Source organism: Wolbachia endosymbiont (group B) of Ablattaria laevigata (assembly GCF_964277395.1).
Taxonomy (GTDB): Bacteria; Pseudomonadota; Alphaproteobacteria; order Rickettsiales; family Anaplasmataceae; genus Wolbachia.
This window is the reverse complement of sequence record NZ_OZ195519.1, coordinates 1153431-1268773: the sequence shown is the minus strand read 5'-3', so window position 1 is coordinate 1268773 and position 115343 is coordinate 1153431. Positions and strand designations below refer to the sequence as shown.

At 33.9% G+C, this 115343-nt stretch carries 104 protein-coding genes, 1 tRNA gene, 1 other RNA gene and 2 pseudogenes (2 of these 108 cut by a window edge); 51 read left to right on the top strand and 57 right to left on the bottom strand.

Annotated elements, in window-relative coordinates; translation table 11 throughout:
• From ACICP1_RS05950 to ndk, 5 genes are all read right to left on the bottom strand, one after another.
• Positions 1-551 carry the 5' portion of a UbiX family flavin prenyltransferase gene (locus ACICP1_RS05950; RefSeq protein WP_395461285.1) on the bottom strand. Its footprint begins 25 nt before the window's first position, so only the first 551 of its 576 coding nucleotides appear in the window; its start codon is at positions 549-551; its stop codon lies beyond the left edge, outside the window.
• Positions 544-801 carry a DUF2312 domain-containing protein gene (locus tag ACICP1_RS05945; RefSeq protein ID WP_064085427.1) on the bottom strand — a complete coding sequence of 86 codons (258 nt, stop codon included), beginning with the start codon at positions 799-801 and terminating at the stop codon, positions 544-546. The genes ACICP1_RS05950 and ACICP1_RS05945 overlap by 8 nt, the downstream gene beginning before the upstream one ends.
• A gap of 9 nt (positions 802-810) precedes the next feature.
• Complete coding sequence (locus tag ACICP1_RS05940) at positions 811-2088, bottom strand: HlyC/CorC family transporter (protein WP_029237684.1); 1278 nt, start codon at positions 2086-2088, stop codon at positions 811-813.
• 68 nt (positions 2089-2156) lie between these two features.
• Complete coding sequence (locus ACICP1_RS05935; RefSeq protein ID WP_015587994.1) at positions 2157-3335, bottom strand: aspartate aminotransferase family protein; 1179 nt, start codon at positions 3333-3335, stop codon at positions 2157-2159.
• 122 nt (positions 3336-3457) lie between these two features.
• Positions 3458-3877 (bottom strand): nucleoside-diphosphate kinase, encoded by a 420-nt coding sequence (ndk, locus tag ACICP1_RS05930; protein ID WP_149168695.1) that lies wholly within the window; start codon positions 3875-3877, stop codon positions 3458-3460.
• 114 nt (positions 3878-3991) lie between these two features.
• On the opposite strand from ndk, the gene ACICP1_RS05925 reads away from it, so the two are divergent.
• From ACICP1_RS05925 to ACICP1_RS05915, 3 genes are all read left to right on the top strand, one after another.
• Complete coding sequence (locus ACICP1_RS05925) at positions 3992-4816, top strand: hypothetical protein (RefSeq protein WP_264336351.1); 825 nt, start codon at positions 3992-3994, stop codon at positions 4814-4816.
• Positions 4813-5766, top strand: coding sequence for a ferrochelatase (hemH, locus tag ACICP1_RS05920; protein ID WP_007302167.1), 954 nt, complete (start codon positions 4813-4815; stop codon positions 5764-5766). The genes ACICP1_RS05925 and hemH overlap by 4 nt, the downstream gene beginning before the upstream one ends.
• A gap of 61 nt (positions 5767-5827) precedes the next feature.
• Positions 5828-6694, top strand: coding sequence for a hypothetical protein (locus ACICP1_RS05915; RefSeq protein WP_395461284.1), 867 nt, complete (start codon positions 5828-5830; stop codon positions 6692-6694).
• On the opposite strand, the gene gshA is transcribed toward ACICP1_RS05915, so the two are convergent.
• On the bottom strand, positions 6682-7839 hold the full coding sequence (gshA, locus tag ACICP1_RS05910; RefSeq protein ID WP_395461283.1) for a glutamate--cysteine ligase: 1158 nt from the start codon (positions 7837-7839) through the stop codon (positions 6682-6684). The two genes, ACICP1_RS05915 and gshA, sit on opposite strands and share 13 nt — an antisense overlap.
• An 82-nt stretch (positions 7840-7921) precedes the next feature.
• Here gshA and hslV point away from each other — a divergent pair, with 82 nt between their 5' ends.
• Positions 7922-8476 (top strand): ATP-dependent protease subunit HslV, encoded by a 555-nt coding sequence (gene hslV / locus ACICP1_RS05905; RefSeq protein WP_012481904.1) that lies wholly within the window; start codon positions 7922-7924, stop codon positions 8474-8476.
• A 1-nt stretch (position 8477) separates the two neighbouring features.
• Positions 8478-9929: an ATP-dependent protease ATPase subunit HslU gene (gene hslU / locus ACICP1_RS05900; protein ID WP_395461282.1), complete on the top strand. Its 1452-nt coding sequence runs from the start codon at positions 8478-8480 to the stop codon at positions 9927-9929.
• Between the two features lie 72 nt (positions 9930-10001).
• On the opposite strand, the gene ACICP1_RS05895 is transcribed toward hslU, so the two are convergent.
• Together ACICP1_RS05895 and ACICP1_RS05890 are read right to left on the bottom strand one after the other, a co-directional pair.
• A complete protein-coding gene (locus ACICP1_RS05895; protein ID WP_395461281.1) occupies positions 10002-10871 on the bottom strand; it encodes an FKBP-type peptidyl-prolyl cis-trans isomerase in 870 nt (289 codons plus the stop codon).
• Positions 10864-11646 carry a polyprenyl synthetase family protein gene (locus ACICP1_RS05890; RefSeq protein ID WP_353278569.1) on the bottom strand — a complete coding sequence of 261 codons (783 nt, stop codon included), beginning with the start codon at positions 11644-11646 and terminating at the stop codon, positions 10864-10866. Before ACICP1_RS05890 ends, ACICP1_RS05895 begins: the two co-directional genes overlap by 8 nt.
• A gap of 127 nt (positions 11647-11773) precedes the next feature.
• Here ACICP1_RS05890 and acpP point away from each other — a divergent pair, with 127 nt between their 5' ends.
• The 5 genes from acpP (at position 11774) to thyX (ending at position 15670) form a co-directional block, all read left to right on the top strand.
• Positions 11774-12034 (top strand): acyl carrier protein, encoded by a 261-nt coding sequence (gene acpP / locus ACICP1_RS05885; RefSeq protein ID WP_010406451.1) that lies wholly within the window; start codon positions 11774-11776, stop codon positions 12032-12034.
• A 6-nt stretch (positions 12035-12040) separates the two neighbouring features.
• The gene (gene fabF / locus ACICP1_RS05880; protein ID WP_395461280.1) at positions 12041-13312 is read left to right on the top strand and encodes a beta-ketoacyl-ACP synthase II; all 1272 of its coding nucleotides are present in this window, start codon (positions 12041-12043) and stop codon (positions 13310-13312) included.
• A gap of 86 nt (positions 13313-13398) precedes the next feature.
• Positions 13399-13536 (top strand): hypothetical protein, encoded by a 138-nt coding sequence (locus tag ACICP1_RS05875; protein WP_265030755.1) that lies wholly within the window; start codon positions 13399-13401, stop codon positions 13534-13536.
• A 4-nt stretch (positions 13537-13540) separates the two neighbouring features.
• Positions 13541-14818, top strand: coding sequence for a UDP-N-acetylglucosamine 1-carboxyvinyltransferase (gene murA, locus ACICP1_RS05870; protein ID WP_264682849.1), 1278 nt, complete (start codon positions 13541-13543; stop codon positions 14816-14818).
• A gap of 9 nt (positions 14819-14827) precedes the next feature.
• Entirely contained in the window at positions 14828-15670 is an 843-nt protein-coding gene (gene thyX, locus ACICP1_RS05865; protein WP_254229278.1) for an FAD-dependent thymidylate synthase, read from the top strand.
• 24 nt (positions 15671-15694) lie between these two features.
• On the opposite strand, the gene ACICP1_RS05860 is transcribed toward thyX, so the two are convergent.
• The 4 genes from ACICP1_RS05860 to ACICP1_RS05845 form a co-directional block, all read right to left on the bottom strand.
• Positions 15695-16864: a hypothetical protein gene (locus ACICP1_RS05860; protein ID WP_395461279.1), complete on the bottom strand. Its 1170-nt coding sequence runs from the start codon at positions 16862-16864 to the stop codon at positions 15695-15697.
• A 569-nt stretch (positions 16865-17433) separates the two neighbouring features.
• A complete protein-coding gene (locus tag ACICP1_RS05855) occupies positions 17434-17757 on the bottom strand; it encodes a transposase (RefSeq protein WP_395461278.1) in 324 nt (107 codons plus the stop codon).
• A gap of 193 nt (positions 17758-17950) precedes the next feature.
• The gene (locus tag ACICP1_RS05850; RefSeq protein ID WP_064085849.1) at positions 17951-18247 is read right to left on the bottom strand and encodes a transposase; all 297 of its coding nucleotides are present in this window, start codon (positions 18245-18247) and stop codon (positions 17951-17953) included.
• Positions 18248-18738: 491 nt separating this feature from the next.
• Complete coding sequence (locus ACICP1_RS05845; protein WP_395461277.1) at positions 18739-19728, bottom strand: glycine zipper family protein; 990 nt, start codon at positions 19726-19728, stop codon at positions 18739-18741.
• 141 nt (positions 19729-19869) lie between these two features.
• Here ACICP1_RS05845 and elbB point away from each other — a divergent pair, with 141 nt between their 5' ends.
• The 9 genes from elbB (at position 19870) to dapA (ending at position 26642) form a co-directional block, all read left to right on the top strand.
• On the top strand, positions 19870-20568 hold the full coding sequence (gene elbB, locus ACICP1_RS05840; protein WP_395461276.1) for an isoprenoid biosynthesis glyoxalase ElbB: 699 nt from the start codon (positions 19870-19872) through the stop codon (positions 20566-20568).
• 138 nt (positions 20569-20706) lie between these two features.
• Positions 20707-21015 carry a hypothetical protein gene (locus tag ACICP1_RS05835; RefSeq protein ID WP_264377506.1) on the top strand — a complete coding sequence of 103 codons (309 nt, stop codon included), beginning with the start codon at positions 20707-20709 and terminating at the stop codon, positions 21013-21015.
• A 58-nt stretch (positions 21016-21073) separates the two neighbouring features.
• Positions 21074-22000: a 4-hydroxy-3-methylbut-2-enyl diphosphate reductase gene (gene ispH, locus ACICP1_RS05830; protein ID WP_139686676.1), complete on the top strand. Its 927-nt coding sequence runs from the start codon at positions 21074-21076 to the stop codon at positions 21998-22000.
• A gap of 270 nt (positions 22001-22270) precedes the next feature.
• Entirely contained in the window at positions 22271-23710 is a 1440-nt protein-coding gene (locus tag ACICP1_RS05825) for a hypothetical protein (protein ID WP_264683445.1), read from the top strand.
• 4 nt (positions 23711-23714) lie between these two features.
• Positions 23715-24323, top strand: coding sequence for a hypothetical protein (locus ACICP1_RS05820; RefSeq protein ID WP_010406999.1), 609 nt, complete (start codon positions 23715-23717; stop codon positions 24321-24323).
• Positions 24320-25108, top strand: coding sequence for a hypothetical protein (locus tag ACICP1_RS05815; RefSeq protein WP_010407002.1), 789 nt, complete (start codon positions 24320-24322; stop codon positions 25106-25108). Before ACICP1_RS05820 ends, ACICP1_RS05815 begins: the two co-directional genes overlap by 4 nt.
• A 12-nt stretch (positions 25109-25120) precedes the next feature.
• Positions 25121-25194 (top strand) — tRNA-Arg (locus ACICP1_RS05810).
• Positions 25195-25262: 68 nt separating this feature from the next.
• Positions 25263-25745, top strand: a complete 483-nt coding sequence (gene ssb / locus ACICP1_RS05805) for a single-stranded DNA-binding protein (protein WP_006014313.1) — start codon at positions 25263-25265, stop codon at positions 25743-25745.
• A 9-nt stretch (positions 25746-25754) separates the two neighbouring features.
• The gene (gene dapA / locus ACICP1_RS05800; RefSeq protein WP_026092622.1) at positions 25755-26642 is read left to right on the top strand and encodes a 4-hydroxy-tetrahydrodipicolinate synthase; all 888 of its coding nucleotides are present in this window, start codon (positions 25755-25757) and stop codon (positions 26640-26642) included.
• A gap of 79 nt (positions 26643-26721) precedes the next feature.
• Here the strand turns inward: dapA and ACICP1_RS05795 are convergent, their stop codons facing one another.
• Entirely contained in the window at positions 26722-27369 is a 648-nt protein-coding gene (locus tag ACICP1_RS05795) for a hypothetical protein (protein WP_230608965.1), read from the bottom strand.
• 599 nt (positions 27370-27968) lie between these two features.
• Positions 27969-28946, bottom strand: coding sequence for a quinone oxidoreductase family protein (locus tag ACICP1_RS05790; protein ID WP_395461275.1), 978 nt, complete (start codon positions 28944-28946; stop codon positions 27969-27971).
• Between the two features lie 281 nt (positions 28947-29227).
• Between ACICP1_RS05790 and ACICP1_RS05785 the strand changes: the two genes are divergently transcribed.
• Positions 29228-29686 carry an ankyrin repeat domain-containing protein gene (locus ACICP1_RS05785; protein ID WP_265025233.1) on the top strand — a complete coding sequence of 153 codons (459 nt, stop codon included), beginning with the start codon at positions 29228-29230 and terminating at the stop codon, positions 29684-29686.
• 115 nt (positions 29687-29801) lie between these two features.
• Here the strand turns inward: ACICP1_RS05785 and ACICP1_RS05780 are convergent, their stop codons facing one another.
• From ACICP1_RS05780 to ACICP1_RS05770, 3 genes are all read right to left on the bottom strand, one after another.
• Positions 29802-30338 (bottom strand): cytochrome c oxidase assembly protein, encoded by a 537-nt coding sequence (locus ACICP1_RS05780; protein WP_010407017.1) that lies wholly within the window; start codon positions 30336-30338, stop codon positions 29802-29804.
• Positions 30339-31061, bottom strand: a complete 723-nt coding sequence (locus tag ACICP1_RS05775) for a Bax inhibitor-1/YccA family protein (RefSeq protein ID WP_007302228.1) — start codon at positions 31059-31061, stop codon at positions 30339-30341.
• Between the two features lie 201 nt (positions 31062-31262).
• Positions 31263-32450, bottom strand: coding sequence for a cysteine desulfurase family protein (locus ACICP1_RS05770; protein WP_250120184.1), 1188 nt, complete (start codon positions 32448-32450; stop codon positions 31263-31265).
• Between the two features lie 134 nt (positions 32451-32584).
• Here ACICP1_RS05770 and ACICP1_RS05765 point away from each other — a divergent pair, with 134 nt between their 5' ends.
• Together ACICP1_RS05765 and ACICP1_RS05760 are read left to right on the top strand one after the other, a co-directional pair.
• A complete protein-coding gene (locus ACICP1_RS05765; protein ID WP_395461274.1) occupies positions 32585-33283 on the top strand; it encodes an alpha/beta hydrolase in 699 nt (232 codons plus the stop codon).
• Positions 33276-33500, top strand: coding sequence for a hypothetical protein (locus ACICP1_RS05760; RefSeq protein ID WP_006014264.1), 225 nt, complete (start codon positions 33276-33278; stop codon positions 33498-33500). The genes ACICP1_RS05765 and ACICP1_RS05760 overlap by 8 nt, the downstream gene beginning before the upstream one ends.
• Positions 33501-33529: 29 nt before the next feature.
• Here the strand turns inward: ACICP1_RS05760 and ACICP1_RS05755 are convergent, their stop codons facing one another.
• Together ACICP1_RS05755 and ACICP1_RS05750 are read right to left on the bottom strand one after the other, a co-directional pair.
• Positions 33530-34204, bottom strand: coding sequence for an ABC transporter ATP-binding protein (locus tag ACICP1_RS05755; protein ID WP_010407030.1), 675 nt, complete (start codon positions 34202-34204; stop codon positions 33530-33532).
• A gap of 26 nt (positions 34205-34230) precedes the next feature.
• Positions 34231-34677 carry a HesB/IscA family protein gene (locus ACICP1_RS05750; protein ID WP_395461273.1) on the bottom strand — a complete coding sequence of 149 codons (447 nt, stop codon included), beginning with the start codon at positions 34675-34677 and terminating at the stop codon, positions 34231-34233.
• 47 nt (positions 34678-34724) lie between these two features.
• Between ACICP1_RS05750 and ACICP1_RS05745 the strand changes: the two genes are divergently transcribed.
• The gene (locus ACICP1_RS05745) at positions 34725-35906 is read left to right on the top strand and encodes a deoxyguanosinetriphosphate triphosphohydrolase (protein WP_395461272.1); all 1182 of its coding nucleotides are present in this window, start codon (positions 34725-34727) and stop codon (positions 35904-35906) included.
• Positions 35906-37147 (top strand): bifunctional diaminohydroxyphosphoribosylaminopyrimidine deaminase/5-amino-6-(5-phosphoribosylamino)uracil reductase RibD, encoded by a 1242-nt coding sequence (gene ribD / locus ACICP1_RS05740; RefSeq protein ID WP_395461271.1) that lies wholly within the window; start codon positions 35906-35908, stop codon positions 37145-37147. Before ACICP1_RS05745 ends, ribD begins: the two co-directional genes overlap by 1 nt.
• 60 nt (positions 37148-37207) lie before the next feature.
• Here ribD and ACICP1_RS05735 read toward each other — a convergent pair whose 3' ends face one another.
• Complete coding sequence (locus ACICP1_RS05735) at positions 37208-37648, bottom strand: hypothetical protein (RefSeq protein WP_395461270.1); 441 nt, start codon at positions 37646-37648, stop codon at positions 37208-37210.
• Positions 37649-37780: 132 nt separating this feature from the next.
• Here ACICP1_RS05735 and truB point away from each other — a divergent pair, with 132 nt between their 5' ends.
• Genes truB through pnp form a run of 3 tightly spaced genes read left to right on the top strand, consistent with a single transcriptional unit; the run spans position 37781 to position 41389 of the window.
• Positions 37781-38824 (top strand): tRNA pseudouridine(55) synthase TruB, encoded by a 1044-nt coding sequence (gene truB, locus ACICP1_RS05730; protein WP_395461269.1) that lies wholly within the window; start codon positions 37781-37783, stop codon positions 38822-38824.
• Positions 38825-38831: 7 nt separating this feature from the next.
• On the top strand, positions 38832-39104 hold the full coding sequence (gene rpsO, locus ACICP1_RS05725) for a 30S ribosomal protein S15 (protein WP_007302237.1): 273 nt from the start codon (positions 38832-38834) through the stop codon (positions 39102-39104).
• 14 nt (positions 39105-39118) lie between these two features.
• Positions 39119-41389 (top strand): polyribonucleotide nucleotidyltransferase, encoded by a 2271-nt coding sequence (pnp, locus tag ACICP1_RS05720; RefSeq protein WP_395461268.1) that lies wholly within the window; start codon positions 39119-39121, stop codon positions 41387-41389.
• Positions 41390-41489: 100 nt separating this feature from the next.
• On the opposite strand, the gene rpe is transcribed toward pnp, so the two are convergent.
• The 6 genes from rpe to ACICP1_RS05690 all read right to left on the bottom strand — a co-directional run bounded on the left by rpe (position 41490) and on the right by ACICP1_RS05690 (position 48587).
• Positions 41490-42170 carry a ribulose-phosphate 3-epimerase gene (rpe, locus tag ACICP1_RS05715; RefSeq protein ID WP_265014960.1) on the bottom strand — a complete coding sequence of 227 codons (681 nt, stop codon included), beginning with the start codon at positions 42168-42170 and terminating at the stop codon, positions 41490-41492.
• A 247-nt stretch (positions 42171-42417) separates the two neighbouring features.
• Positions 42418-43884, bottom strand: a complete 1467-nt coding sequence (locus tag ACICP1_RS05710; RefSeq protein ID WP_353281514.1) for an N-acetylmuramoyl-L-alanine amidase — start codon at positions 43882-43884, stop codon at positions 42418-42420.
• A 74-nt stretch (positions 43885-43958) separates the two neighbouring features.
• On the bottom strand, positions 43959-44786 hold the full coding sequence (locus ACICP1_RS05705) for an EndoU domain-containing protein (RefSeq protein WP_395461267.1): 828 nt from the start codon (positions 44784-44786) through the stop codon (positions 43959-43961).
• A 49-nt stretch (positions 44787-44835) separates the two neighbouring features.
• The gene (locus ACICP1_RS05700; RefSeq protein ID WP_395461313.1) at positions 44836-46023 is read right to left on the bottom strand and encodes a phosphoglycerate kinase; all 1188 of its coding nucleotides are present in this window, start codon (positions 46021-46023) and stop codon (positions 44836-44838) included.
• Between the two features lie 79 nt (positions 46024-46102).
• On the bottom strand, positions 46103-47380 hold the full coding sequence (gene glyA, locus ACICP1_RS05695; protein WP_264686822.1) for a serine hydroxymethyltransferase: 1278 nt from the start codon (positions 47378-47380) through the stop codon (positions 46103-46105).
• Positions 47352-48587, bottom strand: coding sequence for an MFS transporter (locus tag ACICP1_RS05690; RefSeq protein ID WP_395461266.1), 1236 nt, complete (start codon positions 48585-48587; stop codon positions 47352-47354). Before ACICP1_RS05690 ends, glyA begins: the two co-directional genes overlap by 29 nt.
• Positions 48588-48975: 388 nt before the next feature.
• Here ACICP1_RS05690 and ACICP1_RS05685 point away from each other — a divergent pair, with 388 nt between their 5' ends.
• Positions 48976-49488 carry a hypothetical protein gene (locus ACICP1_RS05685; protein ID WP_264686820.1) on the top strand — a complete coding sequence of 171 codons (513 nt, stop codon included), beginning with the start codon at positions 48976-48978 and terminating at the stop codon, positions 49486-49488.
• 16 nt (positions 49489-49504) lie between these two features.
• Here the strand turns inward: ACICP1_RS05685 and ACICP1_RS05680 are convergent, their stop codons facing one another.
• From ACICP1_RS05680 to hemE, 3 genes are all read right to left on the bottom strand, one after another.
• Positions 49505-49822 carry a DMT family transporter gene (locus tag ACICP1_RS05680; RefSeq protein ID WP_010403511.1) on the bottom strand — a complete coding sequence of 106 codons (318 nt, stop codon included), beginning with the start codon at positions 49820-49822 and terminating at the stop codon, positions 49505-49507.
• A gap of 48 nt (positions 49823-49870) precedes the next feature.
• Positions 49871-51064: a pyridoxal phosphate-dependent aminotransferase gene (locus ACICP1_RS05675; RefSeq protein WP_395461265.1), complete on the bottom strand. Its 1194-nt coding sequence runs from the start codon at positions 51062-51064 to the stop codon at positions 49871-49873.
• Positions 51065-51318: 254 nt separating this feature from the next.
• A complete protein-coding gene (gene hemE, locus ACICP1_RS05670) occupies positions 51319-52335 on the bottom strand; it encodes a uroporphyrinogen decarboxylase (RefSeq protein ID WP_264375167.1) in 1017 nt (338 codons plus the stop codon).
• Between the two features lie 404 nt (positions 52336-52739).
• Between hemE and ACICP1_RS05665 the strand changes: the two genes are divergently transcribed.
• Positions 52740-53558 carry a transporter associated domain-containing protein gene (locus ACICP1_RS05665; RefSeq protein ID WP_010403535.1) on the top strand — a complete coding sequence of 273 codons (819 nt, stop codon included), beginning with the start codon at positions 52740-52742 and terminating at the stop codon, positions 53556-53558.
• A 239-nt stretch (positions 53559-53797) separates the two neighbouring features.
• Here ACICP1_RS05665 and ACICP1_RS05660 read toward each other — a convergent pair.
• From ACICP1_RS05660 to ACICP1_RS05650, 3 genes and pseudogenes are all read right to left on the bottom strand, one after another.
• Positions 53798-54989, bottom strand: a pseudogene (locus ACICP1_RS05660) (IS256 family transposase).
• A gap of 245 nt (positions 54990-55234) precedes the next feature.
• Positions 55235-55690: an outer membrane lipid asymmetry maintenance protein MlaD gene (gene mlaD, locus ACICP1_RS05655; RefSeq protein WP_395461264.1), complete on the bottom strand. Its 456-nt coding sequence runs from the start codon at positions 55688-55690 to the stop codon at positions 55235-55237.
• Between the two features lie 2 nt (positions 55691-55692).
• Positions 55693-55998, bottom strand: a complete 306-nt coding sequence (locus ACICP1_RS05650) for an NADH-ubiquinone oxidoreductase subunit NDUFA12 family protein (protein WP_010404196.1) — start codon at positions 55996-55998, stop codon at positions 55693-55695.
• Between the two features lie 64 nt (positions 55999-56062).
• Between ACICP1_RS05650 and ACICP1_RS05645 the strand changes: the two genes are divergently transcribed.
• Positions 56063-57511, top strand: coding sequence for a proton-conducting transporter membrane subunit (locus tag ACICP1_RS05645; protein WP_265041844.1), 1449 nt, complete (start codon positions 56063-56065; stop codon positions 57509-57511).
• A 45-nt stretch (positions 57512-57556) separates the two neighbouring features.
• Positions 57557-58660 carry a rod shape-determining protein RodA gene (rodA, locus tag ACICP1_RS05640; RefSeq protein ID WP_395461263.1) on the top strand — a complete coding sequence of 368 codons (1104 nt, stop codon included), beginning with the start codon at positions 57557-57559 and terminating at the stop codon, positions 58658-58660.
• A 48-nt stretch (positions 58661-58708) separates the two neighbouring features.
• On the opposite strand, the gene ACICP1_RS05635 is transcribed toward rodA, so the two are convergent.
• The 3 genes from ACICP1_RS05635 to terL form a co-directional block, all read right to left on the bottom strand.
• A complete protein-coding gene (locus ACICP1_RS05635; RefSeq protein ID WP_264376668.1) occupies positions 58709-59956 on the bottom strand; it encodes an IscS subfamily cysteine desulfurase in 1248 nt (415 codons plus the stop codon).
• Between the two features lie 186 nt (positions 59957-60142).
• Complete coding sequence (locus ACICP1_RS05630) at positions 60143-61015, bottom strand: ankyrin repeat domain-containing protein (RefSeq protein ID WP_264376669.1); 873 nt, start codon at positions 61013-61015, stop codon at positions 60143-60145.
• Positions 61016-61126: 111 nt separating this feature from the next.
• The gene (terL, locus tag ACICP1_RS05625) at positions 61127-62560 is read right to left on the bottom strand and encodes a phage terminase large subunit (protein ID WP_395461262.1); all 1434 of its coding nucleotides are present in this window, start codon (positions 62558-62560) and stop codon (positions 61127-61129) included.
• A gap of 338 nt (positions 62561-62898) precedes the next feature.
• Between terL and map the strand changes: the two genes are divergently transcribed.
• Positions 62899-63681 (top strand): type I methionyl aminopeptidase, encoded by a 783-nt coding sequence (map, locus tag ACICP1_RS05620; RefSeq protein WP_010403864.1) that lies wholly within the window; start codon positions 62899-62901, stop codon positions 63679-63681.
• Positions 63682-63711: 30 nt separating this feature from the next.
• On the opposite strand, the gene ACICP1_RS05615 is transcribed toward map, so the two are convergent.
• On the bottom strand, positions 63712-64923 hold the full coding sequence (locus ACICP1_RS05615; protein WP_012481950.1) for an MFS transporter: 1212 nt from the start codon (positions 64921-64923) through the stop codon (positions 63712-63714).
• A gap of 205 nt (positions 64924-65128) precedes the next feature.
• Between ACICP1_RS05615 and rsmH the strand changes: the two genes are divergently transcribed.
• On the top strand, positions 65129-66013 hold the full coding sequence (gene rsmH, locus ACICP1_RS05610) for a 16S rRNA (cytosine(1402)-N(4))-methyltransferase RsmH (protein WP_264375062.1): 885 nt from the start codon (positions 65129-65131) through the stop codon (positions 66011-66013).
• Between the two features lie 319 nt (positions 66014-66332).
• On the opposite strand, the gene ACICP1_RS05605 is transcribed toward rsmH, so the two are convergent.
• The gene (locus ACICP1_RS05605; RefSeq protein ID WP_353278761.1) at positions 66333-66632 is read right to left on the bottom strand and encodes an ETC complex I subunit; all 300 of its coding nucleotides are present in this window, start codon (positions 66630-66632) and stop codon (positions 66333-66335) included.
• Between the two features lie 142 nt (positions 66633-66774).
• On the opposite strand from ACICP1_RS05605, the gene ACICP1_RS05600 reads away from it, so the two are divergent.
• Positions 66775-67386, top strand: coding sequence for a 50S ribosomal protein L25/general stress protein Ctc (locus tag ACICP1_RS05600; protein ID WP_007302321.1), 612 nt, complete (start codon positions 66775-66777; stop codon positions 67384-67386).
• Entirely contained in the window at positions 67386-67949 is a 564-nt protein-coding gene (pth, locus tag ACICP1_RS05595; protein WP_395461261.1) for an aminoacyl-tRNA hydrolase, read from the top strand. Before ACICP1_RS05600 ends, pth begins: the two co-directional genes overlap by 1 nt.
• A gap of 34 nt (positions 67950-67983) precedes the next feature.
• Here the strand turns inward: pth and recA are convergent, their stop codons facing one another.
• The gene (gene recA / locus ACICP1_RS05590) at positions 67984-69051 is read right to left on the bottom strand and encodes a recombinase RecA (RefSeq protein ID WP_395461260.1); all 1068 of its coding nucleotides are present in this window, start codon (positions 69049-69051) and stop codon (positions 67984-67986) included.
• Positions 69052-69165: 114 nt separating this feature from the next.
• Between recA and truA the strand changes: the two genes are divergently transcribed.
• The gene (gene truA, locus ACICP1_RS05585; protein WP_265041790.1) at positions 69166-69903 is read left to right on the top strand and encodes a tRNA pseudouridine(38-40) synthase TruA; all 738 of its coding nucleotides are present in this window, start codon (positions 69166-69168) and stop codon (positions 69901-69903) included.
• A 1-nt stretch (position 69904) separates the two neighbouring features.
• Here the strand turns inward: truA and dnaN are convergent, their stop codons facing one another.
• The 9 genes from dnaN to ACICP1_RS05540 all read right to left on the bottom strand — a co-directional run bounded on the left by dnaN (position 69905) and on the right by ACICP1_RS05540 (position 76986).
• Positions 69905-71056 (bottom strand): DNA polymerase III subunit beta, encoded by a 1152-nt coding sequence (gene dnaN / locus ACICP1_RS05580; protein WP_395461259.1) that lies wholly within the window; start codon positions 71054-71056, stop codon positions 69905-69907.
• A 111-nt stretch (positions 71057-71167) separates the two neighbouring features.
• The gene (locus ACICP1_RS05575) at positions 71168-71665 is read right to left on the bottom strand and encodes an invasion associated locus B family protein (protein WP_019078627.1); all 498 of its coding nucleotides are present in this window, start codon (positions 71663-71665) and stop codon (positions 71168-71170) included.
• Positions 71658-72551 (bottom strand): RNA polymerase factor sigma-32, encoded by an 894-nt coding sequence (locus tag ACICP1_RS05570; protein WP_012481951.1) that lies wholly within the window; start codon positions 72549-72551, stop codon positions 71658-71660. The genes ACICP1_RS05575 and ACICP1_RS05570 overlap by 8 nt, the downstream gene beginning before the upstream one ends.
• A gap of 282 nt (positions 72552-72833) precedes the next feature.
• Positions 72834-73514 carry a P44/Msp2 family outer membrane protein gene (locus ACICP1_RS05565; RefSeq protein WP_395461258.1) on the bottom strand — a complete coding sequence of 227 codons (681 nt, stop codon included), beginning with the start codon at positions 73512-73514 and terminating at the stop codon, positions 72834-72836.
• Positions 73515-73850: 336 nt separating this feature from the next.
• On the bottom strand, positions 73851-74165 hold the full coding sequence (locus tag ACICP1_RS05560) for a YbaB/EbfC family nucleoid-associated protein (protein ID WP_006013488.1): 315 nt from the start codon (positions 74163-74165) through the stop codon (positions 73851-73853).
• 21 nt (positions 74166-74186) lie between these two features.
• The gene (dnaX, locus tag ACICP1_RS05555; RefSeq protein WP_395461257.1) at positions 74187-75770 is read right to left on the bottom strand and encodes a DNA polymerase III subunit gamma/tau; all 1584 of its coding nucleotides are present in this window, start codon (positions 75768-75770) and stop codon (positions 74187-74189) included.
• 16 nt (positions 75771-75786) lie between these two features.
• Positions 75787-75885: signal recognition particle sRNA small type (ffs, locus tag ACICP1_RS05550), an RNA gene on the bottom strand.
• A gap of 287 nt (positions 75886-76172) precedes the next feature.
• The gene (locus ACICP1_RS05545) at positions 76173-76496 is read right to left on the bottom strand and encodes a transposase (RefSeq protein ID WP_264376059.1); all 324 of its coding nucleotides are present in this window, start codon (positions 76494-76496) and stop codon (positions 76173-76175) included.
• Positions 76497-76689: 193 nt separating this feature from the next.
• Positions 76690-76986: a transposase gene (locus ACICP1_RS05540; protein WP_064085849.1), complete on the bottom strand. Its 297-nt coding sequence runs from the start codon at positions 76984-76986 to the stop codon at positions 76690-76692.
• 586 nt (positions 76987-77572) lie between these two features.
• Here ACICP1_RS05540 and ACICP1_RS05535 point away from each other — a divergent pair.
• From ACICP1_RS05535 to hemA, 7 genes and pseudogenes are all read left to right on the top strand, one after another.
• Positions 77573-78964 (top strand): ankyrin repeat domain-containing protein, encoded by a 1392-nt coding sequence (locus ACICP1_RS05535; protein ID WP_264686806.1) that lies wholly within the window; start codon positions 77573-77575, stop codon positions 78962-78964.
• 127 nt (positions 78965-79091) lie between these two features.
• On the top strand, positions 79092-79697 hold the full coding sequence (gene recR, locus ACICP1_RS05530) for a recombination mediator RecR (protein ID WP_064085684.1): 606 nt from the start codon (positions 79092-79094) through the stop codon (positions 79695-79697).
• Positions 79698-79700: 3 nt separating this feature from the next.
• Complete coding sequence (locus ACICP1_RS05525) at positions 79701-80921, top strand: P-loop NTPase fold protein (protein WP_010403185.1); 1221 nt, start codon at positions 79701-79703, stop codon at positions 80919-80921.
• A gap of 158 nt (positions 80922-81079) precedes the next feature.
• Positions 81080-82984: a molecular chaperone HtpG gene (htpG, locus tag ACICP1_RS05520; protein WP_265031104.1), complete on the top strand. Its 1905-nt coding sequence runs from the start codon at positions 81080-81082 to the stop codon at positions 82982-82984.
• A 38-nt stretch (positions 82985-83022) separates the two neighbouring features.
• Entirely contained in the window at positions 83023-86310 is a 3288-nt protein-coding gene (locus ACICP1_RS05515; protein WP_395461256.1) for an ankyrin repeat domain-containing protein, read from the top strand.
• Between the two features lie 151 nt (positions 86311-86461).
• Positions 86462-88293, top strand: a pseudogene (locus ACICP1_RS05510) (ankyrin repeat domain-containing protein).
• Positions 88294-88357: 64 nt separating this feature from the next.
• A complete protein-coding gene (gene hemA / locus ACICP1_RS05500) occupies positions 88358-89554 on the top strand; it encodes a 5-aminolevulinate synthase (RefSeq protein ID WP_264687269.1) in 1197 nt (398 codons plus the stop codon).
• Positions 89555-89841: 287 nt separating this feature from the next.
• Here hemA and ACICP1_RS05495 read toward each other — a convergent pair whose 3' ends face one another.
• The 3 genes from ACICP1_RS05495 to rimM are packed head-to-tail and all read right to left on the bottom strand — an operon-like array spanning position 89842 to position 91661.
• The gene (locus tag ACICP1_RS05495) at positions 89842-90534 is read right to left on the bottom strand and encodes an inositol monophosphatase family protein (RefSeq protein ID WP_064085955.1); all 693 of its coding nucleotides are present in this window, start codon (positions 90532-90534) and stop codon (positions 89842-89844) included.
• Positions 90535-91101: an elongation factor P gene (gene efp / locus ACICP1_RS05490; RefSeq protein WP_010403241.1), complete on the bottom strand. Its 567-nt coding sequence runs from the start codon at positions 91099-91101 to the stop codon at positions 90535-90537.
• A 59-nt stretch (positions 91102-91160) separates the two neighbouring features.
• Entirely contained in the window at positions 91161-91661 is a 501-nt protein-coding gene (gene rimM / locus ACICP1_RS05485) for a ribosome maturation factor RimM (protein ID WP_007302194.1), read from the bottom strand.
• 97 nt (positions 91662-91758) lie between these two features.
• Here rimM and ACICP1_RS05480 point away from each other — a divergent pair, with 97 nt between their 5' ends.
• Positions 91759-95409: a DEAD/DEAH box helicase gene (locus ACICP1_RS05480; protein WP_395461253.1), complete on the top strand. Its 3651-nt coding sequence runs from the start codon at positions 91759-91761 to the stop codon at positions 95407-95409.
• Here the strand turns inward: ACICP1_RS05480 and ACICP1_RS05475 are convergent.
• Entirely contained in the window at positions 95406-96575 is a 1170-nt protein-coding gene (locus tag ACICP1_RS05475) for an aspartate aminotransferase family protein (RefSeq protein ID WP_395461252.1), read from the bottom strand. The two genes, ACICP1_RS05480 and ACICP1_RS05475, sit on opposite strands and share 4 nt — an antisense overlap.
• 64 nt (positions 96576-96639) lie before the next feature.
• Here ACICP1_RS05475 and ACICP1_RS05470 point away from each other — a divergent pair, with 64 nt between their 5' ends.
• The 5 genes from ACICP1_RS05470 (at position 96640) to ACICP1_RS05450 (ending at position 105845) form a co-directional block, all read left to right on the top strand.
• Positions 96640-98067, top strand: a complete 1428-nt coding sequence (locus ACICP1_RS05470; RefSeq protein WP_010403276.1) for a sensor histidine kinase — start codon at positions 96640-96642, stop codon at positions 98065-98067.
• A 176-nt stretch (positions 98068-98243) separates the two neighbouring features.
• Positions 98244-98981: a hypothetical protein gene (locus ACICP1_RS05465; protein ID WP_010403278.1), complete on the top strand. Its 738-nt coding sequence runs from the start codon at positions 98244-98246 to the stop codon at positions 98979-98981.
• 71 nt (positions 98982-99052) lie between these two features.
• Positions 99053-100063, top strand: coding sequence for a tRNA (adenosine(37)-N6)-threonylcarbamoyltransferase complex transferase subunit TsaD (tsaD, locus tag ACICP1_RS05460; RefSeq protein ID WP_064085270.1), 1011 nt, complete (start codon positions 99053-99055; stop codon positions 100061-100063).
• Between the two features lie 118 nt (positions 100064-100181).
• Complete coding sequence (locus tag ACICP1_RS05455) at positions 100182-103805, top strand: ankyrin repeat domain-containing protein (protein WP_395461251.1); 3624 nt, start codon at positions 100182-100184, stop codon at positions 103803-103805.
• Positions 103806-104099: 294 nt separating this feature from the next.
• A complete protein-coding gene (locus ACICP1_RS05450; RefSeq protein ID WP_064085532.1) occupies positions 104100-105845 on the top strand; it encodes a type I secretion system permease/ATPase in 1746 nt (581 codons plus the stop codon).
• 99 nt (positions 105846-105944) lie between these two features.
• On the opposite strand, the gene ACICP1_RS05445 is transcribed toward ACICP1_RS05450, so the two are convergent.
• From ACICP1_RS05445 to ACICP1_RS05435, 3 genes are all read right to left on the bottom strand, one after another.
• Complete coding sequence (locus ACICP1_RS05445) at positions 105945-106706, bottom strand: hypothetical protein (RefSeq protein ID WP_010403294.1); 762 nt, start codon at positions 106704-106706, stop codon at positions 105945-105947.
• A gap of 68 nt (positions 106707-106774) precedes the next feature.
• Entirely contained in the window at positions 106775-108022 is a 1248-nt protein-coding gene (locus ACICP1_RS05440; protein ID WP_019236772.1) for a pyruvate dehydrogenase complex dihydrolipoamide acetyltransferase, read from the bottom strand.
• A 284-nt stretch (positions 108023-108306) separates the two neighbouring features.
• Complete coding sequence (locus ACICP1_RS05435; RefSeq protein ID WP_010403296.1) at positions 108307-108801, bottom strand: hypothetical protein; 495 nt, start codon at positions 108799-108801, stop codon at positions 108307-108309.
• Between the two features lie 236 nt (positions 108802-109037).
• Here ACICP1_RS05435 and ACICP1_RS05430 point away from each other — a divergent pair, with 236 nt between their 5' ends.
• Positions 109038-109907, top strand: coding sequence for a hypothetical protein (locus tag ACICP1_RS05430; RefSeq protein WP_395461250.1), 870 nt, complete (start codon positions 109038-109040; stop codon positions 109905-109907).
• Positions 109908-110031: 124 nt separating this feature from the next.
• On the opposite strand, the gene ftsH is transcribed toward ACICP1_RS05430, so the two are convergent.
• The 3 genes from ftsH to ACICP1_RS05415 all read right to left on the bottom strand — a co-directional run bounded on the left by ftsH (position 110032) and on the right by ACICP1_RS05415 (position 113994).
• A complete protein-coding gene (gene ftsH / locus ACICP1_RS05425) occupies positions 110032-111861 on the bottom strand; it encodes an ATP-dependent zinc metalloprotease FtsH (protein WP_395461249.1) in 1830 nt (609 codons plus the stop codon).
• 218 nt (positions 111862-112079) lie between these two features.
• Positions 112080-113372, bottom strand: coding sequence for a tRNA lysidine(34) synthetase TilS (gene tilS / locus ACICP1_RS05420; RefSeq protein WP_264704550.1), 1293 nt, complete (start codon positions 113370-113372; stop codon positions 112080-112082).
• Between the two features lie 142 nt (positions 113373-113514).
• Positions 113515-113994: an OmpA family protein gene (locus ACICP1_RS05415; RefSeq protein ID WP_007302208.1), complete on the bottom strand. Its 480-nt coding sequence runs from the start codon at positions 113992-113994 to the stop codon at positions 113515-113517.
• A gap of 274 nt (positions 113995-114268) precedes the next feature.
• Between ACICP1_RS05415 and ACICP1_RS05410 the strand changes: the two genes are divergently transcribed.
• A protein-coding gene (locus ACICP1_RS05410; protein ID WP_010403317.1) for a carboxypeptidase crosses the window boundary here: on the top strand, positions 114269-115343 show its 5' portion. Its footprint extends 344 nt past the window's final position; only the first 1075 of its 1419 coding nucleotides appear in the window; the start codon lies at positions 114269-114271; its stop codon lies off the right edge, out of view.

Genomic DNA, 115343 nt, shown 5'->3' with positions numbered 1-115343 from the left:
CACTCCTTGAAGTCAGGTAATGCAATATCAAATAAATTCAATACTTTACCAACAGCATGATTTACAATATCATCCAAAGATTTTGGTTTAATATAAAAAGCAGGCATCGGCGGAGCAATAATTGCTCCCATCTCCGTTAGTTTTAACATATTTCGGAGATGTCCAAGATGTAGTGGAGATTCTCGCACCATAAGAACTAATTTTCTTCTTTCTTTTAGAGTTACATCTGCAGCCCTTGTTAATAGATTGGAAGTCACCCCCGATGCTATTTCAGACATTGTTTTCATAGAACATGGAGCAATAACCATACCTAAGGTTTTAAATGAGCCGCTTGCTATTTTTTCTCCTATTTTTTCTTCAGAATAGTAAAAATCTGCAAGCGATATAATATCTTCAAGTTTTTCTTTAATCTCATGAGCTATAGTTATTTTTCCAGCACTGCTGATCACTAAATGAGTTTCATGATTGGTATTTTTTAGTGCCTCTAGAATCCGTACACCGTAAATAGAACCAGATGCTCCACTTATTCCAATTACAATCCTACTATTCACCTTCGTAATTCATTCCCAATGCACGTTTGTAGGTATAAAGTAATATTTCCTGTTCCTCCCTGTCATCATCATCCATCTTTCTTAGCCTAATAATCTGTTTCATCACTTTTATATCCCAACCTTCATCTGCAGCTTTTGCATATACATCACGAATGTGATCTTGCACATCCCTCTTTTCTTGTTCAAGTTTTTCGATTCTCTCTATATAGCTCTTCAAATCTTCAGCCGTTATTTTTACTGTATCTTCCATAGAACCCAACTAATTAATTGCTACTACAGTATTATCAGTTTTTACTTGTACTTCAATCATAGTAATAATATTTTTATCTTTTTTTAAAATCTTAAAGTAAAAACCGTACATGGAAAACTCTTCATTTTCTTCAGGAATGCGCTCTATCTCGTTTACAATCATACCTGCTAGAGTTGTAGCTTCTTCATCAGGAAGATCCCAATGTAACTGTCTATTAATATCCCTAATAGTAGATTTTCCTTCTATGTGATACATATTATCGGATATCTTTTTTATAAAATTCTCTGTGATCAAATCATGTTCATCTGAAATTTCTCCAACTATTTCTTCCAGTATATCCTCAAGAGTTACGATTCCCTGTAGTGCTCCATACTCATCAATAACAAATGCAAGGTGTTTCCTGTTTTTACGGAAGTTGTGAAGTTGTACACTGAGTGGCGTACTTTCTGGTATAAACCAAGGCTTTGACATAACTTTGGCAATCTCTATTTTATTATCCTTTTCACGCAAGGCATTTATTAGATTTTTCACGTGAACCACTCCAACAATATTATCTGGTTCTTTTTGCCATAAAGGTACTCTGCTATGGCTACTGGTTAAAATCTCTCTTATTAACTCTTCTTTGTTTCGATCTATATCAAGAGAAAATAAGTTTCTCCTGTGGGTCATAATTTGTGATATTTCTGTCTCAGCCAAATCAAGTATACTATTTAGCATATCTAAATCCTGTTGTAACATAGTGCCCTCACTGCGGTGAAGAGTAATCATATTACGCATTGCATCTGCTGCAGATATTACCTCCCTATTCTTATGAAGCCCACATAACTTCAGAATGATATTGACAATAAACTGAATGCCTAATGTCAATGGAGAAAGAACCTTGACAAAAAACAGCATAAAATAAGCAGAAAGTAATGTAAATTTTTCAGGATTTTGCATGGCGTAAGTTTTTGGTAAAACTTCACAAAATAGCAAAATACAAAACGTCATCATGAATGTTGAAAGAAATATGCCCTCACTCCCAAAAGAATTTATAAATATTACTGTAAATAAAGCAGAGCAAGTAATGTTAATAATTGTATTACACAGTAATATTGTTCCTATTGTTAATTCTTTTTTACCTAACAAAAGCTCTATTATCTTGGCTTTTTTGTTACCTTCTAGCTTTAGTTTATTCACTCGGGATCGGCTAATTGAGGTTAACCCTATTTCTGCTCCTGAGAACAAAAACGATAAAATCAATAAGAAAAAAATTGCTGACAATACTGAAATCAATAACCAATCCATTAAAGTATGATGTTATTGCGATATAGAAACAGAGTTGATTTTATATGTTGTAAGAAGCATTTGCAAGTCTATATATCTTTAATATAAAAAAATAAATCATGAAATATATCACACACTGCATTCACATGCATATTCTCAACAACAAGTGGAGGAGTTATTCTTATTACCCTATTATTTAAAATTTTAGTCATTATTAAGCCTTTGTCAAGAGATTGTTTAACAATTTTATCAGCCAAAGGTACTCTAAGCTCTATCCCTATCAATAAACCCTCCCCACGAACTTCTGAAACGATCTTCGGAAATTCTTCAGTCAAAGGCAACAACTTTTCTTTTAGATATTTACTGACCTTCTTAACATGGTCAAAAAAGCCTTCCTTTAGCATTACATCGAGTACTGCATTACCAACAGTCATGGCAAGTGGATTACCTCCATAAGTTGACCCATGAGTTCCTGGAGTGATTGCTTCTGCTATATAATCTTTTACTAAACATGCAGCCAGAGGAAATCCATTACCCATAGCCTTCGCACAAGTGAGCATATCAGGTTCAACTCCTATATTTTGATAGTAAAATAGAGAGCCAATCCGTCCATATCCGCATTGCACTTCATCAAAGCATAAAATTATTCCTTGAGCTTTTGTTATCTCTCTTACTTTTTTAAGATACTCTACGTCCAATGGATGTACTCCGCCTTCACTTTGTATGGGCTCTAAAAATATGGCAGCTGTTTCGCTATTGATTTTCTTTTCTAATGCTTCAATGTTATTTCTTGGAACTTTATCAAAACCAGAAAGGAGTGGAGCAAAACCTTCGCGTGATTTTTCATTTCCCCCAGCTGAAATTGCAGCAATACTGCGGCCATGAAAACCTCCTTCAATTGTAATGATGTGACTGCGCTTTTCTTGTCCATTTAAGTAGAAATAGCGGCGAATAAATTTAATTGCAGCTTCTGTTGCTTCAAGTCCACTTGAGCAGAAAAAAACTTTATCGGCAAAGGTAAGTTCTGTTAAACGCTGAGCAAGCCTTTCCTGCTGAGGAATAGTAAAAATATTAGAGCAGTGCCATAATGAATCCAGTTGCTCCTTCAGTTTATCTGTAATGTATGGATGACAATGCCCTAGAGAGGTTGTAGAAATTCCTGCAGCAAAGTCTAAATATTTTTTACCATCCTTATCGAAGAGATATACTCCTTCTCCTCTAACTATAGAAGCTTCAGATCTATTATAAGCGTTAACAACATGATCCATTTTAAATATTATCTATACTGTGCATGAAAAAGCTTTCCCTTAATATTGCTTAAACTAAAAATTGGGCTAATATTATACAGTTCAACATAAAATTCAGAAATTTAATATGTAAAAAAGTAAAACTACACCAATTCACATTCAGCAAAAAAGAAAGCTATTTCTCTATGAGCATTCTCTAGACTATCAGAACCATGCACTCTATTTTCACTAATATCATCAGCAAAATCACCCCTAATTGTACCTTTATCTGCCTGCTTTGGATCTGTAGCACCCATGATTTGCCTGTATTTACTGACTGCATTTTCACCGATTAAAACTTGAACTATCACAGACCCAGAAGTCATAAATTCCACCAACTCTCCAAAAAAAGGCCTATCCTTATGAATTTCATAAAACAGCTCTGCTTGTTTTTTTGTCAGCATCATCATTCTTTGTGCTATAATTTTTAGTCCAGATTTTTCAATATAAGAATTTATACTGCCTGTAATATTATTTTTTACTGCATCAGGTTTTAATATCGAAAGTGTTCTCTCAATTGCCATATCATTCCCTTATATTAAGATCGTATATTTATAGATTTATTTTATTATAAACTTTGATTTGATAAAAGCAATTTTTCACTTATAGTTAAGAATAAACCATCAAGGAGGTGTTTTATGGGGTGTTGTAATAAAAAAAACAACAAACCAGTCGATCCTAATGTTAAACAATCAATTGAAACTACACTTACTGCTAAAGAATGGGTTAATCAATTCAAGTCATCAATTTTTTGTGGGACAAAAGGATTTTTAACTTTTAATTTGGCATTTTTGAGTTATTTAGAGTATAGCTTACACAATAATACAAAATTAAAAGAAGGCGCTGTTTTTGCAATAAAAAGGAATACTATTCCATTTTTCGAAATGGCTATCATAGTGCCATTTGTTTGTCTTGCATTACCATCTATGATAGGTGGGATGAACCTCATGCATTGTGCGCTTATATGTGCTGCACTGATGGTTGCAACATGTTTTGTTGTGAGAACCTTTTACTTGCGTGAAAAGTTATTGAAAAAAATGACTAATAATGAAAATTATACCGAGGAACAAATAGAGCAGGAATTTAAGAAAGACACTATAAAATTTCCTATCTTTGATAAAAACAGACAGCATATTGAATATAATTCTCCTAATCCAGGACAACTAATGAATGAAAGTCCTCCCTCTCTTTTTGTTAAGGTTTTACTTTTCCCCCTTACGATTTTTCTGAAGGCTCTACAAAGCTGCATAATGATATCTTTGGCTGCTGTTGAACTTCTTGAAGCAGTGCCAAGTTTTTGTGTTGATGTGGTTTTCGATAGAGGCTTTGCATCTACACAGAGTAACATGAAGAGATCTGCTCATCTATTGTATGCCAGTGTAAGAAATTTAGTGCCTGTAACTAAACTTGATGAGTGTGTAGCTGATTTTATAGGCAAACCTGAAGAAAGGTGCTGTCAGTGAAGAAGGCAGTAATCTTATTTAACCTAGGCGGACCTGATTCACTAAGTGCGGTCCGTCCTTTCTTATTTAATCTTTTTTACGATAAAAGAATAATAAATCTACCAAATCCTTTTCGCTTCCTTTTAGCAAAGTTTATCTCCAAAAGGCGAGAAAGTACTGCACAAGAAATATACGAGCACATTGGAGGTAAATCGCCAATCTTGGAGAATACGAAAGCACAAGCTGATGCTTTAGAACTAAAATTAAATGAAAATGGAAACCATGTATATAAGATATTCATCTGCATGCGTTATTGGCATCCATTTGCTGATGAAGTTGTTAAAAGCGTAAAGCAATTCGACCCTGACGAAATCATTCTGTTACCACTATATCCGCAATATTCAACCACCACAACTCTATCATCCATCGAGAATTGGCAAAAAAATGCCAAACTGGAATGTAACACAAAAACAATTCACCATTATTATGACAATGAAGACTTTATTGAAGCTCATGTTAATCTGACGTCTAAATATTATAAATTAGCTAGCAAAATCGGTAAGCCAAGAGTCCTATTCTCGGCTCATAGCTTACCTCTTAGTATCATTAAAAAAGGCGACCCTTACGCTTCACAGATAGAAAAAACAGTAAAATTAATAGTAAAAAAATTGAATATTGAAGATCTTGATTGGGGAATATGTTATCAGAGTAAGGTTGGCCCTGTAAAATGGTTGGAGCCTAGCACTGAAAGTGAGCTATCACGCGCGAAAGACGATAATATACCTGTAGTTTTATCACCTATATCTTTTGTTTCTGAGCATTCTGAAACACTGGTTGAACTTGATATAGAGTATAAAGCAATTATCAAAGACGGATATTACTTTCGCGTACCAACTCTCAGTACTGATCTCTTATTTATCAAGTGCTTGGCCGATTTATGTTTAGATCACTCTCAAAGTACTGATTTATAGCACTTTTCTTTTTAGATTTTTATAGTATAATATTAAAAAGTTATTATTTTATTATCTACTTATGCCAAAAGGTAAGCCAAATACATTTATAGAAAGTATACATGATGTTCACAATCATGATATTAGAAAGATGTATTGTATTGCAGTAGGTTTAACAGGCATATTGTGTAAAATTTCATTGCAATTCTGTTGCGAGTTTATTGATAACAACAGATCCAATATTTGTACTATATTAGATATTTCTAAGTTCATAAAACTACCAACATCAATAATATTTGCTCTTCATTTTGGTCTCAATTTAGCTGGATATAAATCTAAGAAACCTGCGAATGGTGAAGAGGAAAATAAACCTGAAAAACCAATACAGGTTGTAGGTAACTCAGCGTACTTGGCAAGCTGTATCATAGGAATATTGATGCAGGCAAAAATCATTCATTTCTTAGCTAGAAACAACAAGGATGTAATAAGTTATATTAGCTTAACATCAGCAGTTCTATTTCTATTTTCAGAATTCGTAAGCTGTTATTATAAGTGCGAAGAATATAAGGAAGTGCATAAAAAATATCAAGAAGCATGTAAAAAATACAAAAAGGGTGATGACGAACTTACGAAATGTGAAGCTGAGCTTGCTAAATGCAAGAAGAATGTTATGTTTAGCACATTCACTTTGTCATTGGGCTTGTTAAGCTTCATATTAAAAAGAATGGAAATTGCAACTATACCGATAGACTTGGGTGGTGGCATAATCTATAATTTCAACTTAACTGTTACGGTCAGTTTGATACTAAGTATAGCATATCTAGTATCAAACATCGATAAGTTTGTCAATCAACCTAATAATGGTACTGATCCTTCTACTGGATTTGATGACGCTCACCATATTCAGCATAATGGCGGCAGCATTGTAGAAAGTAATTATTCGAGATGAAAAGACTTAATTTCTACTGCCAATGCTAGCACTGCTAATTTGCTAACAATGTTCCAAAGTGGCAGAGTTTTATTTTCTTGGCTGATGTCATAAAATTCACAGTCAGTGGAATTCAAGCTAGAATATACATCTTTCCTGCTATTACATCGGTATAAGTAACATGTTGGAGTATCTCCTATATAGTATATTAGCGGTTCTGCAGAACTACTTTTAAATATGTCAATAGTTGGTACACCTTCTTGTATAATAACACTATTGATTGCTATTCCTTCTTTTATCTTTTTCATTTTATGACGCTTTTTTTTATTGAGATTTAATATTTCCTTTCCACTTGTTGCTGTTATAATGCCCATTCCATATGTGCCATTGCTTGCTTTGATAAAAACGTAAGGTTGTGTTTTTATTTCATATTCCTCATATTTTTTTTGCACTAGAGATAATATTTGGTCAACTTTAGTCGCTACTGCTCCTAGTGATGAATCATCATTAAAGTCAACTCCATTACAGCTTTCTGTAAGCACAGAAATAAGCCATGGGTCCATTTTAAATTCGCCACAAAATTCGGACACTAATTTTTGATAGATTTCAAAATATTGAAATTTCTGCCTACTGTGCCAGCCATATAATGGACTTGGCACTATCTCTTGTTTTACGTTTTCTAGCGTGTCTGGAATGTGGCTCGTCATATCACGGTTCAGTATAATCACATCAGGCACAAATCCTGAAGTTGTCTTCAGCAAAGAGTTTTCTTTCACAACAGTTTCATACTGTTCTATTAAATTGTACGTTTCATTATGAAAGAGGCCAATTCTAGTTTCAAAACCTGCGAGTTGCAGTACTTTCTCTATAACAAATACGTTTTCTATATACATTTTATTTCGTGTGTAATTCTCCGGTATTATAAGAGTCTTTTTATATTGTTTTGTTTCGAAGTAGCTTTTTATCAATTTTGCTGCTATCGCTTTTGATACTTCACTTAGGTTATTAAACCCTGCAGGAAATAAATTGGCGTCTACTGGAGCAATTTTGTAGCCTGAATTCCTAAGATCTATGGAGCTATAAAATGGTAATGTAAAACCATTAAATTTTGTTTTGAACCAATTATTTATATCTTTTTCCAGATTTGGATGAATTATGTTTTGCATCTACACTTTAAATGTTATAAGAAAAGTACTATATTATAAGTTATAATCTTAATATAATATAACGAATTAAAATAACAAAAAAATGATTCATCATGACAGCAGTAAAATGTATGGTACTACTATACTGTCAATTAGAAGAGACAAAAATGTAGTAGTAATAGGTGATGGGCAAGTCTCGCTAGGCCATACCGTTATAAAATCTGGAGCAAGAAAAGTTAGGCGTCTTTCTGGTGATTCCGTAATTGCCGGTTTTGCTGGAGCAACAGCTGATGCATTTACTCTCTTCGAAAGGCTAGAATCTAAACTTGATAAGCACCCAGGACAGTTAATGAGGGCATGTGTTGAACTTGCAAAAGACTGGAGAATGGATAAATATCTAAGAAAATTAGAAGCTATGATGATCGTGGCAGACAAGTCCATTTCATTGGTCATTACAGGAACGGGTGATGTTCTTGAACCTGAAGATGGCATTGCAGCCATTGGCTCTGGAGGAAATTTTGCTTTATCTGCAGCAAAAGCTTTGATTGACGTTGAAGGAATATCAATAGAGGAGATTGCAAAAAAGGCTATGAAGATAGCTGCCGATATATGTGTTTATACAAACCATAATCTAATTATCGAAAAAATAGAGGAGTAATATGTCAAGAACTTTGTGTGCTAATTTTTCTAGTCAATCTGTAGTAGGTCAATTTGATAATAATGATGACTATAATGAGAAAAATATCCTCTATGAAAATGAAGGTACAGGAAGTAGCAGCATTCAAAGCTCACAAGCTTTATTAGATGATCTACCACCACAGAAGATAGTTAAAGAATTAGACAGATTTATAATCGGGCAGAATGATGCAAAGCGCGCTGTTGCTATTGCACTCAGAAATCGTTGGCGTCGAAATAAAGTCCCACTTCCACTACGTGAAGAGATTATACCTAAGAATATACTCATGATAGGCCATACGGGAGTTGGTAAAACTGAAATAGCTCGCCGTTTAGCAAAGCTTGCTGGTGCACCTTTTATAAAAGTTGAAGCAACGAAATTTACTGAAATAGGATATGTTGGACGTGATGTTGACTCGATAATACGTGATTTAGTTGACGCAGCAATAGTTTTAGTTAAGGAAAAAGCACGTAAAGCCTTAACTAAAAAAGCTTTAGGTTTGGCTGAAAAGATAATAGTCAACTCCATGGTTGGTGAAGATGCAACCGAGGAAAGCAAAAAAGTTTTCAGAGAAAGACTGAGAAATAAGGAATTTGAAGATGGAGAAGTTTCTATTAACGTCAGGGAGAGCAAGGGTATGCTACCCACTTTTGATATACCTGGTATGCCAGGTGGGCAAATTGGTGTGATGAACGTAACAGAAATCGTGGGCAAGATGTTTAATGGGAGCAAAAAAACAAAAACTATTACAGTTAAAGTGAAAGAAGCACGTGAAATATTGATTAATGAAGAAAGCGAAAGGTTAATGGATGAAGACAAGATAATCAAAGAAGCGATTGATCTTGTTAGCAATGAAGGCATAGTGTTTTTAGATGAAATAGATAAAATTGCAGCACGTACAGAAATAAAAGATGAAGTCAACAGAGAAGGAGTGCAGCGCGATCTGTTACCACTACTTGAAGGAACAACTGTTTCAACTAAGTATGGCACCGTAAAAACAGACTATATATTATTTATTGCATCTGGTGCTTTTCATTTGTCTAAACCATCCGATCTTTTACCAGAATTACAGGGTAGATTGCCAATTAGAGTGGAACTTAAGGCACTTACTCAAGAGGATTTAATAAAAATATTAAAGGAACCAGAATCTAGTTTGTTAAAACAGTATATAGCGTTAATGAAAACGGAAAATGTAACACTTGAGTTTACTGATGATGGTATAGAAACTATAGCTGAAATAGCTTTTACAGTTAATAGAGAAGTAGAAAATATAGGTGCAAGAAGACTTCATACTGTCATGGAGAAGCTTTTAGATGAAATAAGTTTTATCGCTTCTGAAAAAAATAATGAGAAATTTGTTATAGATAGCAAGCACGTAAGAGATAAGCTTGAATCAATTTCAAAGCAGCTTGATTTATCTAAGTTTATACTTTAGAAGAAACTTTTTCTTTAAGTAATATATAGCACTCAAGAAGTTTTATTTTTTCTTACTTCATAATTCTTTAAGCTATTTTTCAATAGTAGAATTCAAGCTTAAATCAATTATTGCAATATCACAATCTATGCCTTTTGTTAACACATCAGTTAAAAGATCAGGTGGAGAAAGAACTGTTCTTTTATTACCAGCTCTCATTCCCACAACTCCAAGTTCTATAGCAAGTGGTATTTTTTTGTCACCAACTTTAAACTGCACTGTTTGATCTTTGACTATATACTCACCATTATATCTCTTTATGCTATATTGAGCCGATATCTCATCACCACACTTTACTTGTTTTCTAGTTTTGTTAATTAAGTCATTAAAAATCATTAGGTTATTTACTGAATCAGGATATTTATCTTTTACTTCAATCAGTTTGATGTAATAAGAGTTAAAACTCATTTTGTTGTCATCAGCGGCAATAGTAACTACACGCTCTCCACCTTCTTTCATACCTATTACCCCTAAACTCACTTCTTTTTCACCTATTCTCAGAGTAATATCAGAGACTTGACTTGGTAATGCTGCCAGATTGTTGGATATTTTGTACATTTGTAGCAGGACTTCTTGGCCACAGAAAGCCTTACTGCCGCTGCCTTCAGTAATTTCATAAAAGTTTATCGTCTCTTCTTCCTTTTGCTGTGTTATTTCTTCTAAATATTCTGCTAGCCCATGCTTTTCAATATAGCGATCAAGTGCTGATTCAAGTATGGGCTTTACTAGATAACGTGCTATCGTCTGTGTTAAACCATCATGTGTGGCATTTATCTCGTAAAGCTTGTCCTCTTTTTCCGGTTTATCTTTATTTATATAAACAATAGTGATTATAAAAACAGAAGATAAAGTGAGAACCATTACTAGAAAGATAAATATTTGTAATATAATTTTTTTAACCATCTTTTTTTACTTGATTCAATAAATCATATAAGTCATTAGTATTCCCTGAAAGCGTACTTAAATTATCTGAGGCCTGTTTAAAGAGACTATCTATATAGTTTTCCATTTCATTTTTGCCAAGCACGGACATTAAATTGTTTGTTTTATCTTGCTCATAATCTTCAATATCATCCTTAGCTTGAAAAATAAGCCCCAGATTTATTCCATAGTTATATAACGCTCTCCGCTCCTTGGTTGTAGCATTGCCTATTATAGCCCCTATTTCGCATGAAGCTGCAAATAGTTTTGCAGTTTTCATCAAATGAATTTCCTTTATTTTATTCAAATCTGCATCTATATCCAAAATCTGTCCTCCCACCATTCCCCTAACTCCTATCGCTTGAGAGAGCACTTTGATGATCTCACAATTTAACGAAGATAATACCTCAAAAGCCAAAGTAAGTAGTGCATCTCCGGCCAGTACTGCTATTGCTTCACCAAATTTTTTGTGGCAGCTCAGCTGGCCTCTTCGAGTGTCACTATTATCCATGCATGGTAGATCATCGTGAATTAGGGAGTAAGCATGAATAAATTCAATTGCTGCTGCTGCTGTTATTGCTTTTTCAACCTTTATGTTGAATATCGACGAAGATGCTATAACTAAAAAAGAACGTATATGTTTTGCAGGAGCAAGAAGCACATAACGCATAGCTGATATAAGTCTATTCTCGCTATTTTCAGGTAAGAGCTTATTCACTTCTACAACAAGCAAATTTTTTGTTGTTTCGTCTAGCATTTTTAAATTTATTAACTATCGAGTGCTAAGAGATAGGAAGTTTTTAATAGTTTATATAATCATAAAAGCTATTGCAAACATCAAAATTTCTTATAACATCAGAGAATAGGTTATTTTTTAGTAAGAAATGAGCGAATTGGCAAAAAGCACTAGGGAAGATATAGAAGAAAAAGTAAAGAAGATTATACTAGAGCACATCAGTAAGGATGTAGAGGGATTTGGTAGTTCTTCAAAGCTTTCAGACCATGGCACAGATAGTTTAGATGCAGTTGAAATAATCATGGCAGCTGAAGAAGAATTTGGTATAGAGATTCCTGATGAAGATGCACAAAAAATGGAAACTATGGAACAGATAGTTGAATATGTAGTAAACAAAGCAAACAATTGATGTTGAATGAGCAGAAGAGTAGTAGTTACCGGTGTTGGCTTAATTACTCCACTAGCAGCAGATGTTAATAACACCTGGTCAAAGCTGAAAGAAGGTAAATCTGGCATCAAAGCAATCAATACAGATAGGTTCGACTCTTCTGATCTTGCTTGCAGAGTTGCAGGGCAGGTGCCTGTGCAATCCGATAACATTGAGCATTATTTTAATCCACCAGATTATATTTTTGAAAAAGACCTAAAAAGAACAGATCGTTTTATTCACTACGGAATTGCAGCAGCTATTCAGGCAGTAGAAGATTCACTAATTTTGGAAAATAAAAATATTAATAAAGAGCGAATAGGTGTAACTGTTGGTTCTGGTATAGGTGGTCTTCCATCAATTCAAGAAAACGTAATTACCATGCAAGAAAAGGGACCTAGGCGTGTCAGTCCATTTTTTGTTCCTTCAAGTCTAATAAATTTAATATCTGGCCATGTTTCTATTAAATACGAATTTACAGGTCCAAATGACTCAGCGGTCACTGCATGTGCAACAGGTGCACATGCGATTATAAACTCAGCAAGAGCTATAAAACTCGGTGAAGCTGACATTATGATTGCAGGCGGAGCAGAAAGTGCACTATGTAGAATTGGAATTGCAGGTTTTGCTTCAATGAAGGCGTTATCAACTAAATTCAATGATAATCCTGAAGAATCCTCAAGGCCATGGGATGAAGAACGTGATGGATTTGTCATGGGCGAAGGAGCAGGTATATTAGTGCTGGAAGAATATGAACATGCAAAAAAAAGAAAAGCAAAAATATATGCAGAACTCACTGGATATGGGTTAACAGGAGATGCGCACCACATCACAGCACCACATCCAGAAGGAAGAGGCGCACTTAAGGCAATGGAACTTGCTTTAAGGAGTGCACAAGTAAGCCCAAGTCAAATTGGGTATATCAATGCACATGGAACTTCAACAAAACTTGGGGATAAAGTTGAAGTAATAGCAATGAAGCAGTTATTCGGTGACTATGCCTATAAAATACCTGTTTCCTCGACTAAATCTTCTATAGGACATTTACTTGGTGCCGCAGGAAGTGTTGAAGCAATATTTAGTATCCTTGCATTAAACAATGGAATTGTTCCACCAACTTTAAACCTACACAAACCTTCAGAAGGGTGTGATTTAAATTTTGTACCACTTAAAGCTCAAGAGCATAAAATTCAATATGCGCTTTCTAATTCATTTGGTTTTGGTGGTACCAACGCGTCTCTCATCTTTGGAAAGGTGTAGTTAATTATGCTATTTTGAATCGACTACGAAAATGTTATTCGAGTAGCTGAAACTAGAATCCAGTTAAATTGGTCAGCATAAAAGTAATGTTGAAATATAACATTTTGATGATGATGAAGAAATGGATCCCAGTGTCAACTACTCGAATGACAGAAGAAGAAAAAGCAAAATTTTGCCTTTTACCGCTAACCTATTATACTTACTTGATAAGTTCTATCGCTTGATTAAATGCATAAAATATTAGTAAGAAGTAACCATAAGCCCTTGATTGGAAAAATCAAGATTAATGGTTCAAAGAATGCAGTCTTGCCAATAATGGCGGCAAGCTTGTTTAGTAATTCTTCAATAACTTTGCATAACGTACCTGATTTAATTGACGTGCATTTGATGTCTGAGCTGCTTAAGAGTCTTGGTGCAGAAGTAAATTTTATATGCAATAAAGACTATAAAGCAAATCACACTTTGGAAATTGACTGTAGCAATATCAATAACTATTTAATATCACATGAAATTGCAAGCAGACTGCGAGCATCTTTTTTAATGCTAGGTCCAATGCTCAGCAGATTTGGTAGAGTTTCAACAGTATTTCCTGGTGGATGTAATATTGGAAAACGTCCTGTTGACATTCATATTAAGGCACTTGAAGCAATGGGAGCTAAAATTGAAATTGATAGCTGTAATATAACTGCAACAACAAAGGGGAAATTGCAAGGCAAAGAAATAACATTTGAAAAAGTAAGTGTTGGTGCAACAGAAAATATAATAATGGCAGCAACACTTGCAGAGGGAGTAACAATAATAAACAATGCTGCAATCGAGCCGGAAGTTCTTGATTTAATAGAGTTTCTGAAGATTATGGGTGCCAATATTGAAGTTAATAATACAAAAATCACAATAGAAGGTGTTGAAGCATTAAATGGGTGTGAGCATAAAATAATACCAGATCGCATAGAGGCCGGTACTTATGCTTTGGCTGCTATCATTACCGACGGCGAGCTAAAGTTAGAAGGAGTAAGTTTGTCTGATATAGAATGTATTGCAAATGAATTGAAGACTATAGGAGCCAGAGTTGAGTTACATGATGATGGTATTATTATTTCTAGAAAAAATGGCTCTATTAAATCTGCTCACGTTGCAACAAATCCATATCCCAACTTTCCCAGTGATATGCAACCACAACTAATGTCTGCTATGTCAATTGCAGGTGGAATATCAATCATTGAAGAGAACGTTTTTGAAAGTAGATTTGCACATGCAAATGAGCTAAGAAAATTAGGTGCTAATATCAGCATCGAAAAAAATAAAGCTACTATAAGTGGAATAAAGAGCTTATCTGGAGCTAATCTGCATGCTAATGACTTAAGGTCAACAGCAGCTTTAATTCTCGCTTCTTTGGTAGCTAAAGGAGAAACTACAATAAATAACTCACATCATTTATGGAGAGGCTATGAAGCAATGGACGAAAAACTCAATTCATGCGGGGCTGATATTTTCGTTTCATCTTGAGGATATATTATGAATGAGACAACTAAGCGAACTACAGTAAAAGAAATAGATGACATTCTATACGAAGAACATAAAGTATTAGATCATGGATTTGTTCGAGTAATTGATTATATGGGCTCTGATAGCGCCATAGTTCAAGCTGCTCGCGTTTCTTATGGAAAGGGAACTAAACAGATAAATCAAGATGAGGCGCTTATAAAGTATTTGATGAGGCATCATCATACAACTCCATTTGAAATGTGTGAAATTAAGTTTCACGTGAAACTTCCAATTTTTATTGCAAGACAGTGGATAAGACATAGAACTGCAAATGTGAATGAATATTCCGGAAGGTATTCGATACTTGATAATGAATTTTATATACCAGAACAGGTTGCAAAACAATCTGATAATAATAAACAAGGCAGCGGTGAAGCTTTTGACTCAAGTACTTCAAAAGAAATAATAGATTCTCTAATAAATGATTCTAATTTAGTATATTCTCATTATGAGAAATTTATTGAACAGGGCCTTGCAAGGGAAATTGCCCGAACTAATCTAACACTTAATTACTATACTCAGTTTTATTGGAAAATAGATTTACACAACCTTCTTCACTTTTTAAGGCTTAGAGCTGATCAGCACGCCCAATATGAAATTAGAGTCTATGCAGAAGTTATGTTGGACATAGTAAAGAAATGGGTCCCGCTGGCCTATAATGCTTTCATTGAATACTCCTTAAAATCAGCCTGTATTTCAAAAACTGGTCTTGAAATAATTCGCAAGCTAATAAAAGGAGAAAATGTTACGAGAGAAGAAAGTGGCATGGGTAAAAGAGAATGGGATGAGCTGATGTCTATACTTGGTAAATAGCCAAAAAGATCGAGTTATGTCCTTTCACAGACTTGCAGGTGTGAGCAACAATTTATTCATACCTTTATCAACTGATATATCAATTATTTTTGAATTTATTCTTTCCATTGTTTCGTAAAGCTTTTCGGCTTTCTTTAACATTAGTGTTGCATTTCTAAGCATAATATAAACTTGGCAATAATCTGCAAAATTTTCAATATACATATCATATGAATAACGGTTTACAGCAAGTTCCATTACCCTACAAACTTCCTCTAATGTAAAATTGGCAGCTCCTGTATCAGGACAAAAGCCAACCGCTCCTTTATTAGAGTCAAAAAATATGTATTTATCATTCTCTGCTTTATACACCAACATAGAATGTCCAGCACCCTTGACATCTGCTCTATTATGAGTAAAACAAAAAGAATTAAATTCTAAGTAGCATCCTATCTCCACATTATTTAAGACATGTTTGATTTGTTCTTGCTCAGTATCGATCCATACTTTTGTTGAAGATAGATCGTTACATAATTGCTTATATATTATCTCATCATAATAAAATGGATCTCCTTCTCGCTTTTCAATGCTCTGAATATCAAGAATAGGTAAGAATTGCGATAAAAACTGCATCATTAATAACTTTTTCGTTTGTTCTTTTCTTTCATCAATATAGTTCATAAAATCTTGTTCAGATATAATATTATCAGACTCAAGAAATTTAACAAAATCTTGCTTATTCTCTAATTTTATAAAAGTAATAAAGTAATTTAATGAGTGACATAACCCTTCTTCGGGATCAAAACCTAAAATTTCTTTAAATCTATCTTTTAATTGTGCAATTTTAGATACACTACTTGACATAAAAGCATTCAAATTAAATTGAATGGCTTGCTCATTTTCAAATAATTTATTATATTGTCCTTCAGCTGATAAATCCGGTGCTTTGTATACATATCTACCATTTTCTCTACGTATACCTTCTATATCTTTAATTATACCTTGTTCTACATTTTTACTGATAGAAATTTGGTGCTTTCCTTTATTGGCAAATTGATTCAAAAACTCCGCAATTTCCTGTTTTGAGAGTCTTGTTTCAACTTGTCCATCTTCTCTATCTTCAGTTTTACAAAACACTTTAACTCTAGGATGTTTTTTATCAGTATAGACTTTTAATACAATAGATTGAGCAATGCGATTAAGATATTTTGGCATATTGGTTATTAAGATATTAACTATATATCTTAATAATAGTATAACCTACACCACTTGTCAATTAATATATTAGTAAATTAGTACTATTTATTATATAAAAAAGTAAATTACATAGTGGATGGTCAGTGCTTAACACTGGAATCCAGGAATTTTGATTCTAAATTTGGTATTGATTTTAAATTAAAATAAATGTTTGTGATGAGATTATATGAAAAACTGGATCCCAGACTGGGATGAAAAGAGAAGGAAACACTGGGATGAAAGAAGATGAAACCACTGGAACGTTTATTTTTGAAAGTAAATTGCATAGCAGATGGTCAGTGCTTGACACTGGAATCTAGTTTCACCTTATGATGGTTTTATTCAAGTAGCCTCTATCCAAGTGCCCCTTTGGTGTCATCAGAGTAGCTGACACTGGGATGGCTTTGTTGCATCACACTTTATGAGATGGTGATTTATGGTAAATTCATGTAACTATCTCAAATTTAGCCATACCAATATCAGTGAATTTATTAAGCAAATAGCACTTAATTAGTAATTCTTTTTCACGATTTACTTCAGATTTATTCCTAAACAAATACTTGCTTCAACCTTGAGAAAAATCCTTCTATATAAGATCTTTTCCCATAATGTACTTCCTTTTTCCACTCTTTTACACCATCTTGTCCATATAATTTTATTAACCTAATAGCAACATTTCTGTCAGACATATAATCTATTTTTGAATGTTCTGCTGCATCCTTTTTTGGTAGAACTTTTGTCTTTATATCGTATTTCTTACACAATTTATAAAGTTTTTGCCTATCGTATGCCCTATCTGCATATAATGCTTTTATTTTGTGCTGAAAATTAACTTCTTCAAGCAAATCGCAAGTGGTCAGAGTAGACGCCATTACTGTATCTTGCAGCTATAGCTTTTTTACTATTCACACTTAACATAACATGTAACTTTCTTACTTGCTCGTAGCTTCGGTACTTTCTATCTGCACTGTTTTCCTTACTGTGGCCAGGAGTGTTACTGTAAATTTGTGCTATCTATGATAATTTCAATATTTTCCATGTTGCTTTTATCAATCCTGCAATCATTTATCTTAATATTAAGTTTTTTTTGATGCTTGTGAATAGCTGCAAATCTCTTCCTATTTGTTGCAAATACCCTTTTATAAACCCGACTGTTTGTCTTAAACCAATTCTAAAGAAACTGACGATTATATGCACTAAAATCACAACTTTATCACTATAAATATAGTTGCCGCCCTGCATTTTTGGACTATTTTCATACCAATTTTCGATAGCTTCATCGATGTAACGAAAAATATTCCCCCTTTTTTCAAGGAATTTGTTATATTCGTTTTGGTTACTGACTTTCATTTTCTGTGGCATATTTTTTCTTCAACAGTTAAAAAGCCCACTGGGATCCAACTAAGTTACTTTACAACGTTTTTTGCACAAAAGGACTGGATTCTAGCGTCACGCGCTAGAATGACATCAACTTTTGAATTCCAGTTATGCAAGAAATCTATTCATTTGAAACTTGTTTGAGAAACGTAGCTATAAAAACCGCAGGTACCAGTTGGTTTTTATTAGCTAAAGTAAAGGTCAAATATCTGGAATTCTGGACATAAAATCCCCCTGTAAAAAAGATTAGAAAAAAATGCAGCGCACATACGACAGATATACACTGAAGAATACATTTTTAATAAGTTTAATAAAAAAGGTCTGCAGACGGAGATAGATTTTTGAGCTCAATAAATATCTCTAATTGTAATTATAATCAGATTTAAAATATGCGGAAGTAATTTTTTGTGTCCGCTTAGCAGGGTGGCAAAATAAGATAGACAGATACATTAAAACGCTCCCCAAATGCATCAATTCTATTTTTTCATTTTGTTTCCATCAACTTGTTCAGAACTTGGATTCTTCACTTCAGGACTTGGCTTCATTTCTTTAACTTTCTTATTAACTTTTTCTCTTACCTTCTCTATGTCATTATCACCAATGGCCATAATTGCAGGTTGAAATTCACTCATAAAACCTACAAGTTTCTCCATATCTTCCTCATGAGTACTAGTACCCTTGCTCATGAGATTGCTCAAAAGACCAGCCTTATTTTCCCCTATTAACTTTCCTATGGCTGCTAGTTGCTCTTGATTTCGAAGCATTTCTACTATCTTGTTCTGATTATTAGCGTCTTCAATGCTTTGCCCTGCTTTTAACTTAGTATTGTCTGCAATAGCTGCAAGCAATTCACTACGTAATCTATCAAAATTATTCTCTCTTGCTTGAATTGTAGGTAATTTATCGATCACATCTTTCACAAAACTTTTCACTGCTTTTCCTGCTTCAACCGCACCTTCTTTTATCTCACTTCTATCCTGATATATGGCATAACCAATAGCAGCTATAGCAAATAGTGCCATAAATCCTACAAATGCTGCTCCACCAACAATTAATGCACCGGTCACTCCTCCTACTGTTAATAAACCTGCTAGTGCACCCGTCAATGTTGTAAATGCTGCTACACTTATAACTTCTTGAGCTAACAGTTGATTGCCTAAAGTTTCAAGCTCTTTCTCCATGCCTTCTGTTTTATCTGCTAGTTTTATAAATTTTTCTAATTCAACTTTGTTCTTCTCAAAATTCTCGAACATAAGACTCATTACACCCTCAATAACAACTGGTTTGTTCATCAGAAATTTACTGATATCTGATTTGTCAGAAGTTTCACCTTTCTTTTCAAAGCCATCTAGTATTAGTAGACTATCCAATTTTTGTAACAAATCCTCTTTTCCAATAATATATTCCACTACACTTTCAATTAACTTCTCGGAAATAGCTGAGTTTGCTGCATCACCTTGTACCATATTCAATTCCCATCAATTATAAATATGCCTAATTATATATACTAATTATTAATTATATTATAATTGACATAAAATAATTACTCCTTTCCAAATATGGAATTTGTATTACAATACCTAGATTATATGAAATCAAGGTATTTTATGGGTGAGAAAAAATTAAGAGCCGCTGTGGTTTTATCAGGATGCGGCCACCTCGACGGCACAGAGGTGAGAGAAGCAGTTTTAAGTTTGCTTGTGCTTGATCAGCAGGAAGTTGAAGTCACGTGCTTTGCTCCTGATGTTGATATCAAACAAGTTATGAATCACAAAACAAAAGAAGCAGTAAAAGAAAAAAGGAATGTACTTGTAGAATCAGCAAGAATTGCAAGAGGTGAGATAAATGATTTAAGAGAAGCTAAAGCTGAAAATTTTGACATGCTAGTCGTACCTGGTGGATATGGAGTTGCGAAAAATTTATCTGACTTAGCTGAAAATAAAACAGTAATGCCTGAGTTTGAAAGATTAGTCTCAGAGTTCTTTGTTGCAAAAAAGCCAATAGGAACTATATGTATATCTCCAGCCGTTATTGCTTCAATTTTAAGTAGCAAGATAAGTAAAGAAGAAAGTAAGATTAAGGTAACTATAGGAGACGATAAAGAACAGTTAATAGAGAAACTCGGCGGCGAACATATAAAATGCGATACAGAGTTATCAATAGAAGATGAAAAACATAATGTATTTTCCTGCTCTGCTTATATGCGTAATGACGAAAGTATATACTCTGTATATCAAGGAATAAAACACATGATTGACAGTATGGTGAAAAAAATTAATAAAAAAACTAAACAACCATTTCTCTAAAATGTAGTTTCTTATACAATTAATTATGTTATACTTCCATTTACATTATTGCTGTAGCCAAAGTAATCTATAGTTGCTTATTAATGATGAATTGTATTTAGTATATAAATTTAGTTCTTTTTTTTTATAGATTTAAATATGTTAGATCTTTTTTATATTGAAAGTGAGTGTTGTATAGATGGTCAGTGTGATACTTATGCAGGAGAAGTGAGTATTAATGATGTCATGTTGGGCAAGTTTAGTCTAAATTCATACAGTGGGAAAAAAGCCATGGTAAATCTAGACATCGTTACATTCGATATCCATATTGCTATGGATGGCCAAGATGGAAGGACAATAACAAGAGACCTCAAGGGTCCTGAATTTGTAATTAAAGATGACGGTTCCTGGTATATTAACAAAAATCTTGGTAATGATAAATTTGAAATTATAGTAAAGCAGTCATGATATGAAACATAGTGAGCGGAGCTTGCTTTTTAGCAATGTTTACATACTTACTTAAAAAATGGAGATTATCTTAGCTGAACCACGCGGTTTCTGTGCAGGGGTTAAAAGAGCTGTAGACATATTAGCAATCACTTTAGAGAAATACAAAAATGAACGCCAAGTTTATGTACTACACGAAATCGTTCATAATAAGTATATAGTAGAGGACTTCAAGAAACAAGGAGTGGTTTTTGTAAGCAGCATAGAAGACATTAAAGACAATAGAGGAATATTGATCTTTAGCGCACATGGAGTGTCGAAAAGTATAGAGGATGAGGCAAAAAGAAAGGGTGTTCAAGTGATTGATGCAACATGTCCATTAGTTAGCAAAGTACATAAAGAGGCAAAAAGGTATGAGGATAGTGGTAAAGAATTAATTCTAATTGGACATGAAAATCATCCAGAAGTTAAAGGAATTATAGGAAGAGTAAGTAATCCTATATCTCTAGTGCAAACTATGCAAGACGTATACAATTTACAAATCAAAGATCCAGATAATTTATCTTATGTAACACAAACCACGTTAAGTATTGACGATACCAAAGAAATTATTGCTACACTGAAGCTCAGATTTCCAAGCATTACAGGCCCCGACTTAAAAGATATATGCTATGCAACACAAAATAGGCAGAACGCTGTTAAAAAATTGGCTAAAATTACAGACGTAGTGTTAATTGTAGGAAGCAAAAACAGTTCAAATTCAAACCGTTTATTAGACCTGTGCATTTCCACAGGAAAAAGAGCCTATTTGATTGATAATTATAAATGTATGAACAAAAATTGGTTGCAGGGCGCAGAAAAAATAGGAATTACTGCAGGTGCTTCTGCTCCTGATATATTAGTTGATGAGCTAGTAAATTACTTAAAAATAAATATGAATACAAAAGTTTCAGTCATGCCAGATGGATTCACTGAAAATGTTCAGTTCAAGTATACTAAATGGTAATGTGCAACAACGTGCGTCAAATCAAGTCTTTAGCTTAATTCAATTTTCAGTCTGTTGGAGAATAAAATATCAAGCTGAGATATAATTAATCCTCGTTTGTCAGGTTAAGTTGTGTCTAGCACAAATATAAAAAACCTTCATCATACAAAAGGGTTAATATTACTACTAATTTTATCAAAAACTTATAATATAAGTAATATTGTCATCTAATGTTTAATGAATTTCAATAAATTACCTTTTTAATTCTAGATGAGTATACACTTTGTTAATATGTTTGGGTCAAAACCCAAAAGTAAGTTTATGCTTTCTATAGGAAAAGAAGGCACAATGTTACTATATTTTAAAAATGATACTTTAAATAAAAGATATTTTGCTAAGGACAAAAATAATAAAGTTGTTTCTGACTTAATTTCATGTCTCTCATCAGATAAAAAAGCACCCTTATATCTGGTTCTCAATCACACTGATCAGAACTATTTGCTACAGTCTATCCCAAGAGTAAATAGGATTAGTGCTTATCTATCAGCAAAAACAAAAGTAGAGCATTTTGCTCATAATAACGATATAAATTCTATTCTCTTGGTCGAAAAGCCGAATAAATTTAATCAAAACTGGTGGTATCTATTTGTTTCATCAAAAGCAAATCATTTAATAGAATATTGGTTGGACGTGTTTGTTGAAATAGGCTCTAACTTTAAAGGAATATTAATGTTTCCTATAGAACTAGTCAGTATAGCAAAAAAGATTCTACACAAAGATCCTAGTAACTGGAAAATTATAGTTGCTGCAACTAAAACAGGTGGCTATAGACAAGTGGTTCTTAAAGAGAACAAAATGATATTTACACGTTTAATACCATTTACTAATGATAATTTACCAGGAATCATTGCTGGTGAAATATATCAGGAAGTGAAAAATACAATTCAATCTTTAACTAAGTTTGGATTTGAAAAAAATGACCCTATCGACCTTTGCATCATAGTATCAGAAGCTATTAAATCTAGTTTATCAGTTATAAATTTTTCAGAGAATAGTGTGAACATATTGACTCCATATGAGCTAGGTAAACTATTGGGAGCAGAATTAGCTATATGCGAAAAAGATAGCTTTTGTGATACTACAATTTTGTTCCATAGCTTTAAGAATAAGCCAACAGATGTTTTTAATACAAAAGAAACTAAAGAATTTTATCTATTCAATTACCTTTATTTAAACTCTCCTCGGATTTTTCTATACCTCCTTTTGACTTTAATTGTAATTAACACCTTTTGTTTGCAAAATTTGTATTCAAATTTTAATGTTGCTGATAATTTATCTGCAACGCGGAGTGCTTTAAATAACAAACTAATAAAACTTAGCCAAAGCTATAATGTAAAAAAGATAGATGAAGTTTACGATTTTATTAATATAAATAATATTTTATCAAAAATAGAGTACTCTCCTCTCATACAGGTTAAGTATGTAGAAAAGCTAAAAGTACCAGATGTAGAGCTTCAATTATTTGAGTGGAATTATAATGAGGCAAAAAGTTATATTACCACAACTTTAAGGTTTAATTTTCAATCTGGTAAAGACATTTCTTATCAATACGAGAAACTACAGAAAAATTTAAACGATAATTTCCGTACTCATGATATTAGTATTTCTAGCTTACCTACTACTAAAGAGAAAAATCTATCTATTGATGTTGAAATAGGAGAGGCAATGTAGATTGATGACTATCTCTCAACTAAAAAGAAAAGCTACAATTCAGTGCATATATTACTTATTGTTATCTATTGTATTAATAGGGTTATCAACGTGTTTTATTATCTATAACAAAAAGGTTTATAATAAAAATCAAACTGCAGCTGAGGAAATACGCTCTATTAATTTACAGATCATTGAAATTCAAAAGAAAGAAGTCGTTCTAAATAAAAACCTAGATTTATGGAAAAGAATTTCTTCTTCAAACTTACATAGTAGCAGATACATTACAAATTTAAATTTTGAGCTTAACAAGCTATATAAAAAACACTACATGTTAGAACCTGAAATATCAATTTCTATACCTGAAGAAGCTGAACTCCACAATAAAAGTGAACATACAAAAGTAATAAGAAGTGAAGTGGTTCTAAGTTTAAGCTCAATTAGCGATAAGCATATTTTTTTATTTCTACAGTCTATTCCAAATCTTCCTGGTTATGTTATGATCAGATCTCTTACCTTGAATAAGCAGAGAAATATAGATGCTAAAGTTATAAACCAGATTTTAAGTGGTAATATGATAGAGATAGTGAGAGCTAGTATAGTTTTTGATTGGTATACCATATTAAGTAGATGAATATAAAGTTGTTTTTTATTTTTACGCTGCTATTTTTTAATTTTAGTGCATATTGCAATTGCGAAGATCTTGTAGAAAATATAGGGATTTGTAAAAAATATTCTTGCCAACAGCATATTAGTAATGAAGATTTTATTGAGCATAAAATATTAGGGTTAAATAGTGAAAATTTATGTGTATATATAGAAAGACAAGGCAATGATGAAATGGTCTGTCATCATTCTAATGATGGAATGATTATAGAAAAGAAGTACTTAAAAAGTATTTTAAAAGTTGGAAATCAAGAAATAAATGACTTCATTGATATAGCAAATTTGCGTGCGAAGGAGTGTTTTTTTATCAACAATTATTATATAGATCGAGACGATATAATAAAAGAGGCAGCAGAGAGTACTTTATCGCAATATGGTAGCATAAAAAGCATTTTTTTTGATGAAGAGCAGGTTAATAGAATAGTTAGTGAGATGGAAAAGTTTAACTTACAGTCTTCAGGAGTTACAGAGGAAGAAAATTTCAATTGTAAAGTAGTCAGTTTAGATTCAATTTTATACTTTTCCCCCGATACATGGAAAATATGGGTAAATGGAAAGTTGTTTATAAATACTAAGGATTTAAAAGTGCACTCAGTAACTGAAAATTATGTAACTTTTTCATGGGCTGTAAACCAAAAGATAACAAAAGAACGGATAAGCAATTCTAAAAATGTACATTTTGGACATGGAGGTATTATGTTTACGCTTTATCCAGAACAAAAATTTGATTTAGATAGTTTATCTATTAAATAATCTAATACATCTGCGCTTGTAGCTCAGTTGGATAGAGCGTTGCCCTCCGGAGGCAAAGGTCGTGGGTTCGAATCCCTCCAAGCGCGTTTTTAATTAAATTTGACAATAATACTCTCACATAAGATAATAAAGAGATTTATTTTAAAGCATAATTATGTCTAGTGGTACTATAAATAAAGTCATATTAGTTGGTAATTTAGGAAAAGATCCTGAAATTAGGACTACACAAAATGGAAAAGAGATGGCAAGTTTTTCGATAGCCACATCTGAAAGTTGGACTGACAAATTTTCTGGTACGCGCTCTGAAAAGACAGAATGGCATAATATTGTAATTTTTAGTGAAGGATTAGTAAAAATTGTTAAGGATTTTGCGCGCAAAGGTAGTAAAGTTTATGTTGAAGGTTCTCTGAGAACTAGAAAATGGACTGACCAAAATGGTAGCGAAAGGTATACGACAGAGGTGGTGCTATATAACTTTAATAGTGCCCTTACCCTTTTAGATTCACGAAACAGTATGTCAAACTCTGATTACAAGCCAAGTGAATACAAACAAAATGAAACAGAACAAAAAGATAAACACGGAAGTTTTGACAACGATATAAAAGACGAACTAATCGATGATGAAATACCATTTTAATAACTTCAATTGAAATCTACATTTTTATGGACTGCTTGTGTTACTCCTTTTAATTGCAGTGGAGATAGTATAGATTACCAAAGCTTGCAGCGTTTACTAACAATGCAAGCTGAAGCTGAAAATGGTGTAGTGTTGCTAGGTAGCACAGGTGAAAGCTTATCACTTACTGATTCTGAAAAGCGCACATTAGTTGAATTTGTATGTGAGCTAAAATTAAATACGAAAATTATAATCGGTGTACCAGGAGTGAATCTATATCAGACTCTTGAATGGCTTGATTTTTGCAAGGGTATGCCTATTCATGGCTATCTAATGACAACTCCCATTTATGCAAAGCCTGGAATCATGGGGCAAACTTTATGGTTTGAAAAGCTGCTTGAAAAAGCACATGTGCCAGCCATGCTTTACAATATTCCATCAAGAGCAGGAGTGAGTCTTCACGCTGAAACTGTACGCAACTTATCCAGCCACGAAAAATTTTGGGCTATCAAAGATTCAAGTGGCACCGTTGATACTTTAACTCAGTATAAGAAAGTTGCACCAAATATTGAGGTGTTTTGTGGGGACGATAATATGATATTTGATATGGCTGCTAAGGGTGCGGCTGGTCTGGTTTCTGTTGCTGCCAATGTTTGGCCAAGTGTAGTACATGAATATGTTAAGCAATGCATGAGCGGCAAGAACCCTCAAGCAGACAGTTGGCAACAAGCTTGCAAAGCTCTATTTACTGCCAGCAATCCAATACCTACTAAAGCACTTTTGCATGACATTGGGCTCATAGAACACAAAACTGTCCGCCTACCACTCAGCACAGAAGATTTGCCTTCTATTGAAACATTGAGGCAAGCTAATAAAATGATTCTTGGATGGGAAAATCAACTAGCTATGCAGGATTAGGAATTAAGCTGATAATTCAATTATACTTAACACAAAAAAATGGGCTAAATCCTCTTCAAAAACTTCTATCTATCGTCTCTTAAAATACTCTCCTGCACACATCCCCATCAACAATTTTCACATCACTATCAACTGAGCTACCTGGCTGTTTATTTCCTTTGTATATCTCCCCATCAACGGAACTACCTGGCTGTCTATTTCCTTCTGGAAAAAAGCACTCAATTGCTTTATCAATTAAGAAACTTAAAGGAATACAAGCAATCACACTCACTACAAAAGTTAAAGCACCTATAGCTGCGGGTGATGTAAAACCAAGAGCAACTAGTCCTGCTCCAACTCCAAAAAAAACACCAATAATACTGATAGTATTTGCATAATTTTTAATTTTATATTCAGCGCTGTTGCTATATTCTCTCAAAATTTGTTCATGTTCTTTGGACATGCCTTCTGGTATATCGTTGAGATTTGTAGTTTTTGAGAAAAAACAAGCCTTGATTAAGCCTACTAATAACATTGCAGAACCAATGATTCCACCTGCAATGAGAGGTGGCAAGTTAACATAACTTAGAGCTAAACCTGCAAGAGCCCCAGTAACAGCGCCCATTCCTAGTGCTATTGTTAGTATCACTATTGTGCCTGCTGCTAGTTCTAGTTTTGATTCAAATTTCTTTTCTAGGTTACTTTTTGCTTGCCTCGCCTCTTTTAACTGTTCTCTTGTATAGCTCATAGTATGTACCTTTACTTAAAATTAATAATATAATACTAGCATTTTTAGTTTATATAGTCAATTTATTAAGTAATTTTAATTGACTTTCAGCAAACTTTAGCCTTATATGTATGGTCCCAGAGTGTAATGGTATATAAAACATGAGAACAAAATGCCATTAAAGGAGAACTTATGATTACTGGATATATCAGAACAACAGAGACAATTCATAAAGCAATGTAAACTTTCTAAGTACTATAACCTCAACTCTAAAACTATTGTAAAACAGAAAAAAGCATTCATTTAAAAGAAAAATAACAGCTCCATATACTATTAAAGTGATAATACTTATAATGTTAGATGTGACACCAAATCTAATTTGAAATATAACTTATTTACTCAGCTTCTTTTGAAACTACTGTGAACATAATATCTATAGATAAAACATCGCATTACCACGCCACTAACGAGTAGCAGAATGACAAGTTTTTCAAACTAGTCCGGTAAAAATCTCAGTCAGTTCAGCTGTATGCTTTTAACTTTCCCAAAAAGAGAATTAACCATATGAAATTCTTGTTGATATGACTTAATGAATAATTATTTTAGGTTACTAATTTATTTTAAGAAACTTTGATGATATTTAGCCCACTTATTTTTCTATTTTCCATGTCACGATGAGCCCCTATTATTTCATCAAATTTATATTTTTTATTAATTCGTACGATTAAAAGTTTTTTTCTTATCATTTCAAAAATTTCCATTGCAGTAAGCACTAACGTAAGTCTATTGTGCTTGTAGTGATATATCGAAGTTCCAGCTGCAAATAACGAACGCGAACTAAGTAAAGAGAAATTAATAGGAGCATTACCTGATATCTGCCCATAGGAAACATATATGCCAAACTTACCTAAAGATTCAAAAGAGAGCTTGCTTGTAGCGTAACCTATAGGGTCATACACCGCACCTACTCCTCTATTTTTCGTAATCTCCATGATTTTAGAAACGAAGTCTTTATCATTGTAGTTTATTGCGTATGTGCAGCCACTTTGTAAAGCTATCTTCATTTTTTCGTCAGAGCTTATAGAACCTATCACTACACCTTTTTTATCCTTTGCCCATTGGCATATTATTTGCCCCAAACCACCATTAGCTCCATGAACTAGTACAAAAGCACCAGGCCTGATTCTATAAGATTGATTAACTAAATAGTGAGCTGTCATACCTTTAAACAATACTGCAGCAGCAACTTCATCAGGTATATCATTCGGAATTTTTATCAAATATTTCTGGTGTACAATGCGCTTTTCACAATATGCCCCTGGAGGAGCTGTGCAATATCCAACTCTATCTCCAACCTTAAGTCCATCACTAATTTTTTTACCAAGCTTTTCAACAACTCCTACTGCCTCTACTCCAAGTACTGATGGCAGATCTTTAATTTTGCGTGTACCTTTTCTGTGTTCTAAATCATAACGATTTAAGCCGATAGTTGTATGACGTATTAAGACTTCCTCATCTTTTGGCTCACCTATGCTCTTATCTACAAATTCTAATACTTCTGGCCCCCCAGTTTTTTTAATTTGTATAGCTCTAACCATGATAAATGTAAGACAAAAACTTTAATTATGTTATCTAGCAATTAATATTTTGCAAAATGTTATTTAGAGTTTATACACTACATAAGCGTATTGTTAATAGTTTTGAGGCACAAATTATGACAAACAGAGAAACTTGGCTTTATGGTGTTTTATTCAATGTGTTGTGTGAAGTGGATGAAGATGACGATTTAGATACCAATAATAAAAATAAAAGAAAGGTTAAAATGTAAAATGCAAAAATCAGATAAAAAAGGAGACTATTGTAAATATTTATATACTTCTTGGGAAAAAAAGGATTTGATATTAATCACAGATTTGACTTGAAAGATTATGATGGCTTTCCAATAGATAGTCTTTTTTCCATCGCCATTAACTATAAACCGTACACTTTAACAAATCTAGCGCAAGTTTTAATAAAAGCAGGAGCTAATGTGCAAAACGAAAAAGGATATTTACATACCTGTGTTTTGACCCATTCTCCGGACATATTAAAGGCTCTCATAAAAGCGGGAGTGAATGATAGCCCAGATGAAAACTACAATGGAAACACTGCTTTAGAGTGTGTTGCTGAATTATATTGTAAAGATAAGTCAATTGAACGCAAAAATTGCTGTGAGATTCTAATTAAGCATACATTAGAAAAAAATCCCAACATAGAAATACCAGATTCTGTAAAAAATAAAAGGAGTTGGCTCAATGTTGGAATGCTTGTGAAGCAAATAATGAAGGATGGGAATTAGCAACAACGAACACTGAAACACAAGTAGTCAGTGTGCAAAAAGCAAATAAGAGCTCCTGCTCAATTCAATAGATGTATCGTACAACCTTGTTCGGATTACAATAGGAAAAGGTTTGTTATTTAAGCTTAAAAAACGTATATGATAGTGTTATTTCACTTAAATCTTTTGTACTATTGTCACGCATTATTTCAGGGTCTACGTAAAAGGATACGGGCATAGCCGCTTTTTGTTTTGGTAGCAGCATTTGCTCTTCAAAACAAAAGCATGCAACTTTATTGAAATATTTACCTGCTTTAAAAGGTGTGACATTATACACTGCCATTCCAAAAGAAGGCTGATCAGATAAATTTTTTGCATAATAAAATACTAAACTTTGTTGCCCTATATTTGTATCGATGTAGTTAGTTTCTGATTTAAATTCCCAAGGCAGACCTGATATTATATCAGCATTAAGGTGAACCCTGATTTTTTGGTCAGTTGCATTTATTGTTGCATTAGTTACTTTTCTCGTTGTGCCACCATATCCAGTAGCTTTACAAAAGATGCTATACAACGGTACTGAAGCATATGCAAGACACAGCATCAATACCACTAAAGATATTAGGAGGAAAACTATAGAACTTTTATTGTTTCCCCTTAAAAAGGAAATCATCTAATCCTTATTGTTGAACAAGTTAAGTAACCTGAGTAAATTGAGGAATATATTGATGAAGTCAAAGTAAAGATTAGTTGCACCAAGTATTGCCAGCTTAGTAGTTGCAACTTCTGAGCCATCATTATATCTATAATAAACATCTTTGATTCTCTGAGCATCGTATGCGGTCATTAAAGTAAACACTATCACTGATACAAACGATATTGCAAAATAGAGAGGACTGCTTCCAAGAAACAGATTAACTATAGATGCAATGATTAACCCCCAGATTCCCATAATCAAAAAAGAACCCATGCTGGTAAGATCTTTTTTTGTAGTATTACCATATAAAGCCATAGAACCAAACATGATCGATGTAATGAAAAATGCTCTCGCTATATTTTCTGCAGTATAAATTATAAAAATATGAGATAAAGAAATTCCCATTAAAACTGAGAATAGAAAAAATACAGTAAGTGTTGACTGAGCACTTAGGTGTTGAAGCCTAAAAGACATATAAAACACCAATGCAACTGGAGATAGCATTACCACAAGCGATAGAACAGGATTGGAATAAATCACCTGGAAAAGACCAGAAAACACTGTTAAAAACGCAACAAGCCCTGTAACACCTAAAGCTAAAGCCATATAATTGTATACTTTAGTTAGGTAACTCCTGAGTCCAGCACTATAATAAACGCCCTGAGAGCGAATATCCTGTTCGTTTTTCATATAAGACATATGTAACTCCTTATTATCTCTTGATGATATATTATAATACAATACAGCGTTTTTATCAAGTATAAAATGACATACTACAATTGAATGGTGTGGTATGCAATTAGAGAATTTCTTCCATAACTATAAGCAAATCGGTTTTCAGCAGCATTTAACTATTATAACAACCTCTGGCAATAGAAATTACTTTCACCATTCCCTCTATCATGATTTAAGGGGAATGGTGAAAGTAGTTTTTGCATTTACTAAAGCATTCTTCTTATAGATACTATACCAACAATCCACTATTTTTTCTATGTCTCGCGGTTTAACCTCCGGACCTATACTGATTCTAATTGAACATTCTGCTTGCTCTTTTGTTGCTCCCATTGCAAGCAAAACATGAGAAGGCCCAACTTTTCCAGAAGAACATGCAGAACCATTGCTGACTGCAATATTATTTAAGTCAAAGCACATGAGCTGCAGATCATTCTTCACTCTCGGCATATAAATGAAACTTGTATTTGGCAATCTTTTAGAATTTCTGCCAAAGATCTTGATATCACTGACAAGACTTAATAACCCATACTCCAATTGATCACGCAGCTTCTCTACTTCATCCATCTTTGATAGAAGATCTGGAATGTTTTGCAATGCAGCAGAAAGACCTACTATTGCAATAATGTTTTCTGTACCACCACGCAATCCTTTTTCTTGCCCACCACCTATTATAGTAGGTTCTATTACAAGCTTTTTGTCAAATATTAAAACTCCACTACCTGCTATACCACCAAATTTGTGAGCAGATAAAGTAAGTAAATCCACTCCTAAATCTTCCATATTTACTTTGATTTTCCCAACACTTTGAGCAGCGTCAGTGTGACAGATTGCCCCGAATTTATGTGCCATTTTAGCTATTTCCTTAACAGGCTGGATAACTCCAGTTTCGTTATTAGCCATCATCACTGAAATTATTACTTTATTCCCTTCAAGTTCGCTTAGAATTTTCTCTAGCTCTAAAAAGTCAATAATACCCTCTTGATTAACGGGTATTATATGTGGATTACATGCAGAATTAAGAATTGAAGGATGCTCTATAGCTGAAATTACATGCAGATAGCCTTTCATTCCTCTCATGACGAGGTTGTTTGCTTCAGTTGCACCAGACGTAAAAACTATTTCTTTATCATCTGGAATGCTAAGAGCATCACGTACGTTATCTCTTACCTCTTTAAGAATCTTCCTCGCTTCTTGTCCTCTTTTATGCAGCGATGATGGATTTAGTGTTTGTTTCGACAAAATCTCAAGTATACTTTTTTTTACATTTTTACTCACTGGAGCAGTTGCATTATAATCAGCATACACGCAACTACTGTCTTCCAGAGAGAATAAACTCACAGGCTTATTTGTCACTTACCATCAACCAATTATGTATGTTAACTTTAACACGATAAAAATTTATTGCAAAAACAGGGAAATTAATACATAATTAATAAACAATTTACATTATCAACACCTGTCAAAACAGGTTTTTATTAGGAGTCATCATGGTAGAAGTCTTTTTAAATAATTCAACAAAAAAGATAGAAGGTAGATACCATCAAAGCAAAGATACCAATGCACCAGTTGTGCTAATTTTACATCATCACCCTCAATATGGTGGTAGTATGGATAGTAAGATTATACATACTATATATGAATCTTTTATCGATAATAAATTTTCTGCATTGACAATTAATTTTCGTGGTGTCGGAAAATCTACCGGAACTTTTGATAAGGGTATAGGAGAATTAACTGATGCTGCAGTAGCTATTGATTGGCTTCAGGAGCATAACTCTAACAACGTTCCAATTTGGATAGTTGGTTTTTCTTTTGGAGCATGGGTAGCTATGCAGTTGACAATGCGCCGTCCAGAGATAGTAAGTTTTGTTGCCCTTTCTCTTCCAGCAACTAAGTACGATTTCTCTTTTCTCTCTCCTTGCCCAGTTCCTGGACTTATAATACAAAGTAATAATGATACAATTTCAGAAGAAAGCGATGTAACAGAATTAGCACAAAGGTTAATAAATTCGGTAAAAAATAACCATATGGAATACCATATAGTAGACGATACTAACCACTTTTTAAGGGATAAAGAAGAGGAAGTAGCTCAAATTATAGATAATTATATAAAACTACGCTTAAACAGTGCAGTCACTTCCTCCAAAAAAGTTAAAAAAGAGATAAGGGTAAAAGAATATGCCTAACTTTACAAATGAGAGAAATGAACGTATTAATATAAATAAAAAAAGTCTTGTTATGTTTAGGCAATTATTATTTCTCGTTTTAGCAATGTTTATGCTGTCAGGATGCTTTCTAAGTAAACAGCGTAAGTTAAAGAGTCCGTGTATAAAAAATAATGAAAGCATTTCATGCGAATTACACTCTGTTAATGACCATTGGTTAAATAAGTACAAGTTATAGGTAGCTTTGTATTGTACTGTTTCTTCCATTTACAGCTTTACTAATGATCGGTTTTTTAACTGAAAAATGTGATCTGCTTTTTCTGCAAGGATATAGTTGTGTGTTACTATAAGCATAGAGCTGTTATTTTCCTTTACATATGAATGTAACAGCAAAAATACATTCAAAGAATTTGTTGGGTCTAAATTTCCCGTTGGCTCATCTGCAAGTAAAAGCTTTGGAGAGTTTACAATGCTTCTTGCAATTGCAACCCTCTGCCTTTCTCCACCAGAAATTTCAGATACCATACTACTTGCTTTATTTTCCAGACCAAATTTTTCTAATATTGCTTGCGATTTTTTTTTTGCTTCAGCTTTGCTTCTTCTTGCAATAAGCTGAGGAAGCATAACGTTTTCCAACACTGATAACTCTTGTAATAAATAGTGAAATTGATAAACAAAGCTAAGAAAATTTCTTCTTACATGAGTTTTATATTTATTGCTGGCTTGCGTACAATTTACTCCATCTATTGTCACTACACCTAAAGTTGGCTTATCCAATAGGCCTGCAATTTGCAATATAGTTGTTTTTCCTGATCCTGAACTGCCGATCAATGCAACTACTTGCCCTCTTGTAAGACTCAGATTGATATCTTCTACAATAGCAGGACTTTTTTTGAAGCTCTTACTTACAGAAGCTAGCTCTAGTGTTACACCACCACCCATATTATAAAAAGATCCAGGAGGGAGAATTAGACCGAGAAACTGTTACCACAACCACATCGAGACTTAGCGAGAGCATTCTTGATTTGAAAACCAGAACCACTTAGATCTTCAGTATAATCTATAGTTGAGTTATTTAAAAATTTCGCTGAACAATTATCAACCATTAATACAGGGTTTCCATTCTCATCATTAATTACTATATCTTTACCTTTTTCACTAAAAATGGAGTGGCTTCTATAATCCTCGCTATCTTCGTCATCGTCAAAATCGTCGTCTTCATCATCGTCAAAATCGTCATCTAAAGACATCTTCTTATTTATTTGATCCATAAGAAAATTATACTTGAAACCAGAGCATCCACCACCTGAAACTGCAACTCGCAAAATAGAACTCTCATCTCCTTCCTGTTCTACAAGGGAGTGGATTTTCCTTAATGCATTGTCAGTTAAGCTAATATTGTAATCTGTTGACATAACAACCACCGTTCATTATTGATAACCTATTATAGTAGAAATTTTACATGTCAAACAATAATTTTCTATTAAGTTACGCGTGCTTTCCAAATAAAACAAAAGGAAGAAATTTCAAAGAGCCAGAAGACAAAAATCGCAGCTGTTTTCAGCGTGATAGGGACCGCATTATTCACTCTAATGCGTTTAGGAAATTGGGGTACAAAACACAAGTTTTTATCAATTATGAGCATGATTACTATCGTACTCGGCTAACTCATAGCCTTGAAGTTGCACAAATTGCAAGATCCATCGCACGCAGGCTCAGATTAGATGAGGACATCACCGAATGCATAGCGCTTGCACATGACCTTGGTCATCCTCCATTTGGTCACACAGGTGAGAATGCTCTAGTTCAAGTTGATAAGGAGAAGTATGAGTTTGATCATAATGTTCAAGCTATAAGGATTTTAACTTATCTTGAACAAAAACATGCTGATTTTGATGGTATGAATCTAAGTTGGGAAGTGATTGAAGGCGTTGCAAAGCATAACGGTCCTTTACTCGGTCAAAATGCGGTATCTCAAACAAATAATCAGCTGTTATTAGAATGCAATGAAAAATATGATCTAAAGCTTGAAGAATTTTCAAGCATTGAAGCACAAGTTGCTTCGATTGCTGATGACATCGCTTACAGTGTGCATGATCTTGATGATGCACTCAGGGCAAATTTAGTAACCATCGCAGATTTGCTTGATGTTCCTTTAATTGGCAAAATGTTCAAAGAAGTAAAAAGCGAATATTCAGAATTGGCTCAAAGCAAACTCATACATGAATCACTGAGTAGAACTATAGGAATTATGATAAATGATGTCGTTTTTCAGACTGAAAGAAATATTAAAGACTACAAAATAAAAAGCGTAGAAGATGTAAGAGGTCTAAATACAATGCTAGTCACATTTTCACCAGAAATTGCAAATGCCACAAAAGAGATGAAAAAATTTAACATGGAAAAAATATACAGAAGTTATAAACTGACCAGAACAATGAACAAAGCAAAACGTATAGTACAGGAGCTTTTTCAATGTTTTTATGAAAACCCAAGGTTATTACCCACAGAGTGGAACAAGCTTGCCTGTGAATCTCAGCGTTCAGTAATAATATGTGACTACATCTCAGGTATGACAGATAGATTTGCCATACACGAGCACAGAAGAATTTTTGATACCTCATACGAAATGACTTCTTTCTAATGACCGATGATTATTTCATGTCGATCGCATTAAAGCTCGCAGAAAAAAGTCTTGGAGGTGTTGCACCAAACCCTGCTGTTGGGTGTGTCATTGTAAAAGACGGTATGTTAATTGGTGAAGGCTACACAGGAATCGGTGGGCGCCCACATGCAGAAGTAGTTGCTTTGCAAAATGCTAAAGATTTAACTCATGGTGCAACTATGTACGTCACTCTTGAACCATGCTGCCACTTTGGAGTTACAGAACCTTGCACTGCAGAAATCATAAAATCAGGAATAAGAAAGGTAGTAATTGCAACTATTGACCCAGATAGTAGAGTTTCAGGTGGAGGAATTAAAGCTCTGAAAGAAGTAGGAATTGAAGTAAAGCAAGGGATCATGCAGAAAGAAGCAGAGAAACTGAATGTTGGCTTTTTTACCACCAAGAAACTCCATAGACCATTCATAGCTTGCAAAATTGCAACAACTCTTGACGGAAAAATTGCAGCATTTACAGGCGATAGCAAATGGATAACAAGTGAAGATACGAGAAATTGGATACATGAGCTCAGAGCAAAATATGATGCAATTATGATTGGCAGTAGTACCCTTATCAATGACGATCCTCTCTTAACTTGCAGATTACCAGGACTCGAAGACAGGTCGCCAATAAGGCTAATTATCGATAGCCAAGGGAAATTGAAGGAAGAGCATAATATTGCAAAGACTGCAGACAAAGTAATAACTTGGGTGATTACAAACAGAGAAATAGAGAAAAAAATAAAAAACATTAATTATTTGATAGTCAATTCAAATCACAAACCTCCTGTTATTCCAGATGTTACCCCAACACACTCTCCTGTCATTCCAATACCTTCTCCTGTCATCCCAGTGCCCAGACACTGGGATCCAGAAAACTTCAAGCAATTGCATAATGAAAACTGGTCACGCGCTGGAATGACATCGGAGCCTGACATTATCGATAAAGTCTGCCTAAAAGACATGGCATCAAAACTTGTTTCAGAAATTGGTATAACAAGGTTATTAGTTGAAGGTGGAGGAGTGTTAATTACAGAGTTATTGAAGCACGATTTAATCGATAGGCTGATAATCTGCCGCAGTGGTAAAATTTTAGGTAATGATGCCACTCCTTTTATAGGAGATCTAGGGATTCAATCCATAAACAACTGTTACCGATTCAAAAAAACAGAAGTAATAGACTTTGATGAGGATGTAGTTGAAATGTGGGATAGGCTATTGTAACTTTTACACATCCAGATGAAAGGAGAAAAAAAGAGGTAGAAAATCTACCTCCTATATAACCTATTGTGTTGTTTTTTCTTGAAACTTATCTTCAAATATTTTCATAACTTCAGTCTTTTGCAACATAGTTTTAAGCACTTCTTCATCAATTTCACCTTGAGGTCCTTGTTCACCTTTCTCACCTTGAGGTCCTTTATCGCCCACTGGTCCTTTATCGCCCACTGGTCCTTTTTCACCTTGAGGTCCTTTTTCACCAATCGCATTCATTTGCTGATATGAAGCATAAGCTGCTGCGGCAAAATATACAGCGGCAATAAATAGAACTGCAATTCCAGCAGGGCTAGCAATAAGTGCTAAAGACGCAGGTCCAGCAATTACTTTAGTAGCAATCAATACTGTTGTTATTGCTGCTGCTAAAGATGCAGTTGCAACTGTACTTTCAATACTCATTTTTGTTATATGTGCAGTGTTTTCCCACTTCAATACGTTTTTTATAGTCATAATAGTCCCCTTATAATAAGGCTAATAAAAAGATTGAGTAGTGTGTATTAATAATGCATGTTGGTCAAGCTACTTTTCGCATAAAGTATATATTTCAAGCTAAAATGTTATCAGTTGTATATAATTAAACGTATGAAACATGGTTGGCTGAATCTTGATAAACCAACAGGAATGAGTTCTGCACAAGCTGTAACTCAAATTAAAAGGATTTTTGGAATAAAAAAAGCCGGACATTTGGGAACACTTGATCCTTTGGCTTCAGGTATATTACCGATCGCTCTTGGTGAAGCAACAAAAACTATACCGTATTTATCTTGTGACTTAAAGGCATACAATTTCACAATAAAATGGGGAAAACAAACAACTACGGATGATTTGGGTGGTGATATCATTAGAACTAGCGATATAAAACCCGAATATAACCAAATAAACTGTGCGATTAAGGATTTTATTGGTGAGATAACACAAACTCCTCCTCAATTTTCAGCAGTGAAAATCAAGGGAGCAAGAGCATATAAATTAGCAAGAAGTGGGCAAAAGGTAAATATAAAGCCCCGGCAAGTCAAAATACATGAACTGAAGCTGATATTCTTGGAGACTATAAATAATAGTGCTGATTTTTCTATGATCTGCGGTAGCGGTGTATATGTAAGATCAATTGCAAGAGATCTTGGAGTCACATTAAATTGCTTTGGACACATTACAAAATTAAGAAGAACGATGGTAGGTGATTTTAAGGAAGATGAATCAGTGACAATTGAGCAACTTACTAAAAAAAACACAACAACTTACTCTCCCCAGTGCTTGACACTGGATACAAATACTTACAAATCATGTAATGGACAAAAGATTCTAGGAGCATATGTCAAAAACAATGTTCGTGATGAAATAGACTGGATCCCAGTGTCAAGCACTGGGATGGCAGAAGATGATGGAGGTAATACAAAAGGCTTCATCATCCCCATTGAATCGGCTTTAAAATCGATGTTCAAAGTTGAAATTTCCTTAGAGGAAGCAGAGAAAATCAGAAAAGGTCAAGAAATTATATTAAATAACTTGCGTAATTTAAAGAATTATGATATTTTTTGTACGATAGTGGGTAATGTACCTATTGCAATTTGCAGTTTTACTCATGGTTGTGTGAAGCCTATTCGTGTTTTTAATATTTTGAAATGAGGTTTAGATGTCAATAACATCCCAAAAGAAAAAAAGTTTGATTAGTACATATGCAATTAAAGAAGATGATACAGGTTCATCTTTTGTACAGTGTGCAATTTTAACCGAGAGGATCAGTAATTTAACTGAGCATTTTAAAGCGCATAAGCATGACCATAATTCTAAGCGCGGTTTACTTATATTGATAGGTAGAAGGCGCAAGCACTTAAATTATATAAAACGTAAATTTGGTAATGAAGCCTATCAAGAGTTAATAGAGAAGTTAGGCATTAGAAAATAATCGAGGAATTTTGTATGTTTGAAATTATAAAAAAATCTATAGATTGGGAGGGGCGTACCTTATCTTTAGAAACTGGGAAAATAGCACGTCAAGCTGATGGTTCAGTAGTTGTAAATTATGGAGATACTTCTATCTTAGTCACTGTTGTACGAAAAAAGAAGGAAGAAAGTGTTGATTTTCTCCCTTTAAATGTGCAGTTTATTGCAAAAAGTTATGCCATGGGTAAGATTCCTGGTGGTTTTTTTAAAAGAGAAGGAAAACCATCTGATAGAGAAACTTTAATTTCAAGAGTAATAGACAGAAGTATAAGGCCGTTATTTCCTGAAGGTTTTCATGATGAAATTAGTGTAGTATGTAATCTGTTAACTTACGATACGGTCAATTCTCCTGAAGTACCAGCATTGATAGGTACCGTCGCAGCTCTTGCAATTTCTGGTGTTCCTTTCCACTTTACTATAGCTGGAGTCATGGTCGGTTGTGATGAAAATAACAATTATGTACTCAATCCTTCCGTTCAAGAGATGAAAGCAAGCAACTTGGATCTGTTTTTGTCTGGTGATGAAAATTCGATCTTAATGGTCGAATCGGAAGTCAAAGAGCTCTCTGAAGAAAATGTTTTGAGTGCAATAAAATTCGGCCATGAACATCTTCAACCTGTTATTAAGCTTATAAAAGAATTTGCTGATACAGTAGGCAATAAACCTGAAAGCTTTGCTCCTATTGATATATCAGATATAACTCAAGAACTTGAAAAATATCGAAAAGACTTTGAAGAAGCATATTCAAAAACAGTAAAACAAGAGCGAGTTCAAGCTCTAGAAGTAGTCAGGAATAATATATTGAATACTCTTAAAGAGGCTGGAAAAGACGAAAAGTTAATTACTTATGCAGTAAAAAGCTTTGAAAGATCTTTAGTGCGTGAAATGATTAGAAGGAAAAGTGTGAGGATAGACAGCCGTAAGTATGATGAAATACGCCAGATAGAAATTGAGGCTGACATTCTACCCAAGACTCACGGTTCTGCGCTATTTACAAGGGGTACCACTCAGGCACTAGTTGTTACTGCTCTTGGTACTACACAAGACGAGCAAATTGTGGATGACATTGAAGGGGATAGACGTGAACATTTTATGTTGCATTATAATTTTCCTCCATTTGCTGTTGGAGAGGCTTCTGCTATACGCGCACCAGGAAGGAGAGAAATTGGTCATGGTAAACTTGCTTGGAAAGCAATTCATCCTGTTTTACCTGATAAATCTGAATTTCCTTATACAATAAGGGTAGTATCTGAGATTATGGAATCTGATGGTTCTTCTTCTATGGCAACAGTTTGTGGAACTTCCATTGCATTAATGGATACAGGTGTGCCAATAAAGGCTCCCGTTGCAGGAATTGCTATGGGTCTCATCAAAGACAAAAATGAGCATATAATACTTTCTGATATACTGGGCGATGAAGACTATCTTGGTGATATGGACTTCAAAGTAGCAGGAACTAGCGAAGGGATTACAGCACTGCAGATGGATATGAAAATTCCTGGTATAAGCTTTGAAATTGTTGAAAAATCTTTAGAACAAGCAAAAGTCGGAAGATTACATATCTTAGAAAAAATGAATGCAGTAATTTCAGAACATCGTAAGGATATAAAAGATCATGTACCAAGAGTGTTATCGTTTTATATAGATAAAGATAAAATTTCTGCAGCTATTGGTGCTAAAGGAAAAAATATACGCAGTGTATGTGAAAGAAGTAATGCAAAAATTGAAATAGGGGATGACGGTAAAGTTTCTGTTTTTGCCATTAGTAGTACTGAAGCTGAAGCTGCAAAGAATATGATGATTGATTCAATAACAGAGCTAGAACAAGGTTCTATAATTGATGCTAAAGTTGTAAAGATAGAGAAGTCTATTGTAGAGCTAGAACTTCTTAATGGAAGAAAAGGAAAAATGCATATAAGCGAGGTAGCTAATCAACATGTAGAGTCCATTGAGGATATACTTAAACAGGGTGATACCTTCAAAGCTTTGATAATTGACTTTGAAAAAGGTGGATGTCCAAAATTATCAAGACGTCGTGTTGATCAAGAAACAGGTGAATTTTTTGAAGGTAAGCTTTACAATGAAGAAAGGAGAGATGGTTTAAATAATAGGGATAATTATTATAACAACTCGTTTAATAAAAAACCTGGAGATAATTATCATAGTAATAGACCTACTCGTTCTGGTTTTAGTAATAGAAACAGACCAAAATTTGGTAATAATGACTCATCATCAGGTTTCTATTGAGGTTGAACTTACTTTCTATTATCTCAGTGTCGAAGCACTGGGATAATAGGAATTTTTAAAACTGACAAGATAACAAAAATGGTTTGTGTTATCTGTAGGGTTATAACGAAAGATTTTTAAGATCGTTTATAGCCTTTTTCATGTCCTCAGCTTTAAATATTGCTGATCCAGCAACTAATATATTTGCACCTGCTTTTATTATATCAGCTGCGTTAGAAAAGTTAACTCCACCATCTACTGAAACTTGTGTTTTAAGATTACGGTCCTGTATCATTTTCCTCACGGTAGATATCTTACTCAACTGCGAATGAATAAACTCCTGTCCTCCAAATCCAGGATTGACTGTCATAATTAGTACAATATCTAGCTCATGTATTATATATTCAAGCACGCTTGGAGAAGTTGAAGGAACAATTGAAACTCCAACTTGTATTGTTTTTTTTGTATGATTTATGTCTTTGTATGATTTTATCTTTCTTACTAGCCTCTCAAGATGTATCTCTGCTTCTGCATGTATAGTGATAATATCAGCACCAGCATTTATAAAACTTTCAATATGGTTACCAGGAGATTTAATCATTAAGTGTACATCAAAAGGAAGATTGCTATATTTACGTATCGCAGAGATAACATTCGGACCTATTGTAATATTTGGAACAAAATTTCCATCCATAACGTCTATGTGTATATAATCTACATTCAAGTCGCTAATTCTTTTTACTTCCTCTCCTAATTTTGCAAAGTCTGCTGAAAGTATAGAAGGTGCAATTTTTATACCCATGGGTTACTTTCTACCAAAAATAAAAAAGTAACTTATTTTTTAAACTCTGTCATCCCAATACCACATGAGTCTCATTTAGAAATTTTTTTATATCCTACGTGTAATTGCAACCTTTGAATTATCTTGTTCAGGTTGAACCATAAATAGTTTTCACCACAAAAAATTGTTAGCATAAGTAAAAAAACGTAGTGCTTGTAATTCATCCAATATTTTCCTCTGCCCATACATCTGGCCATTGTAATACTCATTAGACTTCTTTCTTCGCCTTTTCTAAATATTCCAACACAGTTTCATGCAGCGCAGTCCAAGACATTTTCTTTTCCATATTCGGTATAAATTTTTGTTTCCAAGTGTCCTTAAATTCTTGAAACCACTGCTTCTCAAAGTTTTGGAAATCAGATAAAACTTCTGACCTAAACCCATTAATTAAATTCGAGACTTCTATAGCCTTTTCAGGGCTTATAGACTTAAAAGACAATATTTCATTCTTTAAAACATCTAGCTTCTCAAATGAATTAAGCTTAAATGGAATATAAAGCGAGGATCTTATATTATACCTTAGATAAGAGTCGTAATATAGCTTAATCTTGTACATGAGCGTAGCAAATGCACTAGAAGAAATATTATTTTCATATTCTGCAAGAGAAGATAATAAACGCTTGTAATCCTCTTCATTCAAAAATGGTGGTTGTAAACTTGATTCAATTTTATTATTAAAAGATGTGAATCTGTTGAAAATACAATTGCCATATTCACTTAAAAATTCAGGCAAAATATCTTCCTGTTCTAATTTTAGAGGCAAGTCTTTTCTAATCTCTTTCGGCAAATGATGCATTGAAAACTGATTAATAACCCACGCAAAATTCTCATCAAACTCATTTGAGTAATCAGCATTATTGTCAGCGTTACCTTCTTTATCATTCCAAGGCAGTATTTTATAAAAAAAATTGTTCAACCTTTTTTTTAATTTCAAAATACTTTCACTCTTATCGCCTACCTTATATAAAACCTCTTCTACTTTTTGTCTTGCGTCTTGAGAACTGATTCTATCACCTATATGCAGTCCAATGCCATTTCTCTCCAATAACTCCCAATCAAACAACTTATGTGGGTCAGGTTTACGCATTGCGTAGCCTTCAATGGCTGAGTTATATACTATAGTACCTATTTCAGCGTGACTAAATATCATATCTTTTCTAATCTTAAAGCGCTTCATGAGGTACAAAATCAGATCTTTGACAGATTTCATTTGCTCTTCTGGAAAAGGCTCAAGCCCTGTGTTTACAATCTCTATACCCATAGAATAATCATTCAGTTTTCGTAGCTCTTCAACCACATTATCTACTTGAACTTTCGCATAACTTATACCAGCATGCCATGCTCGTTTTTCGAGTGGAACCATCAGAGTAATGCTACCATCCCTATCAACAATAAGCTGTACTGATATACCTGAAGAATTTAATGCGCATTTTGTGCTTTTTAATGTTGGAGATTCGGTATGATGCACTACCACCATCAACACTTTTTTGCTTTCTCTATCATCATAATTTGAACTTGGTGCAGGATCTAAAAATATTGGATTCTTTAATGATGTTTTCAAATCTTGAAAATCGTTCTCGATATCAATTAAGCAAGATTGCTGTCCATATACAAGAGGCGCTACAAGCAGCAACAGAAATAAAACAGACAAACATTTTTTTACTATAAGTCTCATGCAGCTTTACAAATTGCCCACAATATAACTAAATTAACATAATACGCATAAAATGTTTACTTTTTTTCAGCTAATCAAGGCTTGCTACAGCTACAATTAGTACTTTTATCATTACATTTTGGTGTTAAGTCAGGATAGAACGTAAGTATAGCGTCATTCTTTCTCACAAACACTGATTGATAATTGGCATCTTCCATTTTATACAGACACATTCCATCTTTTCCCAATTCCTTAAACGCCTTAGTTGCAGAAACTAAAATATCATCAGCATGAAGGTTATGTGCATACCCATTTGGGCACTTAACTTTTACTTCTCCACCCTTACCTAAGTATTTCATTCCAAACGTGTAAACAGGTGGCTTAATATCTAATTTATTGCACAGAGATTTATTACCCCAAATTGCACCCGCCCACTTATTTTCTTGAGCCTCAACATATCTACCTACAAAATGCATACCACCAAGTCCCAATCTATCTGGTTCACCACAAAAAATATGTCCAAATCCTATAGTTTCTTTCTCAACTCCGCTATTTGTAAACCAAATCTTAGTCAATTCATCTTTAAATAACCCCAAGCCTGCATTTGGTGTAGCCACTTGATGATCGAGCTTATCGTATATCCTTTTCACCACTTCTTGATGCTGCGGACAATCGAGCAAAATTCTAAAATCTTCTTCATCAGGGTGTACTCCCCAATCTCCACAAACCCTTAATACTCCTCTATCAAAATCAGTCAGCTCTGGAAGTGGTGGAATATAATCTGGATCTGAAGAATCTGTTTTGAAAAACGGCTCAAAGCCAATTTGTGAATTTGCATCATTGAGATAATGCTCCTTAATGTAAAAAACAAATCCTATTACTGGTATTATTAAGCACAAGATTAACTTAGCTATTTTCGACATAATCATATTCATAAAGAAGCTAGGGTATAAGCAACAACTTAAAAAAGTTTTAATCTAATGTTGATCGCAGTCCTGGCATCTCATCACCACTTAGCCAACTTAAAAACGCTCCCCCACCAGTTGAAATATATGTAAAATCTTTATCGGCAAGACCTGCAGCATTTACTGCAGATAGGCTATCTCCTCCCCCTATTACACTGGTTAATTTTCCTTCGTGTGTCAAATCACTTACTACTCTCATCACCTCTACTGTACCATTTGCAAAAGCTGAATGTTCAAAAACACCAATAGGTCCGTTCCACAGCAGAGTTTTACTGCTTGCTATTATACCGCTTATTGTGCTTAAAGTTTGAGGTCCGATATCTAAAATTATATCATCATCCAAAACGGATTCGGTTTTTCTTAAAACGCCAGTGCTATAATCAGAATTTACTGCAACCAAAACGTCTTCTGGCACAACTATTTTGCAATTGTTTTTATTTGCCGTCTCAACAATATCGTGCAGAAGATCATCAACGCCATTTTGAAAAAAAGACTTGCCTATATTAACTTTATTAAATAACAAAAAATTATTAGCAATTGCGCCGCCCAGAATAAGGTAATCAACCTTTTCTGCTAGCTTTATAAGCATTTTTATTTTAGTTGATATTTTAGCTCCACCAACTATCGCAGTAATAGGTTTAGCGTCAAACGATATAGCTTGCTCAAGATACTTTAGCTCATCTTGCAAGCAAAATCCTGCATAAGAAGGTAAAAATTCCGTAATGCGTGAAATAGAAGCGTGAGCTCTGTGAGAGCAAGAAAACGCATCATTTATATATATATCTGCTAGAGATGCTAATTGTTTAGCAAAATTTGAATCATTCTGCTCTTCTTCTTTATAAAACCTCAGATTCTCTAGTAATATTATATCTCCTTCATCCATCGCATTTATTGCTCTTTGTACTCTCTCACCAATACAATCATCAATAAATTTCACTTCTTTGCTTAGCAGCCGCGATAAAGTTTCAACTACGTTTTTTAGCGATAAGTTACTGTCTTTGGCTTTTGGACGCCCAAAATGTGAGATAACAATAACTTTTGCACCCGCATTTGCCAAATACTGAATGGTAGGTAGCGCTCTCAAAATACGAGTGGCATCACAAATTCTTCCATTTTTTATAGGAACATTGAAGTCAACCCTGAGCAGAACATTTTTATTGTGAAAATCACAACTCTCTATGCTAGGTACATTTATCATAAAATTAAAGAGCTATAAAATCACTATACAATAGTTTAATCCAAAGTAAAGGAAGGAAATTCCAATGCTAAATAAATTAATAAATAGGAAAATTACTACAAATACTTTCAACTTTATTTTTCACTGCTTTTTCAACATCAGGGCTATTTCCATCAATTAATCCCTGAATGATTTCATTTATCAGATCAGCTATCTCTTTAAAATCTTTTTTCTCAAGTCCGCGTGTTGTCTCAGCAGCGGTACCAAAACGGAGCCCTGAAGTAATGGTTGGTTTTTCTGTGTCAAACGGCACGGAGTTTTTATTGCAGGTAATGCCAGCTCTTTCAAGGCTATTCACAACGTCTTTTCCAGTCAATTTCCGTGATCTTAAATCAACTAGCACTATATGAGAGTCAGTGCCACCGGTTATAATGTTCAGCCCATGCCCTTGCAGCGCTTGAGCTAACACTTTCGCATTTTCCACAACTTTTTTACTATAAGTTTTAAACTCTGGCGCTAATGCTTCCTTAAATGCAACAGCTTTTGCAGCTATCACATGCATAAGTGGCCCACCTTGCAATCCTGGAAAAACTGCAGACTGAATTTTTTTATGTAACGCTTCATCATTTGTCATTACCACTCCACCACGAGGACCACGTAGAGTCTTGTGAGTTGTAGAAGTTATAATATGCGCATATTTGGCAGGTGATGGGTAACAACCTGCAGCAATAAGCCCTGAATAGTGAGCAATATCTGCAAGCAGATATGCACCAACTTTATTCGCAATTTCACGAAAGCGCTCGAAATCTATTTTTCTTGGATAAGCAGAAGCACCAGCAATAATTAATTTTGGTTTATGCTCCAGCGCTAGCCTTTCCACCTCATCCATATCAAGCAGGTAAGTGTCTCTATTAACTGTATACTGAATCGACTTAAACCACTTACCAGAAAGGTTTGGTGCTGCACCATGAGTTAAATGTCCACCGCAGTTCAGTGACAATCCAAGTATTGTATCACCCGGAGCAAGCAGTGAAGCAAACACTGCTTGATTTGCCTGAGAACCAGAATGAGGTTGAACATTTGCAAATTTAACACCAAATAGCTTACAAAGCCTTTCTATAGCCAGATTTTCAACTTCATCTACATACTCACAGCCACAGTAATATCTTTTACCAGGATAACCTTCTGCATATTTATTAGTCAGAAAAGAACCCTGTACTTCCATCACTGCTTTACTTGCAAAATTCTCCGATGCAATCAATTGCAACTGCGATCTTTGACGCTGCAGTTCCTTCTCTATAGAGAGATAAACTTCATTATCAAAAGACTTTAAATTATTTTCAGAGTTACAAATCCTTTCTGAAGCAATTGTCATAAGACCTTTTCCTTAACCACATAAATCCAAAAACAGCCAAAAGCAGACATACAGGAATAATTGATATTGCTTTTACCAGCAAATCAGTACCATACAAAGGATTTCCTTGTATTACCGTTCCATTCCAACATAAGTCTATTATTTTTGCAATTCCAGTATGAAAAAAATAGCCAAAAACCATAACTATCATGTTTGATACAGCTGTGGCCAAGCCTACCAAGTTATTGTTTACATAACTTATTGCCTTGTAAATAGTAATTACCTGATACCCAGATGCAAAGCCGATAACAAGAAGTGTAGGTAATGCAATATATAAACCGCCAACTTGTGTAAAAAGCAAAAGAAAGCTAGCGATCATTGCAAAAGAACACGCAATAATCACCTCGTAATGTTTGTCTGGATACTTCTCCAGTAAATAAGCGAGAAAGAATGATCCAGCCCCCATGCCTATGAACATGAGAGAGGAAAGTGAAGATGCCAAATCTCCGGTCATTTGATATGCTTCACATAAGAACGCTTTTGCCCAACCATCAGCAAAACCTTCTAGTGGCCCAACCATCAAGCCCCCAAAAAAGCTGATTAGAATGATATGTTTATTTAAAAATACAGTTTTTAAATCTTGAAGTATGTTGTCATTTCTACTCTCCTCTATGTTACTGTTTGGCGTTATTAAAAGCAATAGCAGAGCAAGTAAACAACCAAATGCTGAGAAAGTGTATATAACATAATTCCAACCAAATTTATTGAGCAAAAAGTCTAGAGGTAATCCACCATAAATAGCTCCCAGTAACCCTATTATTATAGATAAACTAGCCATCCTTGCTGATTTTTCTTGTGAGAAATACATACTTGCAACTTTAAAGAGCCCAATTGCCGAAGCAGATGACCCAACTCCAACAATCATTCTACCAAGTATTGAGTAATACCACTCATCAAAGCATATTAGTGGTAATGTCCCAGCAAACGTTAAGACAATACATGCAGGCAAAACAAACTTTGGCCCAAATCTATCAAGGGCAAGACCAACAGGTATGTGAGCAAGCGTATAGCCTATATAATATAGCCCACCAAATTGACCAACATCTGTAATACTTATGTTAAATTTCGTTATTAATTCAGGCGCGATTATATTTGGAATTACACGTAATATATACTGGTATGCATAAAATAGTGATGCTAGCAACCATATGAAAAAGTTTCTCTGCAATCCTAATATTACCTAAAAAACAGAATTATAGGTATTTTATCATCAAGGAGCAACACTTTTGTAAATAGTTACTCTAATCCGAGTATCTTTCTTAAAAGAGACCTTTTAGCATATCTATAACTGGTTCATGGATAAGGTATATGAAAAAAATTATACCACAGATGATAAGGATTTTTATAATTTTACCCTTGTTCATCTTAAGCTTTATTTTTTTTACTATAAGTTTTAGTTTTGTTACAAAATTCATTTTACTTACGCTTTTATTTCGTGATACCGATTATACTTTAAATAATATAATTTTTAATGAAATTCAGTATCAGAAACGCTGTAGTTAACTAAATATTAACCTTTTTGTGTGTAAAATATAATATAAAAGCAAGGTGAGTGAATGAACATAGGTACAATAGACAATACGCTACAAAACTACATAACAAAATACATTGAACAAACATTTGCCGCACACACAGGCAATAGATACGACAAGTTATACAGGGAACTTTTAAGTAGCGCAGAAGAAATAATAAAACTTACTGTAAACGAAGCAAAACAATATGATAAAAGCCTAGAAGAACTACATAACAATTCAATATTTCACGATAAGAAATTTATTCAAGCTGTTGCTAAACACCAGATATTAGAATTTCTGAATACTCATCCAAAGAAGAAAGAAATCGTTGCAGAATTTAAAAATGAACATCATATCAACGAAAGCGATTTAAAAATTTTAAATGAAGGAAAAGATTTAGTGAATAAAATAAACGACATTAACTTAACTCAACAAAATGAGAAAAATGAAATATTGAACATTAGAAAGGTACTTTCTAAATCAATAGGAATGCCCTCTTCGAGAACTGAAAAATCCAAAGCAACTTTAGTAGAAAGTCCTGAGGTGGTAAAATAGACGTACTTAACTTTTCCTAATTGGAAAATACTTTTAATCCTATGATACCCAGCACTACCAAAGCAAGGGAAAATAAACGCCCAAAATTTACTGGGTCATTAAAAAACATTATTCCTATTATCGCTGCACCTATAGAGCCTATACCAGTCCAAACTGCATAAGATGTTCCAAGAGGAATAGACTTCATTGCTAACGATAGCCAGTAAAGACTCACAGAACCGCTAACTAAAATAATTACTACAGGTATAACACGAGTAAAGCCATTGCTATATTTCAGTGCTGTGGTCCATATTATTTCAACCAAACCAGCTAATAGCAAATACACCCAAGCCATAAATCAACTCTATCTTACTGAAATATTATATATAGGAATATTAAAAAGTTAACTTAGCATTTCGCATGCTTTAGTAATACTATCACATCCAATTTCTAATTGTTCCTGAGAGGTTGAATAAGAAATTCTGATAAAATTTTTCAGACCAAATGCAATTCCTGGAACAACAGCAACTAAATGATCTTCTAATAAATATTCGGCAAAATCAAGATCACTATTTATTACTTTATCCCTTTTCGTACTCTTACCCAATAAACCTTCACATGAGACAAACAAATAGAATGCACCCTGCGGAATAGATACTGACAATCCTGAAGCAGAATTTAGCTTTTTTACTACAAAATCTCTACGATCCTTAAAGATTTTTGTTCTTTCTTTCAAAAAACTATGATCACCGTTTAACGCTTCAACTGCTGCTGCTTGTGCTATTGAATTTGGGTTAGAAGTACTTTGAGACTGCAGTGTAGAAATAGCTTTTACTATATCACTCCTACCTGCAATATAACCTATTCTCCAGCCAGTCATTGCATAGGCTTTTGATACTCCATTGACCACAAAAACCCTATCGTAAAGCTTTGGCTCAACCTGAGCAATGGTAAAAAACTTTTCATCGTATACTATGTGCTCATAAATATCATCTGTAACAATATTTACATGTGGATATTCAAGCAATACTTGCGCTATGCTTTTCAATTCATCATATGTATAGACAATTCCTGCTGGATTGTTCGGTGAATTAAGAATTAACCATTTAGTTTTCTTAGTTATCTTGCTCTTCAGTAATTCTGGTGTCAGCTTAAAGTTTTGCTTGCACTCTACAACAACTGGCAGTCCGCCAAAAAGATTTACCATATCAACATACGAAACCCAATAAGGAGCTGGTATTATAGCCTCATCTCCAGGGTCAATTGTTGCCATAAATAAGTTGAATAACACCTGCTTAGCGCCTGCGCCGACACAAATTTGGTTCAGTGTATATTCTAGATTGTTATCCCTTTTTAACTTATTGATTATCGCCTCTTTAAGCTCATGCGTTCCATCAACAGCAGTATATTTAGTTTTGCCTTCATTTATCGATTGAATAGCTGCCTTTTTTATATGATCTGGAGTGTCAAAATCCGGCTCTCCCGCAGCTAAAATGCAAATTTTCTTTCCTTCGCTTTTTAATCTGTTTGCCTTATCGGTCACAGCAATTGTAGGCGACGGTTTTATCAGAGACATCCTCTTTGCAAGGTCTGACATAATCTCACTAAAGTTAAATAAAAATGATAAACTCTACACAACAAAAAAGCTAGAAATTTTATTATTTTACATAAAGGTTGGTATTTTTGTATTCTTAAATATAGATATTAAAAAGCTTAATAAATTGAAAAAGGCAAATAAATCCCTGTATAGCGAGTTTTAATAATGTAAATTGGCACTGTAATAATGTGCTAACGCTTAAAGTAAGAGCGATTTGGCTGACCACCCTCATAAAGGCTTTTCATACAAGAGTTTTAGTAGTTTCTTACTAGGTCCACTAATGCAGCAATATTTTCAACCGGAGTATCAGGAAGCACTCCATGTCCAAGATTAAATATAAAAGGTAACCCTCTAAAACAATCTATTATACGCTTTGCTTCTTCAATTGCTTCTGACTTATTGTAGGCCAAAAGACTAGGATTAAGGTTCCCTTGCAGAGGAATTTTTAGATTTTCTTTCGCCCATTCTATTGGAACATTATAATCTATACTTACTGCAGATACGCCTGTTTGTTCGCAGTAATCTGTATAAAGATTTTCAGCAGAGCGCGGAAAACCTATTATTGGAAAATTGGGAAATCTACTCTTTATTGCCGAAACAATTTCCTTTGTTGGCTTGATGATGTATCTTTCAAACAGTTTTTCCTTCAATACACCAGCATTGCTGTCAAATAACTGAATAACATCTGCTCCAAACTCTATCTGTTTGATCAGATAAATAATTGTCGCTTTCGTTATTTTGTTTATTATTTCCTCTAGTGCCAATGGACAGAAATTTAGCACCTTGGAAAAAGTTTTACTACCACCGCCCTCTATGATGTATGAACCTACCGTCCACGGCCCTCCAGCAAAGCCTATAAGCGATTTTTCTTCTGGCAACTGGCTTCTTACTTCTTTTATAGCATTTAGGATTGGTAATGTGTTAGATTCAATTCCTTGTAGACTCTTCAAGTCTTTAGCACTTTCTATAGGTCTTATTATTGGACCCACACCTCGAATAAAATTTACATTACAGCCTAAAATGTCAGCTATTATCAAAATATCAGAAAAAATTATCGCTGCATCCATGTTGAACCTTCTTATTGGTTGTAACGTTAACTCTGTTACCAAATCTGTGCTATAACATATCTCCATGAAATTATTCATGTTTTCCACTGCCTTCCGATACTCAGGAAGAGACCTACCAGCCTGACGCATTAACCAAATAGGAACTTTTTCATCTGACTCGTTCTGGCTGATGATTCTTGCTATTTTTGCTTTACTTCTTTTCAATCTACTTTATCTACTTTTTATTTAAACTAAAGTATAACAGTAGTAGTAGTTCTATCAATAAATTGTTATTAACTTAAAATTCAGTAAAAATTAGTATTACTTAGCTTGTGGATAAATATGTTAATAACTTCTCTATGCTATTGATTTTCCTTTATGATTTATGTGTATAAGTAAGATGTCTAGAATGTTAGTAATTTTCTTTTATGGAAAAAAGCTTTACTATCATGGATTGTTATATAATTATGTATATGTCATTGAAAAAATTGTTGATCAATTGTTAGTATTTTATGTCAACAAATAATTCACAAATTAATTTGACATTATTCACATGCTTATTAAACATTTAATAACAGTTTTCTTGATAGACCTTATCTAAAGATATTTTCACCATTAAAGGGAATAAATTGAATAAGAAAAGAACTTTAGTAGAAAAAATAGCATACAGAATTTTTCTCTTTCTCTTCAACAAAACTTCTGTGTTAAAAAAATGTGCGACTGAGTCATTAATGGGTGATCTGTCAGGTCTTGACATACTTAATAGTCTATTAAAATTCCGTGATTGTAGTATCATGGATATAATGACTCCACGTAAGGAGATATGTGCAGTAGACATTGAATCGAGCAAGGATGAGGTAATAAAGAAGGTGAAAAACACTTACCATGCTAAGATACCAACTTATATGAATAACTTTGACAACATAATAGGCTTTTTTTACGTAAAAGATATCATTTTCAATAAGAATAAAGATTTTAATCTGAGGAATATTATAAAAAATGTAATATTTGTCCCAGCCTCAATGAAAGCAACAAATCTTTTTGTTAAAATGAAATCTTCCAAGTCATATTTAGCTATTGTACTGGATGAATATGGCGGAACTGATGGTTTAATTTCGATAAATGATCTTATAGAAGAATTGATACCAAATATTGATAACGAGAATGAGGTAAATTCAGAACACACCATTACTGAATTATCTCAAAATAAGTTTGAAATATCGGCAAGGGCCCTTATAAAGGATATAGAGGAAAATCTAAAAATAGAGTTGTGTGAATCTGAAGAGCATTATGCCACACTTAGTGGTTTGGTTCTTTCAATTGCTGGTAAGGTACCTTCTGTAGATGAAGTTATAAGATATAAAAATGGTATAAAATTTATCATCAAGGATGCAAATGAACGATACATTAACAAAATAATACTAGACTTAAGTGATTACAAAAATTAAATTCAATATTTTTTAGTGAAAGGTACTTTATCTTGGAAGTAGGGGACATAGTAGCCAGGTATACAATTTAAACAATTTCTTAATATACAAAAGTTTGTAGTTCTATACGTTACTGTTTGATAATTAAGGTGGGAATAGTTTTATTGGTACAAAGTTATAAAAATTAGTTGTTTAAATATTTTTAGCGATCTGTAACTTTCAAAAAGGGAGTGTTAAATAAACTGTTTCAAACCGCATTTTTAATTCAACTCAATTTTTAACCTACAAGAAAAAAAGATATCAAGTTGAGAGATAGTTAAAGCCCAATCATGTATAGGCATAGCCCATTTTTCTCTTACCTTTTTTATAGCACAATATACCTGTTCATACAAGGCATTTGTGCTAGTAAATGAGCCCTTAGTTTTAGTAAATTTTCTGATCTGTCTATGTAGTCCCTCAATAGGATTTGTGGTATAAATTAACTTTCTTACAGGGCCAGAATATTTTAAATAACTAGACAAATTTTCCCAATTATTCTGCCAAAACCAACGGATATTTTTCTCCCCATTTTTCCTCTAGCTCAAGCAAATAATTTTCGGCAATTTCTCTACTTGCAGCACGGTATATTTTTTTCAAATCATTCATGAAAATTTTCACATCTTTGCTCGATGCATATTTCAGTGAATTTCTTATCTGATGTACAATACATAGTTGTATTTCTGCTTTAGGAAATACACTGTTTATTGCTTTAGGAAAGCTTTTTAGCCCATCTACACATACAATCAGGATATCTTCTACTCCTTTCTCTTTTAAGTCATTTAACATCCCTAGCCAAAAGTTAGCTCCCTCACTTTCTGCTATATAAAAGCCTAAAACTTCTTTCCTTTCATTCTGCTAATATATTCTACATATATTTACTTACGCAATGCCCGTCTTCTTTGACCTTAAAAAACCATAAACACTATTGGATACACTGATTGCAGTGGACGACTACGCCACTCATTTATTACAGGCAATAATTTATCAGTAATACTTGATATCTCCGCTACAGATATTTTATATCTCTTCTACATGCGACTCTATATCTCTATATACCATGCCACTGGCATATGTACTTAAAACCTTTGCTTCAAGTTCGGTTGTTTGCCTTTTTCTGACTACTTGTGGCTCAAAGCTTCCTTCCCTATCTCTTGGTGTCAATAACTCAAATGAACCTGCACTTGTCCGTAAAGTCTTTGAATTTCTTCAATTTCTTCGATTATTTTCTTCGCTTTTAGCCGACAAATGATTTTTTATTTCACCTTCCAGAATCGCTTCCAGTAGCCTTTTTACAAACGGTGTTAATGCACCATCTCTTTCCGTCAATGGTCTTCCTTCTCGTATAGACGATAAGATATTTGTTTCTAATTCTTTATAGTCTACCAAACCGGTAGTTCTGTTTGCTTGACTGATTGTCAAACCTCCATTTTTTGTTTCTATTTTATTTTTACTTCTCGGTTTGACACAGTTTATTTAACACTTCCCTAAGTACGTAAGAAAAAACACTCCTATACTGAAAGTACAAGCATTTGTTGAGATTATTAGGAATGTAAAACCTAGCAGAAATCTTGATAATTCAAACGCTGAACAACTTCAAGCTATTGATAGAAAAATCCCTTAATTGTACATAGGCCAAGTTGGCTTATGTGTTCTTATTCTCACTTTGTAAACATGCCAATAATTTTGTCCATTATTCCGCCCATATTTGCTTCAGCTTGAGTGTGTGCTATCTTACCACCGTGTGAAATTAATTTGGGATCTGCGCCAGGTGATATATTAACAAATTTACTACCAACAACTCCACTGCTAGTGATTAGGGCTGAGCTATCAACTGGGAGTTTTATATCCCTACTTATACACATGTCGATTCGTGCTATGTAGGTAGCTTTGTCGAGTGATACACCAGTTATGCTTCCGACTTCCACACCAGAGATCTTGACACTATCACCAACTCCTACACCGTTAGCATCAGTAAAAAGGCCATGTATTTTATAACAATCCTTATAGTTTTTCTTTATGTAAGATAATTGATCAATAGCGAAGAAGATAAGAAAAACAGTAAAAATTAATACAAATGAACCAGCAGTTATTTCAAGTATATTTGACCTTCGCATCTTTAGTTATTAGGATTCCAGCTTTCATAGTAATTTTTCACCTTTTGGTTTGGGTAGTATGCATCTTTTGTACCTGTTAAATTAGGAATTTTTCTTTTGTTATTATTCACTGGTACTGCATTATCAGTATAATGCAGCCATATATGCCATGCTGGAGGAATTGTTGTAGGCTCAGAAACATTGTCATATATTACCCATCTTTTTCCTTTACTTGATTCATAGTAAGAATTTCCGTTTTCGTCCCTTCCTATAAGTTCACCTTCTCTCCGCAATAGGCTCGTTACTGCATTATAAATTTTAGACAACATAAAGGTGTTAAAACAAAAAGTATTATATATACTAATACTTTAACGATGTATTAACAACAGTTTAATGCAATTACCAATTCTACAAGTTATTATACCAATAATTGCATCGATGTTCTGCTTTCTTACCAGGAAACATAGGGTGTCCTGGTTTATCTCTTTTTTTACAACGGCAGCTACTTTCTTTATTTCATTAATGTTGCTAGTGAAAACATACAATGGTGAAATTATAACTTATTATCTTGGAGATTGGGCTCCTCCATACGGAATAGAGTTGAGAATTGACATATTGAACTCCTTGATTCTAACTTTGGTGAATTTTATAGCGCTGATTAGTGTGCTTTATAGCTTTCATATTAATGAAAAAGAGATTAGCAAAAACAAAATCTCTGGTTTTTACTCTCTATTTCTACTGTGCCTAAGTGGATTACTCGGAATTTTAGTAACAAACGATATATTCAACCTTTATGTCTTTTTAGAAATTTCATCTCTTTCTTCTTATGTTTTAGTTTCAATGGGAAGGGATAAGAAAGCTTTAGTTGCAGCATTTGAATATCTAATTAGCGGTACTGTGGGAGCAACATTTTACTTGTTTGGCATTGGGCTTTTGTACTCTATGACAGGAACACTCAATATGTCTGACATGGCTGAAAGAATAGTACCATTATACGATAATAACATCATAAGACTTGGTACATTATTCATTTTTGTTGGTCTCTCAATCAAAATGGCACTGTTTCCACTCAGCAGATGGCTGGTTAACGCATATAGTGAAGCACCTAGCTTCATTAGCATATTTTTTTCAGGTACAGTAACCAAAGTGATGATATATGTTTTTATCAGAATCTTTTACACTGTTTTTCAGCAAAAATTTTTCTTACCACTAAGCACCGTGATGATCATCCTTGCGCTTTGTGCTGTTGTATTTGGATCAATATCTGCAATGATCGAAAAAGATATAAAAAGACTGTTTGCTCACTCCAGTATCAGTCAGATTGGCTATATAATTTTAATGCTGGGTTTAAATTCAAAAGCAGGTTTGTTTTCAGCAGTTCTTCACATAGTAAATCATAGCATGATAAAAACGTCTTTATTCATGACTGCAGGGTGTATTTCTTATAAGTTTGGTATGACAAAAATAGAAAATTTATCAGGACTAAAAAAGTCAATGCCCTATACAACACTTGCATTTACTCTACTTAGTTTCGCATTAATCGGTGTACCTTTGACAAATGGCTTTGTAAGTAAGTGGTATATGATGAAAGCAATTATCGAATCTCATGCATGGATTTCCCTTGCAGTTTTTGCTGCTGGCTCTTTTCTTGCACTAATATATATGTGGAGAATGGTTGAGAAAATATATTTTGAAAACAGTACAGCATCAAACGCTGGAATGACACTTAATGAGGTACCATTGCTTATGCTCTTTTGTCTATTATTTATGGCAATTTTAACGGTAATAACTGGGATATATAGTAGTCCAATTCGGTTGGTAATTAATAAATTTGCTTTTTGATTTTCTTATGTTTTATTGTATCTCAAAGTCTGTAAAGTTTTTGCTGTGGATAAGCTGAAGAAGATTCACTTATTATTAGTCATTAACGTAATAGCTCTGTTTTGCGTTGGCATTGTTGTGCAATATTCTTCTGCTGGAGGAAAGTGGGCTCCATTTGCAATTCACCAATTGGTCATATTCTCTTTCTTCTTTTTGCTTGCTATAGCTATGTCATTTATAGAGCTAGATTTTTATTTGAAGCACGCTTATTTTTTTTACATAGTAGCAGTAATTGCGCTGTTAGCAGTAAATTTTTTTGGCTCGCATATAATGGGTGCAACAAGATGGATAAGAATTGGGTCAATTAGTTTACAACCATCAGAATTTGTAAAAGTGGGCTTAATACTTGCACTTGCTTGTTATTTTAATAAACAAAGTGTGTATAAAATGATGAAATTTCAAAGCTTATTTAAGCCACTTATAATTATTTTCTTACCTGTATTCCTTGTATTGAAGCAACCTAATTTAGGAACAGCTGTAATAATATTGTTTATAGGAGCATCAATTATATTCACAGCAATAATGGAAAGATCTCATTTAATAATTTTTGGAACTCTTGGCATTTTCGCAATACCAGCTATTTGGCCTTTTTTGCGCCCTTATCACAAGCAAAGGATATTATCATTTTTGGATTCATTAGTAGATCCACTTGGAATAGGTTATAATGCACAGCAATCTCAAATAGCTATTGGTTCAGGAGGTTTGTTTGGTAAGGGATTTGTTAATGGGAGTCAAACTCAACTTGGATTTTTGCCAGAGAAACGCACAGATTTTGCTTTTGCGGTACTTAGTGAGGAATGGGGGTTCTTAGGCAGCATGACTTTGATTTTACTCTATACCACATTCCTCGCTATAATATTCTCTATCGCTTACAGGTCAAAAAATTATTTTTCTAAGTTAATATCTATCGGGGTTTTCGCCTTTTTTGGTGCTCATTTCTTTATAAACATTGGAATGACAATAGGCCTTTTACCTATAATAGGTGACCCACTTCCATTTCTATCCTATGGCGGAAGCACAACTGCTGCGAGCTTAATATGTATAGGATTGCTACTTAGTTCCGTGGCATCTATAAAGGACTTAAAGCTAAGTTTCCGATTTCACCCATAGAAAGAGCTTAGACAACCATCACTCTGCTAATGGTTAACGTCTTATTCTTCAATGAGAATCCCATTTTACGGTGCTTAAATCTATTCCCTCTTGTACCATTTCCAAAAGTGGGCTCATTTCTCTTAGCCGTCCAACATTTTTAGTAACAAGATCTGCTGCATATAGAACTTCATCTTTAGTTGTAAATCGGCCAAGGCCAAATCTAATTGATGAATGCTCAAGATCGTGGCCATTGTTTAGTGATCTTATGACATAAGAAGGCTCAAGGGATGCAGATGTGCATGCAGAACCAGAGCTTACTGCTAAATCCTTGATTGCCATGATAAGAGACTCACCCTCAACATAAGGAAAACTTAAGTTGAGGTTACCAGGAATCCTATTTTCATAGTCACCATTTAAAACAACATCAGGAAATGCTTCTTTTATTTTGTTGTACAAAATATCTCTCAGTTCTTCTAATTTACTTGCTTCTGCTCCCATTTCTTCTTTAGCAATACGTGCCGCTTCACCAAAACCAACTGCAAGGGGAGTGGGAACTGTTCCAGAGCGCATGCCTCTCTCCTGTCCACCACCACTAATTAGTGGCGTCAATCTAACACGAGGATTTTTTCTACGGACATATAATGCACCTATTCCCATAGGTCCATAAATTTTATGGCTAGAAAGGCTCATAAGATCAATGTTCATTTCATTTACGTCTATTGGAACTTTTCCAAAGCTTTGGGCAGCGTCTGTATGAAAAAATATATTATGCTTTCTACATATTGCACCAATTTCTTTGACAGGTTGCATTACTCCGATTTCATTATTTGCCATCATCACTGAAATCAGAATTGTTTTATCAGTGATTGCCTCCTCAAGTTTCAACAAATCTATAATTCCGTTTTGCTTAACGGACAAATATGTAACTTTAAAGCCTTCATTTTCCAGATGTCGACAAGAATCTAAAACGCACTTATGCTCTGTGCAGACAGTTATTATATGATTTCCCTTATTCTTATAAAAATGAGCAACACCTTTGATAGCCATGTTATTTGATTCGGTTGCACCCGAGGTAAAGACGATTTCTTTGCTGTCTGCATTCACTAAATCAGCAATGTGCTTCCTTGCTTTTTCTACTGCTTCCTCAGCTGTCCAACCAAATGAATGACTACGAGAGTGTGCATTACTAAACTCACCAAAATAAGGTATCATCACCTCCAAAACACGAGGATCTACTTTAGTAGTAGATTGATAATCGAGAAATATTGGTAATTTTATTTTAGTATCATGTATTTTCTTACTTTCAACATTCATAAAGCTACCAAAGAGACAAAATTTACAACTATTTAATAGCACTAAAGCTTAATTTTTTCAAGGTATAATCTTGCCTAAACGAAAGTTGTCAGCGCTCTCTCCTACGTTATTCCAGTGTCCCTTTAATGTCATTCCCTATGATCAGTGTTTGACACTGGTAGGTCGAATACGCGCTAGGCAAACCTATCAGCGAGCAGCTTCTTGCTGTCCATTTGTTAAGACTGATTTATCAACTTGAGTATCAGGTTTTGACAATGCATATACAGCACTGCCAACTACTAGCGCTATAGCTGCAGTTTTAGCCACTGCTATTGGTGTAGAGGGTTTTGACTCAACTGTAACTATTCCAGTTGCAGAAAGTGCTTTCGCTATTAAAACACCTGATAATGCAGTTGCACTACCGGCAAAAAAACCTTTCGCAATTGCTGATGTGCGTTGTTTTTCCTCTTTAGTTAAATTCCTAGAAGCAGTTCTAGCATGATTTTTCACATTAACATAGGAGCCTTCACGTTTTTTTGGCGGAGTAAATACATAATCTCTTTGAATAGCCAAAGATGAAGGTGTCACTCCATAGTTATCTTTTATATTAACATTCGCACCGTTTCTTACGAGAGATTCTACCACGTCTGCATGGCCATTCATAAGAGCTAAATGTAAAGGTGTCCATCCCTCCTTATCTTCTTGTTCATTAATCCTGATTTCATCTTTTTCCAACAGAGCATCTACTACCTCTTTATAACCATTTTCAGCAGCTAAATGTAAAGGTGTCTTTTTATTTTTATCTTTTATATTAACATCTATCCCTTTTGTTACTATTAAAGCCTTTGTCAAGCTCGTATAGCCTAACTTAGCAGTTAAATGTAATAATGTGAATTCATTATCTCCAACTTCAAATTTATAATTTACATAAAAATTACTCTCTTCCCACTGTTTAAATACCTCTTCATTGCTTGCCTTTAGCTCTTCTTTTACTTTTTCAATTACGTTCCTTTTATCTAATTTATTATCACTATTAACCGTCCTTAATATTTCCCGCCACTGCTGATAATTTATTGTCATAATTTTTACCCCAATCTTAAATAATTTATTTTAATTTTAAAATAATTAAAATAAGAAATCAATATTTATTTTAAATGAGCTTATAATCGAAATTGTGGGTAGCAAATTGAATCACAATGTTCGTATAGCTGCAACCCTGAAGCTACTATCTCTCATCCACTGCAGATATTGCACGGTGCTGTCGATTTGATCGTCGTGGCGGGTTTCTGGAAACATTAAAATTTCATACTCAAAATCGCTGAGCCATACTGCTTGGTGTGGCAGAAAAACCTTGCCAGATTCTATTATCGGAACAATCTGGTGGAATCGAGCAAGTTTGCCACTGTGTGGCACTATCCCGATAATAGGTATTGCCTTGAGCTCTTGAATCAATTGTTGACAGCTTGTTTTTGCTTCGATTAAAATTGCGTGTGGCTTCCACCTTGCAGCTAGTGATAGAACTTGTTCTTTAAGTTTTGGATACTCAAGCTTCGCACGGTATACATCGAGTAAATAAAACTTATTATTCACCTTTGTCCAGGTGGTGCAGACACTAAAGCCGCTAGAATCGTTTGTTGAAACAGCAGTGTCCCAGCTCTGAGTTATATGTGAGAGATTGTCAGGAAAATTTCTATAGCGTTTCAACCATTCTTGCTTAATTATACCACTTGAAAGTGGCAGAGGATTTTGTTGATATTGAGCAGCAAAAGCGTAACTCCCAAGTTCAGCCTTTATCATTTCAATTTCTCCTACATCTAGGGGATATAGCAGCTGACCTTCCTTTTTTAAGTATAAAATCCTTGAAGATGTAGCGCCTGTTGAGCTTTTGCACTCATTTGTAGTTACTTGAATAATAGGAACAGGAGAAGGGAGAATTGATCTTTTGATTGAATAGATAATTTCCTTATTTTCAGAGATCATTGGCAAACAAATATGATGCCATATATTTCTTGGTTTGGAGAGAAGATGCGCAGTCAAATCCTCTTGATGTAGTCTGTGCATTACAACAACGATAACTCCTTTTTTCCTATCATTGAGCCTGGTTATTAGAGTCTGATCGAACCAGTTTGTGGCACGTTTTCTAAACGTCTCGCTCAAAGCTTGAGAGGAACTCAGTGGATCATCCACGACGATAAAATCTCCACCTTCACCAGTCAGTGTTCCACCAACAGATGTTGCAATCCTACATCCTCTCTGCACTGTTTGAAATTTATATTTAGTGTTCTGGTCTTTGCATAGTTCTACCTCTGGAAATAGCACTCTATACCAACTAGACTGCATCACGCACCTGGTGTCAAGCGAATGCTTTTCGCTAAGCCGCTGAGAATAGCTTGCAACTATTATTCTTGCGGTTGGCTGATTACCAAGTATCCATGCGGGCCATGCAACACTCACGCACATAGACTTCATCGAGCGCGGAGGCATATTGAATATTATTCGCTTCACTTCACCAGTGCTTGCTGCTTCAAGCCTGTCTGCTATAATTTTTATATACTGATAATTGTTATACTCACATCCCGGCATCACCGTTTGAAAGCATAGTTCGATAAATTTTAAAAAGTTCATGTTAGTCTCCTATAGTGTTAGTGGAATTTACTTTATGGTGGTGTCAGCCTCTTTGGTGTCATATCAGCGTCCTTTTTCTTGTCATCCAAGTAGCCCTTTCCTTGTCATTCCAGTGCTTGACACTGGTTCACCTTATGATGGTGTTATTCAAGTAGCCTCTATCCAAGTGCCCCTTTGGTGTCATCAGAGTAGCTGACACTGGGATGACAGGAAAAAAAGGCATTCTGATGACACTATTTTTTGTACTTTTGCATTCAATATTCGTACAATTATGTGTCAAGCAGTGGAATGACATTATCTACTATGCAAGATGTGAATTATAATAAGAAATGGAAGATATGAACATAACTATACATTCACAAGAAGATTTTGACTTTATGCGTAAAGCTGGCAGGCTTGCAGCTGAAACTCTTGATTTTATTGCACCATACGTCAAAGTAGGCGTAACAACTAATGAATTAAATGATCTATGTCATGATTTTATAATCAATGCAGGTGCAATTCCAGCACCACTGAATTATAAGGGATATCCGAAATCAATTTGTACTTCGAAAAATGCTGTTGTATGTCATGGTATTCCTGATGATAAACCTCTTAAAGATGGAGATATTTTAAATATTGACGTTACAGTGATTTTAAATGGCTGGTATGGTGATACAAGTCGCATGTTTTGGACCGGTAAACCCTCAATAAAAGCAAAGCGTTTGTGTAATGCTGCCTACAATGCGCTAATGGAAGCGATAAAACAAGTTAAGCCCGGCAATAAGTTAAATGAAATAGGATTTGCTATAGAAAAATATATTGAAGATTTTGGATATTCTATCGTACGCAATTATTGTGGACATGGCATAGGAAAGGTTTTTCATGCTCCACCAAATGTTGTACATTTTTATGATGAAGGTGAGGATCTTATCTTAAAAGAAGGCATGTTTTTTACGGTAGAACCAATGATCAATGCTGGAAAACATGAAACTCTTCTCAGCAAGCTAGATGGCTGGACAGTGACAACACGTGATCTTTCACTTTCTGCACAGTTTGAGCATACGCTTGGAGTCACAAAAGATGGAGTTGAAATATTTACACTATCACCTAAAAATTGGCATTTTCCACCTTATGATTAGATTTTTTAAACACTTGGTTTTTGAAAAAACCTAACTCTTAACTTGTGATATAGCAACTAACCCAATTAGTGCACAGAAAATCATGTAAAAACTTGCTAAAGTTCCTTGTCCTGTAACTTTGATAATAGTTGTGCATATAAATGGTGCAAGACCACCAAAAAATCCCGAAGCTATATTTCTTGATAAACCAAATCCACTGTATCGTACCTTTATTGGGAATAATTCGCACATAAACGCGCTAACAGGACCAAGAGAAGCAGCTATTGGGATTATAAAAAGAACGTGCGCCATTATGGTGAGCAAATTATTACCACTTAGTATCATTGAAAAAACTGGATAACTTACTACTATAAAAGTCACAAATGCAAATTTCATGACTCTTTCTCTCCCTACCTTATCAGAAAGTATTGCAAATAGTATAGTCAATCCTCCAAGTGCAACCTGATTCAATATTTCTACTGCGTGATTAAAGTGAGTGTTTATTGTTGATGCAAGTAGATTAAAAAACACTAAATATATGTAAAGAGATGCATTCTCAACTATGTCAACTCCAATTGATATTAGAAAAGGTTTTTTATAGCCATTTAACAGTTCTTTTAACGGTAATTCATGTGGCTTTTCCTGCTTTTTATATTCTGGGCTTTCATCGAGTATATATCTCATATATATACTGATTAATCCTATTACAAAACTGAAAATAAAAGGCAATCTCCATCCCCAAGATTCAAAATCGGATACTTTTTTGCATATAAGCACCACTATAAGACTTAATATTGAGCCAAGAATTGCGCTCAATACTTCAATACTGCCAAAGAATCCTCTTTTATTTTTAGGAGCATGCTCTATTAAAAATGGGGCATTTCCTGCCTCTCCTCCAAGAGATATACCCTGCAATAATCTTAAACATACCACCAGTACTGATGCGAGTACCCCAATGTTCTGATACCCTGGAACAAATGCAATAAGTACGGTTGATAGAGTCATCAATATGATAGAGAGAAATAGAGCAATCCTTCTTCCATATTTATCGCCAATGTGGCCAAATATAGCAGCACCAATTGGTCTTATTAAGAAACCCACTGCAAATACTCCAAAAGCTTTAAGTATGCTGACTAATTTGTCGTCTGATGGAAAAAACACATCTCCGATTATGCTTATTAGATGGCTGAAAAGCATGTGATCATACCACAACAAAGTGTTACAAATTAAACTTGATAGTATTACTTTTGTTATTTGTTGCACGAAATCTTCCGTAATTTGTTTGATATTATAGTAATATTACTTACTTTTTCAAACGTGAATTATGTAAATGTTATATTAATAATATTATCTTATTAAATTTTTATATCGTTGATTATATTTAAATATTCTTATACTATACCTATATATTTCCATATATTTTTTGGCGAGAAAGTTATTTTAATTTAAGTGCACAAAGTCTCTTAATATGACACATATTCCAGTTTTGTTAAAAGAGATGCTACTGCAATTGTCACCACACAGTGGTGGTATATATGTGGATGCCACGTTTGGAGCTGGAGGATATAGCAAAGCAATATTGGAATCCGCTGATTGCAAAGTGTATGCAATTGATAGGGATGAAACAGTTACCAAATTTTATGATGATCTGAACGTTAAATACCCTGATAGAATAAATCTATTTATTGAGAAATTTAGTAATATTAAAAATTTATTAGATAGTAATAATATTAAAGGTATCAATGGAATAGTTTTCGACGTTGGAGTTTCATCTATGCAGCTTGATAATGGAGATAGAGGATTCTCATTTCTACGTGATGGCCCACTTAACATGAGCATGGATAACTATTCTCATATGAATGCTTCGACATTTGTTAACGCTTTACGTGAAGAAGAGATTGCAAACACTATATATAATTATGGGGGTGAGCGTCATTCTCGTAAAATCGCAAGAGCGATAGTAAATGCGCGGAAGAAGAAAATTATCAAAACTACATTTGAACTTGCGGATATTGTACGTTCTGTAGTGTTTCGTGGAAAAAGCAAGATTGACCCTGCAACTAGGACATTTCAGGCAATCAGAATATGGGTAAATGATGAGCTAGGAGAGCTTGAAAAGGGTATTAAAGCTGCATCTGAGATTTTAAGTGAAAACGGCAAATTAATTGTAGTTACCTTTCATTCTCTAGAAGATCGTATAGTTAAAACCCTTTTTAAAGATTTGTGTGAACCAGGACCTACAAAGACATTCTCCCTTTTAAACAAAAAAGTGATTAAAGCAAGTGCGGAAGAAATAAATGCAAATCCGCGTGCGCGTTCAGCAAAATTAAGAGCTATACAGAGGTTGTCATGAGAACCTTCTGTATTATTTCAATAACTATGTTTTTATTATAGGGTTATTTAAGGTAAAATTACATGTCCACTCACTAAATAAATAGCTAACACAAATAAAACGTGAAATTAATTTAGTGCAAAGCAACATAAAAGTTCTTCAAGCAGAATGAAGTTATTTGAGTAATCCAAAAAAACTTGCAGTCTTACGGAGAAATACCTAAAAAATAACTCTTTGATACTAGCTAGCCAGGTTCGACTATCTAAATGACCTTAGTGTGTTAGCAAAATCATAGTAACGATTAGGTTTAGGTTTTTAGATAAACACACTACGATAAAACTTACTTTGATACGAAATTATTTGCATAAGATTTTGGCAGTCTTTTAACATCTTTTGGCATTTCAATTGTGTACTTTGTGTTGTGTTTCTTTGCGTAAGATACTGCTTTTTCAAGAGAATCAAACTTTAATACAATCTGTTTTTGGGGATCTTTTGAGCCAACCCATCCCATCAAAGGTTCAATATAGTAAGAACAAGGCTCAATTTTTAGGTACCAGAATTTTGTATTACCTAAGCCAGATTGTGTTGCAGTTTTTGTTGGCTTATAAATCTTAAAAACTACTTGATCGTTAATACTCATAGCTCTTACTACGTAATCTTAAGTATATATCTAAATAAATTTTTCCACAAAGAATTAGTGTGAAAGAATGAAGTTTGAAATAAATATTTTTATGTTATATTATTAAATTATATAAAAAGGATTAGCTGAATAGGAGTAATCGATGGCACAGCAAGAAATGGTAACAATTAATGCAGAGTTACGTGATGTAAAAAAAAAGAAAGCGATGCAGGCTCTGAGGGAGAAGGGAAGTATACCTGCAGTTATATATGGTAAAGGGCATGATAACGTAAATTTGACATTGTCTGCAAAGGAATTTACTAAACAATATAAATCAGGTGCTCTTTCTGCACATTTAATAGAACTAGATATTTCAGGGAAAAAAGAATATGCTCTTGTTCGTGATATTCAATGGCATGTAGTAAAGGATACTGTGCAACATGTTGATTTTCAGTTTGTTGATAAAGGTAGTGAAATTAAAATAGATATACCTTTATCATTCATCAATGAAAGTAAATCACCAGGAATCAAATTAGGTGGAGTGCTTAATGTTCTGTGTCGTTCTATTACTGTCAAATGCTCTCCTGAGAAAATACCTCAAGTCATAGAAATTGATTTGTCTGGCAAAATGATTGGTCAGTCTATACATATCAATGATGTAAAATTGCCAGAAGGTGTTAAATTTGTAGCTCATGAGGAAGAAAATTTCACCATTGTAACAATCTCTGCTGCCGATAGTGATGTTGAAGAGACTCAAACAAAAACAGAGGAGTAGTGCATTTAATAGCTGGGCTTGGTAATCCTGGTAGTCAATATGAGTTAACTCATCATAATATTGGTTTTATCGTTATTGACGCAATTCACAAATATTGGAATTTTCAGTCATTTTCTAAGAAAGCCGATTACTTGATAACCTCTGGCATAATTAACAATAATAAAGTTATGCTAATAAAGCCTTATTCGTTTATGAATAATTCAGGTATTCCTGTTGCAAAAATAAAAAATTTTTACAAATTATCGCTAGACAATATTGTTGTCATACATGATGATGCTGACTTGAAATTTGGAAGAATAAAAGTAAAAAAAGGTGGTAGTTCTGCTGGACACAATGGACTTAAGTCTATAGATAGCTTTATTGGTAATGATTATTGGCGTTTAAGATTTGGAGTAGGCAGGCCTGAAGGTCAGAAAAGCTTAGCAGACTATGTGTTATCAAAATTTGAAAATTTTGATAACGTTATCCTCTTAGTGGAAAAAATAGCAAAAAATATACACCTAATGCTGCAAGGAGATAACGCAGCTTTCATCAACTCGGTTGAGAGTGAAACTTTAGTATAGCAAACGAATACTGCCCAATACAAACTAATTTAGATTAGAATACTGATTCTTCTAGAAGTTGTTCGCGTTCCTCTTCTATTGCAATAGAATTATCGTGATTTTTAAATAAATCTCTGATTTTTGTTTCTATTTCATTTGCAATTTCTTTGTTTGCCTTGAGGTAACTTTTTACATTTTCTCTTCCTTGGCCAAGACGCGTATTGTTATATGAATAATAAGCGCCTGCCTTTTCAAGGACACCAAGTTTTGCTCCTATATCTATCATTTCCCCAAGTTTTGATATGCCTTCATTATACATTATATCAAATTTTGCCTCTCTAAATGGAGGAGCGACTTTATTTTTTACAACTTTAACTCTCGTTTCATTACCCGTAATATTCTCTTTATCCTTTATCGCACCAACTTTTCTTATATCAAGTCTTATAGAAGTATAGAATTTTAACGCATTTCCACCAGTGGTAGTTTCAGGATTTCCATATACTACTCCTATTTTCATACGAATTTGGTTGATAAATATCAATATACAGTTTGCTTTTGAAACTACAGAAGTTAGTTTCCTGAGTCCATGGCTTAGAAGCCTTGCTTGCAATCCCATGTGCTGATCGCCCATATCCCCTTCAATTTCAGCTCTTGGAGTTAGTGCTGCAACAGAATCAATAACTATTACATCAACTGCACTAGAACACACTAAATACTCAACAATATGCAACGCCTGCTCTCCAGTGTCTGGTTGTGAAATTACCAAATCATCAGTTTTCACTCCAAGTTTACGAGCATATATAACATCCAGTGCGTGTTCCGCATCGATAAATGCACATAAACCTCCTTTTTTCTGTGCTTCAGCAATTACATGCAAAGCAAGGGTAGTTTTACCAGAACTCTCAGGGCCAAATATCTCAATTATACGTCCTTTTGGCAATCCCCCAACACCCAGAGCTGAATCAAGTGCAATCGACCCTGTAGATATCGTGTCTATTTTTTCTACAGGGTTTTGCTTTAGCTTCATTATTGCACCTTTACCGAATGCTTTTTCAATTTGACTTATTGCATTATCTAGTGCTTTTTGCTTATCATTATTTCTTTCTTCTGGATTATGTGCCATGGATCATTTATTAACTTGTATAGTCTCCATGGTAATTGAACGCAACCAATCTGCCAAGGGTTTTTTAATAACGAAGAACGTTAGTTACCTAAAATTAGATAGATAGACTTTGTAGTGCGATACAAAATAACGATAGAATACAATGGTAGTGGTTTCTCTGGCTGGCAAAAGCAACAACACTCTGCTAACTCAATTCAGGAAACCATAGAAAACGCTATATTTAATTTCAGTGGCGAGAGAGTCTCTTTGCATTGTGGTGGCAGAACTGACACAGGGGTTCATGCTTTAGGGCAAGTTGCTCATTTCAATATGGAAAGGCAATTTGAGCTTTACAGAATAAGAAATGGAATAAACTATCACTTAAAAGCGATTCCTATAGTTGTGCTTAGTGCAGAAGCTGTAGATGATGCATTTCATGCACGATTTTCAGCAAAAAAAAGATATTATGAATATAGAATAATTAATCGCTACGCTCCTGCAGCTCTAGAAATCGGTTATGTGTGGCAAGTATTTAACCCACTTGACGTAAACATCATGCGTGAAGCTGCTAGACACCTGCTTGGAAAACATAATCTTTCAAGCTTTCGCTCAAAAGATTGTCAAGCTACAAATCCGGTCAGAACAATCGATGATATTGATATAGTACAAAACGGAAGTCACATATACATCAAAATATCTGCGATTTCCTTTTTACATAACCAGGTGAGGATTATTGTTGGTACTTTAGTTGAATTTGGAAAAAACAAAACTAATCCACAAGAAATGCTAAATATATTAAGTCAATGCAAAAGAAACGCCGCTGGGGTCACTGCGCCGCCTCACGGCTTATACTTAGTAAAGATAGATTACTAGCTTAAGTCCTCATTGGCATTACTATATATAGTGCACTTGGATCATCTTCATCAGTGATAATTGTAGCGCTATTACCATCTGATAGGCTGACCTTACATTTGTTTTTTATACAAGATAAAGCATCAAGCAAATAACGAGAATTAAATCCTACTTCCATAAGAGCTCCATCGTAATCTACCTCTATAGACTCAGTCGCATCACTGCACTCTTGAGAGTTTGAATGCAGAGTTAATAAATTCTCTTGCAATGAAAATTTAATTGATTTTATTTTATCGGACACAACAACGGAAACTCGGTCTATAACACTAGCAAGTTTGCTACTCTCAACAATCATTTGTTTATCTTGAGACGTTGGAATGACAGCTTTGTAATCTGGAAAAGTCCCATCTATCAATTTTGATATTAGAATATACTCACCACATGTAAATTTGATTTTTCTATCTGAAAGTTTTATATTTATCTCATTACAATCACCCAATACTTTCAACAGTTCCATGATAGTTTTACGTGGAATGATCACCCCAAATTCTCCGTTGATATCTTCAGGTTTAGGCCTTTTTATACATGATAAACGGTGGCCATCAGTTGCAACGCAGTACAGAAATTGCTCATCTGTATGCAGATATATCCCGTTTAAATTATACCTTGTATCATCCAGCGACACAGCAAACTTCGTTTTAGTCAATAAGTCTACCAAATCTGCACTTAGTAGAGTGAAATCGTATTGATGATCACCTTCTTCAAGAACAGGGAAGTTATTTGAAACTACGTTCGGTAAAGAAAAATTTGCATTTCCACAGGATATCAATAATTTTCCTTGATTATTCATTTCGAAATTGACATCCAAATTAGTTGGCAATTTTTTCACTATGTCATGTAAAGTATGTGCTGAGATTTTCACTTCTCCTTCTGCTGATACATTTGCAGTAAGTGAGGCAAATATTGAAATGTCAAGATCAGTAGCCTTTAGTTTTATGCTGCCATGTTGTGCTTTGATATTTATACACGCTAAAACGTCTATCGCGTTGCGCCTTTCAACCACCCCGCTCACTCTGGATAGCGTATTTAAAAGACTTGCACGACTTATACTAAAACGCATTTGTTCACACACAGAACTTTGTTCTTTGATTCCTATATCTACAATTTTTGACATATTAATTCTCAAAAATATATTTTAAATGATATTCATATTCTATGTAAAGTGATATCCATATTTTTGTCTGAGAGACAAAACAGCCTATCTTATACTTTAGTGATCAATAATTTACTTTGTATGGCATAAGTCATGCATTTTTTGGTACGCTTTTTGAAAGCCAAGCAAGGAATAAGTATCATCAACATTTGCTGTTTTTACTTTTCCATTAACTACCATTGATAATCCCTGCTTCATTTTTAGAATCAAATCTTGGTCCATTTTTGTATCATCTGTCCACGCAAGACTTCCCTGTATTATTGGCAATTGATATTTAATTTTTTTATCGATATTGAGAACTACAGGCTCATTATTATACTGAAAGCCAGAAGTGACGCTCACCTCATCTGCTTTTTTATCAACGTAACTGACCATTACATACGGCTTGCGATCGGCTGTATAATGTTCACTTTTTTTCTTAGGATGAGATACAATATAACACACTTTTTCACCATCTTCCAATGCAGTATACACAAACCAGTCTTTATATTTTTCGCTCAGTTGTACATTACTAACCGATGCAAGAGTGTCTATTGAAAGAAATATTAGAAATACGAAAAGACTACGCATGTAAACCGAATTTCAAACTCTCTGATTTTATATGTTGTTTTACCTTACTCATCGCTTGCTCAGCCAGCTGTCTTATTCTTTCTCTTGAAACACAATATTTTTTGCTAAGCTCATCCAAAGTCTGAGTATTCTCAGATAAATATCTGCTAATGAAAATGTCTCTTGATCTTTCATTAAGACTTGCCAGCGCATTGCTTAAAATTGTTTCTTTTAATGCCTTTTCTTCATGATTCTGGTAAGCTACTTCTTGACTAACTAAATTACACGGAATCATATCTTGTAACTCCTTTTTAGAGTCATCACCTATTTTTATACAATTATTTAACGACTGATCCTTACAAGCCAGACGATAGCTCATCTGTACAACATCTTCTTCAGATACAGAAAGCTCATTTGATATTGCTTTTATTTCTTCTTTACTCAAAGTTTCTCTGTTTGTGTATTGTAAAATTCTTTTTTTTATTTTACGTAAACTAAAAAACAATCTCCTTTGTGCTTGCGTTGTACCTATTTTTACAAGTGACCAAGATTTTAATATAAAGTCTTTCATTGAAGCTTCAATCCACCATACTGCATAAGTTGAAAAACGAAATCCCAAGTCAGGATTGAACTTTTTCACTGCATGCATTAAACCCATATTTCCTTCCATGACCAGGTCCATCAACAATAGACCGTAATTCTTAAATTTCATTGCAATTTTTACTACCAAATTCAAATGGCTAGTAATTAACCTGTGAGCAGAAGAAATATCCTGGTATTCTTGCCAATTTTTTGCTAATCGCACTTCCTCTTCTTGGGAAAGCATAGGAAATTTTCGCACTTCAGCAATATATTGCATGAGATTAGTGCTACTATTAACACATAAATTTGCTACTGGGGTCAACATAATAACTTAAATTAAAACTCTATACATATAATATATTGATTTTCAGTGAAAAATTCAAGCTTTAATTAAAAAAGCACAATTTTACATCTATTGAGATCTTAACAACAGCTACCTAAATGTATCATTAAAATTGCTAGCGTGTAACTATAAAAACTACATTAAATAAATAATGTGTTATTCCAGTGCTCAAACACTGGAATTCACATTTCTTTTTTCTAGATCCCAGTGTCATGCTACTTGAATGACAAGAAAAACCCACTGGGATAATAAGACAAAGATAGATTAGAAATTAAACGCTACTCCAGCTTCTGCACCAACAGTGCTGTAAAGAACTTTGATTCCGCCATCATCTTTAGCTGTCTTACCAAAATTAGCACCATAAGAACCAAAATAACGAGCACCAGCATAAAGCTTGATTTCTGGGGTTACATCATAACTAACACCAGCTTTTGCTTGATAAGCAAAACCAAATCCAGATTTTTTATCACCAGTAACCTCTGTTACTAAAGGATTGCTTACATACGCTGCACCAACACCAACACCAACATATGGAGTGATAGGCATATCTTCAATTGCTATATCGTAATAAACATTAACTAGTCCTGAAAATGCTGTTAAACTTTCTACAACTGCTGGAGGAGTATCTACTACATCTGCATCTTTACTCAATTGTGAGTAAAGTCCTTCAACATCAACCCTAATATCATCCATTTTATAACCAAATGCACCACCTCCAGCTAGAAAAGATGCTTTTAAGGGACTATTGTTGTCCTTACCTGATTTATATGTAACACCATCAATCTTTGTTTTAAAAGGTAAAACTTCACCATTATATTGCAAACGAACATAGTAGCTAGTTTCTTCATCACTTATTGGACCAATAGGGTCTGATGAAAAAGCAGAGTTTGATAGGCTTAGCAACGTCACTAAAGCAGCTGCCGAAAAAAACTTTTTATAATGCATAATTGCCCTCGTTAAAAAAATTAAAATTCCACTTTAGCAGTCTAAATAATAACTAAAGTTAAGTCAAGTGCTAACTTAATAACACAAAACCTTCTGTATCTTAACTAACTTTTAGGAAAATACAAAGATTTTATTAATTAATAAATAGAGTTACTCTACTTTTTTTACTCTTGATCTTCTGACACCTATTTCACTAATGTCTTTTTATCTTCTGATCTGCATTCATCATTGTGAATTGCTGCATATTCATGCAGTAATATGAATGTACTTCATGGAAGTACTAGTATAAAAGGAAAACACTTAGTTACTGCATTAAGTCAAACTTCAGTAGTAAATTTAAAAAGGAAGTTTAAATCCAGGTGGTAACCCCATCATACCTGCAAGATCAGAGGTTGCATTTGCCATATCTTCTTCTGCTTTTTTAATGGCATCATTAAACGCTGCTGTCACTAAATCTTCTACTATGTCTTTTTCTTCATTTCTCATAAGCTCTAAGTCTATGTTTACCTTTTTAGCTTTATAGCCACCTATTTTTATAACTTCCACTAATACAGAAACTTTGCCACCACCAGAAATACCTTGAAACTCTTTTCCAATATATTTTTCTTGAGCTTCCGCAAGCTTTTTTTGCATTTCTTGCGCTTGCTTCATTATTTGACTGAAATCCACAACCTATTCCTTATTTTCTATATTAACTACCTTTGCACCTTTAAACGTATTTAATATATCCTTAACTACAGGTGCATAATTTAAATTACTCACTTCCCTATTCATATAACTCGTATCAACTATAATAACCCACTCCTGATTAGTAGCTTGATTTAAGTAACTTTTCAAGTCATTACAAAAATTACTGTTCAAGTTAGATACAGCTTTTAATTTTAAATACCCAAATTTACAATCTATTAATTTTAGATTACTACACAGTTGTTTGTAAAGATAAATTTGGTTACTCCGCCTTAATAGTTGCAAAATCTTATCAAAATCGTAATTTTGTTGTTTATTTTTCACATGGATCCCAGTGTCGCGCACTGGGATGACAGAGTGGGGTTTTTCCACATATTTTTTTGGATCCGAGTAGTCAGCTACTTGGATGACAGATGGGGAAGGTGCAACAGGTCTGCCCTGTCTATTTCCTTGCTCTACATTCTGTGAAAGAATTTTTTTGATCACCTGTTCCGGAGAAGGCAAATCAGAAAGATAACAAAGGCTAATTAACATCATTTCAGCAGCAACCTCATTGCATGTTGAAATTTTTATATCTTGAATACCCTTAAGCAGCACCTTCCACAATCTCGAAAAAAATATTAAAGACTTTTTCGCACTCAAATCTTTTACTCTGCTCTTCTCATATTCTGTATCAATCTCTTTTGTAATTAAAAAACGGCATATTAACTGGATTGTTTGCAGCAGATCTTCAAAAATATTGAGCGGATTTGCTGTTTTTACCACATTATCGAATACTAACAAAGCCTTCTGTAAATCACTGTCTAATACTGCTTCCAGTAGATCAAATATAACGTTTCTATCTACTAGACCAAGTATGTCTGTAACACTTTGAGTGGATATTGTACCATCTTTGCTATATAGCACTGCTTGATTCATCAAAAATAAAGCGTTACGCATTGAATTGCTACAGTGGTGAGCAATTAATTCCGATGCTTCTTTTTCAATAAAATAATTTTCTTTTTGTGCAATATCATTTAAACGCTCCATTATCTTAGCTGAAGGAATGTTATGTAAGTCAAACCTTTGACAACGTGCAATAACAGTTATTGGTATCTTTTTTATTTCTGTAGTTGCTAGAATAAACTTCACGCTAGATGGTGGTTCTTCTAGAGTTTTAAGTAATGCATTAAATGCATTACTGGATAACATGTGTACTTCATCTATAATGTAAACCTTAAATTTAGAACTTATTGGTAAATAGCAAATATCTCCCAAGATCGCTCTAACATCCTCAACACTAGTGTGACTTGCCGCATCGATTTCAACTACATCTGGATGGCTTGAATTTTTTATTGCCAGACAACTTGTACATGATCCACAAGGTTCAAAAGTTGGCCCCAATGAGCAATTCAAACATAAAGCTATTATTCTTGCAGTGGTGGTTTTACCAATTCCACTGCTACCAGAAAGCAGTATAGATTGTGGAATTTTGTTGAGAGTAAAAGCATTTTCTAGTATACGCACCAATATATCTTGACCTACTAAATCTTTAAAGCTACTAGGACGATATTTTAATGCTATGTTCATAGCCTAGAATAAAACAAATAGTACAAATAGGTATGCAACCCAAAAAGATTCTGATATGGTTGCTTCATTTCTGACCTGACCAAGTTACAGAATTTTTGCCTGCATACCTTATAAAAGGTTATACTTTTTTTTTTTTTTAGCAAGGTATATTCTATATTAGTCTTATAATTTATATGTTAGACCTTTTGCAACATTACTTTGGAGTAAACAGCTGTTACCTAAAATACTCTTCTTCTGTCATCCCAGTCTGGGATGGCTTTGTTGCATAGCACCTTAAGCAGTGATGGTTTACGACAAATTTATGTAATGATTTCAAATTTAGCCATACCAATACCAGTGAATTTGTTGAGCAAATAGCACTTAATTAGTAATTCTTTTTCACGATTTACTTCAGATTTATTCCTAAACAAATACTTGCTTCAACCTTGAGAAAAATCCTTCTATATAAGATCTTTTCCCATAATGTACTTCCTTTTTCCACTCTTTTACACCATCTTGTCCATATAATTTTATTAACCTAATAGCAGCATTTCTGTCAGACATATAATCTATTTTTGAATGTTCTGCTGCATCCTTTTTTGGTAGAACTTTTGTCTTTATATCGTATTTCTTACACAATTTATAAAGTTTTTGCCTATCGTATGCCCTATCTGCATATAATGCTTTTATTTTGTGCTGAAAATTAACTTCTTCAAGCAAATCGCAAGTGGTCAGAGTAGACGCCATTACTGTATCTTGCAGCTATAGCTTTTTTACTATTCACACTTAACATAACATGTAACTTTCTTACTTGCTCGTAGCTTCGGTACTTTCTATCTGCACTGTTTTCCTTACTGTGGCCAGGAGTGTTACTGTAAATTTGTGCTATCTATGATAATTTCAATATTTTCCATGTTGCTTTTATCAATCCTGCAATCATTTATCTTAATATTAAGTTTTTTTTGATGCTTGTGAATAGCTGCAAATCTCTTCCTATTTGTTGCAAATACCCTTTTATAAACCCGACTGTTTGTCTTAAACCAATTCTAAAGAAACTGACGATTATATGCACTAAAATCACAACTTTATCACTATAAATATAGTTGCCGCCCTGCATTTTTGGACTATTTTCATACCAATTTTCGATAGCTTCATCGATGTAACGAAAAATATTCCCCCTTTTTTCAAGGAATTTGTTATATTCGTTTTGGTTACTGACTTTCATTTTCTGTGGCATATTTTTTCTTCAACAGTTAAAAAGCCCACTGGGATCCAACTAAGTTACTTTACAACGTTTTTTGCACAAAAGGACTGGATTCTAGCGTCACGCGCTAGAATGACATCAACTTTTGAATTCCAGTTATGCAAGAAATCTATTCATTTGAAACTTGTTTGAGAAACGTAGCTATAAAAACCGCAGGTACCAGTTGGTTTTTATTAGCTAAAGTAAAGGTCAAATATCTGGAATTCTGGACATAAAATCCCCCTGTAAAAAAGATTAGAAAAAAATGCAGCGCACATACGACAGATATACACTGAAGAATACATTTTTAATAAGTTTGATTAAAAAGTCTGCAGACTAAAGATAGATTTTGAGCTCTTAAAATATCTCTATTTGTAATTATAATGAGATTGAAAATATGCGGAAGTAATTTTTTTAGCTATAAAATAATTCTGTCTTGTAAAAGTTTAACAAGAGAACCAAAAAGTTAGTGTCATAAATATTTTTATCAAAAACTATTTTAAAAAAATTTAAATAGAGTTGAAAAATTTTAAAGATGAGATACCCTACCTGAAATGCAATCCCTGTAAAATAAAGAAATATGAAAGGTGAAATAAACACTGCAGCAAATTTTCAAGCAGAAGACCTTGAGTCTAAAAATGCTACAGATCTTGATTGTTTAGCTAACTCTCTAAATTCTTTGAATGCAAAGAGTGCTGAGATTAAAGATAAAAAGAACGATGTGCCTTTTTCCAGTAGAAGAAGCAGCTCGCATGTTTTAGAACTTTTTTCTAGTGAAAATGTTGAGATTAACATTCCAGATGAAACACCTTGTGCCACTCGGAGTGAATCAGGTATAGCTGAACTGTTTAGAGGTATAGCTGGGTTGTTTAAAGGCAGGGGTAGTATGAACATAAACCTTTATCAATCTAAAGTGAAACGTAGCTCTGCAATTGATTACAGTACTACAGAAAGTATAGGGTCACGGCTATTAAATATCTGTGAAGGAGAAGAAGAAGATATCTATTTTGACCAAGAGATTGATTCTCTATATAAAGAGGGCTGTTTGTATGATGCCTTATTGTTGCAAGATAAGAAAAATCAGGACACACCTTTACATTTGGCCATAAAAAAAAATCGTGCTGATTTTGTAAAAAAGCTTTTGTCTATTCTTAAGGAACCATACTGTTCAAATGAGTTTTACAAGCACAAATATTTTGAACGTAAGCAAGAGAATGAAAAGCCGCTTTCTAAAGTTATTAATACTAAGAACAAAGACGAAAAAGATGTAATTACTCTGGCTATTGAAGGTAATAATTCAAAATGCGTTTCAGTTCTTTTCGACTACTTAACTCGTGAACATATTAACAGAAGGAAAGATGTTGAAAGTGAGTACACACCTCTACACGAAGCTGTGCTTCTTGGCAAGAATGAAGTAATCAAAGAGCTTCTAAAATCAAGAGATATAGATACTGAATTTATGGATAAGGAATCTTACAAAGCATATAATTATGCTAATAACAAAGAGGCAATAGAATTGTTTATTAAGCACTATAGTAGTAAAATTAGTGAGTTGCGTATAAAATTAGAAGATAATAATAAAAAACTAGCGCGAATTAAGTGCGTCCTAAACAAAACAAAACTTACTTGCGTATGCTTAGCAGCCTTCGGCTCTTGTTTTAGAATGTATAAAAATTCTCATGACATAATAAATGAAGAAGTGAGTGAAGATATGTTATATTATTCTCTTGAATTGCTCTCCAACACTACAGGTCTAATATTATTTTTTAATTATTTGATCGATACAATACTTTCCAAGTATGAAGAAAAAAATTCTAGTTTGAATAAAGAATCGGACAGTTATGTGGAAGAAAGAAATATGTTGAAAAATAAATTACGTCATTTTCAAAAAAGAAGTACCGTAGTAACTACGCAAATGTGTGAGATAATTTCAGTTATACCTGAATCAGAGTTAGGTTACAGTAGATTGTGATTACATTAATTTTTTCAAGACAGTTCTAAAAAAAAGTGGGAAATCTTTTTCATAGCCAATCAAACTAAGCTTTCTTTACGAAAGGTTTGATGTTATCATTTTATAAACTATATCCTGAATTTGTTAAATGAACATTAATATAAAGAATTTAGTTCATGCTTTTTCTAAATTGCCAAGTTTAGGTCCATCATCATCACGAAGGTTAGTTATACATTTGCTCCAAAATAAAGAGAAAGTCATGCTACCGCTTGCATCTTTGATTAGAGAGCTAGCGGATCTTATAATAGAGTGCAAAATTTGTGGAAACCTAGATACTAAATCGCCGTGTTCTATTTGTACTAACCCAAAGCGTGACACCAAGTTAATGTGTGTAGTAGAAGAATTGGGTGATCTATGGGCATTTGAAAAAGGGAATATATATTCAGGTATGTATCATGTTTTGGGTGGAAGGCTATCAGCAATAAATGGCATAGGTCCAAAAGAACTGAATCTTGATAACATTCCCAAAAAAGTTACAGAATTTAAAATTGAAGAGGTCATTATTGCAATCAATCCGACATTAGAAGGCCAAGTTACTGCGCAATATATAATTGAATTGCTAAAGAATTCGAATGTAAAAATATCGCGCCTTGCTTGTGGTATACCGATAGGTGGAGAAATTGACTACCTAGATGAAGGGACTCTGAAGATAGCGCTTACGTCAAGACAAGAGTATGAGTTAAATATAAAGTAAGGTATGTGCTTAAAAAAACTTACATCGCTAATAACCTTCAGAAAAAAAGAAGAGAAACAATTGCCTAAGGTAATAAATTGGGAAGGTGATTGCTTGGGTTATAAGCAAATTGCAAGTAAATTTAGTTCTATAATCAAGACAATCGATAAGTCTTTTTCAATCGTATCCTTAGAAGGATATGATAAGTGGGGTAAGACATTTTTTTTGAAAGAATGGGTAAAGGATCTAGAGCAGCAAAATGAAATTGCAGCTTATTACAGCGCATGGGATATTAGTGCGCTAGATCAACCATTGCCTTCTTTTTTGCATTTCTTGTTTGAGGATCTATTCGCATCATACAAAGTAAAAAGGAGTGTTATACAGCAGTTCAAAAACATAAACCAAGAACTATTTTCTCTCAATACATTAGGAAAGCTGATCAGTAAATCTCCACTTGCTATGCTTTCAGTATTTCTCGATGCTGCAAAAGAGGCTGATAAGAAAGACATTGGTTTTGTCTTGGGTGAATTAAATCTTCTCCAAAGGAGAAAAGAGAACATTAGAGACTTTAAGATACAACTAGCAGATGTGGTTAATAAAATCAGGAAAGACAAAAACATTTATATAATGGTCGATGATCTTGATATATGTCGCCCTAAATTCATTGTCGATTTTTTAGAATCCATAAAGTACATGCTTGATGTCGAGGGACTGGTTTTCATTATCTCTGTTAGCCAAGATAAGAGTAATGTGCAAAGAGCAATTAGCACAATACTTGGACCAAATTTTAGCCTAAAATCTTTTACTGATCTCTCTTTGCATTTGCCAAAACAGCCAACAGAGCAGTTTATAAGAAAACTGTTTGAAAGTTCTGAATTACCGAAAAAATCAAAGAGCTTAATTATAGATAGCTTTATATTTTATGCAGAAAGCTTCTCATTATCACTGCAGGCAATACAATACTGTATAAGGAGAATAAAGCTATGTTTTTTGAATCATGCAAAAGAAGAATTACTTGATCCGAATTTATTTACATTTTTAGTAATACTACAGTCAGTAAACACTGATTTGTACGAGGAATTATATTCATCACCTCAGAAAGTACTGGAGAAGATTGAGAGTGATTTAATGCCAAATGGTCAAGAAGAATGGAAAAAGCTTAAAATCTCTCTTGAGACTACTTTTAAAAAAAAAGAATCAAAGACTAACAAATCTTTGAAGCAAATAAGAGATATTATATTCTAGCACTTTCTTCTTAATTTGCATGACACAATGGTTGTACTTATTCCAGTTTAGCATTGGAACCATAAGTTGGCCCACATAAATTTTAGCATGTGTGACCTTGAAAGATCGCAGTGCAATACTTAAATTATTAGAGTAGTAGGCTAATAATGGAGCTCAAAATGCACAACATACAAGAAACTGAAAGTTTAAAATTTGACGCTGAAGTAGGCAAAGTACTAAATATAGTAATTCATTCACTTTATACTAATAAGGATATTTTCTTGCGTGAGTTAATATCAAATGCATCAGATGCATGTGATAAATTGCGCTATGAATCACAATTAAATGCTGATTTATTAGATTCAAGTGATGAGTTGAAGATTACTATTAGCTCCAGTAAAGATAAGAATGAGCTGTATATAACCGACAATGGAATTGGCATGAACAGGCAAGATTTAATAGATAATCTTGGCACGATTGCAAGTTCTGGTACGCAAAAATTCTTGGATGCAATTAAGAATAATAAAGATTCGAGCCAAGCTGTAGAGCTGATTGGAAAGTTTGGTGTTGGTTTTTATTCAAGCTTCATGGTTGCTTCAGAAGTTATAGTAGAATCAAGGAAAGCCGGAGAAGAAGAGTCTTGGGTGTGGAAATCTAAAGGAGATGGAGAGTATTCAATCAGCAAATTAGATGGTCAAATCTCTCGTGGCACAAAAATTACGCTCATCATGCGTCCTGAAGAAAGCGAATTTTTAGACAAATTCCGTATTGAAAACATTGTTACTACTTACTCTGACCACATAAATTTTCCCGTTGAGTTTGTAAATGAAGAGGGAAAAAGTGAAAAATTAAACAGCAAAGCTGCAATTTGGACTAAGCCAAAAAATGACGTTACTCAAGAAGAGCACAACGACTTCTTCCGCGGTGTTGCGCATGTAGGTGGTGAGCCTTGGATGATACTGCATAATAAAAATGAAGGTGCAATAGAATATACGAATTTGCTTTATATTCCTTCTATCAAGCCTTATGATTTGTTTCATCCAGATAGACGCTGCTCTGTAAAGTTATATGTCAATAAAGTATTTATTACTGAAGATAATGTACAAATTATACCACAATACCTGCGTTTCTTGAAAGGTGTGGTTGATTCACCAGATTTGCCTCTTAACATCAGCAGAGAAACACTGCAGAATAATCGCGTTGTTGAGCAGATTAGGAAATCCCTAACTAAACGCGCGGTATCAGAGCTCGGCAAAAAAGCAAAAGATAATTTAGAGGAATACACAAAATTCTGGGGCAATTTTGGTGCGGTGTTAAAAGAAGGTCTTTGCGAAGCTATGCCAACTGATGAAAGAGAAGCATTGCTTTCCATTTGCAGATTTCATAGCACCAGTGATGATAAGCTAGTTAGTATTGATGATTATATAAGCAGAATGAAGCCTGAACAGGAACATATCTACTATCTCACAGGAAATAGTCTCGATTCAGTAAAAAACAGTCCACAACTTGAAGGATTCGTCAGCAAAGGATTGGAAGTGCTTCTATTTGTTGATCCAGTTGATGATTTCTGGACTAGCGTGATTCATGAATATAAAGATCAAAAATTTAAGTCTGTAACTCGTGCAGATGTTGATTTAGAAAAATTCTCTTCAGAAGAAGGTAAGAAAGATGAAGAAAATAAATCAGATGAAAACAAAAGCGAAGAAAACGCGGATTCTATACTCGAATACTTCACCAAGGTTCTTGGAAGCTTAGTAAAAAGTGTAAAGATCTCTAAGAAATTAACCGATAGTCCTGTGTGTCTAGCAGTTGATGAAGGAACTATGGATCTCCGTATGGAGCGTTTTTTACGTGAACAGAAGCAGCTAAATTACCGCACGCCAAAAGTACTTGAAATTAACATTAAGCATCCTTTGATAAGAAACATAATGGAATCTCACGCTGAAAATGGTGAAAATCCAACACTTGGAGATATGATTTACTTATTGTTCTATCAAGCTTGTATAGTGGAAGGTGAAGAGATGGAAGACGTAAGTCTATTTGCTAAAAGGCTCAATAACTTGCTTGGCAAAATTTCTATTTAATGCTATACTTAGTTTAGCTAATAATTAGGGGGTAAAACATGGGGTGGAATTTACTTGGTGGGCTCATGCCGCCAGCAGTAGATACTGCAGAAGAAAGGGAGCGTCGCCATTCCAGAGATTCAGGTGCTGAAGAAGAATTTGAAGTTTTAGAACAAGAAGAAATTAAGGAGCATCGTCATTCTGGAGATTCAGGCAATTGTTCAGAGGTTGAGGAAGGACAAAATACTAACAGAGCAATTGAATTGGAATTTCAGCTAACACAATCTTTGCTAAGTCAAGTAAAGGCAGGTGAGAATAATAGGAATGCAAATTCTGGCAAGCAAGCACAGCTTGATTTGGAAAGAATGGATTTTGTAATTAATGGGCAAACAATAAGCAAAGCGTATGTTCACGAGTCATATTGCCAGCACAATCACTTAATTTCGAGTGAAAATGCAAATTACCGCCTGTTTGCTAAGCAAGTTTTCACAGAAATGTTTAAATATGCTAAGGCAGAAACTCCAAATGACAATATATTAGAAGAGTTAATTACTAATTGCAATCAGGCTGGGTATGATGGCTCTTTGTTAATGCAGCTCTCTCCTATATTCTCTAAGCATAAACTAAGCTTGCCTCATGCCAACGATAGAAAGATAAGTATTGTATATAATAGCCAAGGTTCTCTCAATATTCAGTATTGTCCAAGTATGCCTGTTAGAGAACTTGATACGAATAAGGAAATATGCAGGGTTGATGCTATTTTAGAGTTCACCCTTAAGTTTCGAGATAGTAAGGTAGAGTATGAAAACGGCAAAGTAACACTTGCTATTCCTGAACAATTAGAGAATTACAAAGTTGATGGCAAAAGTTTGTTAGATGAAATAAATAGGCATTTCGAAGATGAGGATAATAGAATTACAGAGACTCTTGAGAAAAATATGAATGAAGGACCTAAGTCATTTGCTGCTGAAGACTTGTCTATTACTGAGAGTTCATCTGATAGTAGTGAAGTAGCAAACAAAGTAGTTGCTGATCCAGGCATTTTAGGTAATGTTGCGAATGTATTGGTAGGTGTTGCAGAAGTTACAGCAGTTGTAGCAACAGAGTTATTTTGGCCTCAAGGTCAGGTTAATATAGAACCAAGGCATAATGAAGAAGAATTTACCATTACCCCTAAAAATTTAACCTTTGATGGATTAATAGACGTTATAAATAAAGCAAAAAATTATGGTGATTATGCAGATTTAGATAAAACTATAAATAATATAGAGGAAAGCGATAGATTTATTACTGATTTGAATTGTGGTAATTTGAAGGATTTTTGCTCTCAACAGCTTAATTTGACTGATCATACGCACAATGTGCTGTTGAATAATAGTTATGATGAAACAAATGGTTATTATAATCATTCAGTAAAAGAGCTTTCACTACTAGCCATTGCAGCTAATGATACGCTTGTGGAAAGATATGCAGAAACGCATAAAAGTATATTATTTACGCAAGATGAAGGGCTCGATAGGCTACTTATTGGTGTTGGTGGACAATGCTATATTAAGTTTTTATTAGAGCATTTGGATAAGCCGAATCATACTATGTTTTTGGATGGTATATGTAAAAAACTTGAAAGGGCATCTTTTGTTGGTAATCAAAAATGCGTAGAAGTGATACTAAATAGGTTTAAGAATACTGAGGCTGAAGGTAGAATTATTTTTTCATCTAAACTTTTGCACTATGCTATACACTTAGCTCCTGAAAGTAAAGCGGCAGAGGTAATTGTTAATCGTAAAGTTGTTGATATTAATAGTATAGATAATTCTGGAATTGCACCTTTGCATTATGCTATAGCACGTGATAATTTTAAACTAATAAGCTTACTTATTGAAAATGGTGCTAATGTTGATGTTCAAGATGAGAGGCATGGCAGAACAGCTTTACATTGGGCTGCTTACCATGATAAATTTGAAATAGTAAAATTACTTGTAAACAAGGGAGCTGATTGGAACATTCAAGATAGAGATGGCAAAACAGCTTTAGATCTGGTAGGAACGAAAAGTTTATATTTGGTAAGGGAAGAAAACAGGGAAAAATCTTCTAGTGAATCAAAAATCACAAAATTTCTTGAAGGTTTAGATGATAAAACACCTTTGCATTTAAATATTAAAAAAGATCCAGAATCCAAAAATATTGATAATCAACGGCCACAAAGGAGTATTGTTGATAAAGAAGAAAATATTATGAATAATAAAAAGGTTTCAATAGAAGAAACTATAGATAATAATAATTATAGGAGGGGTAAAATGCCTAAAAATATAGAAGAGAAATTGTCTAATGCTATCTTCGCTCTTAATTATGAAGAAGTAATGTCTTTAGTGGAAAAGGTAAGGAAAGAGGACAATAGTGTAGACATAAAGCAAATCTTGAATAAAGCCTTAGAAGACGCTAATAAGACGGAAGTTGGTAAGAAAGATAAAGAATCTAAAAGCAAGCTCGCAAAAATTAAAATATTTCTTGAAAAAGAGCTTGAGAACATCGCTGCTGCATCACCAGTGAGCGATGATGTGAAAACTACCGCAAGTAGTAAAAAAGCTCCTGTGGTGGAGTCTGAAGGAAGTGAATCAAATTTAGCATCGTCGAGTTCTGAAGATGATGATTTTTCTAAATTTGAAAGTGACGATTCTCCTAGAATTTCTTCAGATTCTCCTTCGTTTGATATTATTTATGAAACAGAAGTACCTGAAACTGCAGCAGAAATGCCTTCAATGGTCACTGAGGAAAAGTCTGATGATCTAAATGACGAAAAAGATAATCAGAATTTGACAATACCTACAGCTGTAGATGAGGGTACATCGCCTATTCCCGAAAGTCAATGTGGTACTGCACACAATGAAGAAGATTTTACTGTTCCATCTCAATCATCATCATTAGGTTTTGCAAATGAAAGTGTTAATACCGTAATATCAATTGATAATAACAGAGAAGAGCAAACTTCTAATAAACCCGCCGAGTATGTAGAACAAGTTGCTAACGAAAATATACAACCAAAATCAGTAGCTAATAAGCAAGCTAGTAATAGCAACAAAATTTACACAAAAGAGAATAGCGTTAAATGGCCTACTGTGGCTACATGGATGTTTGCAGTAACTGGAATACTTGCATTAGCTGCTGCACCAGCTGCATATTTTGCTCTCGGTACTAGTCTGCTGGTAGCAGGAGTAGCGGCAGGCATTGGAGCTTTCTGTATAGTTGCTGCTATAGCTGTACATTATTATAATAAGGCACCTTCAGGTCCACTTAAAGGACCAGATGTTGAGGAGGTTGTTCGTAATGCTGCTGTAGAAGCAAGTTAAGAAATAGTAGTCTATCATTTAATAATTTATTATAATTATATTGATTGTTAATAGATAAAAACTTGGTGGACTACGAAGAGATGCTTGCTAAGTTGACAAAATTGCCATTTAATGCTACACTTAGCTTAGCTACTAATTAGTGAGGAAAAACATGTTAGGTTCAGATTTTGTATCACAGAAATCAAACAAAATTTTAAAGAAATCAGATTCTAGGGATTCGGGAACTGAAGAAGGGTTTGAAATTTTAGAACGAGAGGAAAAAGAGCGCCGTCGTTCTGAGGATTCAGGTAATGAAAGTCAAGAGGAATCTGGCGTTAATAATTCTGATACTAAATCTAGTGCAGTAACTACGTTAGAATTTCAGCTAACACAATCTCTGCTGGGTCAAGTAAAGGCAGATGAGAATAATGAAGATGTAAAGTCTGGTAACACAGCTTATCAAGACCTATATAGAACGGATTTTTTTGTAATCAATGATCGCACTATAGATAATAGTTTCATTAAAGGGTTATATGATAAATATAATGAGGGAGATGATAAACGTCTGTTTGCAAAGTATGTTTTTACGGAAATTTTTAAACATGCTAAAGCAGAAGTTCCAAATGACTATATACTGGAAGAGTTAATTACTAGTTGCAATCAGGCTGGGTATGATGGCTCTTTGTTAATGCAGCTCTCTCCTATATTCTCTAAGCATAAACTAACCTTGCCTCATGCCAATGATAGAAAGATAAGTATTGTATATAATAGCCAAGGTTCTCTCAATGTTCAGTATTTTCCAAGTATGCCTGTCAGGGAACTTGATACAAATAGGGAAATATGCAGGGTTGATGCTATTTTAGAGTTCACACTTAAATTTCATAACGGTGAAGTAGAGTATGAAAATGGTAAAGTAACACTTATCATTCCTGAGGAATTAAAAGCTGGTAGGGAAAGTTTACTAGACGATATTAATGAACGTTTCACAGATTATGATAATGATGGATTTATTCGTTTACACGTTGCAGCACAAAAAGGTGATGTTGAGCTTGGCAGGCGTTTACTAGAATGTGGTGCAAATATTGAGATTAAATCAAAAACAAAAGTAGGTGGTGACACTGCACTTCATTTAGCTGCTAGAAATGGTCATAAAGATTTTGTGAAGCTTTTACTTAATAGCGGTGCAAATGTTAACTCAGTGAGCAGTACAGGCAGCAGAGTAACTCCTTTACATGAAGCAGCATATAGTGGACATTCAGATGTTGCAGAATTGCTAATAGAGCGTGGCGCAACAGTTGATGCTAAAGATCGGCATAACTTTACTCCTTTGATGTACGCTTCTGCAGAAGGTAATTCGGCAATGGTGGAATTACTTTTACAAAAAAAGGCAGATCTTTATTTACAGGATAATAATGGTGAAACTGCATTGCATAGCGCTGCTGATAATGGTCATTCTGATGTAGTTGCCATTTTGATAGGTGCAGCAAAAGATAAAAAAAAGTATGTTAATACACAAAGTAGGGATATTGGTACTGCGTTGCATGTTATAGCTTATAATCGAGAAATAAATGAAGGGCGTAAAAAATCTGCAAAATTGCTAATAGACAATGGTACAAGCCCGTATTTAGAAAACGATCCAATTATTAATAAACCATCGATACTCTTTTGAAAGGAAGCTCTTTAGATATGGCAAAAAAACGAGGAAATAAGGGATTTTTGGAATTTATGTCATCTTTAGGCTATTCAGCAACCGTACCAAGCAATTCAAAGAATGATCTACAAAACACAAAAAAGTATGTCGCAGCTGCTTCTGCACTTGCAATAGCTGGTATTGCATTAGGAGTGGCCGTTGCAGTTTACTTGGAAATGTTAGCAATAGGAATAGCAGTTGCAGTTTGTTGTCTTATTGCAGCTACAATTACGTACTGCTATAGGCCTAAAAGCTTAGTTGAGGATAATCAGGTCAAAAAGGTTATGCAGACAGAAGAATGTCAGTCTAAGTAATAAATATAGTAGTCTATCATTTAATAATTTATTATAATTATATTGATTGTTAATAGATAAAAACTTGGTAAACTACGAAGAAATATTCTTAAATAAAATCAAAGATATAAAAGAAGAAGGGCGCTATCGTGAATTTACGCATTTTGCGTCATTACCTGGCAAACTTCCCTATATTATGGATTATGAAAGAAATAGAGAGGTTATTGTCTGGTGCAGTAATAATTATCTGGGAATGTCACAAAACGATAGTGTCATTGCTGCTATTCAAAATTCATCTGTTGGTGCTGGAGGAACAAGAAATATATCAGGTACAACAAAAGAAGTTGTTGAGCTCGAGAAGTCTTTGGCTGACTTGCATCAAAAAGAAGCTGCTTTAACTTTTGCTTGTGGCTACCTTGCCAACCAAACTACGCTTAGCACTTTGTCGTCTGTTATTCCGGGTGTGGTAATTTTTTCAGATGAGAAAAATCACTCTTCAATGATAGAAGGTATAAAATCAGGAAAAAGACCGAAGCACATATTTAGGCATAATGATGTTGATCACTTAGAGCAGTTGCTAAAGTCTATAGATATAAAAACGCCGAAAATAATAGCACTTGAATCTGTATACTCAATGGATGGTGATGTAGCACCGCTTGAAGCGATATGTGATCTAGCAGATCAGTATAATGCAATTACCTATTTGGATGAGGTACACGCAGTTGGCATGTATGGACCGCGCGGTGGCGGAATTGCAGAAAGAGAAGGTTTGATGGATAGAATAACTGTTATTCAGGGTACATTATCAAAGGCTTTTGGAGTGATGGGTGGATATATAGCGTCTTCAAAGAGCTTGGTGGATGTAATAAGAAGTTCAGCCCCAGGATTTATTTTTACTACTGCTATGTCACCCGTTTTAGCAGCAGCAGCAAAGGCAAGCGTTGAGCATTTAAAATCGAGCAATGTTGAAAGAGAGAAGCAAAAGCAGTCTGTTGAAAAGGTAAAAGACTCACTGAGAAACGCAGGAGTGAATTTTATGCAAACAGAAACTCATATAATTCCAATCATAATTGGCGATCCTGAGTTGTCCAAAAAAGCATCAAAATTGTTATTTGATGAGTATGGAATATATGTACAACATATAAATTACCCAACAGTTTCAAAGGGGACTGAGCGCTTCCGTATTACTCCTACGCCTTACCATACAAATGAAATGATAGAGCATTTAACAAAATCTCTTGTAAAAGTTTTTGAGAAATTGTCTGTTTGTGTCTGTTGTTGAGTTTAAAGTTGCCAAGAATAAGGTATCTATTTAAAAGCATGGTTAATGTACAAAATCAGTGCTTTATTTCTTGTCATGAAAGTAGCTAACACTGGGATCCAACTAAGTTGGTAAACACTTTACAACGTTTTTTATACAAAAGGACTAGATGCCATTGTCACACACTGACTATTTGTTCCTATAGTTGTCTTTTCTCTTCTATCTTATTTTGCCACCCTGCTGCAATGAGGGGTAGGTAAGACCATTTATTATTTTCACTACGTGACTTTTGCTCTTTTGAATGAACTTTAGTTTATATCTCCAGCAATGACAAGCGCGTTATCTTCCCTTAATCTCCCACCGCTTTCTTGCAGAAAAAGCCTACCGAGTGAAGTTTTATATTTATTAATTCCAGAGTAAATTATTCCATTGTATCTTCCGGCAGCAAGATATGCAAAACCTAGTACCGTTGAGCCAAGGGAGCGTAGATTATTATTGTCAAGTGGTAATTTATTTAACAAATTACCACTTATGTCTATTATTCCCCCTTCACGAGCTTTCATCCGCATTTTTACATGGCGAGATTTGAAATCTTCAAGAAAAGCTCCTTTCTTTTCCTCTGCCCAGAAAGTTTCTCTAAGCGCTGGAGCATCAATCACAGCTGCTACAACTCTGTTTTTATGAATGAGACAAACTGATACTGCAAAATAAACCATACAACTAAAAAGGTTTTCCTTGCCTTCTATAGGCATAATAAACCAAGTATAACTGCCGTCTTTTAGATCTTGGCCCACATCGTCTTCAAAAATAAAGTCATAGTTCTGGTTGTAGTTTTTCAAGCAATCGTATATAAGTTGCTTGGATTTTGAATAAGTTTTATTGATAAAGTCTGCTGACTTAACGCTTGAAATTTGCAATTCATTAAAATCACGTATAAGCTGCTTGGAGGCACTGCGTACAGAATCAAGCATCACATTGATTCGTGGTGATGAAATGGCCATTTACTCTTTTACTCTTTCGTAATAGCTGTTATCAGGAGTATGTACTACAATTTTATCCCCTTCTTTTATAAATTGAGGCACGTTAACACGTATTCCGTTTTCCAAAATTGCAGGCTTATAAGAAGCAGTAACAGTCTGCCCTTTGATAACAGACTCTGTTCCTTTTACAGTTAGTGTAACGTGATCAGGCACATGTGCAGAAATTATTTTATCTTGATAAGTTACTACTTTAATTTTCATATTATCTTGCAAATAAGCCTTCTTTTCCCCTAATAAGTCTAAATTTATAACAATCTGCTCGTAACTACTTGGATGCATAAGATTTACGATATTCCCTTCAGTAAAGAGATAAACATATTCCTCTTCATCTAAAATTGCCCTTCTGATTGTTGCATCAGAGCGAAACCTCTCATAGTACTTTGCTCCTGTTTGGATATTTTTCATTTCAGCTTGTATATATGCACCACCCTTACCAGGTTGAGTATGCATAATACTTATAACCGAAAATAAACCACCGTTATGTTCTAGTACCTGACCTGGCCTGATATCATTAGCCCTTTCTGCCATAATTACACTTTTAATTTAGTCTGATGATTATAAATAACTTTATACAAATATCAAAATTTTTATTGGCCAATGAATTCTGGCATGTTGATTACTATATATCTTTCCTTCATGTTGATGTATGGAAATATTTCTTTAGTGAAAGATAGCATAATGTTTTTTTTTGTGCTGATAACCAAAATTTCTAATATATCCCCTGAGCCAAAATTATGTACAGACTTCACATAGCCATATAATTCATTACTTTCTAATCTTACTTCCATATTCACAAGATCATTTTGGTAAAATTCATCCTCATCATTTAATTGTGGTAGCTTATTTCTCTCTATATATAACTTTTTATTTCTTAAAAGTTCTGCTTCATTACGGGAGTTCACACCGCTAATTGTTGCTATTACTAAATTATTACTGACAACAGACACCAAGCTTATTTTATAATTTTCACTTCCGCTTATTAGTTCACCATATAGGAAAATATTTTCGGGCTTTTCAGTAAAGGTTTTTATCTTAACAGCTCCTTTGATTCCATGGGGAGAAGTAATTATTCCGAGGCATATATTCATATTAATATGATAGTTGAAATCAGCTTTTTGTCTATAGAATTGACAATTTACTGAATTAACATACAATTAATATTGTGATAATTATAGTGGATAATGTGTGAGTTCTATCAGCAATCAAGAAAAGCAAAGTATTATAAGTGGCTTAGAAGAAATCAACTGCAAGCTAAAAGGTGAATCTATAAAACTTGATGATACAAAGGAATCTATAATAGTAGCACGTCGTAAACCTGTTGTTGAAGAGGCATTAGAACATTTACGCAACCCTTCTACTACTAACTGTAATGTTCTGATCGATGCAGAAACTGGGTTTGGCAAGACTTACGATATTGGAATGTGGAGCCATGTACTAGCCCAAGCAGGGTTTCATCATCTGGTTGCAGTACCAAACAGTGATCTAGTAAACCAAGCTAAAAAAATGATGAGCAGTGCATTTACTGTAAACATTAGGACACCTAAAACTGCTGAGGAAATTAAAAATGCACTGAAGGCAACTAAACCTACAACAATTATAGTGACACATGACCTGTTATTACAGCAAGAAAATGATCGTAAATTTAAAGACCAAAATACCAAGTTGTGGATTAGTGTTGATGAAGCAGACAGTATTAACAAGCAGCAGGATTTTGAGAACATGTGCAAGCTTGATGAGAAATATCCTACGACTTACCTCACTGCAACACCAAAGAGAAGGATTTTAAATAGATGCGGAAAAGTTATCAGCCCGACAAGATTGAGTAGACGTTGTATTGCAAACGCCATCGAAACAGCAAGTGTTATTGCAAAAACCAATAGGAGAACAAATTTCACTCTAGCATTTGTAGTGAATATTGCTGTTACTATAATACCTATGATTACATTATTTCCTGTTATAAATAGTAATGTTGCTGCTGTAATTGGTCTAACTTCAGATTATTGGCTGTATTCTGCTTTGATTGGAAACTTATATTATACAATTTCTATGTTTATATTTGGTATAGTAATGTTGCCAATTTGGTGGGTACTAACTAAAGCAACTGGTGTAGAGTCAAAAGAACTGCTTTCTAGATTTCTTGCTAACGTGCGTAGCTTATTTACTAGAGAAAAATCGAGCCCAGCTCATGAATATGTTGAAGAGAGCGAAGAAGTTTTTAATTACAATAAGCTTGTTGATACCGATGATTTATTAACTTCTATAAGATGGAATGTGCAAAGCCCAATTGGAGAAAGTGCTCTGCTTTTAGCTGATGATGTAAATAGTATAGTTAATCTTAACTTTGCGTTGCAGGGTAGAGATAATTTAGTATATGAAGGTAGTACACGTTATGAAGTGTATAATAAATTTCAGCCTGAAGGGATGTCTTATCAAGACTATAGGCTCAAGTTACGCGAAGCGAACTTTATAAGCTGCGTTAAAAAGCAACATCCTAGTCTGACAGAAGAGCAGATATCTGAATTAAAAGAAAAGGTGGATTTCAGTAGTACTGCTGAATATCTAAAATATAGAGTAATGCATTCAATGATCGATCTTACTCTCTTATATTTAATGAAGTGTGATAATATTACTTTAGATAAAAAAAGAAGAGAAGGTTTGAGTGAATTGATAGAAGATGTTAAAAAGAATGTTAGCACCACTAATGATAACAATATTATAAGCTACCTAGAGAGAAAAGGCTTTAGTGAGCAATTTGCTAGAGATGAGCTCTTACTGCAAATAAAGACAGTAATTGAAGCACTGAGTAAAAGTGATAATGAGCAATGCAGCTTAATAGTTGATAATTGGCGCTTAAGCAAAGAGCTCCATGACCTCATGGAAAGAGAGGAAGGTATACTACATAGTCTCATTGATTTCTGCAAACAAAATAAATGTATCTTTGCAGGAATTGGGAAAAATGATCTTGGTATTGGAGAAAACAGACTCTTTTCAGCGATAATACGTAATCAGATAGGTGGATATCGAACTCTTTATTGTGATTATGAAAAAAGAGATTTTGATTCATTGGCTAAATATGCGTTGACAACGGTTATAGATGGATCGAAAGGTCGTGGATTTGATAGTGAATATAATCATGTTGCATCAATATTTGCAGATTCGGTTAGTCAGTTCAATAATCCATCTGAAGCCCTACAGAATCTTGGAAGAAATAGAGAGCGTAATGAGAGCAGACAATCATGGTTTTTCGCTGCTGCAGGTGAAGAAGTTGAGCTATTTGTGAATAAGATCTTAGCAAATTTTAAAAAGGAACCACAGAAATTTTGTCAGAAAGTTTTGTTTCCAGCTACTAATAAATACAATAAGTTGCTAAAAAATAGAATGGGAGAAGAACTTGGAAGAAAAATAGAAATCTATATTAGTAAAAATATTGATGCATTAGGAAATATTGATGATTTAGCTCTGAAGAAGTTTTCTAGTGATCTGATAAAAGAAACGTATGAAAAAGTTCATGATATAAATGATTTTGATGTCAAAAAGACAGAACAAGATTTACATAGGATTTTAAAAAGTACAGAGGCATACCTTCGTTCATATGAGAACAGAATTAAAAACAACGGTAAATTATCTTGCACACGCTCAGCTTTATTTTCTGTGGGGAGTGCTATAACAAAGGTAATGTATTATCTTTGGGCAGGGTTTGACTATTTAGTCTTTTTGGCTAAAGCGTACAATATAGATAAATCTGGAGATACCAGTGCAAGAGCGTATGTACACATAATCAGAAACTGTCACTGTGAAAGTAGTGTGAAGGCGCAAAATGTATTGGTTCATGCATTAGAAATTGCCAAAGAACATTACAGCAGTTTCAAAAGAAATAGTTTGTACGAAGGCAATGAGGATAGATGTAAAGAAAAAATCATCTCATATTTTCAATCCAAGCAATATATACGTGCATTAGATAGAACAATTGCTCAAATTGAAAATAAACACTTGGTAACAATTTTGAAAGCTGTAGGCTACGAAGATGATGCTAATAAAATGGCACAAGAAATCAAAGATTTTTTATGTGATTTAAAGAATTTAAATTGTGTAGACTTGAGAGAAAAATATTATCAAGGCAACTTATATCAAGAAAGCAAATTATACAAAATCAATAATCAAGTTAGTACGATAATTGATGAAATTGTAAGGTGTCATAAGTGGCATCATGGAATAGAGGACTTAGAGCTAAAATTAAAAATCAACCATAATATTTTTGAAGTCAGAGTTAACAATGATTTTTCTAAGTTACGTGAGAAAAACTTTAACAAACGCTCTAAAGAAAGGACATATCTAGGTAGAGCTATGTTACTTATTGGGTTTATAATTTCAATGGAGCTTATAGGTAGAATATCATCAGTTCAGACCATGCCATTGCCTTTACTTTGCGGTTTTATAGTATTTGGACCATTGGCACTCTTGTGTGGTGCATTGTTATATGAAATAACAACCTATTTAGTGAGAGGAGCATTTTTTACTTTTGGAGTGCCAGTTGTGTTAGAGGAGCTATTTAAATTCATTGTTAAAAACAGTTTAATGCGGAAGTTATTAGATGTGGCATTATCGTTTGGTAATGGTGCTTTCTTAGGTGTTGAGAAGAGTGCCGTGCAATCTTTTATATTTGAAGATGCAACAAAATTTGACTCACTAAGTGATATAAATGAGCTTACACTGATAAGAGAACAGGAAAAGGCAAAGTGTACAAATGAAGTAGCTGATAAAGTTGTAGCTACTGCTTTATCTGCAATTTTGATACAGCCAACAACTAGTGAGCAGGAAGGTTTAGTTTTTAACTAGAACTTTTCAGATAAATACTGAGTGAGGATTTCAATGCCTTCATCAATCTCTTTTTCAGTGATAATGAGTGGAGGCAAGATTCTTAGAACGTTATCTGATGTTACTCCAACAGTAAGTAAACCACGGTGACTTAGCTCTTCTGCAAATTTTTGGTTATTCATTTTTACTTTTATTCCTAGCATCAACCCTTTTCCTCTCACTTCTTCTATCATTGGAAACTTGCTTGCTAAATTTTCTAGTTTGTTTTTTAAGTACTTACCTCTAACTTCAACATTTTCTAAGAAGCCAGAGCTGAGCAATTCATCTAATACAGCATTACCTACTGAAGTTGCAAGTGGATTACCACCAAAAGTAGAACCATGCATACCGACCGCCATGTACTTAGCAACCTTTTCAGTTGCAAGACAAGTCCCCAGAGGGAAACCTCCTCCTATTCCTTTTGCAAGAGCACATATGTCAGGCTTAATTCCTATGTGTTCATATGCAAATAACTTTCCTGTCCTGCCAGCACCGCACTGAACGCAATCAAAAAATAGCAGTATGTCGTTTTCGTTACATAGTTCTCTTAGCTCTTTCATGAAGACTTCACTCATTATTTTAATACCACCTTGTCCCTGTATTGGTTCTATTAATATAACACCTATGCCATTAGAAATTGCTTTCTTTACACTCTCAATATTGGGCTCTATGTTATCACACCAGTCAATATAAGGATTCAGTAATTCAGAAAATTTCTGTCTATCGTTTGTTGCACAAGTTAAAAATGTCCTTCCATGAAATGCACCATGAAATGTTAGAATTCTATAGCGATTTTTATTACCTTTTCCATTTTGATAGGCCCTAGCGATTTTAAGTCCACATTCCACTGCTTCTGATCCAGAATTTGCAAAAAATACAGTATTAGCAAAGCTGTTGTTTATTAAATTTTCTGCAAATTTGTTGGCAGTAGATATATTATAGGTATTTGATATATGCCATAGTTTTTCTCCTTGTAATTTTAGGACATCAGTTAATCGTGGGTTGGCATGACCTAAACTGCTAACAGCTATTCCAGAGTGAAAATCTATATAGCGCTTATTATCGATATCATACAAGTAAATACCTTTGCCATAAGAAAAATTTATGTTAACAGGAGAATAAACTGGCAAGATAGGAGAAATTGTCATAAAAGTATGATATGCTAATTTTTTATTAATACCATAAAAGACGTTATTTCACAATGAGAAGAATATGTATAAATTAAGTAAATTAATTTTTACTACACTAAAAACAAATAGATATACAAAAATTATCTCGCTATTCTTATTAATTTTTGTGGTTTTATTGGGCACAATATACCGCAGTTATTCATTAAAGAATAATTTTCTTTCTTTTTACCGTAATTCAAATGCAAACTTAAAAGATCTATTGGAAAATAGTATAATAAAAAAATATCATTATTTACTAATAGAAAAACATCATATTAAATATAACAGTTTTGATTACATAAACCAGTTGGTAAAATTGCGTGCTGAATTGTTACAATCAGTAAGCAAAGTAAGAAATTTTAGCTTAATACTGTATGATCAAAATGCCAGAGTAATTTTCAGTAATTTTAATACTCAAGGTCATGACTATGAGCAGTTGCTTACAAATGATGAAATTGATAAATTGCTAAGCAATCAAGAAATATTTTACGCTACAGGAAATACATTAACTTCTACTTTCCCTATATTTCATGAAGATGACATTAAGCCTTCATTTTTTTTGAAGATCATTCAAAGCTATAATGACTCTTATATTATGGTATATAGTCTATTTTCAATATTAATGGGCTTATTACTGGTTATCTTAATACTAATAATGCTTTATTTGCACTTTTCCAATACCCAAATGCTAGCCAAGCAGCATAAAACTAATATTGAATTACAAAGGGTTAAAGAGGCATTAGAACAAGAAAATGCAAATAAGATAAAATTTTTTGCAAGTGTTACACATGAGTTGCGTACACCTCTTAATGCTATTATTGGATTTGCAAAGTTGATCAAAAATGAAACTTTAGGTTCGGTAGATCACTCTAAATACAAGGAATACGTAGACGATATATATAATGCTGGTACACATTTACTTGCTTTGATTAATGATGTGCTCGATTTTTCTAAAGCTGAATCAAGTAGTTTAACAGTAGAGAAAGTGAAGTTTAATCTGAATAAGATAATAGATTCGTGCTTAAAAATGTTATCACCTAAACTAAAAGAAACAGGTATTAGTTTAAAGAAAGAGATATCTGATAAACAATTATTAGTTATCGCCGATCCCAAAAGAATGAAGCAAGTTATAATAAATTTGTTATCAAATGCAATCAAGTTCACTCCTCAAGGTGGTTTAATAAGAATGATTATTAAAGAGAATATAGAAAAAAATTTATTAACTATTGAGTTTCATGATAATGGAATAGGGATAATGCAGCAGGACATATATAAAGTTATGTCCGTTTTTGGCCAAGCAGATTCGGGATATAGAAACGAAGGCACAGGTATCGGATTACCTCTAAGCAAGAAATTAGTAGAGTTAATGGGTGGGACTTTCAACATTCAAAGTGAAGCAAAACTTGGTACTACGATAACATTGAGCTTCTTTTATGAAGAGCAAACATGTGAAAAGTTGATTGATTTTTAGTAAAATATATTTGATATTGCACTTTTATATCTAGTACATTCCTAAGTCATACTGACGTGATACCTCTTGGCTAATAATAAGTAGCGGAATGTAAGTAAATTAAACTTTTTTAGCTATACTTCCTGAAAACACTTTATAATTCTTGAGCATAAAGAAAATTCCTTTAATAATGAAGCATGCTAATCAGGAACTTAATAAAACAAGCAACTCAAGTAGGAAATAGTGAAAACGTAATACAATATGTCAAATATCTCTATCAATTTGAGAAGTTTAGAAATACATTAAACCTCACTTTGTCACTAATAAAGCAAACTAGACTCTCGTTTGAAATATATCAAGAAGGATTAGTGGATATGGAAGAGGGAGTGTGTAAGACAATTCGTTCTTCTGGTTTAAATAAGTATGTTATTGTGCTAAGAAGGTCAAATCCTTACATCATAGTACATGAACTTTCACATATGGTTGAAAATGAACTGAACTTAAGCTTAGAGCAAGAATTTCTCTATAAAGTTTATCAGGATATTGAGCAGAACTTAAAGCAGTCAAATATTCTGGTACAAAAAATTATTGGTCAAATTATATTTAAGGAGATACAAGTTTACCAAACTCCAAAATCACGTGCGTCTGAGTTATTCGCACGCTATTTTGAGCTGTTTGCTTGGGCTCAGGAAGTTTATCCTAAAGATAAAGAATATCTAATTCGCACTCAAGATTTAAATAAAGTATTTCTTGCTACTAACCAATGGAAAAAGAGATGCCTGGATCCACAAATAATGAAGATAATAGATAAAGAAGTAAAGGAGTATAGCAATAAAACTGCCTTTAAAGATATAAACAAAGTACAAAGCAGTTGGACTAATAAATTTTCCTCTGGGAGTAAAAAAATTGGTTCTATATTTGGAGATGATAATTAGCTTAACAGAACAAAGTTCACTTCTTCAACATTTCAAGTTATAGTTCTCACAATTAAAGAGTTCAAATATATATGAAAACTATATTAGCTGTTGAAACAAGCTGTGATGAAACTGCAGCAGCAATTGTAAATAGTAATAAGCAAGTCCTTGCTCACGAAATTCTTTCTCAGGAAGAGCACAAAAAACGCGGTGGGGTAATACCTGAAATAGCGTCACGTGCTCATATGAAGCATTTAAGTGGTCTAGTAAAAAGCGCTATAGAAAAATCTAACCTTAACTTTTGTGATCTAGATGCAATTGCAGCAACATCAGGACCAGGACTCATAGGTGGACTAATAGTTGGTACAATGATGGCTAAAGCAATTTCGCATGTAGCACAAAAACCGTTTATTGCAGTTAATCACTTAGAGGCACACACATTAGTTATTAGGCTGCTATATGAGGTTAAATTTCCATTTCTAGTCCTACTTATATCGGGTGGCCATTGTCAATTTTTAATTGCACAGGATGTAGGTAAGTATATTAAACTTGGAAAAACACTTGATGACTCGCTGGGTGAAGCGTTTGATAAAATTGCTAAGATGCTGGATCTAAGCTATCCTGGAGGTCCATTGATTGAAGAGTTAGCTAAAAAAGGTGATGGTATGAGATTTAAGCTGCCAAGAGCAATGATAAAACGTTCTGGATGTGACTTCTCATTTTCTGGAATTAAAACAGCAGTAAAAAACTTAGTTAAAGAGCTTGCAATGAGCAAGCAAGATGTTTGCGATATGTGTGCTTCGTTTCAAGAGTGTATTAGCGACATATTACTCGATAGAGTCAGAAATGCTATTGATATCACTGCATCTTTAAATATTAAAATCAATGATTTTGTAATTACCGGTGGAGTTGCAGCAAATAATTTTCTGAAGGAGAGATTGAAAAAATACATAGATTTGAACGTGCTTTCTCCTCCAAGCAATTTATGTACAGACAATGCAGTGATGGTTGGATGGACAGGAATTGAAAGGTTACAGAGAAACTATGTAGATTCTCTTGACTTTGCACCAAGGCAAAAGTGGGAATTAGAAAAATATTACTAGCACAAAAAATTATCTACTATATAATGCGGCCGCTGGTGAATTTTTGTAGGCTTAAAAATTACAGTGGTATCTACTAAAGCCTTATTCACTACCGGCATTATTATTTATGAGGTACAGTATGTTCAAAAATAAATTTGACACAGTTACTAATGTTTTCAAAGCTAAATCTAGTACAAGCGCAAAGACAATCAGGTCGGGTTTATTTGTTGCGGTAAACGTTGGTATGGCCAAAGCAATTAGTAATATAGACCTCTCTTCATTACAAGGCAATTCAGAAGATAAAGTCAATAAGCAAGACCTAATAATCATATATGATTATATTAACAAAGTAACTCAAGAAGAAAACTATAATATATGTACTAATAATCTTGATTATATAAAAAGCAGGATTTTAGAAGAAAATATAAGTGATTCATTAGCTGAAAAATTTTGTCAAGATGGATGGAATATAATAAGTAATGATGGTTCTTCGCTATTAACAGTGGCTATTGAAAGAATTAGGGAAAGACAACAAAAGAAAAATAGGGATTGTGATATTAAAATGGCTGTATCTCTAATTCTTGGTATGAAGAAAGAATTGATTACAAAACTGGAGAATTTTGCAGATAGTAATGATAAAACACTTCTACATTATTTAGCTGAGTTGGGTAAAGAAGATATTTTACGTTTTGTGATAGAAAATTCTAATTTTGACATTGAAGAAGCATTAAGGAATAAAGATAGAGATGGCAAAACACCACTACACTATGCGGCTAAATCTGGTAATAAAGAATGCTTGAAAATTCTCATAGAAAATGAAGCAGATTTTAGTTGCACTACCAATAATAAAACTGAGTTACACTATGCTGCCAGAAGCGGAAGTCCTAACCTCCTAGAATATTTAAAAGAAATATTGACAGCAAAAGGAATTTTTGATAAGGAGAAAATTAAAACAGATAAATATGGAAATAACGCATTACACTATGCTGTGCAATCTGGAAATGCTGAGTGCATAAAATTCTTCATTGATAATCAAGTACAATTTTTAAAAAATAAATATAATGAGAATCCTTTTCATAAGATTGCAGGTAACTCAGAAACTCAAGAAAATGCCATAAATTTTCTTATAAAGCATCTAAAATTTTTAGGTAGACCAAACAGTAAAATTGATCAAGAAAATGTAGATGGTAACACCCCATTGCATATAGCTGCAAAACATGGAAATAAACAGCTAATAGAATTGTTTATTAAATCAGGTGCAAAAATTGTTCAGAATAAACAAGGTAACACCCCCTTACATATTGCTATTATACATGGTAATACATATTGTATAGAGCTATTTTATGAAAATATAGGAAATAGCATACTTCAATCCAAAGGTGAGTATGGAAGAGATCTTGTACATTTAGCTGCAATGTACGGGAAGTATGATTGTCTAACATTTTTACTCAATAAATTTCCTGATTACGATTTAAGTACAGAAACACGCAAAGGAAATATGGCCCTACACTTAGCTCTATCGAGTAATACAGAAACAGAACTAAGAAAAAAATGTGTGAGTCTATTAATAGACAGAAGCATGCAAATAAATAAGAGTAATAATGAAGGAAACACCCCTTTACATTTTGCTGCCCAACTTGATTTATCGTTTTTAAGCATGATAGAAAAAAAGTTGGAAGAGAAGAAATTTGACGTTTATCAAGAGGTTTTGCGTGAGAATAGCAACGGTGACACCGTCTTTCATATGGCAGCACGTGTTGGTAATAAATCATGCCTTGAGCACCTTTTTAAAAAAGAGAGAGTGGGAGAAATATTAAGTAAGAAAAATAAGGATGGACAAACTTTACTACACTTATCTATCCTCAGTGGAAGAGTAGAATGCGTTAAGTATTTGGTAAAAAAAAGCCCAAAGGGTATTTTTTTAGAACAAAATACACAAAAAAAGTTGTTATTTGCAGCTATTTTGAGCGGCAATAAGGAATGTCTTGAATTTGTGTCAAAAGAACTTGTAGGTAAAAAGGTGGCTGCTAACATCAAAGTGTTATATGATGAAAATGACAATACACCGTTACACATGGCTGCTCTTGCCGACGACATAGGATTCTCTCAGTATGTTATTGAAAGTATTGCTAAGTCAATTATTAGGAACACAGTACCACTTTTTAACACAAACAGTCAAGGGCTTATACCTCTACATTTAGCTGCCATGAGCCTTAATGCTGAGTTAATAGAATATTTTATGACAGATAATCATTACCCCTATAATAAGAAAATGTTAAATGTTGTATCTAAATCTGGAAGAACAGCATTACACTATCTTGTAATGAGTGATAATGATTTTGAAAAAACTATAAATGAGGATTTTAAGCAAGGTCAATTTTTGAAAAAGTTGGTTTTAGAAAAGCGTAAACAAAATGAGCGCTTAAGGGAAAAAGCTATTAAAGCCTTATTCTACCTAACAATCAGCACCGGAGAGAAAACTGTAAATAAGAAGATAAATTTTGATATAAAGGATAATGCAAAAAAAACAGCTTTAGATTATGCTTTTAAACATGGCGACACAAATATCTTGAGGTTATTTTTAGATTTCTTTTATGAAATAAGGGAAAACAAAAAAAGGAAATATGATAGACTTAATATGGAAGATCAAGAAAGAAGCAAAAAGCTTCTAGACTACTATAATCTGGCCATGTCAATATCAAGTGTGATTATTTCTGTTTGCGTTAAGTATAATAATGCAGAACCTGAAAAGGAAGAAATTCTTACCTGGATTTCCATTGCATTTTCTTCGATATCATTTTTACTTATCTTATACAACTTAGTGATTGGCCTTCAAAAAGAACCTGTTAAACGTAAGATAGAAAACTATACTGAAAAAATGAACAGAATTGAAGAGGTTACAGGAAAGTTAGCTAAGACAAAAGTAGGGGATCATGATTTGGAGGAATACAACTCAATATTGGAACTATTAATAAAGAATGCAGAAGATATTTCACGATTGGAAAATGAACTTTACAAGTTTACGCATGAAACTAGATTAGAGAGTAAAGACAAACTCAATATTTCTCCTCAGAAAGTGAGTAGGGGTGGTAGTGCAGTACCATGTTCGAATAAGTCTTTAGAAGGTAGAAAAAGTTCACCTGTTTTGAATGATTTAACAGCAAAACTTAGTCTGTTTTCAAGACGCAACAGTAGAGTACAAAATACAATGGACAAGTTAGATAATCCATCATGTGTAATTACTATAAATGAGCATCCAGAAATTAAACCAAAAGCTCCGAAAAACAAATTCAAGAATGTTGCAACCAAGCTAAAAATAGGCAATATCTTTAGTAAGAAAAAAGAAGATCTTATTGCTTCATCAAGCTTATCAGAAGGTGCTAATCAAGAGAATATTACAAAAATGAATGAAGAAAACTGTGGGTTGATAAAACGATTTGGTGATACCAATGGGTATTCAAAATTTTCGACTCCTTTTAATCCAAGCGGTTCAACCTCAAGAGAAGAGTGTGGTAACAATCATAGTGCAGCGCGTCATGTGAGTTATGGTAGTGCAAATAATTCTGTGAGTGATAAGGAAGTTAGTAAATCTCCATCTCTAATACTTTCTAACTTTGAGGAGGGGATTACTGTTGACTGTTTTAAATTCGAAAGATATAGACCAAGGGTATATTCAAGTCCATCTTGTGTGAGAAAAAGAGCAATTACAGCTAGATCATTGGAATATGTAATACTTCCTGATCATATAGAAAGAGGAAAATAGATGCAGATTGTAATCACTGACTCTGATAGCATCAACTTTCAGAGGAGTGATAGTAAGCATTATAGTAAACTGTCATTGAGTAGTAGATAAGGAAAACATAGAAAAATTGGCAAGGCTATCGTATAAGATTATAGTAGAGAAGGAATTAGATAGTCTTGCTATAAAAAAGTTTATGTTTTCCTATTCGCATATGTTAACATTTTATTATATTAACGATAGGGTAAGGCAATAGCTGTTAATACTTTTGAAATAAAAGTTATATATGGTGCATATAGTTAAGTTAAAAGGAAGATTGTGGAAATTACTCCATCAATAAAAAAAGAATTAAAGCAAAGTATACTATATACTTGTCTAGAGAAGTGCAAGAGTGCGTTTTGGTTCATTTTCTGGTTTAGTTCAGGGATTAATGCGTTGATGTTATTTTTGCCACTCTATACTTCTCAGGTACTTGATCGAGTGATATCGAGCGAGAGTGTATCAACATTAGTTATGCTGACGATTATTACTTTATCTGCGTTTGCATGTTCTGCAATGCTTGAAACTTGTCGATATTTAGCCATGGCAAAAATTGGCGACTGGATTGATAAAACTGCAACACCAGACCTAATAGTAAGGTCAATTAGGCTAACATCAGTGCAGAGCTCAACTTCCAGCGGTGAAGCAATACGAGATCTTGGGGTAATAAAAAATTTCATTACAGGAAATGGTATATTTTCACTATTTGATACTCCATGGTCGTTAATTTACCTTGTTTTCATCTTTATGATACATACCTCTACAGGGTTTATAGCTATTGCCGGAATTATTATATTAGTTTCAATGGCAGTATGGAATGAACTTGCTACTAAGCGTATATTGAGAGAAACCAATGAAGAAACTATACGTAATATTAATGCTATAGATGTTGCAACACGAAATGCAGAGGTGGTTGAAGCTATGGGTATGTCAGAATTTATAGTTTCTGATTGGTGTAAACGGAATGATCAAAATCGTGCAATGCAAGTTACAGCGCAGAATCGTTCTAATGTGATTACTGGGATTACTAAGTTTTTACGCTCGACTCTCCAAATTTCAGTAATTGGAACAGGTGCATTACTCGCAATCACAGCTCACAAAACTGCTGGTAGTATCATTGCTGCCTCAATTTTGATGGGTAGAGTATTGGCTCCATTTGATGCAGCAGTTCATACTTGGAAATTTTTAAATCAAGCCAAAATGTCATATGGCAGGCTGCAAAGACTTATCCTAACATCACCAAAAAGAGAGCAAACTATGGCTCTACCAGAGCCTGAAGGGAAGTTGGAATTTGATAGAGTATTCTTTACTCCTTATGGGAGTAATAAGCCAACAGTAAAAGGAATATCATTTTTAATAGAACCAGGGGATGTAGTTGGTGTTATTGGCGCAAGCGCTTCTGGTAAGTCCACCATTGCCAAGCTAATTGTTGGTGTATGGAAACCCATATCTGGTGTAGTCAGACTAGATGGTGCTGATGTATACACTTGGAATCGAGAAAATTTTGGTAATTATGTTGGCTACTTACCTCAAGATATTGAGTTGTTCAACACTAGTGTTAAAGCTAATATTGCTCGAATGAGACCAGACCCAAATCCTGAAGAAATAATCAAAGCAGCAAAAACTGCAGGAATACATGAATTAATACTGAGCTTACCAAATGGGTATGATACAACAATAGGAGGACCTGGAGGAGTAATACTCTCTGGTGGCCAAAAACAGCTTCTTGGACTTGCAAGGGCTTTCTATGGTAATACTAAGCTTTTAGTTCTTGATGAACCGAATGCTAACTTAGACAGTAATGGAGAGGCGCGCTTGATTAATGCAATCAATGTTGCAAGAGAGCAAAATACTACCACTGTTATCATCACTCATAAGCTACCGTTACTATCCGTAGTTGATAAAGTGATTATCATGTCAGATGGTGTTATTTATGATATGGGACCAAAAGATGAGATTTTGAGCAGATTAGTTGCTCCATCACCAGATGCCACAGAAGATAAACGTTCTTCAGCAAGTGGTTAAGAAAGAGAGAAGCTGTCACACTTCTCTTTCTCTTATAGAGTACTATATGCACAGTTTATAAAATCTTAAGAAATTGTTATTAGAAAAATCCAATAATGATTAGCCGCGGAACCTATTTGCTAATTCTCTCACATTGACCTTAGACATTTCTGATATAGGCTCTTGTGTATATGAGACATCAGATTTAACGCCTTTTTTGTCATGACCTTTAGTAATAGAACATACTACAGTATCAGCCTTTACATGCTTAACACTTGGATCTGATTGAAACCCATGCTTTCTTTCCATTTGTGCTTCAAGCTTACTGCTATCATGTGTAACCCTACACCTTTCTAGATTACGGTCACGTTTGTCAGGAGCTACATATCCATCTATATCACTACATAAGAACGGGCGCACTTTGAACCTGTCTGAACTAACACCATTTTCAACACTTGCAGAATTATGAGCTTTTCTATTATTGCGCATTTTATCTACAGCTTCCTTTATTTTTTCTTTTGATGGTTTTGGCAGCAGTGCTGGCTTATATGCACATGCTGGTAGTTCTGGAAATGAGTCCTCCTGAAACAGCAAATGACTTTGGTTTCTCTTACTATCTGATTCTTCAATATTCTTTATTGGTGTCTTGAAAGAGTTTTCATTTTTCTTTCTTAGATCTAACTCATTTAATCCGCTTCCAACATTATTTTTTCTTGTTGTAGTGTGAATAACACCTGGAAGTTTCACTTCATACTTAAATTTTTTACCAATGGTATCTATTGACTCATTAGATGAGGAATCTATTTGAAACCTATCGTTTGAAAATTTTGATTTTGTAGCATCAAAAGATATACTACGTTTTTCTATCTTTTTATCAGTCATATTTTACCTCTAAACCTATTAACTAACAAAAGTATAAACTAAGAGGTATTAATTTTATGCTAATAAGGCTACAGAAGCATCACTGTAGGGTTTTCTATATAGTACTTAAAGGCATTTAAAAATTTTGCTCCGAGTGCTCCATCAACTGCTCTGTGGTCAACAGAGAGAGTAACTGTCATTACCTCTGCTATCTCTATTTTTTCACTTATGACAACTGGTTGTTTTTTAGATGCGCCGACAGCCATAATGCAAGACTGTGGTGGATTGATTATAGCACTGAAAGTTTTTATACCAAACATGCCTAAATTAGAAATAGTAAACCCTCCTCCTTGAAATTCTTCAGGCCTTAATTTTCCAGATCGTGCTCTATTTACTAAATCTTTCACTTCTTTTGATATAGATAAAACACTTTTTTCATCAGCATTTTTTACTATAGGAGTAATAAGTCCATCCTCAAGCGCTACAGCAATTGAGATATCTATATTTGAATATTTTACTATCTTAGTATCTATCCACGATGAGTTTATGTCAGGAAATTTTTTCATGCTGAAAGCCACAGCTTTTATAATTAAGTCATTAATTGTTACTTTATTGTTCTCATTTGCTGAATTAACCTCATTTTTGAGCGATATTAGCTTATCAACGTGGCAGTCTACAGTTAAATAAAAGTGTGGAATATTTTGCTTAGATTCAACTAGGCGCTGCGCTATCACTTGGCGCATATTACTTACTTCAACTGTTGTATTTTCCTCAAATCTCTCATAGCTTTTAGTTTGATCTAAAAATTCTAATACATCAGCTTTGATGATACGACCATATGGACCTGTACCTTTTAATCGCTTTATATCAACACCTTCATTTTGAGCTATTTTTTTAGCTAAGGGGCTTACTTTTATTCTATTTTCTGTTGCTCTATCCTCTTTTTTAGATCCCAGTGTCACGCACTGGGATGACATTGAAGAGCTAGATGAAATCGAAGGGTTGGATGATACTGAAAAATCGGCTTCAACCTCCTTCTCAACCTTGGTATTGATGGCAGAAGCTAAATCAAGTGCGCTTTTATCTTCCCCTTCCTCTAACATTAGAGCTATCAGTTGATTTACAGGCACGCCACTTGTTCCTTCCGACACTAAAATTTTTGCCAAAACTCCTTCATCGACAGATTCAAACTCCATTATGGCTTTATCAGTCTCAATTTCAGCGATTACATCACCTATTTCAACTTTATCTTGTTCTTTTTTACACCACTTTACAATTTTCCCTCCAGTTTTACTCATTGTTGGGGAAAGAGCGGGCATCAATATTTCTATAGGCATTTATTCTGCATTAAAAGATCTATTTAATTTTTAATTTACTCTTTACCCTATGTCAATCTAATCGTAAATCATGATACTTATATCATCCTAGTACGTGATGCTGGAATCTTGGTTGACTACTGTTATCCTACTATTTCTATTGCTTAGTCCTAGACAGAGTACAAATAGTAAGATCATCATGAAAATAGACGAATCTGTTATAATGGAAATAGAAAAATGTAGTGCTTACTATCCTCTCACAAACATATAGCTTGGGTACAGAAAAAATTTATATGAGGAGCTGGTTAAATTGATAAAAGATCAGAATTAATAGTAGTTTCCGAATCTTCTGTAGCAGGCTCTTCATGTGAAGCAGAGGACAGACTAACTTCTTTATCCTCTGTTCTCTGTATAGAACTACCACAAAAACTCCTTAACATCTCTTCAGCAGATGAATTTAAAATCTGTATAATAGACTTTTCACTTTGTTCTTTCAGCGATTGATCCATCTTAGAAATCAACTCGGAAAATTCACTACCTTCTTTTCTAGCTTCACTTTCTATCTTATTTTTTATGCTTTCTATATTACTTTGGTTAATTTCTTCTTTCGTTATGTTAAATGAATTAGCAATACCTTGATACTTAATCTCACAATCGCCACAGCCAACTATGCAAAGAGCAATAGAATCGGATATTTCACCTGCAGCCGAATTATGGATAGTGTAAGCTAAGCAATTGTCATGATATTTAATGCCAAGCTGTTGCTCTATCAATTCAGAAATTTCATTTTTTAAAGACACAAAGTACCTCCTTCTTACATTACTGTACCTTCTGATTAAAGTACAACAGCTGCTCCTAAATAGCAATCCATATATGGTTTACTTTAATAAATTATTAAAGTAAGAAGCTTTTACATCCTAAAACATAACTGAGATAAGCCAATGTAAAAAAATTTTTAAACGAGAATTATTGTATATATATTACTTATTTGGTAAAATTATTTTGGCAAAATAGCATATAAAAGTTGAGGCTAATTATGAATATTAAAGAACGAAAGGATTTACAACAGGAGTTATTAGGAATTGTTTTCAATATACTCATAGAAAGTGAAGATAGCGCCATAGAAGCTATGGAAACAAGAGCAGTAGAGATAATTAAAAAACTAAAGGAACACATTAATGATTATATAGAGTATGGTGGTCAAAAAAAGCCAATTTTAGATTGGGTTATTGTTTGTGATTCTCAGAATAATGTCAGACTAAATAACAAGTCGCTATTAAAATTTGAGAAGGCAATTAAGGATATTGGAGGAAGAGCACCGCTAAATGAAATAACAAGTACAATAAGGTTATTAGTAGAACAAGCACAGCTAAATCATGTTAGAATTAGAGGTGAGAGAGAAGTACCACTAAACCTCTTTGAGGAAAACATAATAATGAGAGAGCGAAGAAGGGCAAGAGAACAACAAATGCGGCCAAATTTTATTAGAGAAAGAGAAGCGTCATTGAATCTCTTTGGAAACAGGGATGAAAATGTAATAATGAGAGGACAAATGAGGTCACGCTATATTAGGCGTATTAGACGTGAAAGAGAAGTACCACTTAGTTCAAAAATAGGAGAATTAATTGGTGTAGTTTCATCCATAATTGTAGGTGCTTTCATTGGTATAATGGTTGGTATGGTCATTGCTGGTTTATGTATTGAGCTTTGTGTAATCACCACTGCAGAACCGATTCTTCTCATCATGGGTGCTACTGCTGTTATAGGAGCTATTGTAGCAGGAACTGCTCCTGTATTAAAGCTAATAGAGATGTTTAAAGGTCAAGAACCTAATCTTTCTCCTAGTAGCGGTCTGGAAAGCTCTAATACTGAACATACTTATTTAAATAGGCAAAGAGTTATTTAGAAAAAAATTGGAAGAATGTTCAAAAAAGTCCATTTATAAAATACATCGGCTTAACTATGATCTTATAACTTAAGCTAATTAATTAAAAATTTTTGTTTTAGCGGTTAAATAAAGCCAGATCTGATTAGAGAGAGGATCTCCTTACCTCTTCCTTACCTTCATTTTCATTTCTAACAATTTTTTTTCCACTTAATATGTCTCTTATTTCATCTCCTGTTAAAGTTTCAAACTCCAGTAGATTTTCAGCAATGAGCTCCAAGTCTTTCCTACGCTTGGTTAAAATGTCTTTTGCTTTTTCATAGCAAGAAAATACAACTTTCTTTATTTCCTCATCTATAAGTCTTAACGTATCTTCAGAAATTGTCTCAGAATCATGTGTGATTTGTTCACGATTGTGATATATTGGCCCTATTTTGTCACTCATTCCCCATTTTGTCACCATAGAACGTGATAAATCTGATGCTAGTTTTATATCTGAAGATGCACCGCTTGTGACTTTATCATAGCCAAAAATTAGCTCTTCTGCCACACGTCCACCCATTGCAACAGTTATATCTGCTAGCATCTTTTCTCTTGTGAGGGACACTCTATCTGTTTCTGGTAGTCTCATAACTAAACCGAGTGCTCTACCACGTGGAATAATTGTTGCTTTGTGTATAGGATCAGAAGCAGGAATATTAACTGCAACTACTGCATGACCAGCTTCATGGTAAGCAGTAAGCTTTTTTTCTTCTTCTGTAATGACTAAGGACCTTCTTTCCATGCCCATCATCACTTTATCACGTGCATACTCAAAATCATCCATGGTAACAATTTTCTTATTTCTTCTTGCAGCAATAAGCGCAGACTCATTCACTAAATTTGCTAGATCAGCCCCTGAAAAACCTGGCGTTCCCCTCGCAACTGTTTTTACGTTTACATCTGGTGCTATCGATATTTTCTTTATATGCGTATTTAATATTCTCTCACGCCCATTTATATCAGGTAAAGAAATAGTAATCTGTCGGTCAAAACGACCAGGTCTAAGTAGTGCTGGATCTAGGACGTCTGGACGGTTAGTTGCAGCAATTATTATCACACCTTCATTAGACTCGAAACCATCCATCTCAACCAGTAACTGGTTTAATGTTTGTTCCCTTTCGTCGTTACCGCCACCAAGACCGATGCCGCGATGCCTACCTACTGCATCTATTTCGTCTATGAAAATTATACAAGGAGCATTTTTCTTACCTTGATCAAACATATCCCGGACACGGCTTGCACCAACACCGACAAACATTTCAACGAAATCAGATCCAGAAATACTAAAAAACGGTACATTAGCTTCACCTGCAATTGCACGAGCAAGTAGAGTTTTACCAGTTCCAGGGGAACCAATTAAAAGGCATCCTTTTGGTATCTTCCCACCTAACACTTGAAATTTTTGCCTTTGTTTAAGAAAATCAACAATTTCAACCAACTCTTCTTTTGCTTCATCAATCCCAGCAACATCATCAAATGTCACTTTTTTTCCAGTAGTCATAAGCCTAGCTTTTGATTTGCCAAAGCTTATAGTTCTATTACCTCCTGCTTGCGTTTGTTTAAAAAGGAAAAGTAATAAACCGATAAAGATAAGGGTCGGAACCCATTGAATAAGTAATCCACCAATGATACCTATTGCAGAGTCTCCAATTGAAAAGGAGAACTTCACTTTCCTATCATGCAAACTTTTTATTAAGTCACTATATATAACACCACTTGAGTTAAAGGCTGACCCATCCCTAAACTTCCCTTCGATACTTTGGTTTCTTATTGTAATATTTTCTATATCATTATCTTCTAGTCTAGTTAAAAATTCTGAAAAAGGTATGGTTGTTTTATTCTTACCTATACTTCCGCTAAATTGAATATAAGCAACTGAAATAAGAACAATAATCACTAACCAGATCAATAAGCCTTCTAAAAATTTTTTCATTTACATTTCTAATTAAACACTAATCAAGCTTACCAAATTTTGTTTTATCGTGCTATTAATAATGCATCGAATCTTATCATCACCGTATTTCTCCGTTATAATTTACATCAGGATAAGCAACCACCTTTCCATTTTTTTCACTGTTGGAAAAGAGTAGTAAACTTTAGAAAAATAATTACAAATTTAAAAAATCTTGCCCCACTCATTGTAATCCTTAATTAAATATCAGTTAACTTTAGCAAATTTTCCTTTATTATACTAGAAATAAAATATTTAATCTCATCATCACTAGTGCTCTTACTATTATGTTTCATACATGGATAAGCAAGCATCTTTCCATCTTTTTGTACTGTAGGCAAAGAATAGTAAACTTCAGAGCAATAATCATAATTTTTTAGAAATTCAGGGATTTTTTGTGTTTTTTTTAGCGGAGCAATAGTTACTGAACACTCCTGATCTCCAAATATTGTGCAGCTAAACCTGTTATCCCATTCAATAGAACCATTTAATGGTAAGTGTACAGTAATTTCCTGTATATTTGACGATTCTCTCATTATCAAAATACTTTCTCCATATTTTCTTATTTTGCATCCATAGAGTGTGCAATTAACATCACTATTTTGTTGCAATATTCTATTAAATATTGCGATAAGGCTACGGCACCTTGGTTTATAGTGCTTGTTGACAATTGCCATTATAGAATAAAGAAGAAGCCTTAAAGCTATTTCCTCTGGCAGTTTATAAAGTTCATCTAGTTTAATTTCAATATAACCAAGATCATGAATATTAACGCAGTCATTAAGTGCAAGGCGTGTGTAGTGCATCAACGCTTTTGCAGCTCTTTTCATATGAAGGGCTGTGAGGCATATTCGCTCTGTTAAAATCTCTTGATTGTCACTTGCTTTAAGTAAGTTACGGTATAAAGTTCGTCTGTATTTTAAGTCATAATTGCTTCTATCTTCGATCCATTTTAACCGGTGAAGATTAGCGTACTTTTCTATTTCACTACGACTAAAATTTAACAACGGCCTAAATATATAAATACCATTTAAGAAAGATTTGTAATCCATTGATGATAATCCATCTACTCCACTACCTCGCTCCAATCTTAATAAGAACGTTTCTGCTTGATCATCTTTGTGATGAGCAACGAGCAAACATTTAACATTATTGTTTTTACACCACTCTGCTAGTAACTTATATCGTGCTTTTCGTGCCTGTAACTGAATATTACCTTTAATATTTTGCTTCTCCCAATTTAATATGAACGATTCCTTTGCTCCAAGTTCTTTTGCATAACTTATAACAAAATCAGCTTCTTTTTGAGACTCTGAACGTAACCCATGATTTACTGTTAATGCTATAGGAAGTGAAAGCTTGTTTTTTTTTGCCCAGTTAGTCATTAAATGCAGTAAGACTATACTATCTACACCACCTGATACTGCAACTGCGATTTGGTTATGGAAAGCAAAGCTATTAGCTATATTTTGAAATAATAACTCTAATTTCATTATGTTTCTTGATGGCCAGATAGTCTCTACGTCATACAGCAACTTATTTGTGGTATATATAGATCCCGCTAACAAGCAGCGGAATTGCTCTCTTTTGTCATCCCAGTGCTTGACACTGGGATCCAGGTTTTAATGCAAGAAACTACTTCTTTATTCCAGAAAATGAAAATTCCACTCTACGATTTTTAGCATGCTCTTTTTCATATTTGGAATTTCTAGAATCATCTTTTACATTAACCAAAGGCTCAGTTTCACCTTTAGAAGCAGTTTTTATTCTATTTTCTAGATAAGGTGTACAGCTGACCATAAATTTTTTAGCTGCATCTGCTCTTCTAGCTCCTAGTGCAAGATTATACTCGTGAGAACCACGATTGTCAGTATGACCAGTTAAAGTGACCTTTGCGTCAGGATTATTTTGTAACACTTCCATCACGTCAAGTAATGCATCTGCACTCACTTCACTGATACTAGATTCATCATAACCAAAGAAAACTCTTTTATCACCTATCTGCTTAACAACAGCATTCATTTTATTTGTCGTATTTACTCCTTTTTTAGGGCAAGAACTTACACCAGTAAGCAGTAAACAAAAACAACACATTATAATCAGTCTACTCCACATCACTAAACCTCCATAAATTTAAAATATAGTGCGTAATTTTAATTTTAGTACTAATAATCCCTCTATACTAGAATAGAGTCAAGGGAAATAAAATACTAAATGTTTTCTTTACAATCTTATAATTAATTTTCTGATAAGATGCTCAATTCTTAGCAATGAAGTACAATAAAAGAATAAAAATACAATTTTTTATTGTACTTTAAGCAAATATACTTTTAACTTTATTATTAATCTATTACGATATTAAGCAGATGTTTCAAAGCAATGAATAAAAATGAGATCTTATAAGTTTTTAGAGGAAGTATTACATAAGGTAAGGAATATCGAAAACACACTAAAACTACTAAGCAAAAGCCAATTGAATGTAGAGGACAAAGTTGAACAAATGTGTCTTCTAGAGGAAATCAGACATGAAATTATCTCTCATGATGCAATAAAGGAATCATTAGCGAATGCTCTTAGGAATAAAAAGAGTGCTAATATTCAGCAGCTAAAGTTAATAGAGGGGATACACAAAAGCAGCAGTGCTATTCCTGTTGATTTAGTAAAATCTTTGTCCAAAGCTAAGATTGAATGCCAAAACTTATGGAGGCTAACTAATTCTGAAATTAGTAACTTAGAAAAGCTGAAAGAATGCTTTACTAACCTAATTAAGCTTACTCGTGAAGCAGCTTCTATAAAATCGCAGCAATTAAAGCGCTCAAACTATGAGTCATTGCTTGCTGACTATGACTCTAATATCACAGAAAAGAACATAAAGGAAATATTTCCTAAGCTAGGTAAATTTTTTAGTGAAAATGTAGAGAAAGTAACTCAAAAGCAGAAGAAGGATAAGGTTACTAATATACAAAAAGTTACGGTTCAGAGACAGATTGAACTTGGTTCCTTATTCTTACAGCAAATGAGTGTTACACCAAATGAGATTTCCATTTCTTATTACGATCCTATCGATTATGATGAATCTGACCTTTGTTATGGTTTATTTTTACTTTTACGGCATACTGGTTATGCAATTCATCAAAAATGTTTAGCGCAAAATTCTATAAAGAGCTCAATTACGAAACATATTATGTATGAAACTCAAGGGTTATTCATGGAAAGGATCATTGGAACATCCAGAGAATTTATTGAGTTCATTCAACCACACATAAAGGAGAAACTTTCTACAAAAGGCAAAATTAATAGTAGTGTTGAAAATTTGTATTTGATTTTCAATAAAGTAAATCTTTCATCTTTTTTGAAGAATGCGGATGAATTTAGTTTATTGGCTCACATTATGCTAAGAACTAAATTAGAACAAGATCTAATAAATGGTACGTTAGAAGTTAAAGATCTACACGATAAATGGT

Coding starts and splice junctions, on each gene's coding strand:
- ACICP1_RS05570 (WP_012481951.1), bottom strand. CDS start 72,551: ATGTTGACCCCAGTAGCAAATTTATGTGTTAATAGTAGCACTAATCTC.
- ACICP1_RS05760 (WP_006014264.1), top strand. CDS start 33,276: ATGCCTAACTTTACAAATGAGAGAAATGAACGTATTAATATAAATAAA.
- mlaD (WP_395461264.1), bottom strand. CDS start 55,690: ATGCGAAGGTCAAATATACTTGAAATAACTGCTGGTTCATTTGTATTA.
- ACICP1_RS05600 (WP_007302321.1), top strand. CDS start 66,775: ATGGCACAGCAAGAAATGGTAACAATTAATGCAGAGTTACGTGATGTA.
- ACICP1_RS05560 (WP_006013488.1), bottom strand. CDS start 74,165: ATGAAGCAAGCGCAAGAAATGCAAAAAAAGCTTGCGGAAGCTCAAGAA.
- ACICP1_RS05945 (WP_064085427.1), bottom strand. CDS start 801: ATGGAAGATACAGTAAAAATAACGGCTGAAGATTTGAAGAGCTATATA.
- tilS (WP_264704550.1), bottom strand. CDS start 113,372: ATGAAATTAGAGTTATTATTTCAAAATATAGCTAATAGCTTTGCTTTC.
- ACICP1_RS05535 (WP_264686806.1), top strand. CDS start 77,573: ATGAAAGGTGAAATAAACACTGCAGCAAATTTTCAAGCAGAAGACCTT.
- elbB (WP_395461276.1), top strand. CDS start 19,870: ATGGGTGAGAAAAAATTAAGAGCCGCTGTGGTTTTATCAGGATGCGGC.
- ACICP1_RS05745 (WP_395461272.1), top strand. CDS start 34,725: ATGTCAAACAATAATTTTCTATTAAGTTACGCGTGCTTTCCAAATAAA.
- ACICP1_RS05445 (WP_010403294.1), bottom strand. CDS start 106,706: ATGACTGATAAAAAGATAGAAAAACGTAGTATATCTTTTGATGCTACA.
- rpsO (WP_007302237.1), top strand. CDS start 38,832: ATGTCAATAACATCCCAAAAGAAAAAAAGTTTGATTAGTACATATGCA.
- pnp (WP_395461268.1), top strand. CDS start 39,119: ATGTTTGAAATTATAAAAAAATCTATAGATTGGGAGGGGCGTACCTTA.
- ACICP1_RS05455 (WP_395461251.1), top strand. CDS start 100,182: ATGTTCAAAAATAAATTTGACACAGTTACTAATGTTTTCAAAGCTAAA.
- gshA (WP_395461283.1), bottom strand. CDS start 7,839: ATGCAAAACATAATTCATCCAAATCTGGAAAAAGATATAAATAATTGG.
- ACICP1_RS05875 (WP_265030755.1), top strand. CDS start 13,399: ATGTTGAAATATAACATTTTGATGATGATGAAGAAATGGATCCCAGTG.
- dnaN (WP_395461259.1), bottom strand. CDS start 71,056: ATGTCAAAAATTGTAGATATAGGAATCAAAGAACAAAGTTCTGTGTGT.
- truB (WP_395461269.1), top strand. CDS start 37,781: ATGAAACATGGTTGGCTGAATCTTGATAAACCAACAGGAATGAGTTCT.
- ftsH (WP_395461249.1), bottom strand. CDS start 111,861: ATGAAAAAATTTTTAGAAGGCTTATTGATCTGGTTAGTGATTATTGTT.
- ACICP1_RS05935 (WP_015587994.1), bottom strand. CDS start 3,335: ATGGATCATGTTGTTAACGCTTATAATAGATCTGAAGCTTCTATAGTT.
- ACICP1_RS05565 (WP_395461258.1), bottom strand. CDS start 73,514: ATGCATTATAAAAAGTTTTTTTCGGCAGCTGCTTTAGTGACGTTGCTA.
- ACICP1_RS05515 (WP_395461256.1), top strand. CDS start 83,023: ATGGGGTGGAATTTACTTGGTGGGCTCATGCCGCCAGCAGTAGATACT.
- ndk (WP_149168695.1), bottom strand. CDS start 3,877: ATGGCAATTGAGAGAACACTTTCGATATTAAAACCTGATGCAGTAAAA.
- ACICP1_RS05940 (WP_029237684.1), bottom strand. CDS start 2,088: ATGGATTGGTTATTGATTTCAGTATTGTCAGCAATTTTTTTCTTATTG.
- ACICP1_RS05855 (WP_395461278.1), bottom strand. CDS start 17,757: ATGGCGTCTACTCTGACCACTTGCGATTTGCTTGAAGAAGTTAATTTT.
- ACICP1_RS05680 (WP_010403511.1), bottom strand. CDS start 49,822: ATGGCTTGGGTGTATTTGCTATTAGCTGGTTTGGTTGAAATAATATGG.
- ACICP1_RS05815 (WP_010407002.1), top strand. CDS start 24,320: ATGAATATAAAGTTGTTTTTTATTTTTACGCTGCTATTTTTTAATTTT.
- rimM (WP_007302194.1), bottom strand. CDS start 91,661: ATGAATATATGCCTCGGAATAATTACTTCTCCCCATGGAATCAAAGGA.
- terL (WP_395461262.1), bottom strand. CDS start 62,560: ATGAACTTTTTAAAATTTATCGAACTATGCTTTCAAACGGTGATGCCG.
- ACICP1_RS05790 (WP_395461275.1), bottom strand. CDS start 28,946: ATGGTTAGAGCTATACAAATTAAAAAAACTGGGGGGCCAGAAGTATTA.
- ACICP1_RS05540 (WP_064085849.1), bottom strand. CDS start 76,986: ATGCCACAGAAAATGAAAGTCAGTAACCAAAACGAATATAACAAATTC.
- ispH (WP_139686676.1), top strand. CDS start 21,074: ATGGAGATTATCTTAGCTGAACCACGCGGTTTCTGTGCAGGGGTTAAA.
- ACICP1_RS05845 (WP_395461277.1), bottom strand. CDS start 19,728: ATGGTACAAGGTGATGCAGCAAACTCAGCTATTTCCGAGAAGTTAATT.
- ACICP1_RS05890 (WP_353278569.1), bottom strand. CDS start 11,646: ATGCTAGACGAAACAACAAAAAATTTGCTTGTTGTAGAAGTGAATAAG.
- ACICP1_RS05925 (WP_264336351.1), top strand. CDS start 3,992: ATGGGGTGTTGTAATAAAAAAAACAACAAACCAGTCGATCCTAATGTT.
- ACICP1_RS05525 (WP_010403185.1), top strand. CDS start 79,701: ATGTGCTTAAAAAAACTTACATCGCTAATAACCTTCAGAAAAAAAGAA.
- ACICP1_RS05825 (WP_264683445.1), top strand. CDS start 22,271: ATGTTTGGGTCAAAACCCAAAAGTAAGTTTATGCTTTCTATAGGAAAA.
- murA (WP_264682849.1), top strand. CDS start 13,541: ATGCATAAAATATTAGTAAGAAGTAACCATAAGCCCTTGATTGGAAAA.
- ACICP1_RS05775 (WP_007302228.1), bottom strand. CDS start 31,061: ATGTCTTATATGAAAAACGAACAGGATATTCGCTCTCAGGGCGTTTAT.
- glyA (WP_264686822.1), bottom strand. CDS start 47,380: ATGACAATTGCTTCAGAAAGGATTTGTAACTCTGAAAATAATTTAAAG.
- ACICP1_RS05750 (WP_395461273.1), bottom strand. CDS start 34,677: ATGTCAACAGATTACAATATTAGCTTAACTGACAATGCATTAAGGAAA.
- acpP (WP_010406451.1), top strand. CDS start 11,774: ATGAGCGAATTGGCAAAAAGCACTAGGGAAGATATAGAAGAAAAAGTA.
- ACICP1_RS05780 (WP_010407017.1), bottom strand. CDS start 30,338: ATGATTTCCTTTTTAAGGGGAAACAATAAAAGTTCTATAGTTTTCCTC.
- htpG (WP_265031104.1), top strand. CDS start 81,080: ATGCACAACATACAAGAAACTGAAAGTTTAAAATTTGACGCTGAAGTA.
- ribD (WP_395461271.1), top strand. CDS start 35,906: ATGACCGATGATTATTTCATGTCGATCGCATTAAAGCTCGCAGAAAAA.
- recA (WP_395461260.1), bottom strand. CDS start 69,051: ATGGCACATAATCCAGAAGAAAGAAATAATGATAAGCAAAAAGCACTA.
- ACICP1_RS05650 (WP_010404196.1), bottom strand. CDS start 55,998: ATGTTGTCTAAAATTTATAATGCAGTAACGAGCCTATTGCGGAGAGAA.
- ACICP1_RS05705 (WP_395461267.1), bottom strand. CDS start 44,786: ATGTCGAAAATAGCTAAGTTAATCTTGTGCTTAATAATACCAGTAATA.
- ACICP1_RS05605 (WP_353278761.1), bottom strand. CDS start 66,632: ATGAGTATTAACGATCAAGTAGTTTTTAAGATTTATAAGCCAACAAAA.
- ACICP1_RS05835 (WP_264377506.1), top strand. CDS start 20,707: ATGTTAGATCTTTTTTATATTGAAAGTGAGTGTTGTATAGATGGTCAG.
- ACICP1_RS05820 (WP_010406999.1), top strand. CDS start 23,715: ATGACTATCTCTCAACTAAAAAGAAAAGCTACAATTCAGTGCATATAT.
- ACICP1_RS05710 (WP_353281514.1), bottom strand. CDS start 43,884: ATGAGACTTATAGTAAAAAAATGTTTGTCTGTTTTATTTCTGTTGCTG.
- ACICP1_RS05465 (WP_010403278.1), top strand. CDS start 98,244: ATGCTAATCAGGAACTTAATAAAACAAGCAACTCAAGTAGGAAATAGT.
- ACICP1_RS05685 (WP_264686820.1), top strand. CDS start 48,976: ATGAACATAGGTACAATAGACAATACGCTACAAAACTACATAACAAAA.
- ACICP1_RS05430 (WP_395461250.1), top strand. CDS start 109,038: ATGAATATTAAAGAACGAAAGGATTTACAACAGGAGTTATTAGGAATT.
- fabF (WP_395461280.1), top strand. CDS start 12,041: ATGAGCAGAAGAGTAGTAGTTACCGGTGTTGGCTTAATTACTCCACTA.
- ACICP1_RS05470 (WP_010403276.1), top strand. CDS start 96,640: ATGTATAAATTAAGTAAATTAATTTTTACTACACTAAAAACAAATAGA.
- ACICP1_RS05630 (WP_264376669.1), bottom strand. CDS start 61,015: ATGACAATAAATTATCAGCAGTGGCGGGAAATATTAAGGACGGTTAAT.
- ACICP1_RS05795 (WP_230608965.1), bottom strand. CDS start 27,369: ATGAGCTATACAAGAGAACAGTTAAAAGAGGCGAGGCAAGCAAAAAGT.
- ACICP1_RS05895 (WP_395461281.1), bottom strand. CDS start 10,871: ATGGTTAAAAAAATTATATTACAAATATTTATCTTTCTAGTAATGGTT.
- rpe (WP_265014960.1), bottom strand. CDS start 42,170: ATGGGTATAAAAATTGCACCTTCTATACTTTCAGCAGACTTTGCAAAA.
- hslU (WP_395461282.1), top strand. CDS start 8,478: ATGTCAAGAACTTTGTGTGCTAATTTTTCTAGTCAATCTGTAGTAGGT.
- map (WP_010403864.1), top strand. CDS start 62,899: ATGAACATAACTATACATTCACAAGAAGATTTTGACTTTATGCGTAAA.
- ACICP1_RS05575 (WP_019078627.1), bottom strand. CDS start 71,665: ATGCGTAGTCTTTTCGTATTTCTAATATTTCTTTCAATAGACACTCTT.
- ACICP1_RS05645 (WP_265041844.1), top strand. CDS start 56,063: ATGCAATTACCAATTCTACAAGTTATTATACCAATAATTGCATCGATG.
- tsaD (WP_064085270.1), top strand. CDS start 99,053: ATGAAAACTATATTAGCTGTTGAAACAAGCTGTGATGAAACTGCAGCA.
- recR (WP_064085684.1), top strand. CDS start 79,092: ATGAACATTAATATAAAGAATTTAGTTCATGCTTTTTCTAAATTGCCA.
- ACICP1_RS05415 (WP_007302208.1), bottom strand. CDS start 113,994: ATGTGGAGTAGACTGATTATAATGTGTTGTTTTTGTTTACTGCTTACT.
- ACICP1_RS05675 (WP_395461265.1), bottom strand. CDS start 51,064: ATGTCAGACCTTGCAAAGAGGATGTCTCTGATAAAACCGTCGCCTACA.
- thyX (WP_254229278.1), top strand. CDS start 14,828: ATGAATGAGACAACTAAGCGAACTACAGTAAAAGAAATAGATGACATT.
- ACICP1_RS05495 (WP_064085955.1), bottom strand. CDS start 90,534: ATGGCCATTTCATCACCACGAATCAATGTGATGCTTGATTCTGTACGC.
- rsmH (WP_264375062.1), top strand. CDS start 65,129: ATGACACATATTCCAGTTTTGTTAAAAGAGATGCTACTGCAATTGTCA.
- ACICP1_RS05755 (WP_010407030.1), bottom strand. CDS start 34,204: ATGGGTGGTGGTGTAACACTAGAGCTAGCTTCTGTAAGTAAGAGCTTC.
- ACICP1_RS05850 (WP_064085849.1), bottom strand. CDS start 18,247: ATGCCACAGAAAATGAAAGTCAGTAACCAAAACGAATATAACAAATTC.
- hslV (WP_012481904.1), top strand. CDS start 7,922: ATGATTCATCATGACAGCAGTAAAATGTATGGTACTACTATACTGTCA.
- dnaX (WP_395461257.1), bottom strand. CDS start 75,770: ATGAACATAGCATTAAAATATCGTCCTAGTAGCTTTAAAGATTTAGTA.
- ACICP1_RS05765 (WP_395461274.1), top strand. CDS start 32,585: ATGGTAGAAGTCTTTTTAAATAATTCAACAAAAAAGATAGAAGGTAGA.
- ssb (WP_006014313.1), top strand. CDS start 25,263: ATGTCTAGTGGTACTATAAATAAAGTCATATTAGTTGGTAATTTAGGA.
- ACICP1_RS05475 (WP_395461252.1), bottom strand. CDS start 96,575: ATGACAATTTCTCCTATCTTGCCAGTTTATTCTCCTGTTAACATAAAT.
- ACICP1_RS05860 (WP_395461279.1), bottom strand. CDS start 16,864: ATGCCAAAATATCTTAATCGCATTGCTCAATCTATTGTATTAAAAGTC.
- ACICP1_RS05440 (WP_019236772.1), bottom strand. CDS start 108,022: ATGCCTATAGAAATATTGATGCCCGCTCTTTCCCCAACAATGAGTAAA.
- efp (WP_010403241.1), bottom strand. CDS start 91,101: ATGGCAGAAAGGGCTAATGATATCAGGCCAGGTCAGGTACTAGAACAT.
- ACICP1_RS05635 (WP_264376668.1), bottom strand. CDS start 59,956: ATGAATGTTGAAAGTAAGAAAATACATGATACTAAAATAAAATTACCA.
- ACICP1_RS05735 (WP_395461270.1), bottom strand. CDS start 37,648: ATGACTATAAAAAACGTATTGAAGTGGGAAAACACTGCACATATAACA.
- ACICP1_RS05915 (WP_395461284.1), top strand. CDS start 5,828: ATGCCAAAAGGTAAGCCAAATACATTTATAGAAAGTATACATGATGTT.
- ACICP1_RS05545 (WP_264376059.1), bottom strand. CDS start 76,496: ATGGCGTCTACTCTGACCACTTGCGATTTGCTTGAAGAAGTTAATTTT.